Below are 115,343 nucleotides of genomic sequence, written 5' to 3' on the forward strand. Positions count from 1 at the left end.
TCTGCGCTTTCTGATAGCGGCGCGACCAGTTTGGTTAACGGCTTCTGAAATCCACTCAATAGGAATATTTTTCCGAAATGAATCCATAGATTCAGGAAGGTGAAATTCTGCAGTTAATTGTAATTCAAGAGAAAACTCAGACATAAAAAATCGGCCTTAAAATAAATTTAAGACCGATTATGAAGGCTGCCAAGGATCGTTCAAGTCCCTTAAACGATCGGCATTAGCCTAATGCGCTCCTTTTTTTATATGGATTTACTTATCTTGCGAAAAATTTAAAGAAACCGAATTCACACAATATCTTTCGTTGGTTGTTTTGGGGCCATCATCAAAAACATGCCCTAAATGACTATCACAATGACGACAACGGATCTCTATTCTTCTCATCCCATGGCTGTTATCTTCAATATATCTTATGACTTGATCGTTCACTGGGGCATCAAAGCTTGGCCACCCACAACCTGAGTCATATTTATTATCAGATACAAATAAAATCGTTTGGCAACAAGTACAGGCGTAGTAACCTTTTTCTTTATTATGCAATAACGTTCCTGAGAAAGGCGCTTCTGTTCCTTGCTTTCTACAAATATCAAACTCTTCTTTTGTAAGCTTTTTTCGCCACTCTTCATCGGTGTATTCTAAAAATGTTTTTGGTGTCTCCATTTTTATAAAACTCCTTTCTTAGACTTCTTTAAATTAAACCTTGCTATATATCACCTTTGTAGCACATACTTTGCCAAAGTAATTTTACAGCAACCAAGCGAAATCAGATTAATTGTTATGTCACTTTTTTTCATAAAGTGTCATTTAGGTTACTAAATAACCACAAATTATCCGAATTACGTAAGAATTTTTCTTTATGTTAACAGGATATGGTCTATTTTTTGATTTTAAACAATTAAATTTGGATTTTCACTTGCAGGTTGGCTCAGGATTTTGTAATTTTACTACCAGTTAATTTAAACCTGAAATTCAAATTTAAGTTGTGGAGCAACTATAATGACTATCAAAGTAGGTATTAACGGTTTTGGCCGTATTGGACGTTTCGTATTCCGTGCATCTGTAGAGCGCAATGACATCGAAGTTGTTGGTATTAACGATCTTATCGACGTTGAATACATGGCTTACATGCTTAAGTACGATTCAACTCACGGCCGTTTCAACGGTACAGTTGAAGTTGTAGATGGTAACCTAGTAGTAAACGGCAAAACTGTACGTGTAACTGCTGAGCGTAACCCAGAAGACCTTAAGTGGGATGCAATCAACGTTGACGTTGTTGCTGAAGCAACTGGTCTATTCCTAGACGACGCAACTGCACGTAAGCACATCACTGCTGGTGCTAAGAAAGTTGTTCTAACTGGTCCTTCAAAAGACGCTACTCCAATGTTCGTAATGGGTGTTAACCACACTTCTTACGCTGGTCAAGACATCGTTTCTAACGCTTCTTGTACTACTAACTGTCTAGCACCTGTTGCTAAAGTTCTTAACGACAAGTTCGGTATCGAATCTGGTCTTATGACTACAGTTCACGCTACTACAGCAACTCAAAAAACTGTAGATGGTCCTTCTGCTAAAGACTGGCGCGGTGGCCGTGGTGCTTCTCAAAACATCATCCCATCTTCAACTGGTGCTGCTAAAGCTGTAGGCGTTGTTCTTCCAGAACTAAACGGCCTTCTAACTGGTATGGCTTTCCGTGTACCAACTGCTAACGTTTCTGTAGTTGACCTAACAGTTAACCTAAAAACTGCTGCATCTTACGAAGCAATCTGTGCTGCTATGAAAGAAGCATCTGAAGGCGAGCTTAAAGGTGTTCTAGGTTACACAGAAGACGCTGTTGTTTCTCAAGACTTCATCGGTGAAGTTCAAACTTCAGTATTCGATGCTGCAGCTGGTGTTGCACTAACTGACAAATTCGTTAAAGTTGTATCTTGGTACGACAACGAAATCGGTTACTCAAACAAAGTTCTTGACCTAATCGCTCACGTTTCTAAGTAAGCATTAGTTTAGACTTTCTTTGAAAGCTAACTTAAAAGGTTTTACTATCTTTTAAGCATGAAAGGCGACTTAATTGTCGCCTTTTTTATACCTGCAATTCAGTATCTATCCTTTTTCTATTCAATCAAAAAGAAGCCATTTCTCTGAATATTAAATAGAAGAAGAATGCATATTTATTATTTTAGGAGTTACCTATGAATCTTACTCAGCTTCCAATTATCAGTGTATTATCTGATAACGTCACTGTTGCTCAATTAGATGATGTAAAAGTGATTCGTGTCATTCATGACAAAGCCAATGCAGCCATTTCTCTTCATGGTGGCCATGTTTTATCTTTTACGCCAAAAGGACAAGACGATCTTATTTGGATGAGTAAAGAAGCCATCTTTAACCCAGAAAAAGCAATTCGTGGCGGTGTTCCTGTTTGTTGGCCATGGTTTGGCCGCATCGCCGATCCTGCTCACGGCTTTGCTCGTAATAATGAGTGGACGCTTATTGAACACCGTGAAAATGATAATGGCGTTATTGTCGTTCTAGGATTAGAAGCATCTGAAGCAACCAAAGCGATTTGGCCTTTTGAATTTGAAGCACGCTTAACCGTTGAAATTGGTGATGAGTTACATATTACGCTTGACGCAAAAAATACGGATAACAAAGCATGGAATTGTTCAGGTGCTTTACATACTTACCTCAACGTTGCGGATATTGTCTCAACAACAATTACGGGCATGGGTCCAACATATATTGACGGCCTTCAAAATGCCAAACTATGTACAGGTGAAGACACTCTATCAATAAATGCTGCCGTTGACCGTGTATATACTCACCCAGAAAATACCGTATCAGTTTCAGACTCTCAGCGTACATTGACGGTGACGAATTCAGGTCATAATGCTGCGGTTATTTGGAACCCTTGGATTGAAGGCGCTGAATCGATGGCTGATATGGATAATGATGGCTACAAAACCATGGTGTGTGTTGAATCTACTTACCACGCAACTAGCTTAGAAGAAGCCCAAACCGTTGAACCAGGTAGCGCATTTACCCTAACCACAACGATTAAAGCGTAAGATACTTCGATATTTACCTAAACAAAAACGGAAGCCACTGAGGCTTCCGTTTTTTTATTGTTTGGAAAATAGAGATTGTCTCTTATCTTTCCCAGTATGCTTCTTCTAAGCTGTCTTCACGCTCTGGCAAGCCACGAGATAAGCGTGGAGAGTGCTGAGCTAATACTTCAAAGCTTACACGGTTTGAGTATTTACATACTTGTGAGAAAGAAGAATACGTCAAGAAAGAGTGCTGATGCTTGCTTGAGTTTGGTACGTTATTACGGTGGTAATGGTTTGCAGCCATATCATGTAATAAAGCAGATAATGCACCATCACCAGCACCATTAGTGTTCTTAATTTTTTCAGGACCACCCATGTATGGTGAAATGTGTGAAAATACCTTAATTGGGTTTTCACAGCTGTCCTTCACTGCTGGACGGCTAAATTCAAACTGGTTAAATTCAGCAATTGTACCTGGTAGTAATGGTAGTGATGTTTCACGCTTTGCAGAATCTTCCGTGTAACCTGCCATATAAAGACCTACAGGGCCAGCAGTACAAAGAACTAGGTCAACCCACTCAAGAGCTTTATTTGCAGCTTCTAGAGGGTCTGTAGCACCAGTAAGCGCCTCACCTTCCTCTTCATTCATTGCAACAACAGTTACGTGGTCATTTAAGAAATCACGCCAGTATTGTGGGTCATCTTGAACCACAAACTTAGTACCCATAGTTAATACAACAGGCACATCGTATTTCTTCGCATATTCAATCGCTTTCATTGTTGCTTCAGGCATTGGATCGCCTTCTTTACAACGAACCAGATATGCTGTTAGTACAAGTGCTGATGCATTTTTGAAAATCTTCTCAGGAATGCTCTCTGCACGAAGTTGGTTCATGTCACCTTCGCTAATTGCAAACGTACGCTCACCATCTTCACTAATCAGTGCAAAACAACGACCAATCGCACCCGGTACAGGTTGAAGGTAGTTTAAATCCATTCGGCTAGATGTGTTACATAAATAACGGTATGAATAACTGCCTATGTGAATATCTTCACTCATAACACCTAATAATGTTGATTTATCATCAGCAAGAACAGAGTAGTTATGAAGCGTGTTACCAATCGTACCACCAGCAAATTCATTGCTGATCATATTATTGTCTTTTAATTCATTATAAAGCATCTCAGCTTTATCGTTATCAATAACCAGTGAGTGTCCTTTACTCAAGCCATATTTTTCAATAAAAGCATCATCCACTTTCGCTTCAATATCCACTAGCGTTTGGTCGATACCAATAATATGGGTACGAGACATTTTCTTAGCTTCTTGAGCTTGGCTAACTAATGGATCACGTGCGTGAACAGGAAAATAATGCTTAGATTTACGCTGACCTGGAAATTTCATAAAATAATCATTCAACTGGCTAATGGAAGAACTGCGAAGTTTAGCCGCTCAATAACTCTGCCGCAACTACTGATATACGCCACTGCCAATAGCAAACGTTTGCCCTTTCTATTTGTTTATACATCTAGCCTTAGGAAGCGATTTCGTGGTAATTTAAAGCGTATTTTTTAAGGGTAATAACCATGACTACTGAACTAATTAGCTACGACGACGTAATTGAAGTCGCTTACGATATCTTCCTAGAAATGGCTCAAGACAACCTTGAACCTGCAGATGTTGCTTTATTCACTTTGCAATTTGATGACCGTGGTGCAGCAGAGGTTGTTGATACTCGTGACGATTGGGCCGAACACGTTGGATTTGAAGTAGATAAAGAAACATATGCTGAAGTACTAATCGGCTTAGTAAATGAAGAATCTGATGCGTTAGATGATGTTTTTGCTCGCATGCTAGTTAGCCGTGATCCTGAACATAAATTCTGTCACATGCTATGGAAACGTGATTAAGTTAATCCCCTACCATATTGTTAAAAAGGAGCATTCATTTGCTCCTTTTTTATTTCTGAATTTATTGAATCTAGCTCTTCGCATCCCCATTATTTCTTTATGCTCACAAACTGTTTAAACCAATTTCCCAATGGTAATTGGTATTAACACAGAATAACGATAAAGGAATACCATGTCACAATTTCAAACTCGATGCCCATCTTGTCATGGGTTAAACCGTCTTCCTACTGAACGAGTCAACGATGGTGCAACTTGTGGTCGCTGTAAGGAACCATTATTAGACGGTAAACCAGTAGAAGGGACAATGGATAACCTCGCCGCTTTACTTAATAGTGATAAAGCCGTTGTTATCGATTTCTGGGCACCTTGGTGTAACCCATGCGTTGGCTTTTCGCCCGTTTTTGAAGATGTTGCAGCAGAACGTAATGGACAAATTCGTTGTATTAAAGTCAACACAGAAGCTGAACAACAAATTGCAGCACAATATCAGATCCGCTCAATACCAACGATCATGGTATTTAAAAACGGTCAGCGTGTAGACATGATTAATGGTGCATTACCTAAAGGTCAATTTGATCAATGGTTAAATCAAGCACTGCTTAAGTAATGTAAATAGCAGACAAACAAAAAGCCCCTTTATGACTCTGCATAAAGGGGCTTTTTACTATTTATTATGTGTTATCTATTAATATAGATTAACCGATGAACTCAACACCATTCATGTACTTACGTAGTACTTGTGGGATTGCAATTTTACCATCAGCCTGTTGGAAGTTCTCAAGAATCGCAACCATTGTACGACCTACAGCAAGACCAGAACCGTTTAGTGTGTGTACAAGTTCAGGTTTTTTCTCGCCTTTACGACGGAAACGAGCTTGCATACGACGAGCTTGGAAATCCCACATGTTTGAACAAGAAGAGATTTCACGGTACGTTTCTTGTGCTGGAACCCACACTTCTAAATCGTAAGTCTTACGAGAACCGAAGCCCATATCACCTGTACATAGAACCACTTTACGGTAAGGAAGTTCTAATAGTTGAAGAACTTTCTCAGCATGACCTGTTAGTTCTTCAAGTGCAGCCATTGAATCTTCTGGTCTAGTGATTTGTACTAATTCAACTTTATCGAATTGGTGCATACGGATAAGACCGCGAGTATCACGACCGTAAGAACCCGCTTCAGAACGGAAACACGGAGTGTGAGCCGTCATCTTAAGTGGCATATCAGCTTCATCAGTAATGGTATCGCGCACCATGTTAGTTACTGGAACTTCAGCTGTTGGGATAAGTGATAGCTTCTTAAGTGGAACATCACTTACTTGCTCTGTTAGTGGGCTTGTGTGGAACAAGTCTTCACCAAACTTAGGAAGTTGACCAGTACCAAATAAGCTATCTGGGTTTACAAGATATGGTACGTACATTTCTGTGTAGCCATGTTCTTCTGTGTGAAGATCAAGCATAAACTGAGAAAGAGCACGGTGAAGACGAGCAAATTGACCTTTCATTACGATGAAACGAGAACCAGAGATCTTAACCGCACTTGCGAAATCAAGACCATCAGCCATTTCACCTAGATCAACGTGATCTTTAACTTCAAAGTCATACGCTAAAGGTGTACCCCAACGTAATACTTCTACGTTTTCGTTCTCATCTTTACCTAGTGGCACTGAATCATCAGGGATGTTAGGTACAGAAAGCGCGATGTCTTCGATTTGTTGTTGAAGCTCTGCTAGTGCTGCTTTTGCTTCATCCAGTTCAGAACCCAGATTCGCAACATCAGCCATAATGCGATCAGCTTCTTCGTGATCACCTTTCGCTTTTGCTTGACCAATGGACTTCGAACGGGAGTTACGCTGCGCTTGAAGCTCTTCAGTTTTTACTTGAAGGGACTTACGTTGTTCTTCAAGGTTGCGAAGTGTCTCTACGTCTAGCTTAAAGCCACGACGTGCCAGTTTTTCAGCTGTTTCATCCAGCTCTGTACGAAGTAATTTTGAATCAAGCATTTGTAATCCTATGCCTTATAGTAATGGTGTGTTCAAAATAAAAAGAACCCACTTAATAATAAAATCCTGTGCAATTTTCATTTCCAAATTGCGATTCGAATAAGATACCGAAAATGCCCTTTTATTGGTAGCGTTTTAACGGACTGTTTTGATCTAATTGGGCTAAATATTCTAGCTTTTCACTAATTTTGGTTTCTAAACCACGTTTTGTAGGAAAATAATACTTACGATCACGCATTTCAGGTGGAAAATAGTTCTCACCAGAAGCATAAGCATTTGGCTCATCATGGGCATAACGATAATCTGACCCATACCCCATATCTTTCATTAATGAAGTTGGTGCATTACGAAGATGATTAGGCACTTCATAATCGGGGGAATTTATCGCATCCATCTGTGCTTGTTTCCATGCTGTATAAACCGCATTACTTTTTGGAGCACACGCTAAATAAACCACGGCTTGAGCAATGGCTCGTTCACCTTCAGCAGGACCAATGCGAGTAAAGCAATCCCATGCATTCATTGCGACTTCCATCGCTCTTGGATCAGCGTTACCGATATCTTCTGAAGCAATAGCAAGTAACCGACGAGCTACATACAGAGGGTCACCGCCCGCAGCAATAATTCGAGCAGTCCAATAAAGAGCCGCATCAGGATTTGAACCACGAATGGACTTATGAACCGCCGATATTAAGTCATACCACATATCGCCTTTATTATCGAAACGTGCGACTTTCTCACCTGCAACTTCCGCTAATAATGGTAAATCGACGACTTTTTTACCTTGTGCGTTTTCTTCTGCCATATCATGCAAAAGCTCTAAATAGTTTAGAGACATACGAGCATCGCCTGATACTAAATCAGCTAGCTGCAATTTCACATCATCAGGCAATACAAAATTTTCATCATTTAAACCACGATCTTTATCTAATAAAGCTTGGTCAATGACTTGAACAATGTCTTCTTTTTCTAGTGATTTTAATTTGTATACACGTGCACGAGATAACAAGGCGTTATTAAGTTCAAAAGACGGGTTTTCTGTTGTTGCACCAATAAAGGTAATCGTGCCGTCTTCAATATGCGGTAAGAATGCATCTTGCTGGCTTTTATTAAAGCGATGCACTTCATCCACAAACATGATAGTTCTTCGACCCGTAATTTGATTTTCTTTGGCCTTTTCGATTGCAGCTCGAATATCTTTAACACCAGAGGTTACCGCTGAAACACGTTCAACTTCTGCATTCGCATAATTGGCAGCGACTTCTGCTAATGTTGTTTTACCCGTTCCCGGAGGTCCCCACAAAATCATAGAGTGGATTTGACCCGCTTCTAATGCTCGACGCAGTGGTTTACCAACACCTAATAAGTGTTGTTGACCAATATATTGCTCAATATTTTGCGGACGCATTCTAGCAGCAAGGGGACGATAATCGTCCCCTGCTGAAAAATCTAAACTGAAATTACTCACGTTTATCCTTTTAGTTTCTTAGATGCACGCTTATTAACGTTGATCGTCAATATCTACACCGTCAGGAATCGCAAATGTAAAATTATTTTTGGCAGGCTTCTTCGCTTCAAACTTTGTGAAATCAAAATCACTACGTTGACCATCTTGCTCAACAACAGAGAAACCCGTTACTTTGCCGTTTTCTTGAATGCGAACAATAAATTCACTTTTTACGGCAGAATCTGCTTTTGGTGAAACCGTAAACGCATCACCATTTTGGCTTACTGAATAATTGTCCCAATCCGACGCTTTATTACGAGTTAATAATACGAATGGTGTTTGAGTTGTAGCTTTCTCTAATCCCATTAATGTTACTTGCTCAACAAATGGATTGTAATACCACAAGGTTTTGCCATCGGTGACTAATAAGTTCTCATCTGGCGTTTGTGTATGCCAACGAAACAAGTTAGGACGCAGGATTTTTACATCGCCCTCGCCTTGCATTAGTACATCACCTTCTGGGCTTAATACTTTTTGTGTGAAACCAGCTTCAAAGCCTGCATTCTGATTCAATCGTTCTGTCAGTTCACTTTGAGGTGATGCCAATACCGTCGAACTTAATAAACAGAGAGAAAATAAAAACTTCTTCATTACACTTTCACTTCTTAAAAATTTGGATTAATCATGCATACCTACAGGAGGTGGTGCAATTACTTCACGGTTACCATTATGACCCGGAGTACTAACAATGCCATGCGCTTCTAATTGCTCGACAATACGAGCAGCTCGGTTATAACCGATTCTAAATTGGCGCTGAACACCTGACACTGACCCACGACGTGATGTTGTTACAAACTCAACCACCTGATCAAACAATTGATCTAGCTCTTCCTCACCTTCCGGTTTCTCTCCTGGAAGTAATGCTTCAGCACCTTGATCGCTCTTAGTAATCGCATCAATATAATTTGGACGACCACGCGCTTTCCAATCATTCACTACCGCATGTACGTCATCATCTGATGCAAAAGCACCATGAACACGTACCGTGTGGTTAGAACCCGGCGCTAAGTAGAGCATATCACCCATACCTAATAGAGATTCTGCACCACCTTGGTCAAGAATGGTTCTTGAATCGGTTTTCGTTGATACCGTAAACGCCACACGTGTTGGGATGTTTGCTTTAATCAAACCCGTAATAACATCAACAGATGGACGTTGTGTTGCAAGAATTAAGTGGATACCTGCTGCACGTGCTTTTTGAGCCAATCGTGCAATCAACTCTTCCACTTTCTTACCAACAACCATCATTAAGTCAGCGAATTCATCAACGATAACAACGATAGATGGTAGCTTCTCAAGCAATGGCGGCATTTCGTCCATGCTGTCACCCGGTTTCCATAATGGATCGTGGATTGGGTGTCCCGCTTCAGCTGCCATTTTTAATTTATCGTTAAAGCCTTTTAGATTACGTACACCTAATGCCGACATTAACTTATAACGACGTTCCATTTCACCAACACACCAACGCAGAGCATTACCTGCATCTTTCATGTCAGTTACTACTTCCGTCAATAAGTGTGGGATTCCTTCATAGATAGAAAGTTCCAACATTTTTGGATCGATCATAATGAAACGTACATCTTCTGGTGTCGCTTTATAAAGCACACTTAAGATCATTACGTTTACACCAACTGATTTACCTGAACCTGTTGTACCTGCAACCAATACGTGAGGCATTTTTGCAAGATCAGCAATCACCGCTTCACCTGCTATATCTTGCCCCATTACAACCGTCGTTGGAGACTTAGCTTCAATAAACTTCTGACTACCTACAACATCAGAGAAGAAAACGGTTTGTCGATTAAAGTTAGGTAATTCAAGACCAACATATGGTTTACCCGGAATAACTTCAACGACACGCACAGCCATTGCTGATAGTGAACGAGCTAAGTCCATCGCTAGGCCTGAGATACGGCTAACCTTAACACCCGGCGCTAAATCTAATTCAAATCGAGTAATTACCGGTCCTGGGAAAATATCCACCACACGTGCTTTAATTTTGTAATCCGCTAATTTAGCTTCAACCAAACGTGCCGTATGCTCTAGCGATTCACGAGACTCTAGCTCTTCACGTGTATCTGGTGAGAAAAGCAGATCCAATGTTGGCATTGGTGATGTTGGCTTTGGTAAATTCGGCTCAGATTGCACTAAAAATGGATTTTGTAATGCCGCTTGAGTTGCCTTTTCTTTTGCAACTAACGCTTGGAACGCTGCTACATCAGCATCAGAATGCGTTGGCGCTTCATCTTCAAGTACTTCTTCAAAAACAGGCTCGATAACAGGCGTAACATTAACTTCTGACGTATCAGCAACCTGATGTTGAGATTGAGCAAAGCTTGGTTCATCATCAATATCATCAGCTTCTACTGCACTGAATATTGGTAACGCAGATTCTGCTTCATTTTCTGATGCTTCTTGAGCAGAGAAGTGAGTTTGAGTCGTTAATACTTCATCTTCTTCAACGTCATAATCAGCAGAATCAAAGCTAACTGTATCAGACCCGACGGTGTTATCTTCTTCAAGAGAAGCGGCATAGTCCTCAGTTGCTTCTGGAATTGAAACTGGTGACGTTACTAACTCTTCTTCAACAAAAACAGAGTGGTCTTGTTCTCTATTTTCTTCTACTTCTTGTGTTGCACTAAACGATGGTTCAAATGCACTATCCTGCGCTTCAAATCCTGATGTAGGCATTTCTGGAGTATCAATTGAAACGTCAGATAAAACGTCACTGCTCATAGGTGCAGTAGTAACAGCTGCGACAGTGGCATTCTGCACAAAGGCTGTTTCAGCATCAACTTGACTCAATAATGGATCTTGCTCTAAAGCTTCATGATCAAGCTCTGCAATCGTTGCATTACTGCGCATAGATAAATTCAAACCATCTTCTAATAGTTCTGGTTCTTGGTTTATCGGCATCGTTTCAAAATTGCTTTCTAAGTCTTGAGCAACGTCAGTAGCCTCTTGAGTATTAAACTCTTCTTGAGCTACTGTTGAATCAGCCACATTTGGTTCATCAATGTGCGTATTCGTTGCAAATAATGGATCTTCATAAGATTGAGATACTTCTGAGTTATCAGAAAATACATCAACCGTCGATGTTGAAAACAGAGGGTCATCATCTGCCGAATAAAAATCATCATCCGCTTTTGCAGCCGAAACAGATGCAGCAGCAACCACACCCGCCCCTACAGCGCCAAAACTTGGTAATTCACTTGCAGATATTTTAGGTGTTGCATACGGATCAAGTGGTTCATCGTCTTCAACCGCAGTCATCGACGGCGCAGAAGCAAATGGTTCAGTCTTTTCTGATTTTGTTTCTACAATCGGCTGCTCATTTTCAACTTCGTAAGTTTCATCTTCTGTTTTACGAACTTTATTCACTAGAGCACGGGTTGCTTCTAAAACAAAACCGCCTAGGTTATCAACTATCGTTAACCAAGATACACCTGTGAATAAAGTTAAACCTGCACCCCATAAGAACATGAAGATAAGCGTTGAACCCAATACATTTAAAATCGGATTAGTGATACTGGTTAATACATCACCTACGACACCGCCAGATGAGAAATACCAAAGATCATCAAAGTTGATATCAGCTAAAGCACAACTTGTTAAGAACAAGATCAATAACCCTAAAATACGAGTTCCGATCATCATAAAATCTAATTCAGTTTCTTGCTCTTCTTCTCTTCTGCGGAAAACAATCCAAGTACAACCAAGTAAAATTACCGGCAATAAATAAGCTAAAGAACCAAAAGCAAAAAACAACGTATCTGCAATCCACGCACCAAATGAGCCACCCGCATTTTCTACTGAGCCCGCCCATGCAGTTTGTGTCCATGATGGATCGGCTGGATTAAAACTGAATAATGAAATCGTAATGAATATTGTTGCGAGTAAACCTACGATAAAAAGCGCTTCTTGTAGACGTTGATTGCCGTTTAGACGCTCTTTTTCAGGTTCAGCCACAGCCTCAACTTTTAATGTCGTAAGCTGTGTTTTTCTTTCTGCAATTTTTTCTTTAATCTTTGTAAACAAAATACTGTCCATTGATACGATACTTAGATTTAGTCATCCCTCTTTAAAATGCGAATTCGAGGAGAAGCAAGGATCACTGAATCTCTATAAAATAAAAACAAGTCGAGCGGCACTACGCCGCTCGTCATTACTTAATAGTAATTACAGATAAATAATATACCTAAAATGCCATTAAGCTCTGCAAGTTTTTGTAAAAATAAAGAAAATATCTCGATATTTACAATCTTGCTTCAATTAGCGAGTCTTAATCACTAAATGGTTCGTTTGTTTTACTTCTTCCATAACAACATAAGTACGAGTGTCGTTAACGCCCGGAAGTCGTAATAGTGTATCACCAAGTAATCGACGATAAGCACTCATATCTGATACACGAGTCTTTAAAAGATAGTCAAAATCACCTGATACAAGATGACACTCTTGAATATCGTCTAATAACTGTACTGCAGCATTAAATTGTTCAAAAACATCTGGTGCACCACGGTTCAACGTGATTTCAACAAATACCAACAATGACGCATCAAGATATTGTGGGTTTAGCAATGCTGTATAACCATTGATATACCCTTGGCGTTCTAGACGGCGAACGCGCTCTAAACATGGAGTTGGCGATAGGCCTACTCTCTTAGATAATTCAACATTTGAAATTCGACCATCTTTCTGGAGTTCATTCAAAATATTGCGATCGATACGATCCAGTTCCTTGGAAGGTTTCTTATTATCTACCATTTTTTATTCCACCTTATTACTTCCTTGCAAAAAAATATACTACAACTTTTTAATATTTAGCATCAAATTTTGCCATTTACAATCTATACTAGATAAAAACTCGAAACAAAAACCCTACAACCAGTCATAATAACCATAAAACAAAAGGAAATCAGGATGATCATTGGAGTACCTAAAGAAATAAAAAATCATGAATATCGCGTTGGAATGATCCCTGCGAGTGTTCGCGAATTAATATCTCATGGCCATACCGTATTTGTCGAAACAAAAGCAGGCTCAGGCATTGGTTTTACCGACGAAGACTATATCGCGGTTGGTGCATCCATTCTTCCTACAGCTGAAGACGTATTCGCCAAAGCTGAAATGATTATTAAAGTTAAAGAACCTCAGGCTGTCGAGCGTGCAATGCTTCGTGAAGGGCAAATTTTATTCACGTACTTACATCTTGCACCAGATCTTCCACAAACTAAAGACCTAATCAAGAGTAAAGCTGTCTGCATCGCATATGAGACTGTAACAGATAATATGGGTCGTCTGCCACTATTAGCGCCAATGTCAGAAGTAGCAGGTCGAATGTCTATTCAAGCAGGTGCACAAACATTAGAGAAATCAAACGGCGGTCGCGGCTTACTTTTAGGTGGCGTTCCGGGTGTTGAACCAGCAAAAGTCGTCATTGTTGGTGGTGGTGTTGTTGGAGCAAATGCTGCTCGTATGGCAGTAGGAATGCGTGCCGATGTAACTATATTAGACCGTAATATCGATACACTGCGTCATCTAGATGAAGAGTTTCAAGGCCGTGCTAAAGTCGTTTATTCTACGGTTGATGCTATTGAAAAACACGTCCTAGAGGCGGATTTAGTCGTTGGTGCTGTACTTATTCCGGGCGCAGCAGCACCTAAGTTAATTACAGCAGAACATATTAAACGCATGAAACCGGGCGCAGCCGTTGTTGATGTTGCCATTGACCAAGGCGGTTGTTTTGAAACCTCTCATGCCACCACTCATGCTGACCCAACTTATATTGTGGATGATGTTGTTCATTACTGTGTTGCTAACATGCCAGGAGCTGTCGCTCGAACCTCTACATTTACCCTAAATAATGCAACACTTCCTTACATAATTAAATTAGCAGATAAGGGATATAAGACGGCTTTATTAGAAGACAAAGGCTTCTTAGGTGGTTTGAACGTGATTCACGGAAAAGTAACCTGCAAAGAAGTAGCAGAAAGTTTCGACTTAGAATACGTCGAGCCTGAAACAGCAATCAGCGCTTAAAAGTATATCCTATAACAAAATCATTTGAGGGTGCCTATTACGGTGCCCTTTCTTTCATCGAATAAATTCCCTACAATCAGGATATTGGTTGATAACTCGATGTTACCTTCCTTTTTCTCTATTTTTTGTTTTAGCTCGGAGATCCTATGAGCAACGTTAAGCATTCAAAATTACTAATTCTTGGTTCTGGTCCTGCGGGTTACACTGCGGCTGTTTACGCTGCACGAGCTAACTTAAATCCAGTAATGATCACTGGCATGCAACAAGGTGGTCAATTAACAACGACAACCGAAGTTGAAAACTGGCCAGGTGGTGCTGCCGATATGACAGGCCCAGGTTTAATGGAAGAAATGAAGGCACACGCAGAGCGCTTCAACACTGAAATCATTTTTGACCATATCAATGAAACCGATTTTAGCCAACGTCCTTTTCGTTTAAAAGGCGACTCAGGTGAATACACTTGTGATGCATTAATCATTTCAACTGGTGCATCAGCTAAATATTTAGGTTTAGAATCTGAAGAAGCATTCAAAGGCCGTGGCGTTTCTGCTTGCGCAACATGTGATGGTTTCTTCTACCGTAACCAAAAAGTTGCAGTTATTGGTGGCGGTAATACTGCGGTTGAAGAAGCATTATACCTATCAAACATCGCAGCTGAAGTTCACTTAATCCACCGTCGTGACTCTTTCCGTTCTGAAAAGATCTTAATTGATCGTTTAATGGATAAAGTAGAAAACGGAAATATCATCTTACATACCGACCGTACATTAGAAGAAGTACTTGGTGATGACATGGGCGTAACCGGTGTTCGATTAAAAGACACCAAATCGGATGCTACTGAAGATTTAGAAGTTATGGGCGCGTTTATTGCTATTGGCCACCAACCAAATACCGCTATTTTCAATGGTCAGCTTGATATGGAAAATGGCTATATCAAAGTAAAATCAGGCCTTGAAGGTAATGCGACTCAAACAAGTGTTGAGGGTATTTTTGCTGCTGGTGACGTTATGGACCATAATTACCGTCAAGCAATTACATCTGCAGGTACTGGCTGTATGGCCGCTTTAGATGCAGAACGCTTTTTAGATGCGTTAGAAGCAAAAGAAAGTTAAACTATCTCTGTTAACGTTAAACCCGAAGTTAATGCTTCGGGTTTCTTTTGCTCATCTTATTTTGTTGATGTGCCTGTTTTTTCTGATATTCCAATTATTAAAATAGAAAAAGTAGTGCGTGCAAAATAATACAAAACGTAAGCTTTCAATATTATGGATAAAATACAACAACGCGAGTTAGGTAAATGGCTCAAGGGTCAAAGCAAGCTTGCAAAAAAATGGCTAACCCTCTCTATCGGGCTCGGCTTTCTTTCCAGTCTTTTTCTTATTGCTCAAGCGGCATTACTTGCCGATATTCTGCACCAATTAATCGTAGAACAAGTCGATAAATACGAACTGATTTCGCACTTTGTTGCTATCTTAGTATTTGTTGCTATTCGTGCTCTTTGCAGTTGGGGACGAGAAATTGCAGGTTACCGATGTGGTGAACACATTCGAGTACACATTCGACAATTAATTTTGAATAAACTGCAAGAATTAGGTCCTGCTTATATCAAAGGGAAACCTGCTGGTACATGGGCAACCTTATTGCTTGAACAAGTTGAAGACATGCAAGACTTTTTCTCTCGCTATCTTCCACAAATGTCGCTATCGGTTTTGATCCCATTTGTTATATTAATTGTCGTATTCCCTCAAAACTGGGCAGCAGGATTAATCTTTTTGCTTACCGCACCATTAGTTCCATTATTCATGGCGCTAGTTGGAATGGGAGCAGCAGACGCTAACCGACGCAATTTTAAAGCATTACAACGCTTATCAGGTCATTTTTATGACCGTCTACAATCAATGACAACCATACGCTTATTCAATAAAACAGCACAAGAAACTGAACACTTACATGGCGCTTCGGAAATTTTCCGTAAACGTACTATGGAAGTATTACGACTCGCATTCTTATCTTCTGCTGTTTTAGAGTTTTTCACTTCAATTTCAATTGCTATTGTTGCGGTTTACTTCGGTTTTACTTTTATTGGTGAGCTAGATTTCGGCCATTACGGAACAACCGTCACTCTGTTTACTGGTCTATTCATTCTTATTCTTGCTCCAGAATTTTATCAACCGCTTCGTGATTTAGGGACCTTTTATCATGCCAAAGCACAAGCTATTGGTGCTGCAGAATCATTGGTTGAATTTCTAGACACAAAAATAGAACAACAAGCTCAAGGCAATAAAAAAGTATCTGAATCTACAACTCTTGATATTCAAGTTGAAGAGTTAATCGTAACAACTCACGATGGAAAAAACCTATTAGGTCCTATTAGTTTTCATCTAGAAGAAGGCTCTCAAACTGCACTTATTGGCCCTAGTGGTGCCGGCAAAACAAGTTTGATTAATGCCATTCTTGGCTTCCTTCCATACCAAGGAAGTATCAAAATTAATGGCACTGAATTATCAGAGTTAGATAAAACAGAATGGTATAAAGAAATCAACTGGGTCGGCCAAAACCCAACATTGGTTCACGGTACTATTCAGGAAAATATCACGCTAGGTAAACAAGATATCACCCAAGAACAACTAGATACTGCATGTGAGCATGCATTTGCTAACGAGTTTATTGCTGGTCTTGGTTATCAACATGCGATTTCTGATCGTTCAGGCGGTTTATCTGTAGGACAAGCACAGCGACTGGCATTAGCAAGAGCACTACTGCAACAAGGACGTTTATGGATCTTAGATGAACCAACAGCAAGTCTTGATGCAAAAAGCGAACGTTTAGTAATGAAGAGCCTAAATCAAGCAACTCAAGGCTTAACTACATTAATGATCACTCACCGCTTAGATCAACTTCATGCAATGGACTCTATCCTTGTATTAGATAAAGGGAAAATAGTTCAATCTGGCTCATTTGATGAGTTAAAAGATTCTGGCCTATTTGCGAATATGCTAGCGGCAAAACAACCAGTGCAAGGTGATCTCGATGCGTGATTTACTTCCTTATATCAAACTCTATAAAAAACATTGGTTCGGCTTAACGCTTGGTATGCTACTCAGCTTTGCTACTTTGTTTGCTTCTATTGGTTTGCTGACAATTTCTGGCTGGTTTATCTCAGCTTCAGCAATTGCAGGTTTAACCATTGCAAGAGAAACCTTCAACTACATGCTTCCTGCTGGTGCCGTTCGTGGTTTCTCTATTGGTCGTACTGCTGGGCGATGGGGCGAACGTGTTGTTAGTCATAACGCCACATTCAAACTGCTAACTGAATTACGTATTTTCTTCTTTAAGAAACTAATACCACTTATCCCAGGTCGTTTCTCAAAGCTACGTGATGCGGATTTATTAAACCGTCTCGTTGCTGATGTTGATGCAATGGACCATGTATACTTGCGTTTAGTTAGCCCTATTATTGTCGGTACTTTAGGTATTATTGGACTAACTGCATTTCTTGCGTGGTTTGATATCACTATCGGTCTAACTCTTGGTGCTATTTTACTTTCTCTATTGCTAATCTGGCCAACGCTATTCTACAAGTTAGGTAAGCACAACGGCTCAGAGTTAACTCAAAACAAAGCAACACTGAGGATCAAAACCTTAGATTGGCTACAAGGTAATGCTGAATTACGCATTTTTGGTGCTGAAGCTCAATACCGTCAACGCATTCTTGATGCCCAAACGGCACTATTAGCTAACCAACACCGTATGGCTGCATTAACAGGATTAGCGAATGGTCTATTACTGCTAGCTAACGGCTGGACGTTACTATTAATGTTGTGGATTGCAGGCGACGGTATTGCTGGAATGACACCAGATCCTATGGTTGCGATGGTTGCATTTGCGACAATGGCAAGTTTTGAATTGCTTATGCCAATAGCGGGCGCATTTCAATATCTAGGGCAAACACTAAGTTCTGCTCGTCGCCTGAATGAAATCATCACAGCTGAACCAGATACCGTGTTTGATGAAAATGGCGTTGACCAAGCCATCAAAGGTAATTTAACCATCTCGAATGTGGATTACCAATACATGGATGCGGATACCAATGCAATTAATGCCATCTCACTTGATCTACTTTCTGGACAAAAAATGGCCATTGTTGGTCAAACGGGTTCAGGCAAATCAACCTTGTTGCAATTGTTAACTCGTCAATGGGATCCAAAATCAGGCTACATTGCTATTGATGGCGTTAAGTTACCTAAATGGAAAGAATCAAGTCTTCGTAGTGCAATGTCAGTGGTAAGCCAACGAGTCGATATTTTAAATGGTTCTCTAAGAGATAACTTACTACTCGCTGATGATACTGCAAGCGATGAGAAACTAATTAAAACCTTAAATCAAGTTGGTTTGGAAGCGCTAACAACTGACGAAGGTCTAAATGCTTGGTTAGGCGATGGTGGCCGACAACTCTCTGGTGGTGAACGTCGTCGAATTGGGATTGCACGTGCGTTATTACATGATGCACCTATTGTCTTATTGGATGAGCCAACAGAAGGCTTAGATCAGAAAACCGAACAACAAATTATGTCGGTACTTAATAAACACATTGAACATAAAACCGTTGTGTTTATTACCCACCGTCTAGTGAACCTAGAACAGATGGATCATATTTGTTTGATGGATCACGGTGAAATCGTTGAGCAAGGTACGCATGATAGCCTCCTCTCACTTAAAGGAGCTTACCACCAATTATGGCAACGCTTTTAATTACCTTAGATAGATAACCTAAGGATATAAAAAAAGCCGATATGACCATCATCATATCGGCTTTTTTGTATCAGTGAATAAGAGTAATACCTAAACGTACTTCTCTTCAAACTCTTTCATAAATTGCACAAGCGCTTCAACACCTTCTAATGGCATTGCATTATAAATTGATGCACGCATACCACCGACAACTCGGTGTCCTTTCAATGCTTTTAAACCCGCTTCATCAGCTAATTCAAGAAACTTCGCATCCAACTCTGGATTTGCCAACTGGAATGGTACATTCATCAAAGAGCGATTATCAGAATGAACGTCATTACGATAAAAATCCGAGTGATCAATGTAATCGTACAGAACCGCTGCTTTCTTACGGTTATGTGTTTCCATTGCGTCAATACCACCATTAGATTTCAACCATTTGAAAACTAATCCCGCAAGGTACCAAGCGTAAGTTGGAGGCGTATTAAACATAGATTCTTTATCCGCTAATACACCGTAGTTTAATACACTCGGCAAAGCTTGAGCGGCTAAATCCAATAGATCATCACGAACAATAACAATCGTTAAGCCCGCAGGACCAATATTCTTCTGTGCCCCAGCATAAATAACACCGTATTTCGACACATCAATCTTACGCGATAAAATGGTCGATGACATATCAGCAACAATTGGCTTATCGGTTACAGGCAGATCATTAATCTCAATACCATCAATGGTTTCATTTGGACAAAAATGCACATACGCCGCATCATCGCTTAATGTCCATTCAGAAGCCGATTGAACCGCTTTCTTACCATCAACATCAATAATGGTATTAATCACATTTGGTGTGCAATATTTTTGCGCTTCTTCAACCGCACTTTGAGCCCAATAACCAGCGTCAACATAATCAGCTTTAGTATTACCACCCAATAAATTCAAAGGTACCGCAGCAAACTGAGCTCTGGCACCACCTTGGCAAAATAACACTTTATAGTTGTCTGGAATCGCTAATAGATCACGTAAGTCTTGCTCTGATTCTTCAGCGACTTTAATAAACTCTTTACTGCGGTGACTTATTTCCATCACAGATGTGCCTAAGCCATTCCAATTTACCAATTCCTTTTGAGCTTGGGCGAGAACGTCTACTGGTAACATTGCTGGTCCAGCACAAAAGTTAAATACTTTTTCCATGTTTCTTAAAACTCCTGTTGATGTTTACAACACTAACTGACAAAAAATGATTACGAAATTAATAACACCTTTCATCTCATAAAGGAATCAGAAAGTGATCTATTTCACTAAATCCATAACGATGACAGATTCAAGTTAAAAATATCAATTAAAAAAATAGCCCACCAAAGTGAGCTATTTGTATAAATATAAATGAATTAACGAAGATAAGTTAAAAAGCCTAATAGCATAAATAGAGGCATTTTTTGACCATTTGGTAACTCAATTTGACCATTAGCAATCTTCGCAGATAAACGATAATTATCGCCCTCTTCCGTTGCAAATTCATTAACAAGTAATTCATCCATTTGCATACGAAGTTCTGGTGTCTCATCTACCAATTTTTTCGCAATAACTAGCTCAGAACTGCCTTGTAATGTTTGAACTAATTTATCCGCATTTTGAGAAGCTCGCGCAGTCCCTGCCGGTAAAGTAAGTAGAATTTGGCTATTCACTTTACTGCCTAGTACATCAGCACTAAATTCATTTAAGTTTACTTTAAAACCCTTAGCAGCAAGTAAATCAAAAGACAGCATCAGTTGTTGTACTTTTTCTGGCGTGATTTCTTGATCTTGTAATAGAGGGACTAGCTTAATTAATGCATCATAGTTCAGCTCTTCAAAACTTAAGTCAAAAACACCATTTTCCAAAGTACCACTGTCTGTAACGATTTCATTTATCGTTAGCTTATTGCTAGAGCTTAGTGCATTGTCTTCTGGCTTATCTTTTACTTCTTTGATTTGGTTAATGCTCGTGTAGTTAAAGCCTTTCACTTCATTGTGATTTTGACCTTCTACGTCATTTAAAACCAATTTATCCATATTGATGTTTGCTTCACCAATGAAGATATCACCCACATAATGACCAACACTTTGACCTTTTACGTTATCAACAATAAACTCAGATTGATTATCTAGACGTAATTCAGTCTTAGGCAGGTCATAAGCTAAAGTGAATTGACCATCTTTTTGTACCGTCGCAGATACTTGACTTGCGGCAACAAATAATTTTTCAACACCCTGCGCACGTAAATCATCATTAACAAAATTAGCGTCTTGGCTTGAAAGAAGTAACTCTGTTGTACCAGTTAATTGACTCTCAGTCGTTAACTTAAGTCCTTTAATGAAATCAGACTTATTCGCTTCAGTTTCAAATGTTGATACCGAGGAGATCGATAACAAGCCATGAGATATTTCATGATTCACAATAATGTCAGTCGGATATCCAGCATGTTCTAGTTCAGCACTTAAACCCGGATCAACAACATGAATTCGACTTTGAGCCGTCGAACTTAAATAACCGCGATCATAAGAAAGATTTTCAATAGCAATTACTGAATTATCATAAGAAGCGATTCCATCTTTAAAAATGGCTTCACCAATCTTCCCTGTCGCAAATGGCCAGCAAGCAACAAGAGCAACAGCTCCACCTATTGCTGCATATTTTTTTAACTCATTCATATTGGTATCCAACGTTATCAATTTCAATCAGTTTACCTAACACAACAAGTTCAATACAACTCTATTTATTAGATAACTGCGTCATATATAACAAAACTTACTATGCTTGGCTTAATTTTTGCTTTATTTTATTAAATATATATACATGTTCATTTTTTGACGATTTGTTGTTACTTCAAATTTATATATTGCTTTCTAGCAAAAATACCGATTTCTGTTAGTATCTAGGCCATATTTTTTGTTTACAGCACTCAATTTGATAGGTTTCAAATATCATGATCCGTAAAACACTTTTAGCATCAAGCCTAATGTTTATTTCTGCAACTTCAATGGCTGCAGATGACGCAAACAATGCCATCATGAGCAACTTCAGCTACGATTACGTTGAAGCTCGCATTGGCTTTAGCCCTTCAACATTCGGTGCTGGTTTCAGCAAATCAATTCACCCAAATGCTCACGCTATCGCAAGCATTGATTCAGAGCTAGATGGCGATTACGACCTAGCAGCTGGTCTTGGTTTCCACGCTCCAGTAAACAACTGGGCTGACATCACAGGTGAAATGTTATTACGTGTTGTTGATGACAACCATAAATACCACAATGACACAGGTATGGAACTGAACCTTGGCGTACGTCAATGGTTAGGTCCACAACTTGAAGTTGGTGGTAAAGTAGGTTACCTATCTATCGATGATAACGACGATACTCTATTCTCAGTATACGGTCGCTTCCACTCAACAGAGCTATTCTCTATTGGTGCTGAAGGTCGCTTCAATGGTATCTACGGTGATCAGCTTCTGCTAACAGCTCGTTTTAAATACTAATTTAATTAGATATTTAAATACAAAAAAACCTCGTTATCCCTTAACTTTATTTGTTTCGGTATAACGAGGTTTTTTTATGAAATAAACAAATCAAACTTGCTGTAATAATGCTTGCTTTGCAGGCTCTTGTAATAACGTCCAATGAACACCTGATTCTGCACCTGCAAACTTCCAAAGTAACTTAACATCAACATCACCACCATAGGTGTGATTCACTTTTTTAAATACATCAACAGCACCAATTTCCAGAAATGAATCAACATCAGGTACTCCTGCTTTTTTGACCATTCTTTCTAATGTCAGTTGCATATTCGGTAAGTCACGTAAACGGCGGTTTTCTTTTGATTTTTTAAACTCTCTTTCTAAACGAGAGTTTTCCATAGCTTCTTGAACAATAGAAAGAAGAGAAGCTGGTTTCTTTTCAAATAACTCAGTAACATCAAAATAATTTACAGTCGCAATTGTCGTCTTCTTAACATGCTTGAAACGCTCACAACCTAACTCTTCAAACCGAGCATCAACCTCACCACCACCGCGTACATATAGTCGTCCATCAGTAACTAGCGAGAACATGGCGTCTTCGGTAAACAAACCAACACCACCAAACATTGAACGTTTATTGAATCTTCCCAGTTTTTTTACAAAGTTAAAAAAGCGCTCTTCTAGATGACTCATCTCGATCTCCTTGATCTTTAAATTAACATCCCCCGTCCCTGTCATAAAATTGACATCAAGCAATTGAATAATAAACGTACAATGAATAAGTTTCTATTATTTTTATATTAATACCTGAAATAGCAGTATATTTCTTTATTTCGATCACATTCTTCTTAATTAATTCATGTAACGAAACAAGTAGTTCTTCAGGCTCGTATCACATTATAATGACATAATACACCACACCATTACATTGATGAATCTCACAAGATTCATTTATGACGTCAATAAATCATCACTTATTTAATAAGACGTATTAACTTTGACGTTTGAAGCCAACTATTTAGTTTGAGGACGTGCTCAATTCTTCAAGTTTTTTTTTAGTACGTATAAAAATAATGTATGATTTAACCATTACTTAAACATATGAATTAAAATGAATCATTTATCATTTTTTTGGCTAGAACACGATAAAGAGAAAGCTCTTAACGCATTGAGAACTGAGTTTAGCCAACAAGTTACATCCAATATCACATCGGGGAAAATTCAGCTTCCACCGATCCCTGATGTTGTACTTAAAATTCAGAAATTGTGTACTCTTGAAGGCACAATGATTAAAGATGTATCTGATACGCTTTTAGAAGACCCAAGCCTGACCGCTATTGTTATTAGAATGGCGAATTCTGTCGTATTTAACCGTCGTAATATCACCTGTACAGACGTGTTAACTGCTGTTTCTCGCCTTGGTATCTTCCGTGTCCGTGACATTGTTACCGCTCAAGCTATTGAGCAGTTAAAATATTCAAGTGATTTAAATAGCGAATGTAATTCGTTATTACGTAAAAGTGCGGCTAAGTCTCGCGAGTTCGCTGCCGTCATGACAATGGTATGTGAAGAGATATTGAAAGAAAGCACAGACGGTTCACACGATTATCTTGAACCAGAAAAGGCATTATTAAGTGGTCTTTTAGCAGACATCGGTCTATTTTGCTTAGTCAATAAATACTACAACTACCTTGAAGAAGGGAATTACCTAGACCTTGATGTCGCACTTTATATTTTTGAAAAAGAATGTAATCCAATCAGCTACCATGTATTGAATCATTGGCAGTTTGATAGCGATTTCCTTTCAATAGCAACAAATAAACAAATTTCAGAAAGTAACTTACCAGTGAGTTACTTAAACATCGCTCGTATTGCTAATCATTTGTTAATGTTCAGAAATGATGATGACGATATTGATGACCATGAAGTTGAGATAACATTAGAAGGTGCTGAAGCCCTTTACACACTGAGTAACCTTACTAATACTCAATTCAACGATCGCATCAGAGAAACACTTCGAAGCAGCGGATTGTAATTAAATTACAACAAATCAATTAACATTATATTGCCGAATTTGAAAAGCCTTGATATTCTCGGGGCTTCTTCAAAAGTTGGGTTTATTATTATGTTTTCTGGAATGTTATTTGTTTTTTTACCATTGCTTTTAGGCTATTTAATCCCTCTTCATACGAAGAAGCCACTTCAGCATATAAATGCCGCAACAAGCCACCTAGTTACGGTTATCCTAGCTCTTATGGGCTTAAGTCTTGCGGCTCTAGATAATCTTGCTCAAAACCTCAATCAGATCTTAACGATTACGGTTACTTTCTTTGTCGCAATTAGCGTATGTAACTTAGCTATTCTTCCTATCATGGATAAGCTATTCCCGCTAAATTCAGAAGGGAATAAAAACTCACTTCCACTATTTAAAATGATCCTAGAATCAGCAAAGCTGCTCTTAGCGGTTGCAGGAGGTTTAGTATTTGGCTTACTTTCTGGTATCGATTTAAGCTGGGTAGAACAAGCCAGTGAGATAATTCTGCTGCTACTTTTATTTTTAATCGGTATCCAACTACGTAACAGTGGCCTTACACTTCGCCAAATCCTATTAAATAAACACGGTATTATTATCGCCGCAGTTATTATGTCTACCTCTTTTGTCGGAGGCATCATTGGTGCTCTTATCCTTGATATCCCATTACCACATGGCTTGGCGATGGCTTCTGGTTTTGGATGGTATTCACTTGCAGGTATTTTGATGGGTGATGCATTAGGCCCTGTTTATGGCGGCGCGGCATTCTTGAACGAACTTTTCCGAGAGTTAGTTGCTCTACTTTTAATCCCAACTTTAATTCATCGTTACCCAGTCACCTCTATTGGTTATGCTGGAGCAACAGCAATGGATTTCACACTTCCTGTTATTCAAAATTGTGGCGGGATTCGCTGTGTTCCTATTGCTATTGTGAGTGGTTTTATACTGAGTCTATCGGTTCCTTTTTTGATGCTATTCTTCGTTTCTCTTTAAGTGTTCGAAGCAGAAAAACATTATTCGTACCAGATTAAGTGGGAAGCATCACACTGTGAATCGTTTCAATTGCATTTAGTTACACTCTATTTACAATCACAAATTGATAATTACGATTCATTTATAAGGATTTAAAATGAAACTTGCCGCTCTAATCTTACCTTTTGCATTGCTTACGACGTCAGCTCAAGCTGCAGATACTCAATGTTTAAGCGACAAATACAGTCAATATATAGATGCATCTTTAACTTGGTATCAAGAACTCATAGCCATTACCGTGAAAAAAGATCCAAACCTACAAAGTGTTGGTGATTGGTTTCTTGAAGGGCGCAAACATCACTTTGAACTGAACCGTGCTGCAGTGGATTACTATCTTGAAAACGCACCAGAAAAAGTTAAAACCAATCAATCAATAGAATCATGGTTACAGCTTACTCAAAAAGAAGTGAAAGAATTAGCAAGCCATGATGATGATTTAGGTAAAATAGCTAAAGCAACCTTCGATGATCGTCAATCTCAGCCACATAAACAAAATTATGAATTACGCTCTGCCTTTGCAGATATCCTAAGTCATCCAAAAACGATTGATGCACCACTAAAAGCTTACAATCAAAAAATGACCGATATCAGCATGATTAAATGTCAATAATATTGATTAATTTATCACCACTCATTCATTTTTGGTGATAAATCCACCCTTCAAGACTCGATGAGGCACATTTTACACAAGACATTTTCGTCATTTTGTTCTAAATTGTGCCCTCAGAGCCTGTAAAGAACCACCCTCTTTACTTTTCAATCATCAACAAATAGAACAGATACCATGGTAACAGACAACAAAACAGCAGATGCGAGCTTTGAAAGCCTGCTGCGAATTTTTACTGTTCCGGAAGCTCCCGATTCGACTCTTGGAATAATTGAAAAAGAACTTTCACAGAACTTAAATCAATTTTTAAGAGAGCATATTGTTGCCGAAGAAAAGCCATTGACTGAAATCGAAAAAGATTTTACCGATTCATCAATGCCAGAATCTCCGACCTATGTGTCAGAACATACTGAGCACTTATTAGATACCCTTGTATCTCAATCCGTTCATACCTCTGCACCTAGTTTTATTGGACACATGACATCGGCATTGCCTTACTTTTTAATGCCGCTTTCTAAAATCATGATTGCCCTAAATCAAAATTTGGTGAAAATTGAAACATCAAAAGCATTTACCCCGTTAGAGCGTCAAGTGCTTGGTATGTTACACCGTTTAATTTTTGGTCAAAAAGACAACTTCTATCAACACTGGATGCACAGTGCTGACCACTCTTTAGGTGCTTTTTGTTCTGGCGGTACCATCGCTAACATTACTGCACTATGGGTTGCAAGAAATCGCCTATTAAAACCAGAAGGTGATTTTGAAGGCATTGCCAAACAAGGACTTTTTGCTGCTCTTACGCATTATAAGTGTAATGGGTTAGCTATTTTCGTTTCAGAACGCGGCCATTACTCACTCAAAAAAGCAGCGGATGTACTTGGCATTGGTCAAGATGGCGTTATAGCCGTTAAAACCGACAACAACAATCGTGTTTGTCTTGACGATTTAGAACTTAAAATTGCACAAGCAAAAGCGAAAAATATTAAGCCACTGGCTATTGTTGGTGTTGCAGGTACCACAGAAACAGGTTCAATTGACCCACTGCGTGAATTAGCAAACGTTGCTCAACGTGAAGGATGTCATTTCCATGTGGATGCGGCTTGGGGCGGTGCAACATTAATGTCGAATACGTACCGGCACCTTTTAGATGGTATTGATTTAGCCGATTCCGTAACGATTGATGCACACAAACAACTATACGTACCAATGGGTGCAGGTATGGTTATCTTTAAAGATCCTGAATTAATGTCTTCTATCCAGCATCATGCTGAATACATTCTTCGTAAAGGGTCTAAAGATTTAGGTCGTCACACACTTGAAGGTTCTCGAAGTGGTATGGCGATGTTGCTTTATTCTTGTTTCAATGTGATCAGTCGCCCTGGTTATGAATTATTAATCAACCAAAGTATTGAAAAAGCACACTACTTTGCTGATTTAATTCAACAGCAAGATGATTTTGAACTGATAACAGAGCCTGAGCTTTGCTTGCTGACTTATCGTTATGTTCCAAGTCACGTGAAAGCGGCGCTGACAGTTGCGACTGACGAACAAAAAATTGAGATTTATGAGCACTTGGATAATCTCACCAAGTACATTCAAAAAACGCAACGTGAAACTGGGAAATCTTTTGTTTCTCGAACTCGATTAACGCCTGAAGTTTATCAGCATCAACCAACTATTGTTTTCAGAGTTGTATTGGCAAACCCATTAACCACAAAAGAAATACTGCAAAATGTATTAATTGAGCAAAGAGAAATTGCAAGCAGTAGTGAAATATCTTTACCTCTATTAAACCAAATTGTAGACAAAATCCTTCGTTAATTCTTCTATATAGGTTGTTTTATGAATGTAAAACAACCTATCTTTTTTGTAATTCATTTCCTTTCTAACTGAAACTTAATCACGAAATTATCGATAAAATTTTAGTTTTGTCGTATTTACACCGAAAAATCACTTTCTAAATTGAAAGTGTTTTTAGAGATCTGTCATATTATTGTTATTAAAATACAATCAACGAAGCCAATTGTTAGAGGCTAAGTAAACAAACGTATATACTTATTCAAACGGATAATCTTAACCAAAGTGTCTTTTCAAATCACTCTGGTTAAGGTTATATCAAATTAAAATGTAGAAGAGCGCATATGAATACCATTGAAAAAATACAAAATAATTTAGATAACTTCAGCAAATCAGAGCGCAAAGTAGCTGAAGTAATTATGGCCTCACCTCAAACCGCAATTCATTCAAGTATTGCCACTTTAGCTAAAATGGCTGACGTGAGTGAGCCAACGGTAAACCGTTTTTGCCGTCGACTAGATACAAAAGGCTTCCCAGACTTTAAACTTCATCTTGCACAAAGCCTTGCCAATGGTACTCCTTATGTAAACCGTAATGTTGAAGAAAACGATGGTCCAGATGCATATACGCATAAGATTTTCGAATCAACAATGGCATGTCTTGATGTCGCTAAAAACAGCTTAGATCCAATGCAGGTAAACCGTGCAGTTGACCTTCTAACACAAGCGAAAAAAATCTCTTTCTTTGGTTTAGGTGCATCAGCTTCTGTAGCGCACGATGCCATGAACAAATTTTTCCGATTTAACATTCCTATTGCTTGTTTTGACGACATCGTGATGCAACGAATGAGCTGCATCAATAGCACAGAGAATGATGTAGTCGTGTTAATCTCACACACAGGTCGAACTAAAAGCTTGGTTGAAATAGCAGAGCTTGCTAAATCAAACGGCGCAACAGTTATTGCGATTACTGCAAAGGATTCACCTCTTGAAAAAATGGCATCTTTAGCTATTTGTTTAGATGTGCCAGAAGACACTGACGTATATATGCCAATGGCAAGTCGTGTTGTTCAAATGACCGTTATCGATGTTCTAGCAACTGGCTTCACATTACGCCGTGGTGTTGGTTTTAGAGACAACCTGAAACGAGTTAAAGAAGCACTTAAAGATTCTCGCTATGGAAAAGATGAACGCTACCAATAGGTTTTACCTATCAATCTAAAAGGCATAATCATCTTTACTTAATTCATATTGATAGGCATAGTTAACCTATTGATTGCGAACCATATCCGCTAATAATTTTTGGAGAAAGCTATGTTTGTTGTTATTTTTGGTCGTCCTGGTTGTCCATTCTGTGTTCGAGCTAAAGAGCACGCTGAAACGCTAACTGAAAAACGTGATGATTTTAAATTCCGCTATGTTGATATTCATGCTGAAGGTATCTCAAAAGCAGACTTAGAAAAGACGGTAGGTAAACCAGTTGAAACGGTTCCTCAAATCTTTATCGATGAAAAACACATTGGCGGTTGTACTGAATTTGAAGCGTACGCAAAAGAAAATTTAGGTCTTTTTGATTAATTTCAAATAGCTAATTTATAAAATTAAATCACCGCTCCCAAACGGTGATTTTTTTTTAATTTTATTTCTAAATATGGTTATACATTCGCCATTTTTAAGTTAGACTTACGTCACACTTTCTTACTCCATATTTCAGGCAAAATACAGTGAACATTGATGTTGCGACATTGTTATCGCAAAACGATATCTTACTTTTATTCGTTGTTCTCGCTCTTGGCTTATTCATAGCTAAACTTAGGATTGGTAGTTTTCAACTAGGCAGTTCTATTGGTGTTCTTATCACCGCCCTCTTTATGGGAAGTCTTGGTTATACTTTTACCGCTGACTCTCTCAATATTGGCTTTATGCTATTTATCTTTTGTGTTGGTATCGAGGCTGGACCAAACTTCTTTGGTATCTTCCTACGAGATGGCAAACACTACCTTCTACTTGTACTTGTTGTATTAGTCTCTGCTGTTTCACTCAGTTTTTTAACAGGCCACTACTTCGGTTTAGACTACGGTTTATCAACAGGCATGATGGCTGGCGCATTAACAGCAACGCCTGTATTAGTGGGTGCAAAAGATGCATTAAATTCTGGTTTAGCAGCCCTGCCTGAAGGTGTCGATTTTAGTAAGGTAATAGACAATTTAAGTGTCGGTTATGCTTTCTCATATTTAATCGGTTTAACTAGCCTTATCCTTTTGGCTCGTTTACTTCCGAAATTGCAAAAACAAAATCTACAAGACAGTGCAATGCAAATTGCTCAAGAACGTGGAATAGGAAGTGCAGGACAGAGAAAAGTATACCTACCAATCATTCGAGCTTATCGTGTTGGCCAAGAGCTAATCGACTGGACTGATGGTAAAAACTTACGTGAGCTAGGTATTCACCGCCAAACGGGCTGTCACATTGAACGTATCCGTCGTAACGGTATTTTAGCGAACCCCGATGGTGACTACATTTTACAACAAGGTGATGAAATTGCCCTTGTAGGTTATCCAGATAGTCATGCTCGTCTCGATTCAAGCTTTAGAAACGGAAAAGAAGTATTTGACCGTAACTTATTGGATTTACGCATTGCTGAAGAAGAGATCGTAGTTAAAAGCGATAATATCGCCGGTAAGCGCCTTTCAGAATTAAACCTTTCTGAATACGGCTGTTTCCTTAACCGTGTGGTTCGTGCACAAATTGAAATGCCAATTGAACACGATATCGTATTAGCGAAAGGTGACATTCTTCAAGTGAGTGGTGAAAAAAGCAAAGTTCACTACCTAGCAGACAAGATTGGATTTATCTCAATTCATAGTCAAGTATCCGATTTATTAGCTTTCTGTAGCTTCTTTATCCTTGGCATCATGTTCGGGATGATCACCATGAGCTTTGGCCAAGTTACATTTGGTTTAGGTAATGCCGTTGGTCTATTGATTTCAGGTATTACATTAGGTTTCTTAAGAGCAAACCACCCTACCTTTGGTTATGTACCGCAAGGGGCTCTAAACATGACCAAAAACCTTGGTTTATTAGTGTTCATGGTGGGTATTGGGCTAAGTGCTGGTGGCAATATTAATGAATACTTCTCTGAAGATGGCTTAAAAGTACTTGCTGCTGCGTTTATTGTCAGTGTGATACCAGTAATTTTAGCCTACCTTGTTGGTGCCTATATTCTTAATATGAACCGTGCTTTATTAATTGGTGCGATTATCGGTGCTCGTACTTGTGGTCCAGCAATGGACGTAGTTAACGAACACGCACGCAGCACCATACCTGCACTGGGTTACGCTGGTACTTATGCGATTGCCAATATCTTAATGACCGTTGCCGGCACCATTATGATACTCCTAGCATAATATACACTCATTATTAGAACCCATTTATTGGAACCAATAAAAAACCCCAGAATGAACATTCACTCTGGGGTTTTCTTTTCTCTTTTGTTTACTGATTATACTTATGTAGATTAGTATTAGATATCAGCAACATCAAAGTTTACTTCAGGGTTAACATCAGCGTCGTAATCAACACCATCAACACCAAAGCCAAATAGTTTTAAGAACTCTTCTTTGTACTCAACATAGTCAGTTAGATCTTTTAGGTTCTCAGTAGTTACTTGAGGCCATAGATCACGACAGTGTTGTTGAATATCTTCACGAAGTTCCCAGTCATCTAAACGTAGACGGTTCTTCTCATCAACTTCTGCTGCTGAGCCGTCTGCTTTATATAGACGTTGGCTAAACATACGTAGAATTTGCTCTTGGCAACCTTCGTGTACGCCTTCTTCACGCATTTTCTTGAATACCATTGCAATGTACAATGGCATAACAGGAATTGCAGAACTTGCTTGTGTCACTACAGATTTTAGTACTGCTACGTTTGCTGTACCACCTGTTGCAGATAGTTTCTCGTTTAGCGCCGTTGCTGCACGATCTAAATCCATCTTAGCTTGACCTAGAGCACCATCCCAGTAGATTGGCCATGTAAGCTCAGTACCGATGTAGCTGTATGCAACGGTTTTACAACCATCAGCTAGAACACCAGCTTCTGATAATGCGTTAATCCACAGTTCCCAGTCTTCGCCGCCCATTACAGTCACTGTATCTTTGATTTCTTGCTCTGTTGCAGGCTCAACTGATGCTTCAATGATTGCATCTTTGTTTGTATCTACCGCTGTTGCTGTGTAAGTTTCGCCGATAGGTTTCAGTGAAGAACGAATCACTTCACCTGTTTCAGGCATTTTACGTACAGGAGATGCCAATGAGTAAACAACCATGTCGATTTGACCTAAATCTTCTTTAATTAGATCAATCGTTTTTTGTTTTGCTTCATTAGAGAAAGCATCGCCATTTAAACTTTTAGAGTATAAACCTTCTTCTTTTGCAAGTTTGTCAAAAGCTGCAGAGTTATACCAACCAGCTGTGCCTGGTTTCTTCTCTGTACCCGCTTTTTCAAAAAATACACCGATGGTTGATGCACCACCACCAAAAGCAGCTGTAATACGAGAAGATAGACCGTAGCCACTTGAAGAACCAACAACTAATACACGTTTTGGTGCGTTAGCAATTGGGCCTTGAGCTTTAGTTAATGCGATTTGCTCTTTTACGTTTTGCTCACAACCAACAGGGTGAGTGGTTGTACAAATGAATCCACGAATTCTAGGTTTGATGATCATATTCAACTTTCCTTCTAATAATTACCTTGTAGGATAAAAGGTTCTTCTCCAGTTCGCATCCCATTTATGACAATTTTTGTCAAAATAGTGAGTGGTTGGAGGTGTAGAAATGGTTTTTACAAAAAAAATGGAATTATCTTCACTTTTTTTGAACTATTGGAAAAAGCGGCAGTCTGAATTTATGTTCATAATTCCACTGCTTTTTCTTGATATATTCAAGAAGCCCGTTATCTCGCTAATTTTAGCATTATAGGTAACGGGTTTTTCTTTATCTGGACCACTATTTCTTACCGATAAGCGCCCAAAAAAATAATTTAAAAAAAATCGAATATTTATTGAACTAAGAGAAAAATCGCTAGTCTGATTTTATACCCGTTGATGATGAATTCTAAAATTTAGCAGGCCGCCAAGTTTTATCTTATCAACTATAGCTTTTTCATAATTCCTTATATTCCTTTTGCCCATTCAATTTATTGTTTGGGCTTTTTTTTATCCAAAAAAATACCCCGCTATTTGCGAGGTATTTATCAAAACTTATACCATTCTGGATAAGTAGTTGTTCAGATAATTGCGTAGGAAAAATTGATTAGAGCAAGGCATAAATTACAGTAACTAGTGGATCTAATTACAAAATTTATAACGCAGATATAATCAATTTTAACAAGCAAGAATGATCAAATACTTATGTAGATTGGTATTATTTTAAGATAGCAGGTTTATGCTGCTTTCTTTGGTAATGAGATGCTTAACAACACATAACCTACAACCGCTGCCAATGTAGAGCCCATCAAGATACCTAAGCGAGCCAGTTTATCAAACTCAGGATTCACCCCACCAAATGCCAGTGATGAAATAAAGATAGACATAGTAAAGCCGATACCACATAGCACAGATACTGCGAATATATGCTTCATATTTACGCCAGCTGGCAGTTTCGCAACACCTGATTTAACCGCAAGGTAACTAAAGCTGAAGATACCTAGAGGCTTACCAAGGAACAGGCCTAAAGCAACACCTAGAGGTAAGGTTGTCGTCAAACTATCAAGTGACACGCCATCTAGAGAGATACCAGCATTAGCAAATGCGAACACAGGAAGGATAGCAAACGCAACATAAGGGTGTAATGCGTGTTCCATGTGTTTTAGTGGTGAACGCTCACCTTTATTGCCTTTAAGAGGGATAGCAAAACCAAGAACCACACCAGCTAACGTTGCGTGAACACCTGATTGCAGTACGCTCACCCATAGGATAAAGCCAACCAGTAAGTACCAACGGATCTTGGATACGTGTTTTGCATTCAGTAAGAACAGTAAACCTGTCATTACAAAACCAATAACAAGAGCAAGAACAGATAGATCACTTGTATAGAAGAAAGCGATAATAACAACAACGCCTAAATCATCAATAATAGCTAGAGCAAGTAAGAACACTTTTAAGCTAACAGGAACTCGATTACCAAGAAGTGCCATGATGCCTAATGCAAACGCAATATCCGTTGCCGCAGGAATAGCCCAACCAGATAGAGCTTCAGGATCGCCCATATTAAATGCAACGTAAACTAACGCTGGCGCTAACATACCACCTACTGCTGCAATCGCAGGGAAGATAGCAGTTTCTTTTGATTTTAACGCACCTTCTAATAATTCTCTTTTTACTTCTAATCCAATCAATAGGAAGAAAACAGCCATTAGGCCGTCATTAATCCAATGTGATACAGACATTCCACCGATATAAGAATGTAAAAATGTATCGTACATTGGTGCTAATGAAGAGTTTGCAATCATCATAGCAATCGCAGCTGCGATCACTAACAGAATCCCACCGGCAGATTCTAATTTGAAAAAATTCTTAATAACATCACTCATAAGATGTCCTTGCTTATAATTATGGTTTACTGAAAAACGAATAAGAAAAGTCTACCCGTTGATCAATATCAAGAATAATCGCTTGTTCAGAGCTTATACATCGGAAAATCCGAAGTGTTAAGCGTTTTACAGCGCTTTATTCGCATCGTCTATATTCAATTCAATTAATATCCAGCTAATTGCATGAATCCAGAAGCTTGATGTGAACCCGTTGTTGTTATTGGTCCTTGCCAATAAGGAATAAATGCATCTAACCACTGTTCATTTCTCATTACTTGAGTGGTTAAATTAATATCGTATTTTGGAATATTTATAATCCATTGTAGCGGCACTTTTCGACCATTTTTTAGTTGGCGAGCAGGCAAAGTTTGTAAAGTGAGATCTTCTTCACTAAGTAACGTATAACTGCCATTCTTTCTCAATAAGACGCCAAATTGGTATGGAGGATGATCTTGGTATCGGTATTGCGTCACCACTAACTTCGTTTGGTTATCCAAATTAACAACAAACCAATCTCTGCCATACTGATTTTCATCAAAAAAACCACTCGCCCACTCGTGCTCTAATAACGCTTGGCCAGTAATGGTATACGTCTTATTATCAAACGTTACAGAGCCACGCACAGAAATAAATGGTTCTATGTATTCATAAGAAGCAATAGGAAGGAAATCGTGTTTTTTCAAATAACCGTTTTCCCCCATAAGTACAGGATGGGTATTTGAATTTAGTGATAGCTTTAAAGAAAACTCATCAGAAGATGCTGCAAATGTTCCTGGAAATGGAGAACGACTTAAACTGCGCCATTCCCAATCATCAATCCAAACGCGATATGGACGTTGACTCACTCCAACCTGCCCAATACCACCTCGGGCCAAGCGTTCAGCAACCCATTTACCATTTTTAGTCGTAATCACAACCTTGGCAATGTATAAACGAGGATCAAGCCAACCTTTAGTCTCTCTATCATCATTAGAGACTCGAAACATACTCCATTGTATGCCTATCGCATCCCCATTTTGATTTTTAGCATTCACTGTCATTAGCCATTTTTCATGCTGATATTCAGGATGTTCTTGATAATCTTTAGGAAAAACAATGGGAGTGTCAGGTAAAACTGGTTCAAAAAAAGCACCATCGGTATGTGAGAAAATCGTATTAGTCTCACTACCACTTTCAACGTTAACCTGTTTCCAATTAAAGTAATAAGCGAGAGCACAACCTAAAATAGCAATTAAAATCAGCACTGATATTATCAAGCTACTGTTCTTTTTATTTTGGTTTTGCATTACAAAGATTCCCTTAATGAAGTAATGGCTTGTCGCTTAGTGACTCTCCAAATGGTTCCAGCACCAGCAACTGTCAATGCCAGTAAGGTCCACAAGAAAGTGGTTGCATACTCTTTAGGAAAATAATGGATCTCCATCGTCCAACCAAAAGCGTATTTCATTACAATATCAATCAATAGTTGTGAGAGTATTAACCCCAAAGGCAATGCAATAAGAATCGTAAATAAGCCAATAACCAACAATTGTAAGCCACCAAGCAGCACCAACTCTTTACCCGATAGCCCTAAACACCGCAGTAATGCAGTTTGTCTTTGTCGTGATATTTCACCAACCAATGTGGCAAAAAACAGACCGAAAACAGCGATAACTAACGTCAGATTACCAAGGGTTCCCGTAACAATAAATGTTCTATCAAACACACGCATTGCTTGTATTTGAATATTATTATTATCGCTAACCTGCTCTGCGGACAATCGATACTGTTTTAATACTCGTCCAATTAATTCGGTTCTTTTTGATTGATCCGTTAGCACCACACCAATCCCAGTTTTACCCTGACCACCAAACGCTTTTAACCATGTCCCATGAGAGAGTAACAATTGGTTATACGGATTTCCGTAATCATAATACACCCCAGAAATCTGCCAATTGTTCCCCATAGGAGCAGGAAGATCGATGTAATCACCCGGTTTTAAGTCCCATTTTAATGACATGGATTCACTGATTAATACATTACGTCCATGGTGAAGCGAATACCAGTAATCAGGAATCGCCACTTTCATGGTTAACGCATTTTTCTCACCCTCAGTAGAACCAGTACTGATGATCTCTAAATTGCCAAATTCTGTTTGATAATCAATCTTCCACTGACGCCACACAGATTTCACTTCAGGTTGTTTTTCTAACCAGTAACTGATTCGTCCAGCCGATGCTTTACTTGGTTCAATATAAATATCAGCAGCCAAGCGTTGCTCTAACCAATTGTTAGTGGTTGCTCTAAAACTGCCCACCATGGTTTCTACGCCAATATTAGACGCTAGCGCAAGCATAAAGGCCATTGCCGCCACACCACGATAACTTAAGCTTGCCGCTGAATCAGAGAAGAACCAACGTGCTTTTGCTGATGGCAATGTATAAGAGAGCCAATCAAAAAACTTCCAAATAATAAACGGGGTTAACAACCCAATACTTATCATTAAGAAGCCAATTAACATAAACCCATTTCTATGGCTATGGGGTAATAAATTTATCAGATAAGCAGCAACCAAAATTACACAAGCGATGATAGCTTGAACTTCAAACTCTTTACCCGCAAAACGAGCTAAAGATAAACGAGCAGTTAAACGAATTGGCTCAATGGTTAAAAGACGGTACAACGGCCAACCACAAGCTAATACACACCCTAATACGGCCATTAGTAGACTTTGATAACTCCAATCCCAACTCCATGAGATTAATAAATCCACTTCAGCGCTATACAAAGAATATAAACTGTTCGATACCGTCGGCATTAATTCATTTGCCAACAATAAGCCAAAAAAGTTACCACTTATCCAGCCAATAATGATCCAAATGATCACTTCAAGGCTCATGGCCATAATCAATTCTTTGGTTGATACCCCGATTTGTCTCAGCGTCCCAACTAATGGTTGTCTCTGTACAAAAGAGAGCGACATGGCTTGATAGAAAATAAAGAGACCAACGATAAAAGAAAGCATCCCCATCGCTAATAAATTGGTATGAAAAGCATTGGTGAGCGCTGTTAATCCTGATTCTTTATGGGTTTCCAGTTGTAGTCCTCTAGGAAGCATACGCTCCAGACGCTCTTTTTTCTGCTCAGACATCGCTCCACAAAGAATGATACTAAAGCCTGCTTTGTGGCCTAGCATCTTAGTCAGTGCGATATCTGAAAACAGTCGAGAGCCCGCCAAGCGATTTTGTTTATCAACAATAACCGGGCCAATATTGGATTGGTTTTTTAACTCAATATAATCGCCATCTTTTAAGCTAAAATACGAAGCTAAAGGCTGGCTGATCAATACCGGGAACGGAGGACGCATTAAAGACAACATATTGTCCGTGTTTGCTAAGTTCCCTGATGAAATCTGCATTAACGCAATAGGATCGATACCAACCATAGAGATATCAATCTTTTCATTGGTTTCTAAATGCAAGGTTTGTATAGGCATGCAAGAGGTGTAGCCAGCCCGACGTAAGTTAATATAAAACGCCTGAGGGATAACAACATTATCTTGAATAGAGCGAATACGATTAGGAAAAGGGTTTGAGAAAAGCTTTTCGCCTTCGCTATAACTGACTTTAGCGTGATGGTTTATCGCTAGAACACCAACAAGTAAAGCAACTCCGAGTGTTAAGCCAAGCCACACTAAAAAGATTTGCAACGGATGTTTACGGTAGTGTCCAAGAAGCGCTTTAGCTACCGGAAATAACATTCAGTAAGCCTCCCTGAAGTTTCACTAAACCATCCATATGCTCTGCCACTTTCTCACTGTGAGTCACCAATAAAAGTGTGCAATGAAGATCACGAGATAATCGTGTTAACAAACGCATTACTGCTTCTGCATTTTTTTCATCTAGGCTACCTGTTGGCTCATCCGCAAGTAATAATTTTGGCTCCATATACAAAGCTCGAGCAATCGCAGCTCGTTGCTGTTGTCCACCAGAGATTTCTTCAGGGTAACGACCAAGTAGAGGCATAAGATCAAGAGCTGAGATAATTTGACGCCATAACGCATCATCGTCTCTTAACCCTTTAAGTTGGCGACAAAAACGAATGTTATCAGCCACGCTTAACGTAGGAAGAAGGTTAAACTGTTGGAATACTAGGCCAATATTGTTTCTGCGGTAAGAAGTTCGAGAACTTTGTTCAGGGGCGTGCATTGAAAAACCAGCGATATTAATTTCACCACTGTCTACACTATCTAGGCCTGCGATAAGATTTAAGAGGGTGCTTTTTCCTGAGCCACTTTCGCCCATTAATGCTATCTGAGCTCCTTGCTCAATTGTTAATTCTGCCCCTTGAAGGATTGGATGAAACTCGCCACCATCCAAATAACCTTTATTCAGGTTTGTCAGCTTTAACATATCCCCTCTCAAAAGATGTATTGTGATATCGGTAACAGAATCTACACTATTCCCCTTACTTCTTAAAGCTTTTTATGGTCTAACTCGCAGTTCGACACAGATATCAAACATAATGCTAACTTTTGCCACTTATCTACCCAATTCTTAAATCTATTTTTTTGATTTCATTAAATAAATTTTCCAGTTCACTTATTCATTTCATCATGTCTCAAAAGTAATGATTAAATTAAGTAGATGGTCATAAATTATACTAGAATCAAATAGTATTAATAAAAAAAGCAATTAGGAAAAGGATGGATTCTTACAAATGACTCATAGGATAATTATTGTTGGTGCATCAGGGTACATAGGATCTCAGTTAATTCCATTGTTATTAGAGCAAGGACATCAAGTTATTGCTTGTGCTCGTAATATCAGTTATTTGACCGATAGAGTTCAACAACACCCTAACTTACGTTGTGAATACCTTGATTTAGAAGATAAAACGACAATCGGTCCACTCTTGTCTGAGTGTGATATTGGTTATTTTTTAGTACATGGGATGTCACACGGCCATGATTTTATTAATTACGAAATCTCCTTAGCTCAAAATTTTGCAGATGCCGCTAAGCAATCCCAACTGAAGCGGATAATCTATTTAAGTGCATTACAACCAGAGAATCATCAGTCACAGCATTTACTGGCTCGACAAAAAACCGGGGAAATTCTTCGCTCTACCGGCATCACCACCATCGAAATTCAATCGGGTATTATCATCGGAGCAGGTTCTGCTGCTCTTGAGATCATGACCGATTTTATCAATCACTTACCCATCATTCTCTGTCCTAAATGGATTCATTCTCAAGCTAATCCTATCGCCATTGATAATCTAAATGATTACCTCATTCAATCTCTTGATATCGAAGTTAATGATTCACTTTCCCTAGAAGCTGGAGGGCCAGATACGGTCACCTATCTTCAGCTCTTTAACCTTCTGGCTAAACGACTTAATAAATCCATTAAAATTATTCCAACCCGTTTTGTTTCACCCAAATTTGCCGGATTATGGCTTGGTATCATTACCTCGGTTCCATCAGAGTTAGGACGTGCGCTTCTCGCAGGAATAGACCATGATTTGCTTGCAGATAATTCAAAAATACAGCAACTCATGCCCCAAACACTCACCCCACTTCCTGAAGCATTGAAATTGGCTAATCATACTTCTACTAATAGTCTACAAGGCGAAATATGGGGATTTGATCCAAGCGCACTGCGTCGCTGGCAACCCGATTACGGTTACTACCCTAAACAAGCCGGAGCCAGTTTTACAACCAACGCATCGGCTAATTCACTGTGGAAAGTGATACTGCGACTTGGTGGGCCTGAAGGGTACTTTTTTGCTAATGGACTATGGCGAACCAGAGAGTGGCTTGACCCACTGCTTGGTGGATCTTTTCCTATACGAAGAAAACCAAAATCAGATCAGTTACAACTGGGTGACTACATTGATTCTTGGAAAGTGATCCGCTGTGAAAACAACGAATTTTTATCCCTATTATTTGGAATGACCGCCCCAGGATTAGGACGACTCGAATTCTCAATAAAAGAGCTTGAAAACAACACCAGAGAATTAGATGTTCGCGCTTGGTGGCACCCAAAAGGGTTTTGGGGATTAATGTATTGGTTTGCGATGTTTCCTGCACACCTTTTTATTTTCAAAGGCATGGTAAAAGCGATATGTAAAAAAGCCGAGAAAGAAGAAAAAGGATAAAAGAAGTTATACCATTCTGGATAAGTAGTTGTTCAGATAATTGCGTAGGAAGAATCGATTATAGCAAGGCATAAATTACAGTAACTAGTGGCTCTAATTACAAAATTTATAACGCTGATATAATCGATTTTAACAAGCAAGAATGATCAAATACTTATGTAGATTGGTATTAGAATAGGAAAAATAAAAAATGGGCTCTACTAAGAGCCCATTCAATTTCGATAATCGGTTATTTTTTCACATTAAATGAAAATGGAATTTCACCTAGCTGAGTACCATGGTTATGAGGGTAAATTAAATACTCTCCATGATACTTCACTTTTGATTTGTAATCTGAACGCTTATGCACCATTAAACCATGCTCAAAAGCCGATTCAACAAACTCATGGTGATTACCACGCACATAACAAGTCAGTGGTTTAATTAACTCTTCACTTTCAGCATCAAAGCATGATTCAAGTTGAGTAGAACAAATGATAAATGAATGATCACCATCAGAAAACAACGAGGCTTTTTCTAATACTTCATATTCAGTTGTTACACACCACTCTTTCTCTTCTAACGATTCACTCCACGCCATAATCGCAGATTTAGAAATAGATTTTGCTTGCTCAACAGGCGCTAACTCAGCGTATAAACGAGAGTATTGTTCAAAACGCACCGGTAATTGAGTACCCGTCCCTTTTGTGCGTCCCTCTTTTTGCCAAGTCATCAAATCTTTTGCAACGCAATGTGCAAAACGTTGAGACTTAATTGCAGTTGTTACCCAACGAATTAAAAAGTGATTCGCACTTACCGGGTTTTTAGGTAAACGGCCACTGTCTTTAGACTCTTGTAGATCACCAAGAGCACTATTAATTACTCGTTGAATTTCTTGATAATAATCAACTGCTTTTTTTTCTTTACTCATTTACGCTTTTCGTCCAAACACAAAATAAAAACCAAAAGATAATATAGAACATATCGCCATGGAACTTACCATAGGCCAAGCCGAATCAGAAGGAAACATTGCAATACACGCCCCAACCAATGAGCCAGTACCAAAACGTAATGTACCCGCTAATGATGATGCAGTACCTGCCATTTTAGGGTAATGACTTAATAATAAGCCCATAGTGTTACTACCTATGGTAGAAATACAACCAACAAATAAAACCACTGGAACCACAGTACCCCATAAACCCCAATCGAGTAATTGGCCTACAACCATCAAAATACCCGCGAATAATTGGATTGAGATACCCAATTTCACCATGTTGTGAGAACCCATTTTCTTAACAATACGGCCATTGATCGTGGTCATAATAATTAAGAACACCACATTAAGGCCAAACAGATAACCAAAGTTCGAAACACTCACACCATAAATATCAATGTAAACAAACGAGCCAGCGGTTAAAAACGAGAACATACCAGCAAAAGAGAACGCACCAGAAAAAATCAAACCAAGAGAAACGGGATTTTTAAATAACGAGCGGTAATTTCGTAGAGACGTCATTAACCTAAACGGAGAACGGTTCTCATCAGTTAAGGTTTCAGGAATACGCCATAAAATAGCCAAAATAATCAGTACAGCAAAAGCCGCTAACAACCAGAAAATAGAACGCCAGCCAAACCACACCGCCATGTGTCCACCCACCATAGGGGCAACCAAAGGCGCTACAGTCATCACCAAAGTAATGAATGCCATCATTCGTGCGAAATCTTCTTTATTAAACATATCACGAACAATCGCTTGAACTACCACAGCAGAAGCCGCACCAGCAACACCTTGCAGAACACGAATGTACATTAATGATTCAATGCCACCGACTAACGCACCAATAACCGCACAAATAGCAAATAAAACCGTGCCAATAATCAAGACTGGGCGTCGACCATAACTGTCAGCTAATGGACCATGAATCAATTGGGCAATGGCAAAACCCGCAGTATAAGCGGTTAATGTCATTTGTACTGAGCCAGCGGTTACGCCTAAGTCAGAAGCAATACTTGGCATCGCAGGTACATACATATCAATAGCTAATGGAGTGAGTGCAGAAATTGCACCTAAAATAATAACTAATAGTATGCTTAATTTGGGGGGCTCAGAAAGAGCAGTTTCAGCGGATGACATAACAGCGATACCAATAAAATAAAACAGCAGGACAGGAGTTCAAACAATATCGATTCAAACAAGAATGATCAGATATTTATTCGATTTATTATAGTATCACGCCCTCTTACAACATGCCTTTTATATTCGAGCTCTTTGCATAAAATTTACACAAAAAAACGGCGAGACATAAATGCCACGCCGTTTTTAATATTGGATTGATAAGGCTGGTTAATTATTCGCCAAATACCGCTTCAACTTCTTCTTCAGTTAAGTAACGGTACTCACCTGGTTCTAGAGAATAATCCAAACCTAAACCACCGATTTGAGCACGGTGTAAACCTTCAACTTTATTGCCTAAAGCAGCAAACATACGCTTAACTTGGTGGTATTTACCTTCATGGATAGTTAATAGAAGTTCGTGTTCTTCTTCATCAACAATTTCCATTACAGCTGGCATCGTCAGATCTTTTTCGCTCTTAAGCTGAATACCCGCTTCCAATTTCTCAGCGTAATCAGCACCGATTGGATCAGCAAGCCATACACGGTATGTTTTTGCACACTTACGTTTAGGTGATGTGATCTTATGAGACCATTGACCGTCATCCGTAATAAGCACTAAACCGGTTGTATCAACATCTAAACGACCAGCGAAATGCAGCTTCTCAAGATTCACTTCATCTAATAAAGACAATGCCGATGGGTGCGTACTGTCTTCATGAGAACATACATAACCATCTGGTTTAAATAGCATAATGTAGCGAGGACCGTGGAATTTCAGTTCACGTCCATCCCATTCAACGGTTGAATCATCTGTTACTTTTACAGATGTTACTTTTGTTTTCACGCCATCAACAGTAACCGTACCACTTTTAATGATTCGAGTTGCTTCTTTACGAGTGGCACCTAATGTTTCGCACAAAAATTTATCTAAACGCATGAGAACCTCATTTCAATATTCTGGCGCATTATACCCAAACCTTTTAAAGATGCGAGCATCAACCCAGATTTGTTAGTGTGCGCCGCCTGCCATAGGATCAGGCTTGCCATTCGATTTAACAAAAAACATCAAAATAGCAGCAAAAGCAAGGAAGCAGGACATCATAAAAAAGACATCATTATACGCCATGATCGCTGCATCGCGTTGCATTGTCATGGTGAGAGATGCTTTTGCTTGTTGCATCGCCGTCGCAGGATCGCTGCCTTTAGCCACAAACATCGCCGCACTCTGGTTTAATTGATACCAACCATCCGTGCTCACACTGGTTAGGGTTTCTTTAATATGCCCTAAATGCTCACGAGTTTTGTTATCCAATAGCGTCGCAATAAACGCAATACTGAACGCACCACCAAGGTTTCGTAAAACATTGGTAATGGTTGATGCATCAGCCACTTCTTGCTTTTGAATTCCTTCCATTGCCACCAACGATAAAGGAACCATAATAAACGGACTGCCTATCGCACGTAATATCATAGAGAAAATGAGCTGATCACCACCAAACAAATAACTCATGTGCGTATTTACAAAGCAGCTAATACCAAACATAGAAAAGCCAAAGAACACCAAATATTTTGCTTTAATGATCTGCGTTAATTTCGGTACTAATGGGAAGATCAATAATTGAGGAAAACCCATCCACATTAACACTTCACCAATCTCCAAGGCGTTATAACCTTGAATTTGGATCATATACATTGGCAGCACATAGATAGAACCCAGCAGCGCCATACCCAAAATCAAATACGCAATACACGACATGGCAAACTGACTTTGCTTTAACAGCCGCAAATTAACCAATGGTTTTTTATGCTGCAACTCATTGATAATAAAGTAGGTTAGGCTGATAACTGAAATAATAGATAGCGTAATAATAAAGCTTGAGCTAAACCATTCTTCACGGTTCCCTTCTTCAAGTACCACTTCTAAACAACCCAAACCTATCGCCATGGTGATAATACCAAGCCAATCGGCCTTCAATAGGCTTTCTAGCTTTAATGGCTCATCATCCAGACCGTAATTCACCATGCACAATAAAGCGATTGCTGGTGGTAGGTTGATATAAAAAATGTAGTGCCAAGAGAAATGCTCAGTTAACCAACCACCAAGCGTTGGACCAATAGAAGGAGCAAAGGTCGCCGTTACCCCAAACAGAGCCATCCCCACCGCACGTTTGTTCACAGGTAATAAATGAACTACAAGGGAAAACGCCAGAGGAATTAACGCACCACCACTAAACCCTTGAATGGCACGAAACACAATCATCGAGCCCATGTTCCATGAAAAAGAACACAGTAGTGAAGCAACGGTAAATACGACGGTTGTCCATGTTAGATAACGACGTTTACCAAGCGCTACAGACAACCAACCACTTAATGGAATCGCTATCATTTCAGCAACAAGATAAGAGGTGGAAATCCAAGAACTCTCATCCATGGTTGCCGATAATGCACCTTGAATGTCTTTTAAAGATGAGTTGGTGATTTGGATATCAAGGATCGCCATAAAGGCACCAATCAAACCACCAAATAATGCTATCCAATGACGACGTGGGATCTCAGGTTCAAGTGGTTTTTCAACCACTTCACCTTCAGGAATACTTACCGATTGACTCATGCTTAACCTCGAGTATCAACAGTCGCAACCACAGACAGACCCGGGATTAATTTACCATCCAGTAAATCAGTATTTAAAATGCTGATCTTAACCGGCACACGTTGCACAATTTTCGTAAAGTTACCCGTTGCGTTCTCTGGTGGCAGAAGCGCAAATTTAGCACCAGTTGCTGGCGAGAAGCTTTCTACAATCCCTTTTAGGTGCAGATCAGGGTAAGCATCAAGATCGACAAACACTTTTTGACCATGATGAATTTTTTCTAGCTGTGTTTCTTTAAAGTTCGCTTCAATCCACACTTCTTTGGTTGGAACCAAACTAAGTAATGGCATTCCAGCTTGAACTAATAGACCTTCACGTAAGCTGCGTTTACCAACGATGCCATCAATTGGCGCGTAAATCTTAGTATAAGATAAATTCAAATTCGCTTGGTCTAACGCCGTTTTTGCTTGGTTTAGCATTGCATTTGCTTGACCGATTTGGCTTTCAATTACGTTGATTTGCTCTTTCGATGCTTGGTAATTCGCTTTTGCTGCATCTAGATTCGCAATCGCCACTTTCAAGTGTGACACATTGTTATCTAATTCATCTTGCGAAGAATAATTCTTTTTAATTAACGCTTTTGTACGTTTTACTTGTTGTTGAGCACGCTCAAGATCCGCCTGTGCCGACTCAATTTGGCTCGCAGCCTGACGAATTCGAATATCTTGCAATTTACGCTCTGCATTTAAATTCGTAATTGCTGCAGCATTAACAGCCACATTGGCTTCCGCTTTTTCTTGTTCAGCCAAGAAATCACGGTCATCAATGGTTGCCAGTAAATCCCCAGCTTTTACTTTCTGATTATCTTCAACTAAGGTTTGTTGAATATAACCACCTACTTTTGAGCTGATTGTCGTGATATCGCCTTGAAGGTACGCATTATCCGTTGATTGGAAATACTGACCATAGCCGTACCAATAACCGGCACCCAAGGCGCCACATAAAATAAAAATGACTGTTGCGATTAACGGTGCTTTATTTTTCTTCTTTTTTAATTCAGTCACTGAGGCTTTACCTATCTTTATAAAATTCTAATATTGTGGATACAGAGTATAAAACTAAAAAGATTAATTGATTAGATAGGAAAAAAAGGAAACACTGTTGCATAATTCTTACCAATGATTAGGTTGCGCCCTTATGATGGATTTAAATAACATCACACTATTAAACCAAGTTGTTGATTCTGGTAGCTTTACCCAAGCGGCCACCAATCTTGGAATGACAAAATCAACAGTAAGCCGAAAATTAGCAGAGCTTGAAGAACACCTAGGTGTGAAGCTCATCACTCGTTCAACTCGAAAGTTAGGTCTAACTCAAGAAGGAGAAATCTTTTATCAAGCCAGCGTAAAAGTACTCGATATCATGCAACAAACCGAGTTAGAGCTCACCGCAAACCAAAACCTCATTCGTGGTCATCTAAATTTAGCCATGCCAGTAGAGATTGGACATAACGTCATGTCCGATTACATCAATAGCTTTTTAAAACGTTATCCAGAAGTCTCGATTAACCTTGAAATGACCAACCGTGAAGTGGATATTATTGGTGATGGTATCGACTTATACGTACAAATTGGGGAAATCAATGACTCTTCTTTAGTGGCAAGAACCATTGATTTTTCAGAGCGTATTATTGCCGCTAGTCCTGAGTATTTAAATAACTATGGCTATATTCAGACCCCAGAAGATCTTCAAGCACCTCATCATCAAATCAGAGTGGTAAACGCAGTTAAAGTGCCTAATCTGTACTTTAATCAGGTCGATAAAGCGATTCGAGTTAACTTACCCTACCGCTTAAAAGTCAATACCGTTACCGCTTGTAAATCTGCCTGCTTGAGTGGATTAGGTATTGCTTCATTACCTGAATTCATCTGCCGTGAGCACATTAACAATGGTGAGTTAGTACGAATTTTGCCTGACTGGGATTTACCACGGGTGGCTATTAGCTTGGTGTTTCCTCAAAATAAATTGCTACCAAAACGCTTAAGAGCCTTTATTGATCATGTACTTGAACGCTTTGAATCCAAGAATGCATCAAGAAAATAAGCGAAATAAACAACAAAAATTACATCAATTTTTATTTATCCGTTAATTTCACTTGCCAGTAAGGCCATTCATCGAATACGATGCGATGGTCTATTACACATCACTGGATTTTTCGTGGTACAACTGTTTCGATTACTGATTATCTGTTTATGCTTAGGGGTAAGTTCGCTTGCTCAGGCATCTTCATATCAGCAAAACAGTGACAACGTGATTGCCGATTTCACTATCGAGCAGCACTCTACTATTCAAGTGAACCTAACTTTAGACCCGTCATTAACGCATCAAGTTGACTTCTTAACTTGCAATGTCGCAGACACTCCAAACAATACGCTCTCTTCCCATTCTCAAAATTCTTCTCAAGGCCATAATGTTAATCTTGGTGTAGGTAACTCATCTCGTATGGCAAACCTAGCACGCCATGAGCCAGAAGAAGTTTTCCCTGTTTATGAATTAGCATTAGAGATCCCAGCGATCCCTTCTGAACAATTAACCATTGGTTATCAAGAAAAACCAAAACCAAGTGTTGATTGGGCGTTATACAGCTATTCATCGGTTTCTCGAGTCTCTGCTTGGAAAGAAAGTAACCTCCTCTACAGTCATCGACTGTTTCCTGCAGCTTAATTTCACACTCAAAATCCATCGATTTATCACTTAGTTATTTCTGTACTTATACCAATCTATATAAGCATTTGATCTAGCTAGATTTGTGACTTTTTCGCATACGCATTGTCGTATGTGAGGTGAAATTATTATGCAAAGAAAACAACCAATACAACGACTGAACCATTATTCTAAATGGAAATACATCGTACTTATTACGACCCTTGTTATTCTATTATTGAGTGCGATCCCGACTTGGTATGGTGAAGATGCCGCCGTGCAAATCACCAACAAAGATGGACACATTCCATCGGTTGTATCACTACAAAACACCCTGACTGAGCAAGGCATTAACGTAAAACGCATCGAACAAAAAGGCGATAAAACCATCGTTATTTTGAAAGATGAAGCACAACAAGTTGCCGCTAAAGATATTCTAGGTTCAGTGATTGATGAAAGCCAAAAAGGCACCACATTAGCATTGTCTCTTGCACCTGCTGCACCAGCTTGGCTGCAAAACATGGGCTTTGAACCAATCAAACTCGGTCTTGATTTACGTGGCGGTGTGCAATTCTTACTGGATGTGGATGTAAACCAAGTTTACCAAGCACAACGTAACGAATTAGCTGACTCGCTAAAACAAGAGCTACGCGAAGAACGCATTCGCTCAGTTCGCTTACAAAAAGTAGACAGCGATACGCTAGTGGTTCACTTACCTTCAGAAGAAGCGAGCCACGCTGCTCGTCAATTCATTCATAAAAACTACCCTACTTGGCAAATCACCAATGATGATGGTTTTGATCTTAAATTAACGCTAAAAGAAGATGAAAAAATTGCCGTACGTAACCTAACGGTACAGCAAAACCTTCAAACCATGCGTAGCCGTATTGAAGAGTTAGGTATTACCGAAGCACTGGTTCAGCGTCAAGGTGAAAACCGCATTCGTATCGAGCTTCCAGGTGTTCAAGATCCAGCAGCTGCGAAAAACGTTATCGGTGCGACAGCAAGTCTTGCTTTCTACGCAGTAAAAGAACAAGGCACTGGCAGCACAATGGTTATTCCTGACCAAAACGGCCAACCAGTTCGCGTAGGCAGAAAACCAGTACTAACAGGTGATCACATTGTTGATGCTCGTGCGAGTCTTGGTGAAATGGGCATGGCTGAAGTAAACATTGTTCTTGATAGTTCAGGCGGCAAAATCATGTCTGAGTTCTCTCGTCACAATGTGGGCAAGCCAATGGCAACCTCATACAACGAATACAGCCGTGATAGCGCAGGTAACACAGAGCAAAGTAACCAAATCATCAGTGTTGCGACGATTCAAAGTCAGCTAGGTAGCCGCTTTAGAATCACAGGTTCTGGCTCGCTTCAAGAATCTCAAGAACTTGCTCTACTTCTACGTGCTGGTTCATTAACTGCGCCTGTAACCATCGTTGAAGAACGTACTATTGGTCCAACGCTAGGTGCTGAAAACATCCAAAACGGTTTTGCTGCTTTAGGTCTTGGTCTTGGTTTAACGCTGCTATTTATGGCGGTGTGGTACCGTCGTTTAGGCTGGGTTGCCAACATTGCACTTATTGGCAACATGGTAATGCTATTTGGTCTGCTTGCTCTTATTCCGGGTGCAGTTCTTACGCTTCCGGGTATTGCAGGTCTTGTACTGACTGTAGGTATGGCGGTTGATACCAACGTACTGATATTTGAACGTATCAAAGATAAACAGAAAGAAGGTCGAACATTGGCTCAAGCCATTGATAGAGGCTTTAGTAGTGCATTTGGTACCATTTTCGATGCCAACTTCACCACCATGATTACCGCAGTGGTTCTATACACCATAGGTAACGGCCCTATCCAAGGCTTTGCATTAACACTGGGCTTAGGTCTATTAACCAGTATGTTCACCGGCATCTTCGCTTCACGTGCCATTATCAATTTAGTTTGGGGTCGTGATTCTCGTCATGATGTTAGGGTTTAAGTTATGTTTATAAATATGAAAAATGCAACAAAATGGCGTCACATGACGAGTGTGGTTTCGGTATGTTTAATGATTTTCGCATTAACCATGATCGCAACCAAAGGCCTTAACTGGGGCTTGGATTTTACTGGCGGTATCGTGAGTGAAGTTCAAATGGATAGCAAAATCACCAACAGTGAAATTGCACCATTATTGGATGCAGGCTTTAAACAAGATGTTGCTGTTATTGCCTCTGGTGAGCCGGGGCGTTGGGTTCTTCGTTATGCGATTCCACCACATGGTACTGAGCTTCCACCACTGACTGAGGTACTTGCTCCTCTGCATACCGATGTTCAAGTATTAAATACCAGTATCGTTGGTCCACAAGTAGGCCAAGAGCTAACTGAGCAAGGCGGCATGGCGTTATTAGTGTCAGTTTTGGTTATCTTAGCGTACTTAAGCTACCGCTTTGAATGGCGTTTGGCTTCTGGTTCTCTGTTTGCCCTAACCCACGATATCGTGTTTGTACTTGGTTTCTTTGCTGCGACTCAAATGGAGTTTAACTTAACCACCTTAGCCGCTATTTTAGCGATTTTAGGTTACTCGTTAAATGACTCTATCATCATTGCAGATAGGATCCGTGAGCTGTTAATTGCCAAGCCTGAGTTATCTATCCAAGAGATCAATAACGAAGCGGTTGCGGCAACCTTCTCTCGTACTATGGTGACATCAGGTACAACCCTAATCACTGTTGGTTCTTTATGGTTATTAGGTGGCGGCCCACTAGAGGGCTTTGCGATTGCGATGTTCATCGGTATCGTGACAGGGACTTGGTCTTCTATCTCGGTGGGTACAAGTTTACCTGAGTACTTTGGTTTGAATTCGGATCACTATAAGCCAAAACCTATTTCTGAAGAGCCGTAAGGGCTTGGTTTAGAAAAAGCCGCAGGGAATGCGGCTGATATTGAGGGATCTGGTTTAGGCTGGATCCCTTTTTTGTGTGGGTGGAGCTTATGCTGTTTGTTTTTTAGGCTTAACTCATTATTAGACAACTATGACTTATATTTTTTGCTCTAATCCAACAAATTCAGATAACGTGGCTTTGGGGAAAGCTAGTTGTTAACTATTGTTTGATCTAGTCCACCAAGTTACTTTTGTTTTGGATGGTTTAAAGAAAATTTAAATATATCGAACTGCCTATAGCAACAATAGCTAACGCTGTCGCAATGTAAGCTGGGGTTTGTGGCATCTTGCGTTTAGATAAAGTTACAAGATCGGTTTCAAGTTTTTCGATCCGTTTTTCTCTTAACCTATCAGCAGTCGTATTGTCTTTAATATCGTCAATAATTTGCCCAAGCTTTATTGCTTTTAACTCTAACCCGAGCTCTAGTTCTTGAAGTTTTTTACTCTGTTCTTGAACATCTTGTGCAACCTCATCTAGATACTTTTCTTTCGCTTCGAGTGAAAAGTGAAGACTTTCTAGCTTTTGTGTTTTTTCGCGCATCGCCTTAATTAGCTGAGAAATTTGCTCTGATTGCTCCACATCGGTTTGGCCTTTTGAATTAAGTGCTTCATACAAAGCGTCAATATTCTCCATATTTCTATCGACATTTTTTCGAAGCTCTACTTCACTTTCAACCTGAGCATGCACTTGCTTGTAAAGTATTAGTACTGCCGTCTCTACTTGTTTTGAATTCTCATCTAAAGAACCATCATTCAGATCCAGCTGTTGAAGTTTATTTTGCTGATCTTTAATTTTCTTATCTAAGGCACCCAAAAAGCCTTCCTGAATTACACTTTTATGCTGTGCGAGTTCAATCAGGAATTTGACCACCTGCTGCGTAACTTTTACGTTAGCACCAAGGCCTCGTACAATACTGGCAAGTTCCTTGTCAGATTTTCCAGAGATACCAGACCATATTGATTTGAACCGCCCTTGTTCTTCAACAACCAATGCTCTATTGGTCAAATCTTGTGTATTTTTCAGAGACTCTTCAATTTGGTCCAGTTGTTCTAGCAAGTCTCCTACTCTTTTTTCAACAAGTTCACCTGATTTTTTTTCTTGTTTAACCGCTACTTCATTCATTATCAAATCCTTTTAACTGACTTAAAAAATCTCTTTTTTCTATTGAGTTAAACTCATTTACTGGAACTTTGAAACTGGCTGTCATTGTATTCATTTTTTCCATCAATCGAAACTCAGATTGCAATAGCTTCCCAGCGGATGCATATAATTCTTCGTTTAGGTTGTAGCCATCAACAAGCAATAAATAGGAAGCTCGTCGCTCTTCAAAAGCCATTTGGTGAGACATACCAAATCCCAAAATAAACTGAACCAATGAGGGAACAATTTTGGATAGCATGTGACTAGTCATGCCAAAGCCAATAGCTGATATAATACCTGCAATGATTCCAGTGAAAGGTCCCACATATGGAAATATCAGCCCTTCAATAATAACATCTAGAGAGTCCCACAAAACTAAAGAACTCGAGATAACAATAGTTTCTATAATTCGATTAAGCACCTGTTCGGTGCTCATCGAACCTTTTCCTTTATAGATGCTGTATGCGTTTGCTGCCAAATCGAAAATATTACGCGCAAGGTTGTAAACTTGGGAAAGAGTTTGGCTAACCAATCCAATAATTGCGTCCAAGACACCTTTTAGCATTTGCTTCAAGTTGCTTTTCAAGTTCTTAATATCATTAAATACCGCTAATAAAAAGCGCTTCACACGGTCAATTATTTTAGTTTTACCACCCTTAAAAAGATCAACTAATTCGACTTTTAGGTGCTTAATTGCTGATGCGACGAGCGCTTCAACGGCAGAGGCTACAGCTTGCTCACCAACTTCTTTAGTTGCACCAGCGACCAGTGAACCAGCAGAGTTGAGTCGATCCTTTATCTTTTTCGCTTCAATATTGGAGCGGGTACCTTGGTTGTTTTTTAACTCTTCTTTGCTATTGATTAGCTCGTCTTTATGATTGGAAATTAAATTAGCCTCAATCGCCGCAGCTGTTTCTACTGAATCAGTATGAAGCACTCTAACCGTGCAGCCTTCATCAAATTCAGTTGAAAGCTTATACTGTTTACCTCTTTGAGTTTTTTGTCTATTTTCATTGATATGTCCAGCAGTCCAGCGTTTCTTCACGTCTTTAGCATCACCAACATAGACTGGCGAACCGTTTTTATCATAGACAACGTAAACACCTGGCCCATCATGCGCTGACTCTAAACCTGATGCCACACCGCCAGACACTGTGAACTCACTGTCAAAAGTAATTGTTGAAAGAGAGCTAACACCATGACTAAAGGATTTGGTAATAACTTCCTTCCAATCCGATGTTCGACCCGCAATGTCGATAGCGCTGGAAGTATTGGATGCATTCAGAATATCGGTTAGCTCGGATTTGACATCTAAAGATTTAGCGTCAGGACGTAAGTTTTTTCTATTACGAACACCCACAACTAATTTTCTAGTAATATTATCGATGGACTTATCAACTATCTTATTAGCTAATGGGGAAAGGCTTTGCACTTTAGCTTTCACGATTAAGATCTCCTTTTCTTATAATGAGGCTCTAAGACAAAAAAACATACTTCATTGTCAAATATATAGCAAAAGATTACTGCATATTTGAGACTAACTCTTAGTCAATCGGGAATATATTTCATTAATTCAGATACATGTATATTTGATTTTTATTGTTACATCCCACACATTCTGTCGCGAAAATCTAATTAATCCAAGTATAGATTCTAAGCATCGAGATTGAATACTCTTCAAGTCAACCATCAAAAGAAAAATCACTGCAAACATATGTTTTTATTAAAATAACATCAAAGGTATTTAAAAGACGAGTAAGCAGAATAAAATAAAAGGAAGTATTTCTACATACATTACGAATTGATATAAGAAAATTTACCGAAAACTCTCTACTCCCCCAAAACATAACGAGTACTGCGACCACCAGCCCCAGTTTTAACCAAACAACCAAGCTCAACTAACATTGCTAAATGCCGAGATGCAGTAGGCTTACTTACCTTTGCAACTTTGTGATACTGAGAAGTGTTAATGCCCTCTTCAAAATCGCCATCTAACATTCGATTAAGCACTTTTACTTGCTCTTCTGTCAGCTTGGTTTGATCAACCTTGCGCCAAAAGTTCGTTTTAAAAATGGTTCTGTCTATTTCGTTAAAGACTTCTGCAAACGTACTATCAAGAGCTTCAAAAAACCATTGTAGCCAAGCGGTAATATCTAACTCCCCTTTTTGGGTTTGCTCTAAAATCTCATAATAGCTTTTTCGGTTAGCCAAGATACCCACCGACATGGCATAGAATCGAACCGATTGCTGCTCGGCTTGAGCTAATGCGAGATCCGTAAGTAGACGAGTAATTCTTCCATTACCATCATCAAGTGGATGAAGCGTCACAAACCACAGATGTGCCATTGCAGCTCTTAATAGCGGATCTAGTGAGGCGTCGCTTTTTGACGTATTAAACCAATCAATAAACTGATTCAATTCAGCATCAAGAATATCTCGGTTTGGGGCTTCAAAATGAACCACAGGACGGTCAATGCGGCCAGACACGACTTGCATAGGTGCATCGCCTCGTAATTGCCCACCCACCACAGGGTTAAACATGGTGTAGCCTTGAGGAAATAAACGACTATGCCAATGCAAAATACGATCGAGCGTTAAAGGGGTATCCAAGTTTTCTACCGCATCAAGCATGATCTCGGCAAGGCCATCGGTCTGCTCAGTGGTTGGAAAAGGTCTTTCGTCACTTAACCCTAATTTATTCGCTAAAGAAGAACGCACCGAAAACGCATTTAACGTTTCACCTTCAATCGCACTTGAGTGAACAATATTGGCAAGTAACGTATCAAGCATAGTTTTTTCTTGGTCTTGACTCGTCATCTTCCCTAATAAAAGCCCTTGGTTAAATCTAACCGACCTTAATAACGGTTCAATAACGCGTTCATCCCAATAAAAGTGAGGCCATTTATCTTGCTGCCATATCCACATAATGCTTTCCTCTGACCCAATTTCGCTTAATCTAATCACAGTATGATGCGAATAGAGCACTTATTCAAATCAAAACATGATGTGATTAAGCCTATTATTCGCATCAATAATCTAAAAAACTTAAAACGACGGCTTTAATTGCATATGTCATATAGTACACAAATGACTCATTATTTAACCAAAGGTCACACTTATACTTATGGGTAGCTACCTCAAATATTTTACTTAATTAGCTAATATCTATTACCTTTGGTATGACAAAAATCAACCATTCTAGGTAGACTCGAGAAATCATTTAATTAATTTCTTAGCTTATGTTTAGATTAAATCGAGTCAAAGCGGAAAATGAAGCTCTAAAAAAAGAGTTATCTGACCTTAAAAATAAATACCAAACAGATATTCAAAAATTAGAAGATCAGCTCCAAGAAGCTAAACAACAAGTAATCTCAGTACAGCAAGATTATCAAAGTAGCGACGGTTTGATTTCGAGCAGTTTAAAAGGTGGTGATATGCTTCAAACCATTCGAACTGCGATGGTCGAAAGCGCTCAATCGATGGCGCAAGAGAATGAAAACCTAGAACAACTTAGCGAAGTCTTTAAACAAACCCATCAAGCCCTCACTCGACTTGACAATAGAGCCGTAGAAATAAGCTCTCAAACAACCCAAAGCATTCACTCTGTTCAAATATTAGATAAAACAGCTAACTCCATCTCTCATCTTGTCTCTACTATCCAAGAAATTTCTGACCAAACAAACTTGCTTGCTCTCAATGCTGCGATTGAAGCGGCTCGTGCTGGTGATGCAGGCCGAGGATTTGCTGTTGTTGCTGATGAAGTAAGAACCCTCGCAAGCAAAGCCAGTGACGCTAGCGAGCAGATTGATTCCCTAGTGAACCAAGTGTTAACTCAAGTGGATGCCATTAAAATATCTATCGATGAAAACCAAAAGTGTGCAGAAGAAGTATCGGCCTCTTCAGCACAAATTGGAACCATCGTAAGTGAGGTCGTTGATAAATCAGAGCACATGAAAGAGATCATTTATGTCGCTTCAACGAGAGCCTTCCTTGATACGGTGAAACTTGACCATGCGATTTGGAAAAACAATGTTTATCGTTTACTGCAAAAACACTCATTCGACGAAACCGTTAATACTCACTCTGAATGTCGATTGGGTCAGTGGTACTACAAAGGAAGTGGCAAAGCTTATAATCATCTAAAAAGCTATGCTCTACTGGAAGAGCCTCACAAGGCAGTTCACGACAATGGACGTAAAGCCATGAGTAAAGCTCAAACTGGTAATATGGCCGGTATGATTACATCAATTAATGCAATGGAAGATTCAAGCGAACAGGTCGTCATTCAGATTGATCGTTTAATGGATGAAATCGTTGCGGATAAATAAAGTAATTTATCTCAATTCGATTATGGGCTTGAGTGAATTATCAAGCCCATCCCACCACTAAAAAGTATTCACATCATTTTGTGATGCGAATAACCCACCTATTCGCATCAAAATGTGATTAGATTAATTTGCTTTTGATTTTTCGTGCTGCTCTAAAATAAAGGCGATCTCTTTCTCATTTAAGCACGATTTACTGACATATTGGCGCTGTTTACCAATATGGAAAATAAGCCCTAAATCACTTTGTTCAACTTGGTCGATGTCGCTCCAAGAAATGGTGCGGGAGTTTTTGGTGTTTTTAAGACTTTTATAACTCACCCCATTTGCATCAACCTGAAACACGACTTTACTGCCAAAGAGCGAGCTGATGGATTGTCGCCATAGCCACCACGTTCTCTTAAAATAAATACTGAACGCCTCAATAATACTTAACGCAATAAAGAACCAACCAATGTAACCATTAGGCAATAACTCAAGTTTTAATAACGCCAGACCAAAAAGAAAAAAGAGTATTCCTTTTAAATAGGCTTTTGGAAAGGTAATCGGCTGACTAGTTTGATCATAACATTCTGCAAAGAAGGTCTTGTCGAGAACGTATTCTGTGGTGACACTAAAATCTTTAGGCATATAGGGCTACTTTACGGTTTTATGTGAATGAGTCTTTTATGCTGCCATCTTGCAACTCACCTATTGTATCGTTTATCAGTGTTTTTCTTTAACTATTTTGATGCTTTATTCATTTCGCATTTCCTTCATTTTTAATTTTTGACCGTTAAAAATAGTCTTTTTTCTTCTAATAAGTTATTGATAGGCATAATTAACAAGTTAATAATAAGCTAAGCTTATAACTATCTAAAGCAATCATCATTAGATATCCCCTCCTCGAATTACCATAATCTCTCTCAACAAATAACTCGCATGGATTTGCAAATAGCGTGGTTTTGATTTTTGTTCAGTGGTACTAGGTTGTTGATGTGCCCACAAAGTCTCTGTCATTGCGCCAAAGGAAAGGGTGATATTTTCTACACTGACCAATTTAAGCGTCAGTAAATTTTGATAAGACTTTAGGTGATACATTATGAATAAATCTCTTTTAGCCGTTGTAGTATCAGGTGCTTTATTGTTGTCTGGTTGTTCTTCTTCAAGTGACTCTAGTGGTTCAGGGCAAACAAACCCGCAAACCCCTGTTATTCCTGATATTGATAACTCTCCTGAATGGGGTTTAGATGTTGGTGATACACCTGATTGGGGACTTGCTGATCCTGATTTTGGTCTTCCAACACCATCTGTTCCTGATATCGATAACACACCTGATTGGGGAATAGATACTGGAACGAGTACTCCAGATAGATTACCTCCTGTATGGGGTGGTCCTGAAATGCCACCAATTGATAATGGTCCTGAAGCAAGCTACACCATCTCTGGTAACACCATTACGGATGCTAACGGCAATGTGTTCACAATCACGAGTATGAATTGGCATGGTCAATCTATGATGATTCAAGATAAAGACGGCAATGAGCATTATGTAAGCATTATTCGCCAAGGTAAGTATGAAGGTGATTTTGGTATTGTTATTGATGGTGAATCAATCATCATTGGCCGTGATACAGTTCAAGGTGGGTTACGACCTCTAATGGAAAATACTGACCGAAATATTGATCGTAATTCTATCCGTGATTCGATCCGCTCTCGCTTAAACTAATCCTCCCTCGCTCCTAGTTACGTACTAGGAGCACCTTTCTAGGTTACAAAATGAAGACCATTTCAATGACTTGCAGCGCAATGATGCTCTGTGGTTCAGCTATTGCTGGAATTGATTTATCAATTGAAAAGGATGTCGTAGAGGTTGGCGTTACCGCCGCAGTAACTAAAAACACCTATTTATACATAGGTGGAGATAACGATAACTGGGTTGGCTTAGGTATTGGTTATCATCAATTTGTTAATCAAAATTGGAAGCTCGCTTCTTATTATGAATACGGCTTAAAAGACGATTGGTTAATGTCTGAAATAGCTGGCATTGATGGTGTAAAAACAAAAACTCACTTTATAGATCTCTCAGCAGCTCGATTTTTTGATGGGTACTCGACAAAAATAGGCGTGACAACTGAGTTTGTCCGCAATGGATTTACGTGGATCACTGTTGATAACGCAAATAAATATTCAGGTTATGTTTCTGCTGCCAAATACTTTCAACATACTTATATTACGAGTAAGTATGAATTCCATTATGCAGAAGACAGATCGGATATGCTTGATTTCAACCAAGGACAAGCAAGTGAGTTGGAATTCTCAATCGGAACAATGCGTCCTGTATGGCACATCTATCCGTATGCCAAAATCTCTGCTTTCGCCCCTCATGATACTTATTATGGTATGACAGAAACAGAATATAGCTGGACTGTCGGCGGACGAATGTCATTCTAACATCTATTTATGATGTAAATATCGAACGTTAGGGTTTGTGGTAATATCACAAGAAGTTACCACAAGCTCCCTACTCCAAAACTAAATCACAAGTACTTTTCTATTGGTAATAACTGTAAGAATCCAGATTGAAAGCGCTCCCAGCGGCCAGTTTCTGGTTCATCTTCCCAACTTTTATCTCCAGAATACCAACGAACATCACCCTCTTGCAGTTTTAGGTGCCAACTGTTTTCTTCATCCATAGCGTGTTCGATATCTTGAGTGAGTTGCTGTGCGATTTTTTGATTTTCAATAATTAAAATCGATTCTGTATTCAAGTACGTTGAACGCAAATTGAAGTTAAAAGAGCCAATACTTGCGATTTTGTCATCAAAAACTGCGGACTTAGCGTGAAGTCCATAAGGTAATGTTGGTGCGCATTTAGAAACGTCTTTGGTCGACTCTTCACACAGAGCGGTTTCTGGCTTTAATTCATAAAGTTGGATGCCGTGCTCAAGCATGTCTTGACGGCGACCTGCGTAACCTGAGTGATTAGTGGTTAAATCATTCGATGCCATTGAGTTGGTAAGTGCTTTTATCTCAACGCCTGTATTGATCAGCGCTTGCCACCCTTTAAGTTGGTTATCATCAAAAATAAGGTAAGCCGATTCTAATAAGATCTCTTTCTTCGATTCACTGGCTAATTTTCCGAGTGCTTTTGCGGTCTCTTTTGGCTCATCGGTATTGTCTTTATCAAGCGGTACTGGGCGATCAAATATGAACTTAGCATTAACCCAAGTCATTTTATCCATTAGATTAGTTAAGTATTGATGCGCTGTTTTATTCCCCCTTGGTAACGTTGGGTAGTTTTTATAAACAGGTGCATCAATCTCACCTAATACGGGTTGATCTTGTAGAACTGTTTTTTGTGAAGCTTCTTTTGCTAATAAATCCACAGGGTAAGACCAACGGCTGTCCCAATACTCGATAAAACTGGTTTGTATATCACGAACAACTGAACCTCGAACTAACACATCACGATCACGAAAGTTAATCTCGTTAGAAAGATCAAAATACTCATCACCAATATTACGTCCACCAACAATAGAAAACACGCCATCTACAGTGAATGATTTATTGTGCATACGACGATTTAAACGAGAAAAATCCCCTAAGAAGTTCACCCACTTTGTGACGCCACGACGAGTGGGAATGGGGTTAAATACTCGGATCTCAACCTGAGGATGCGCGTTTAACGCAACAAGTAGATCTTCACGTTCATTGAGATTGATATCATCCAACATGACACGCACTTTAACACCACGATCTGCTGCCGCTAATAGACGACTTGCAAGGTAATGACCCGAGGCATCTGAGTTCCAAATATAATATTGAATATCAATGCTGTGCTCTGCTGTCTCGATTAATGCCAAACGTTGCGCTAATGCATCCCAACCAGAATCTTGCAGCAACACTGCACTGGTTTCTGATGTTGATGGTTGAGGTTGGTAAGCGGAACTTAACTCAGAAAGTGTGCTGCTTAATGGGGCTGATACTGATTCATTAGTGTGTTCAACCTCATTAGGAAGCGAACCACACCCAGCAAGAATAGCGACAAAAAATAGAGTGACATGAATGCGTTTAAGCACTGACATTTAATAAACTTCCTTTGTTAATGTTGAATAACCAATGCAATAGATAAGAACGGTTTTAATCTTAGCAAGAAAACAAAGAGTAATCTTATATATTCTGATATGATGCCTTTTTGCCTTAACTACTGTTTATATATCCATGTATACGTTACGACCTTACCAACAAGATTCTGTTAAAGCGGTTATCCATTATTTCCGAAAACATACGACGCCTGCGGTACTTGTACTACCTACAGGTGCTGGGAAAAGCTTGGTGATTGCAGAACTAGCACGAATAGCGAAAGGTCGTGTGTTGGTACTTGCTCACGTTAAAGAGCTTGTTGAACAAAACCATGCGAAATATGAAGGCTATGGTCTAGAGGGAGCGATTTTCTCAGCAGGCTTAGGTAGAAAAGAGACCGATAAACAGGTGGTGTTTGCCTCTGTGCAATCTGTGGTTCGTAATCTTGATGAATTTAAAGATCAATTTTCTTTACTGGTTATTGATGAATGTCACCGTGTGCCAGATAACAAAGACACCAGCTATCGCAAAGTTATTGAGCACTTACAAACCCAAAACTCTGGCATAAAAGTACTGGGGTTAACGGCGACGCCTTACCGTTTAGGAATTGGTTGGATTTATCAGTATCACACTCGTGGACAGGTAAAAACCGATACGCCTCGTTTTTTCCGTGATTGTATTTTTGAACTCCCTATTCAATATCTATTAGATGAGGGATTTTTAACCCCTGCAAAACTCTTGGATGCACCGGTATTAAGTTATGACTTTTCACAGTTAAAACCGGCTTCTACTGGTAAGTACAAAGAGTCAGAATTGGATTTGGTGATTGAAGAATCAAAACGTGCGACGCCACAAATCGTTCAGCAAATTGCGGAATACGCTAAAGACAGAAAAGGCGTGATGATCTTTGCTGCTACCGTTCGCCATGCTCAAGAGATCCTTTCTTTATTGCCACCAACCGAGTCTGAACTGGTTATTGGTGATACTAAATTGGCTGATCGTGATGCCATCATTCAACGATTTAAAAATCAAGAAACGAAATTTTTAGTGAATGTGTCGGTATTAACCACGGGATTTGATGCGCCTCATGTTGATTTAATCGCAATTTTACGCCCAACAGAATCGGTGAGTTTATATCAACAAATTGTTGGTCGTGGGCTTCGTCTTGCTGAAGGTAAAACCGAGTGTACGGTCTTAGATTATGCAGGCAACTGTTATGATTTATATCAGCCAGAAGTTGGCGCCCCTAAACCCGATAGCAGCAGTGAAATCATTACTATCCCCTGTCCAGCTTGCGGCTTTAATAATAATTTCTGGGGTAAGTTAGACAGTAACGGCTTTTTACTTGAGCATTTTGGCCGTCGCTGCCAAGGTTATTTTGAAGATGATGAAGGCACACGTGAAGAGTGCGGTTATCGTTTTAGAGCTAAATATTGTAATGAATGCGGCGCTGATAATGATATAGCAGCTCGTGTATGCCATGAATGCGATGCCATTTTAGTTGACCCAGATAAGAAGCTGAAAGAAGCCCTGAAACTAAAAGATGCACGGATCTTAAATTGTATCGACCTGACATTAACCGCAGGAAAAAACCAATTTAATAAACCACAAATAAAAGTCACCTATTTTGGGGATGATGATTCTGAAATTCATGAAGTGTGGCAATTAGCCACCAAAAAGCAGAAAGAGCTATTCTTAAAGAGTTTTGTTCGTCCGCATCTTGTTGATAGACATCGTCCATTTGAAGAGACGGCGGCAACAAAAATCGCGAATAACCAACACCGTTTTCGTCCACCTAGCTTTGTGATTGCTCGTAAACAAGGTAAGTTTTGGTCCATTCGCGACAAAATATTTGAAGAGTAAACGTTTTTAAAACACGCTTACCATAGAGAACGATAACTCATATGACATGAGCGGCATTGAGAATAAGCGCCACTGAGTGCTTCTCTTGCTGCTTGTTCATCTTTATTTTTCGCCGCTTTATCTAATAATTGAAACTGCTCTGCAAGTACCGTGAACTTTTCTTCAAACTCTGGTTTTTGTTGCCAAATTTTTGTTCTTGCTCGGCTGTTATCTGCACTGCCTTCTGGAAACAGTGTTTTTTGCTCTTGTACCGTTAAATAGGCACTCTTAGCTAATGGTATAATTTTGTCCCAATCCACCACTTCATTATCAAACGCGTCATCCAATTGATCGGCGGTTGCATCTAAGTGCTGAAAATTATTTTGTCGCTGCTCTATCTCGCCAGAAAAGTCATTGGCCATTAAAGAACAAGAAAATAGACCCAATATCGCTATTTTTTTCATATCAACTCCGTTTGATTTGATAGTATCGGTTTTTAAGAGCCAGATTAGCAAATTCTCTTGGTAAATTCACGAAAATAGGTTGTGAGTTAACCGAGTGAATGCTATTATCCGCGCTCGTTTTTCGAAACGAAAAGTCTGTTAAGTTAGGTCGCTAAGCTTAACGGCATTTATTTATTTTACTATTTGAGAGTAAAGACTATGAAATTTGAAGCAGTAGTACGTACTGAACAAGGTAAGGGTGCGAGCCGCCGCCTTCGTCACGCTGGCCAATTCCCAGCAATCGTTTATGGTGGTACAGAAGCGCCAGTTTCTATCGCACTAGACCATGACGCAGTGATCAACCAAATGGACAAGCCAGCATTTTACGAAGCAATTGAGCTAGTAATCGATGGCGCTGTTGTTAAGGTTAAACCGCAAGACGTTCAACGTCACGCGTTTAAGCCTAAAGTTGAGCACATGGACTTCATCCGCATCTAATTCGAGTCTGTTTTACTCTTTTGCATTATTGCTATTTCTTTCTTACCAATTGAAATAACAAACCCTTTAAAGCCCTGATATTACCAGTATCGGGGCTTTAATCTATCTGATACTTTGTTTTTGCCTTTTCCTCCCATACCTTCTACCTATTCATCTTAAATATAATTTAAACCCTGCTTATATCGCATTCTTATTTTTAAAACACAAACTAATTGAACACCGTTTTTTACGTACTTTTGACATTAGGCATTTTTAAATTTTTATACTAAAATGAATTGAATATTAGGTAGTTCCTAATAAATCTCTCTAGGAGTTAAAATGAAAAAATTATTAGTTGCTGTATCTCTTCCTGTATTAATGGCTGCTTGTGCAAGCAATGGTGATAACAACACTGACGCACAAATCTCTGCAGACATGCTTCAACACCACAACTGGCAGTTAACTCAAGTTGATGGTAAAGACATCGCTACTCCAGAAAAAATGGAAGCTCCACGTCTTGAAATCGGCGAAAAGATGACAGCAAATGGTAATGCTGGCTGTAACAACTTCTTTGGCCAAGCTGAGCTAAATGAAGAAGGTCAATTCCGCATTGAGAAAATGGGAATGACAATGAAAATGTGTATGGGTGATGTGATGACTACAGAACAAGCTGTGTCTAGCACTCTATCTACTTGGAGTGACATTACACTAACTAAAGAAGGTCTTATCCTTAAAGGCCAAGAGCACGAGCTAACTTTCACACTACGTGACTGGGTAAACTAATTTAGCTTTGCTTTTTAAAGACACAAAAAAACCGGTGAATTTCTTCACCGGTTTTTTGTTATTTAGGTAGCGCTACTCTTCAGTCCAACGTTTAAAGATAAGTGATGTGTTAATACCACCAAAAGCAAAGTTGTTACTCATGATGTAATCACATTCAATCTCACGACCTGTGCCTGTAATGTAATCTAGCTTACCGCAACGCTCATCTACATTGTTTAAATTCAATGTTGGGCTAAACCAGTTATTACGCATCATCTCAATAGATAACCACGCCTCAATCGCACCACATGCGCCCAATGTATGACCAAAATAAGACTTCAATGAACTGATTGGTATCGATGATCCAAATACGTTCTCTGTTGCTGTACTTTCGGCAATATCACCACGTTCTGTCGCGGTACCATGCGCTGAAACATAACCAATTTTCTCTGGTGCTAAATTGGCATCTTTTAATGACATTTCCATACACAGTTGCATGGTTTCCATTTGTGGCTGTGTTACATGGGCAGCATCACAGTTACTTGCAAAACCAACTAGCTCTGCGTAAATCGTTGCGCCACGAGCTTTAGCGTGTTCATATTCTTCAAGAACTAAGGCACCAGCACCTTCACCAATAACAAGACCATCGCGATCTTGGTCATATGGACTTGGGGATGTTTTTGGCGCATCATTTTTTAAACTTGTTGCAAATAAAGTATCAAATACCGCTGATTCTGTTGGACATAACTCTTCAGCACCACCTGCAACCATTGCCGTTTGATAACCGTGTTTGATCGCTTCATAAGCGTAACCAATCGCTTGACTGCCTGAAGTACATGCGCTGCTTGTTGGAATAACTCGGCCACGTAAACCAAAGAATAAACCAACGTTAACCGCTGCGGTATGTGGCATCATTTGCACATAGGTTGTTGCCGTAATAGCACGAGTTGATTTCTCATTAAGCATCACACCAAAAGCACCAACGGCATCGGTAGAACCGGTTGAGGAACCAAAAGCAATACCGGTTTGGCCATTGGTTAAGATGTCGTTTCCAATAAGACCACTTTGCTCTAAGGCTTGCTCTGAAGCAACGGTAGATAACAAAGAAACACGTCCCATAGAGCGAATTTTTTTACGGGTATAGTGCTTTGGTAATGTGAAATCATTAATCGGGGCTGCGAGCTTAGTATTAAGGCCATCGTAGACTTCAAAGCTTGGCATATATTGAGTGGCATTTTCACACTTACGTAGGTTTTCACCTACGGTGTTCCAATCACTACCTAAAGCGGTAACACCAGACATGCCGGTTACAACTACACGACGACTCATACTAGACCACCATTAATTGAGATAACTTGGCGAGTCACATAACCCGCAACATCTGACATTAAGTAACTGACTAAACCGGCTACTTCTTCTGGCTCACCCATTCTACGAAGTGGTACTTGTGGCAATGCATGCTCTTTTACATGCTCATCAACCATGCCAGTATCAATTAAACCAGGTGCAACACAGTTTACTGTGATTTTTCGTTTTGCTAGCTCTAACGCAAGAGATTTGGTTGCACCAATAACGCCTGCTTTTGCTGCACTGTAATTCGTTTGACCGCGGTTACCCATGATGCCTGACACCGATGCAAGCGTCACAATTCGGCCGCCTTTTCGCTTCTGAACCATTGGCATAACACAAGGATGAAGTACGTTATAAAAACTGTCTAAATTGGTATGAATTACGCCATCCCATTCTTCTTCTGTCATCGCAGGGAAAGCGGTATCACGAGTAATGCCAGCATTACTTACCACACCATAATATGCACCATGAGTTTCGATATCGTCCTCAAGTGTCGCTTTACATTGTGCACGGTCACTAATATCAAACTGAATTAAGCGCCCTTCACCACCGTGCTCTTGAATTGCTGCTAACGTTGTCTCTGCGCCAGCTTTATCACTCATATAATGAACAACAACATAAAAGCCATCCTTTGCTAGTTGCTCTGAAATTGCGCGACCAATGCCTTTACTGGCGCCTGTCACTAATACTTGTCTTTTCATGATGTCCTCTACTGCTTTACTGCTTTGGCGTTAAGAGCTCTTCTAATTTTTCTTCTGTTGGCACGAACACGTTTAATTGGCTCGATGCCAGTTGTTGTCCTTTGTGCTCAATATAACAACTGAATACGGCCATGCCATTATTCTCTAACACTTGCTCTGCAAAAATGTCGAGTGTGTCGCCTTGTTGAAATTCACTGCACTGCGCTTGATATTTACGGCTGCCAAGCAAAAAGCCTATTGGTGACTTATTGCCTTTTTTCCACGCATGATAGCCAGACCAACCCGCAATACTTTGTGCCATAAACTCAATACCTACCCAAGCAGGAATTGTTTTAGTTTCATGGTTAAAAAATACATTATTCTCACTGATTGTCACCTGACAATGAATGGATAACTCTCCCACCTCAATCAATTCATCAACCAGAGCTAATGGAGTATCATGGGGTAAAAGGTCGATTAAAGGAGGAATACTACTCATCAAATACATCCAAAAATTAAACTGATGTTATTACCGCCAAAGGCAAATGAATTACTAATAACGGCTTTTTTTCTTAGTGGTTGATCGACCACAAGCTGAATATCAGCCAGTGCATCATCTTGCTGTCCGTCATTAATCTGCTTAGGTAGCGGTAAATTATACTTTAAAATATGCCAACAAATGCTTGCTTCAATGATACCTGCGGCACCTAATGTATGACCCGTTAACGGCTTTGTTGAACTCACTGGTACAGAATCACCAAATACAGCATGAACCGCTTTAGATTCCATCGCATCATTCAACGGCGTAGCGGTTCCGTGAGCATTGATATAACCAATATCTTCTGGCGTTAACCCTGCATCATTAAGTGCTTTGTTCATCGCTTCAATCGCTCCTTTCCCTTCTGGGTGTGGCGCTGAAATATGGTGAGCATCTGAGCTATCTCCAGCTCCTAGTAGAGCAATTGGATCATCAGAGTCTTTTTGCTCTGCACTTAACAACATGTACGCACTCGCTTCACCAATGTTTATCCCTTTTCGATTGGGACTAAACGGCAGACAATACTCATTTGATAATGCTTCTAGGCTGTTAAAACCATTTAATGTTAAACGACATAAACTGTCAGTGCCGCCAACGATAACCGCATCAACAAACCCTGCTTTTAGTAAACGCTTTGCTGATAAGAAAATACGACCACTTGAAGAGCAAGCCGTTGAGATCGCATACGTTGGACCATCGATATCAAGATATTGAGCAATAAAATCCGCAGGATTTCCTAACTCTTGCTGTTTATAGCTATAACCAGCAGGAAAAACACCTTGCTCCATCTTATCTTTTAAAGCAACTTCACCATCAGAGATCCCTGAAGTACTCGTGCCAACAATAACAGCAATACGATCTGAACCGTATTTCTCTTTTGCGGCGTTAATTTGAGGTTCGATTTGCTGTAAAGCGGACAGAACAAGCTGATTATTTCTGGTATTCCAATGAGCCAAATGCTCAGGAACTAAAGGTAACTCACCTAATGCTTTACCTACTACTGTCGCCTTTCCATCATTGAGCCAACCTGTTTCTTTATGCATTGATGGTGCTTTATTTCCACTCAATACTTGATGGATTTCATCAACCTCTTTACCCATGGCTGAATGTGAGCCACACGCATGTATATATAAAGGAAAGTCACTCATTTAATTTATCCATTATTATTTTGAGTTGTTGTATTTGAATGCGAGAACGTTTTAATTTTTATGACATAACCAAAGTCTGGACTGGTTAACACAATTTCACCACTTAATTTGTCTGTGATGTCATCATAACGAGCATCAAGGATCGTTTTTCCTGATTCATTCACTAATGTTCTATGATTGTCATGTTCGTTTAGTTGCCAGCCAATGCTAGTTAAACTTCCTTGCCATGCTTCCAGTGGCCACAAGGTAATCATGACATTAAATAGCACTTGTTCTGGCGGTGGTAGTGTGTCACTTAGCCCTGCCATTACGTAAGTATCTAACGTTTGACCATCATAATCTAAGCTTAATAAACGAGAACCCCATGAGGCAAAGCCAGCTAATACCAAGTCATTACCTGTCAGTTGCAGTTGAACAGGAAGCTGATTCTTTTTTCCTTGCCATTCTACTGAGATTAACTGACTAAGTGATAAGTCACTGCCATACTCTTCAGGCTGAGGTAAAGTAACAAATTGTCCTTGTGACACTTCAACTTGATTCGGTTGCTTTATTGGCTTAGCTGCACATCCCATCAAAAGAAAGGATAGAACAAGCGCTATAAGATGGTGGACTTTTATGGCCTTATGATGCATCTTTTTTCTCCGAATACGTATTGATGTGCCCTTTACTCTCTTTATTTTGTTGGCTTAACGGAGCCAATAACCAAGCAACGATAATCCCTGTTAGTACCGTAATACCGAAGCTATGAATCGCTTGGGTTTCACTCAAGGCCAATAAACCAAATGACAAAATCGTCGTTAACGCAGATAAAGAAATCGCTAATAACGTGCTTTCTTTATGTGAATCATCACTTTGCTTATTCTGCTCTGCGAAAAACAAGGTGTAGTCTATTCCTATCCCTAAAATCAACATCAAGGCTAGTAAGTTAAACAAATTCAACGGTACGCCAGTTAAAACGGTTACAGCTAAACCGGCGCAACCTGCTATAAATGGTGGCAATACAATTAAAAACGCCTGTTTCATTTTATAGCGAGGTAACAACAGTAAGAAAATAGCGGCATAAGCAAACAATAATAGCTCGGTAATACGATGTCGATAATCGGCAAATAAACGAGAGATCTCTTCTGCTTTATTTAAATAAGTAATGTGATTATCCGCTGCAAATGCCTGTAACTCACTACTGTTCACTTCTTGATTGAAAGTAATCACCGAAGCAAATACACCATCGATTTTACCTAACCATAAAAAACCAACCGTGTCTGATATTGGTGACGCTAAGAAGCCATTTATAGTCAAAGGCTGATATTGTTGTGAAAAATCCAGCGCTGTTTTTTGCTGTATGACACTTTGATAATACTCAGATTGTTGCTGATACAGGAGTTTAACTAATTGGTAATTTTCTTGTTGTCTTTTTTGTGACGGTACATAACGGCTTATGGATTGATAGCCACCGAAATCACCACGTTTATCCAGTTTAGTCGATATGGTTTCTAACTTTTGCAGTAACCCTTCTTCAGAACTGTCTCGTACAAGCAATAGTTGCTGAGATCCACCGACACCTGTAATCGCTTTTATCTCTCTCTCTTGCTGCTGCAGTGCATGTGGTAAAGCTTGAAGCTGACGAATATCATCATCATATTTCGCCATATAGACACCAAAACTTGCAGCAATCAATAAACTTAATGGTAAGACTAATCGAATAAGCGGTTGTTGCCACACTAAGAGCCACTGACTCAGCGCTCGCTGCATCGGTACTCGGTTATATTGATTTGGTTTACTTGCCAGTACTGGATACCAACATACCACGGTAAAATAAGCTGCTGTTAAACCAATGGCGGAGAATAAGGATAATTGCTGTAATCCTGGGAAAGGCGCAATAAGCATTCCTAAATAACCAATTAAACTGGTAATTAATCCCAAGGTAATGGCAGGAAACAACTGTTGAATACCCACCACTGAATTCCATTTTTTACCCGCATGAAGTCGATCGGTTAAAAAGTGAAATGCATAATCAATAGAAACCCCAATTAAGCTGGCACCAAAAACCAAACTAAAGAGGTGAATCGATCCAAATAAAGCGATCGTCAATACATAGGCACAAGCAAGTCCCGTTGAAATAGAAAGTAAAGCCAGTGACAAAGGCAAAGTGCTACGATAAACCAAAAAGACAAGAACAATTATCCCGATAAGAGACCCAAGACCAATAGTGCTGATCTCTCCTTTGGCACTTTCTGTTCCGTGAGCAGCATAAAAAATCACGCCGGTATGCTGAATATCAACCGAGAATGTTTTTGATACTTTGCTTTCAAGTGACAATAGTTGAGGTAATTGCTGCTGCAAAGAGAGTTGGTATGATGATCCTGATAGATCGGCGGTGATCACGACGTATTCTTTATCATCGTGTTTGGCAATCAGATAGCCGTTCTCTACTTGAACATTACCTGAGCTTTGAGTTAACCCTGATAAATAATCTCGAAATAACAAGAAAGGATCGTTCTCTAACTCCCCTCCCGTCACACCTGAAAAAGGATTGTATAGTGCGTGTAATACCTTTTGAACTTGCTGTTCTGGTGCTTGTTCTAATTGTTGGGTTTGCTGTGCTGTCAGTAACTGAGCGCGAGCAGGAAAATAAAATTTCCCCCACGCTTGTTGTTGCTCAGGACTTATCGTTGCGGTTACCGAGTCAAACATAGGTAACGCAACCAGTTCTTCATTAAACTGATCAACCGCTTCAATCAGTTTTTTACTGTCACCTTGGGTTTGGCTAACTACAAACACCACTTTGTCACTCATGGTGTTAGCAATATTATCAAACGCTTGCTGAGCAACTTTATCTTGTTGATTATCAGGTAATAACGCCAAGATATTAGTTTCTATTGGCAGTGCACCTTTGGTTGTACATTGATAACCAAATACCCCAGCTATTCCTAATAGAGCCAATGCCCAAACCAAAGCTAAAACTCGTGGCTTTATCCAATTAGAATTCGAAAACACGTAACTCTTCTTCTGTTAAGGTCGCAGGTTCTGTCGACTGATTAGTAAATACCATTTCAGTTACGTCACCTCGTACTTCACTTAATACCACTCGATTTAAATAGTCATTACCCTCAATTTTTATGGTTTTAAATACGCTGTCAATTGGGGCTTTAGTTGGAGTAAGTATGAGTGTCCAAGCCTCTTTTTCACCCGTTAATTGCAAAGTGAAATTTGCTTTAATGGATTCCGTATCCCCTTTAAATAGAGATAGAAATAGACGAGTAAAATAAAACGCCATTGGATTATCTGAATCCGTCATGACTTGAGTGTCACCATTAATGGATTGGCGAAGTTTGTTCTGCGTTAAAGTCAACGCAATCGGAAAAGGCGTTGTTTGTTGCCACAATAACCCCTTTTCATGATCCAACAAAAAAGTACCTGATGTCGATAATGGTTGTGCAAACATCTGCATGGTTCTTACTTGTTTAAAATCACCACGAACAAGAGTCGACTTTGCGAGTTGCAGCTGCAAGTCATCAACACTAAATGCAAAGCTATTTACGCTAAAAAGCATAACAAACGATGTAACCAATAATGACCAATAACGTTTAACATTAAGCATTATGATAAGCCTCTACTTTATCGGTAAATACACGAGGAGAAACAAAGCACATTTCTTCAGTTTCTATGCTTACCGCTACTTGCATTGTATGGGCTTTAGTCATTCGTACGTTGGTTTCTGCATCATAGATAACATAATCAACACGCATGCGGTTTTCCCATTCCGTTAGTGTCGCCTCCACTCGGATCTTATGATCGTAAGGAATGGATTTAACGTACTTAACACGAGTGTCAATGATGGGCCAAACATAGCCTGACGCCATCATATCTCGATAGCTATAACCGATTTTTTCAAGCATTTCATGACGTGCTTTTTCAAAAAATCGGAAATAATTACCGTGATACACAACCCCCATCGGATCCGCATCCTGAAAGGCCGTTGTGATCATCACTTCTGCGCTTAATACATTTACTGGCTTAACTTCATTTGTATTAGTCACAACATTTAACCTTAGTATAGTGTCCAGTGCTGTTGCTGAATCTTCGCCATAAAGTTACGTAAATCGTTCTCTAATGGTCGGTCTTCATCGACAAAAGCAAATTCACTTAATACCGCATCACGCATGGTTTTAAGCTCTGAACTTAACTGAGTATCATCAAGCTCACCTTGCTTTTCACGCAATACTAACGCTTGAGTTGCCGCTAATAATGAAGCTGATGTCACTTGCTCTGTTAACTGTAAAACACGTAAACAATCACGAGAAGCAATCGTACCCATGCTCACTTTATCTTGGTTATGACATTCTGTTGAGCGAGAGAAAACACTTGCAGGCATGGTTCCTTTAAGCGCTTCTGCTGTCCATGCTGAAATACCAATCTGAACTGCTTTAAAGCCATGGTTAATTGGTTTACGAGCCCCTGTTGAACCCGTCAGGTTAAATGGTAAACCGTTATTGAATTTGTAATCCATTAGCTGTGCCATTTGGCGATCTAATAAATCAGCAATGTTCGCTACTGCGGTTTTTAGCATGTCCATTGCCATTGCAATATGACCACCATAGAAATGACCACCGTGAAGAACACGCTCATTATCACCATCGATAATTGGGTTATCGTTCGCACTGTTTAATTCATTTTCAATCATTTGACGCAAGAACGGTAGGCTATCTTGAAGTACACCAATTACATGTGGAGCACAACGAAGTGAGTAACGGTCTTGCAGACGATCACTGTTTCTTGGTGGTGTTTCGTTGTGTAGATCAGAACGTAACCAAGCAGCAATTTGTTGTTGGCCTGGATGTGGTTTCACCGCAAATAACGCTTCATCAAAGTGGAAGTCATTACCTTGCATCCCTACTGATACCATTGCGGTGATCTTAGTTGCCATTTGCGCTAAGTACTCAGCACGCTTATACGCTAAACACGCTAATGCTGTCATCACTGATGTACCATTCATTAACGCTAAACCTTCTTTTGGTTTAAGCTTGATTGGTGTGATATTTAGCTCTTTAAATACATCTGCAGTTGCACGGATTTCGCCTTTATAGATCACTTCACGCTCACCAATAAGCGCAGCTGCAAGATAAGATAATGGTGTTAAATCACCACTGGCACCTACAGAACCTTCTTGAGGAATACGTGGAGATACTCCGTGATTAATTAGAGTGACGATTTGATTAAGCAAATCATGAGTAACACCCGATACCCCTTGTGATAAAGAGCATAAACGAGTCGCTAATACGGCACGTGCTTGTTGTTCATCTAAGTTTTCGCCTAAACCACAACCGTGAAAACGCGTTAAATGCAGCGGTAATTCATCCACTAAATCCATTGGGATTGCTACAGTACAAGAGTCACCATAACCCGTTGTTACACCATAGATCACGCCTTCTTCTTTTAATAAGCGCTCTAAAAACTCAACACCACGGTCAATTTTGGCAGTGAATTCATCAGAGTTATTAAGTTGTGCATTTGCACCATTTGCAATATCAACAACGTCTTCAATTGTCAGACGTCCTTTACCAAATGTAATTGAATTAGTTGTCATCTTTCTTTCCAGTTAACTGCCAAAAATTAAAAAAGTTATACCATTGTGATGGTGCTTTTAATGTGAAATGCTCTAGGCGTTGAGCATAATTTTGTACGACTTCTTGCAAAGCCTCTTCTCGCTTACCACGAGGTAATATGATTTGTTCAGAAAACGGTTCTAAGTACACATCAAACAACGGATCTTTTTGTGTATCGTCACGAAGCCCAAACATTAAATATACTGGTTGCTTTAAAATAGAAGCCAACATAAATGGCCCTTGAGGGAATGGCGCAGGCTTACCAAGAAAATCAGCCCAAATCACTCGATTCTCTTTAGTGACTGACGTTCTATCACCAACGATAACAATCCACTCACCATCATCAATTTTTTGCTGTAATAAAATGGCGGTATCTGGCCCTATTTTAGACACCTGAATAACATTCACTTCTGATTGCGGATTAACGGTTTTCATTACCGTATTAAAACGCTCTGCATGCTCAGTAAAAACTAACGCATTAATCTTCAGGTGAGTATGACGACGGCTAAGCGCACGACATAGTTCTAGATTTCCTAAATGAGAACCCAGTAATACAATACCTTTTTCACGCTGAGCTAATGTTTGATAATGCTCAATACCATGAACCGTTAGGTTTTTATCTGAAAAATCACCACGCCATGCCGCAAGCTTATCTAACATGGTTTCACCAAAAGAGACCAAATGACGATAAGTGGTTAGCTTTTCAGGTAATTGAATGCCTTTAATTCGAGCATAAGCATTTACCTGTTGAATGAAGTCATCTGAAGCGTCTTTGACTGAACCACCACGTAGGTAGTAATAAGCCATGACTGGTTTGAGTAATAGCGAAAATACTTTGCGACCAAACGTTGAATAGATCCAAAGTAAAAATTGAATACCTAAAATCGTACCGCGCTCAGCATGAGACGACCAATGATCTTCTTGAACAGGTTTACGTTTTAGTAATGAAGGAATACGAGGCAACATGCCAAAAAATAATTTGGTGTGCATCCAACTGATTTTCACGTTATCCCATAATGCATCAAAATGAGAAATGCCATCTTCTGGGTAAATAACACGAGTATTGATAAAGCGAATATCGGTTTCATTCCAGTACATACGAACCATGATTTCGGTATCAAAATCCATTCGTCGGCCAATAACCGCTCGCTCTAATACGTTAATCGTTGGACCGATAGGATAAGAGCGGAAACCACACATGCTGTCTTTAATGGCAAAAGAAAGTGTCTCAATCCACACCCAAATATGCGTAGCATAGCGACCATACAAACGAGATTTAGGTACACTCTCATCGTAGATAGGTTGTCCAGAAATCAGTGCCGTTGGGTGTTCTTGAGATTCCGCAATTAATTTAGGTAGCGCTTCGAGATCATGTTGACCATCAGCATCAATTTGAATCGCATGGCTGTAACTCTGCTGATAGGCTTTTTCGATACCAGCAATCACAGCACCACCTTTACCTTGGTTTTCAACTAATGTAATTAAGGTAATTGACTCATGCTGTTGCGTTACTTCTTCTAAAATACGCTTTGTTTCATTCTCACTGCCATCATCAACGATGATCATTGGATAACCATACGACATCAATGATTCAACAACCGCAGGAATGGTTTTACCATGGTTATAGCAAGGAATTAAAAAACAAGGGCGAAAGTTAGTCATGATTACGCTCCTAACACAATACGACCAGAAGCGTGATTGCTTACCGTATCGCCTTTATTTGAGCGGTAAGTAAAATACAGCTTACTCTTCTCAATATCCCATTTAAGCTCAAGTTCTACTTCCATATTCGGTAAAATAGGTTCTTGAAACTTAAGCACTTCCATCCCTTTAAAGTTTGAATGTGTATTAAGGTACTGTTTAGCGTAATGAATAGCCCAATCAACTTGAGTAACACCGGGTAGCAAAGGATGATTTGGAAAATGTCCGGTAAAATCTAAGATATCCTCGTCAACACGCATACGAATAAGCACACTTGGCTGCGCTTCATTTACTGAGATATCTTTTGTTATAAGAATACTTGGCTTACGTTTTATCATAATCTAATCTTTTTTAATTATTCGCATCATTAAATAGCTGCTTTAAATCGTGCATTTGACGTTTACCTTGGCTATTTAGTGGAATTTCACTAACAGTTCTAAAACGACGAGGAATACCAACTGGTTCTAACCATTCACGTAATTCTGAGCGTAACCTCAACCAGAACTTACCCTTAGAGCCTTGATTCATAAGTTTAGTTCCCGCTTCTGATAGAACAATCACTGCACCTAATATAGTACGTTTTTCCTCTTCCATTGGGATAACTGCGGCTTCATTAATCCACTCTAACTGCATTAATCGTTTTTCAACTTCCGTTAAAGAGAGGCGCTTTTCTTCAATTTTGATCACGCGATCAACTCGGCCTTTTAGAACAAACTGACCATTAGCAAGCAAGTCACAATAATCGCTGGTCGCGTACCACTCTTCTTCATCAATGAAGGGAGAGAGCAATTCTAAGCAATGCTCAATGTTTAAACGGACTTGATGAGAAGGAAAAAAGCACCATAAAGAGCTTGGTTCAAACTGCTGACGGTAGCCAATACCACCTGTTTCTGTACTACCATAAACTTCAAATGGGCGCAGTGAGAGTTTTTTCTCACTTTGCTCAGCCCCCTCAATAGCAAGCGGCCCACCTGATGAGAAAACCATCTGATAAGTATTGTGTCCTTCATGATCAACCAAGCGCTTAAGCAATGCTGGGCTACAAATAAGCGTTTTTTTATCATCAGGTCGATGAGATAAAATTTGCTCTGGGTAGATAAAATTATGGCGACTAAAGGCACGACCCGCAGTTAATGGCCATAGCACTCTAAATAATAAGCCATAGATATGTTGGTGTGATACGGTGCTGTAAATGTCACTTTGTCCGAGTTTTTCGCCCCATAAACTGTCTAATTGTTGAATTTCGTTATCAAGCAATTGAAGGTTTTTAGCAATGGGCTTGGGAGTATCGGTCGAGCCAGAAGTAAACAAAGTAAGCGCAACCTCATGAAGAGGAAGTGGTGATAATGTAGCTAGATGGTCACTTTTTATATCATGATAGGCAACATGCTCACTGCATGGCATCACCTTGATAATGTCATCATGGATTAAGGCATCAAAATGCTGAGATAATTCGGCCAATGCTGCTGGTTGATGGTTACCTGGAAGAATAAGGTGTTTACCCGCATGGGCTAATGCAAGAAAAGTAACCGCAAAATAATAGCTATCATCAAAACACAATGCCCACTTATCTTGAGGCTTTTGATGAAAAAACGCACATGCTTGTTGCACGTCTTTTTGAAATTGAGAATAAGAAATATATGAGTGCAGCTCATCAAAACACACCATGTGGTCTGTTTTATTTTGTAATACTAATTGCGAAAGAGAGACTGTTTTCATACTTCTTTTTTTCTTATCCATTGGCGCACTAACCATTCGCTTATGAACAAAGTTCCAATAAGCAAGTAGCTAATAAATCCGTTGTATAGCATCCACATCTTCATATCCATGAAACAGGTAGAAAAAGAGATAGAGCCATTAATAATAAAAAATACACACCAAATTTTAGTTACGGTTCTGGTGTACTTAACGCCACTTTCAGGTAAATCAGGTTCTTGTAGACGAGCAAAACGTTCAATCATGCTTTGGGATTGAAATAAACTCCAAAAAAACATAACGAACATAACGACATTGACTATTACAGGGTAGAAGGTAAACCAGCCTTCGGTTTTAAATATCCAACCAAGAGAAGCAAGAATTATCCCCGCTCCACCACTGATAATAGCGATGTATTTGAGTTCTTTTATCGGTACTTGTTTACCACCGACCATACGCACTAAAAACAACACCGCTAGTACGCCTGCTACTGTCTTTATTCCACCAAAATGGAGACCATAGTAGACCGCTAGCGGATATGCTAAGAGTGCAATGGCTGACAGCGCTGTCAGCCAACGCATTATTCGCCTTTTAACAGTGCAGCTACAGAATTAACTACATCGTCGACAGTACGAACTTCTTTGAACTCTTCTGGTTTAATTTTCTTACCCGTCACTTTCTGCAAATGAACAACAAGATCGACAGCATCGATACTATCTAAATCAAGGTCAGTATACAGCTGAGCTTCTGGGGTAATATCTGCTTCATCAATTTCAAACAGTTCAACTAACGCAGAAGTTACTTGCTCTAATACTTGCTCTTTATTTACGTCTGTCATTATTTACTCTCTTACGCTTTGTTTGCATTAATGTAAGCGGCTAGGTTTGCTACTGACGCAAAGTGTTCACGAGTTTGAGTATCGTCAGCATCTAACACTAAGTTGTACTTTTTCTTAATTGCTAAACCTAGCTCTAGAGCATCGATAGAATCTAAGCCCAAGCCGTCACCAAATAGCGGTGCATCAGTTTCAATATCATCAACAGAGATATCTTCTAGGTTAAGAGCGTCAATAATTAATTGTTTAATTTCGTTGTGTAATACTTCCATCAATGACCTACTTATTTTCTTTTGATGTGTTGACTTCATTTTGTGGATACAAAGCTGTATCTAAAAATCGATTTACATTTCGAGCCGCTGAAGATGAAGCGTCAGCGTCTTCGATAAATGGAGTGATGGCGACTCTCTCTTTCACTTGTATATGAAAAAAAGGACGAACATCAGGAACTTGATACCACTTTGCTTCTTTAGTTAAAAAACTGGGTGTTACTGTGATATGAATAATACGAATATCACTTTGACTACGAACCGCAATTTGCGCTGCGCCTCGTTGAAGTTTTGATTTTTTACCCAGTGTTGTTCGCGTTCCTTCAGGAAAAACCAACAATACATTACCTGAGTTTAATTTTTCAGAACACTCTTCTAAAAACGCTTCTGGTTCTTGATTTGGAATGTACCCCGCCGCTCTGACAATCCCTTGTGTAAACGGATTATGCCATAAGGCTGCTTTTACGATGCAATCGCATTGCTTCAATTGTGAAGCAATTAAAACATAATCTATTAAGCTTGGATGATTAGCGACAATTAAGCAATTTCTGTCACTCTGAAGAAGCTCTGCACCATCAAATTGATACTTAATCGCACGACTATAGTGCATTGTTTTACAAAAGATAAAAAAACTACGTTGGATAATCGATTGCACTCGAACTTCACGTTGTTTTTTATCTTTTGCAGTAAATGTAAGCAATGGAAAAACAATAAATGTCAAACAAAGCGCACCGACCCCGAACAAAGAGAAACAGAAACCGGTAGCTAAAATTCGCCAGTATTTATCAGTGCGTTGAAGTAAAGTCATAAGACTATTTTCGATTCCATATCCATTGTTTTGAAGAACTCTCCGTTATCCATTGAGAATGTGATCCTACTAAGTTAGCTATACATTGCAACCCATGAGGCAATCCAGAAGGTTTAATTGTAGGTTTATTGTTCCATTGAAGAGAAAAAACGTCCCCAGCGCTCATTATTAAGCCAAGTGCATAGCCTTGATAATTTTGTTTTTCAAACTCTTGGTAATGAGAAGGCAAAGGCTCATCAAAATCGATGATAAGTACTTTATCATTTGGATTTTCAGCTAAGTACGCAGCGGCTTCAATAACCGCAGAATGGAAGGTATTCTCTCCAGCAGCAATAGAAGTAACTGGAATGGCTTTTTTGGCCGTAATGGTAAATAGACCTGCGGCAGTATTATGAACTGATTGAGAAAAAGCCATTGGAGAAGCATCATCTCCATTCAAAATATCTTCTAAAAGAGCCACGGTTCGAGTTAACTCACCATGTCGACTAGAAAAAACCAAATAATCAATGTCATTTTCTTCCGCTAATGTTAATGCGGTTTGCACGGCTAATTTACTTAACGAGCTCATTCTTCTTCGAGCCATCGCTGGTATTTTATCGACTGGCGCTTTTTCATTTTCAGGCCAAGTGAAATTATTTTCACGCCATTCTAACCACGCATTTTTGCTATCCAAACCTGCAGAAATTGCGTGCCAATCGATAATATTAAAATTTGCGTATGTCATGATATCCATCTAGTCGTAAAAATATTACAATTTGTTAGCCTACTCGTATAGGATATATGAATTCAGTGACTTGGCGCAAATACAATAATGCGAGTCATACGGTAAATAAATATATATAGCGAAATTTAAGGGACTACCATGTCATTTTTAAAACCATTATTAGCGACTTCCGGTTTAATATTTTTATCGGGTTGCGCGAGTGTCATGACTCTTACTGATAAAAATACGGGTGATGATTTATTCCTTACCAATAAACCCGTTTATACTCTTGTGAACCTTCACCCTGATGACGCTCGTTCAAAACTTTATTCTGTTAATTTTCAACAAGATGGGTTCATTCCTCTTTGTACTCAAGTTGATATTGTCAACGTTAGCACTAAACGCCTTACGTTTAAAATTGATAGTAGCGGCAGAGAATATATTTTAGATAAACACAAATCATCTCCTGATTTTGCAAAATACTTAAGTAACTATTTTGGTACTGAGTGTAATACTGCAGAAGTAAAAAAATTGAGTGCACTTGATCAACAAGGAATTAAAGAAGGTGTGGTTAAGAAAGGCATGACAAAAGAAGGCGTGAAATATGCCATCGGCTTCCCACCAGAACACAAAACACCTAATTTAAATAGCGATCATTGGTTATATTGGAAAAATAGATTTAATACTTTTAAAGTCGAATTTAACGGTAATACCGTATCAAATATAATCGATTAATATCATTCTCTCTTATATATCAGTGGTTTCTTGCTTTTGAACAAAGTTTCACTCATTACCACTGATATGATCATTTTATCATCTTCAACTATGGTTAATCTCTGTGACTCAATATAAAAATGACCCATTTAACGCATTAGAAGCAAAAACAGAAGCTCAAAAACTTTCTTTTGCTCCTATTGTTTTTCATACAGCTCGAACGCTTAGAGATCTTGGTATTCTAGCGGCTTTAGATAAAGCTCAAGATCAAGGTTTAGATGCTGAGCAATTAGCGCAAGAAACCGGTGTATCTGAATATGGCGTGAAAGTCTTACTTGATATGGCATTAAGTGCGCACATTGTTACTTGGAATAAGCCAAACTATGTTCTTGCAAACCTTGGTCACTTCTTATTACACGATGGGATGACGAACGCTAACTTAGATTTTACAGCTGATGTTTGTTATGCCGCTATGATGCATCTTACTGAAGCAATTCAAGAAGGCACACCTGCCGGCTTAAAGGAGTTAGGTGACTGGCCAACAATTTATGAAGGTTTGTCTCGATTACCAGAAAAAGCCAAAGAGAGCTGGTTTAAGTTTGATCACTTCTATTCTGACCGTTCGTTCCCAATCTTATTAGAAAAAGTATTAAGCCAAAAACCAAAACGCCTGTTTGATATCGGCGGTAATACAGGTAAATGGGCACTGCAATGCTGTAATTACGATAACGATGTTGAAGTAACAATCATTGACCTTCCACAACAAATCGAAATGGCGTTAAAAAATGCCAAAGAACAAGGTTTTGCCGACCGTATTAATGGCCACCCTACTAATATGCTTGATAAGACTCTACCATTACCTCAAGGTGCAGACGTATGGTGGATGAGCCAATTCCTAGATTGTTTCTCACCAATGGAAATTTTAAGCATTTTAAAACGTGTTCGTGCTGCCATGTCCACTGACGCGAAAGTATATATTTTAGAGCTATTTTGGGATGCGCAAAAATACGATGCCGCTTCATTTAGCTTAAATGCGACATCGCTTTATTTCACTTGTTTGGCCAATGGTAATAGCCGTTTCTACCGTTGCAGTGATTTCTTAGAAATTATTGAAGAGGCTGGATTTGCTGTAGCAGAGCAAACTGACAATATTGGTTTAGGGCATACATTACTTGAACTTCGAGCTAAGTAAGTCTGTTTTAAATAAAAATCACCTATAAATATAATAATATCCTCACCACTTTAGGTTACCGACACCTAAAGTGGTGCTTTTGTCTTTAAAGGAGCGCTTGTGCAATCACCACAAACAACTCAAGTGGCTATTATTGGTGCTGGACCTTCTGGCTCTATTGCTGCTGCACTATTAAACAAACACAATATCAACTGCATTATTCTTGAAAAATCGACTTTCCCTCGCTTTTCTATCGGTGAAAGTCTTTTACCTGCGTGCATGGAATCCATTAAAAATGCAGGCATGCTAAAAGCAGTTGAAGATGCTTGTTTTCAATTCAAAGATGGCGCCGCTTTTCATTATAATGACACTTTTACTTCTTTTGATTTTACCGATAAATTTACTGACGGCGCAGGAACCACATTCCAAGTACAACGTGGCAATTTTGATAAAGTTTTAGCTGATTGTGCAAAAGAACAAGGCGTTGAAATTCGCTATCAACATGAGATAACTGACGTTGATGTAAATGCAGAAAAGCCTCTGTTATCGGTACTGGATGAAAACGGAACGCCTTACCAAATTCAAGCTGATTTCATTCTTGATGCGAGTGGCTTTGGTCGTGTTCTACCAAAATTATTGGAATTAGAAGAGCCTTCATGTCTGCCACCACGCCGTGCTATTTTCACACACATCAAAGACAATATTTCTGACGAAAACTACGACAGAAATAAAATCTTAGTTTCTGTTCATCCAACAAATACACAAGTGTGGTATTGGTTAATTCCATTCAGTAATGGGACCTGCTCTTTTGGTGTGGTTGGAGAGCCTGAATTCTTTGATGCATATTCAGAAAATAAAGTAACGGCATTAAAACAACTTGCAGAAGAAGAAAGCAATCTTAAGCATCTGTTAAACCAAGCTGAATACCAGAACCCTTGTGGTGAAATCATGGGTTATTCTGCCAATGTCAGTAAGCTGTTTGATAAAAACTTTGCTTTACTGGGTAATGCCGGTGAATTTTTGGACCCGGTGTTCTCTTCTGGTGTCACGATTGCAATGAAATCGGCAGAGCTCGCTGCTGACTTATTAATTAAGCAATTTAATCAAGAAGACGTTAATTGGCAGCAAGATTACTCCGATACCTTAATGAAAGGAGTTAATGCATTCCGTTGTTACGTAGAAGGATGGTATGAAGGGACATTCCAAGATGTCATTTTTCATGAAAATCCGAATCCTAAAATTAAACAAATGATCTGCGCCATTTTAGCTGGCTATGCTTGGGATGAAAGCAATCCATTTGTTGCCGAACCAGAGCGTCGATTAAAAGTGGTTGCTGAATTATGTAAGCCATAACTACTCACTCCATAATCAAAAAGGCATCCAAACTCTAGATTGGATGCCTTTTATGTTTTTAAAGCCTGCTTATCTTATGCCTGTTCACTCTCAATAACTGCTTTTAAACTGTGAGGATGAAGCTTTATACATACTCCTTGGTATTTGAATGCTACGGTGTAATTTGCAATACGCTCTGCATCACCTGATGGACAACTCTGTTTTACTTTAACGCCCATAGATGCCAAGTTATCCCACTTATCTTTTAGAGATGGGAACGTTTTAAATACATATTCCAAAAACGCTTCTTGAGAATCCACATCACATGGGATAACCCACTCTACATGTTCCCACCCTTGCTGCGGATAACTTTTATCACCTGGATATGGCAACTCTAAACATTCAATAGACCAACCGTTGATAGTTAACGCTTGATTAAAACCCAAAGCAATAATAGGACGGCCGTTAATTTCATTATTTGACCATTCTTCTGCTTGTTGTAGCCACGCTTGATGAGCTGCTTCTGCCACGTCTCGATCATTGATTCTTAGTGCAATGTGATCCGCTTGATATTGAGTTAAATCGATCTCTAGTACATCGAGTAATGCTTGGATCTTCTCCATAAATGAAGGTAATGCATTAATCAGTTGTTGAGGCTCTAATTGTTGCTGTTTTAATAATAGTAATGACATGAAGGCAACCTAACGGTAAAAAAGAGAAACCGAATTGTATCAACCTCTTTACTTGATGTTTAGAACCTTTCGAGAAATAGCCTCTAAGTTGCAATAAAAAATAACAGAAACTATTAAATATCCCCTGTTTTATTGCTATTATTAGCGATTATTTTGCTTTCCATGCAATAGCATTCCTGTTTAACAGCGATATGAAGGATAACCTCTTTGAATATTCAATCACTTATTAACGACAAAGTTTCTCAAGCGTTAGAAGCAGCCGGTGCGCCAGCAGGCAGCCCTGCCGCAGTACGTCAATCTGCAAAAGCACAATTTGGTGACTACCAAGCTAACGGCGTAATGGGCGTAGCTAAGCGACTAGGTACAAACCCACGAGAATTTGCTCAGAAAGTACTGGATGTTTTGGATCTTGATGGCATCGCTAGCAAAACTGAAATTGCAGGCCCTGGCTTTATCAATATTTTCTTATCAGAAGAATTTCTAGCAAAACAAGCAGAAGCAGCATTAGCTGACGAACGCTTAGGTGTTGCTAAAGAAGAACAACAAAACATCGTTGCAGACTACTCTGCACCAAACGTTGCTAAAGAAATGCACGTTGGTCACTTACGTTCAACCATCATCGGTGATGCTGTTGTTCGTACTCTTGAGTTTTTAGGTCATAACGTTACTCGTGCTAACCACATCGGTGACTGGGGTACTCAGTTCGGTATGCTTATCGCAAACCTTGAGCGTATCCAAAAAGAGAAAGGCGAAGTTTCTATGGAGCTGTCTGATCTTGAAGGTTTCTACCGTGAATCTAAAAAACTGTATGACGAAGACGAAGAGTTTGCAGTAACAGCGCGTGGTTATGTTGTTAAACTTCAAGGCGGCGATGAGTTCTGCGCAGAAATGTGGAAGAAGCTTGTTGACGTTACTATGGTTCAAAACCAACGCAACTATGACCGTCTAAACGTATCACTTACTCGTGATAACGTAATGGGCGAAAGCATGTACAACAGCATGCTTGCTCCAATTGTTGCAGATCTTCAAAAACAAGGTTTAGCTGTTGAGAGCGAAGGCGCTCAAGTTGTATTCCTAGATGAATACAAAAACAAAGATGGCGAACCTATGGGTGTTATCGTTCAAAAACGTGACGGTGGCTTCCTATACACAACAACAGATATTGCTTGTGCTAAATACCGTTACGAAGAACTGAATGCAGATCGTGTTCTTTACTTCATCGATTCACGTCAACACCAGCACTTAATGCAAGCTTGGACTATCGTTCGTAAAGCGGGCTATGTTCCTGAGAGCGTATCTCTAGAACACCATGCATTTGGTATGATGCTAGGTAAAGATGGTCGCCCATTTAAAACTCGTGCAGGCGGTACAGTTCGTCTAGCTGATCTTCTTGATGAAGCTGAAGAACGTGCAACAAAACTGATCGAAGAGAAAAACAAAGATCTATCTGCTGAAGAAAAAGCAAAAATTGCTACAACCGTTGCAATGGCTGCAGTTAAGTACTCAGATCTTTCTAAGCACCGTACTACGGATTACATCTTCGATTGGGACAACATGCTTGCGTTCGAAGGTAACACAGCGCCTTACATGCAATATGCATACACTCGTGTAGCTTCTATCTTCAGCAAAGCTGGCTTATCTATGGATGAGTTAACAGGTGAAGTTAAGATCACTGATGAGAAAGAAAAAGCGTTAGTTGCTAAGTTAATGCAATTTGAAGAAGCGGTTCAAGCAGTAGCAAGTGAAGGTCAACCTCACCTAATGTGTGCTTACCTATTTGAACTTGCTGGTCAATTCTCTAGCTTCTACGAAGCGTGCCCTATTCTTAACAACGAAGATGACGCTGTTAAGCAAAGCCGCCTGAAGTTAGCTGCATTAACAGCGAAAACAATTAAGCAAGGCTTAGAACTACTAGGTATTGAAACGCTAGAGCGTATGTAATTCCTATTTCAACAATCTGAATACTCATTCAGATTGTTGATAACTAAAGATCAAAAAAGGAGCTAAAATTAGCTCCTTTTTTATTATCTATACTTTATGTAAGAAAATATTAAAACCAACGTTCTAAAGCTGTTTTATCTAACTGTTTAAACGCTTTATTCAAAATATTCGCCAGTTCTTTATAACGTGGCTGACTCTTCATTGGCTCTAATGCGGCCCCTGATTCAATAATTTTTTGGTACAACTCACGATACCAACTCGCTAATGCTGGCGGTAATTTTGTATTCGATCTATTACCTAACCACCAAAAACCCTGTAATGGCATACTAATCGCAAACAATGCAATGATGATAGCTTGTGGCAACCCTGCTGTATTATTAAAAACCATTTGCGTTAATACGCTGATAACCGCAACCGCTGGCATGACTTTAACAGCGAACTTAGTTGCTTTAATCACTCGTTGCTCAGGGAACATCGGAGCTAACTCTTTTCGCTCAGGCCAAGTATCCATATAGGTTTGACCATCTCGAAATCGGAATAAAAAACCGTTTTCACTCATATTGCCCCCTTGGACTTCTAAACAAAAGTTGAATCATTCAAAAAAATACAGAATAAACTTGATTAGAATTAATATTATCTTAAAATATTTTTGTTATCTTAGCGCACAATCGTTATCCTATGCGCTGATTTATCTTTTGCTGTAGTTCTACTATAAGCTAAAAGTAGATAAATCGGCAAGGACTGCTGTAATGCTCTTACTAAGGATAGCTAATTTTTTTGGATAAATGTGGTTGTTTTCAATTAATCGACTACATTTGTCGTGATATGTCATTACGACATAACTTTAATTACTGATGAATAAATAGGTATTTATACATGTCTAAGCTGGTTTTAGTTTTAAACTGCGGTAGTTCTTCTCTTAAATTTGCGGTTGTTGACGCAGAATCTGGTGCAGAGCACTTAACTGGTCTTGCTGAGTGTCTTGGTCTTCCTGAAGCTCGTATGAAGTGGAAACTTGATGGCAAGCACGAAGCTCAACTAGGTGCAGGCGCTGCACACGTAGAAGCTCTATCATTTATGGTAGAAACTATCCTTGCATCTAAGCCAGAGCTTAAAGCTAACCTTGGCGCTATCGGTCACCGTATCGTACACGGTGGTGAGCAATTCACTAAGTCAGCACTTATCACTGACGAAGTACTTAAAGGTATTCAAGACGCTGCAACTTTTGCACCTCTTCATAACCCAGCTCACATCATCGGTATCGAAGCAGCTAAAGCTAACTTCCCAGGCCTTCAAAACGTTGCTGTATTTGACACAGCGTTCCACCAAACTATGCCTGAAGAATCTTACCTATACGCTCTTCCATACAACCTATACAAAGAGCACGGCATCCGTCGTTACGGCATGCACGGTACTTCTCACCTGTTCATCACTCGTGAAGTTGCTGGTCTACTAAACAAGCCTGTTGAAGAAGTTAACATCATCAACTGTCACCTAGGTAACGGCGCATCTGTATGTGCAATTAAAAACGGTGAATCTGTAGATACTTCTATGGGTCTTACTCCTCTTGAAGGTCTAGTAATGGGTACTCGTTGTGGTGATATCGATCCTGCTATCGTTTTCCACCTACATGACGCTCTAGGTTACTCTGTTGAACAAATCAACAACATGCTAACTAAAGAGTCTGGCCTACAAGGTCTAACTCAAGTAACTTCTGACTGTCGTTTCGTTGAAGACAACTACGGTGAGAAAGAAGAAGCAACACGTGCGATGGACGTATTCTGTCACCGTCTAGCTAAATACGTTGCAGGTTACACAGCAACTCTAGAAGGTCGTCTAGACGCAATCACTTTCACAGGCGGCATCGGTGAAAACTCTGCTCCAATCCGTGAAATGGTTCTTAACCGTCTAGGTATCTTCGGTATCGAAGTTGATGGCGAAGCAAACCTTAAAGCACGTTTCGGTGGTGAAGGTACTATCACTACTGCTAACAGCCGTATTCCTGCAATGGTTATCTCTACTAACGAAGAGCTAGTTATCGCAGAAGACACAGCTAAACTAGCTGGTCTGTAATATCTCCTAAAAGGCTAGCCATTAGGTTAGCCTTTTTTCTTTCTATGGCTTTATTTTTTCAATAAGGTCTCTTGCCCCAATAGTGTAGAGGAATTTTCCATGTCTCGTACTATTATGCTTGTTCCAATCAGTGCTGGTGTTGGTCTAACTAGCGCAAGTTTGGGTGTATTACGTTCAATGGAACGTAAAGGCGTAAGCGTTTCTTTTTACAAACCAATCTCTCAGCCTCGTCACGGTGGTGATCAACCTGATCTAACTACTTCAATCGTGACTAGCAGCAGCGATATCAAAGCAGCAGAACCAACTACAATCTCTCGTGCAGAAGAACTGCTACGTAACGAACAGTCTGACGTTCTTCTAGAAGAAATCGTTGCGCGTTACAAGTCAATCAGCCAAGACACTGATGTGACACTTATCGAAGGTTTAGTTCCTACTCGTAAACACCCATTTGCTAACCAATTAAACGGTGAAATTGCAAAAACTCTGGGTGCTGAGATTGTGTTTGTAGCAACTCCTGGTACAGATAACCCTTCTCAACTTAAAGAGCGTATCGAAGTAGCATGTTCTAACTTTGGTGGCACTAAGAACAAACAAATCGCTGGCGTTATCATCAACAAGCTAAATGCTCCTGTTGATGAAGCGGGTCGTACTCGCCCTGACCTATCTGAAATCTTTGATGATGCAGATGCAACGACTAAGACTAACCTTGAAGTAATGCAAATCTTCAACTCTAGTCCTATTCGTGTTCTTGGTTGTGTGCCTTGGAAAGTAGACCTAATTGCTACTCGTGCTATCGACATGGCTAAGCACTTAAATGCTGAAATCATCAACGAAGGTGAAATTGCGACTCGTCGTATTAAGAGCATCACTTTCTGTGCACGTTCTCTACCGCACATGATTGAGCACTTCAAACCAGGTTCTCTATTAGTAACTTCTGCTGACCGTCCTGACGTTATCGTTGCTGCATGTCTTGCTGCAATGAACGGCGTAGAAATCGGCGCGATCTTACTGACTGGCGGTTACGAAATCCCTCAATCAATTGCTGAACTTTGTAAGCCTGCTCTAGAGTCTGGTCTTCCAATCTTCACTGCACAAGGTAACACTTGGCAGACTTCTCTAAATCTACAAAGCTTCAGCCTTGAAGTTCCTGCAGATGATAAAGAGCGTATTGAGTTTGTTAACGAGCACGTTGCTAGCCACATTGATGGCCCTTGGATTGACTCTCTATCTGAAGGTACTGAAGGTATCCGTCGTCTAAGTCCACCAGCATTCCGTTACCAGTTAACTGAATTTGCTCGTAAAGCGGCTAAACGTATCGTTCTTCCTGAAGGTGATGAGCCTCGTACAGTTAAAGCTGCGGCTATCTGTGCTGAGCGTGGTATCGCGACTTGTGTTCTTTTAGGTAACCCTGAAGAAATCCGTCGTGTTGCAGCGCAACAAGGTGTTGAACTTGGTGCTGGCGTTGAGATCATCGATTCTGATTCTGTACGTGAAAACTACGTTGCTCGTTTAGTTGAGCTACGTGGCGCGAAAGGCATGACTGAAGTTGTGGCTCGTGAAAAACTACAAGATTCTGTATTCCTTGGTACTATGATGCTTGAAGCGGGTGAAGTTGACGGTCTTGTTTCTGGTGCGGTTCATACCACAGCAAACACTATCGTTCCTCCATTCCAAATCATCAAAACAGCTCCTGATGCTTCTATCGTATCTTCAATCTTCTTCATGCTTCTGCCTGATCAAGTTCTTGTATACGGTGACTGTGCGATCAACCCTGATCCAACGGCTGAGCAACTTGCTGAAATCGCTATCCAATCTGCTGATTCTGCAATGGCGTTTGGTATCGACCCACGCGTTGCAATGATCTCTTACTCTACTGGTGAATCTGGTAAGGGTGCAGACGTTGATAAAGTACGTGAAGCAACGAAACTTGCTCAAGCAAAACGTCCTGATCTAGTAATCGATGGTCCTCTACAGTACGATGCTGCAATCATGGAAAACGTAGCTGCTTCTAAAGCACCTAACTCTCCTGTAGCTGGTAAAGCTACTGTATTTGTATTCCCAGACCTAAACACTGGTAACACAACGTACAAAGCGGTTCAACGTTCTGCTGACCTAGTATCTATCGGTCCAATGCTTCAAGGCATGCGCAAGCCAGTAAATGACTTGTCTCGTGGTGCTCTAGTTGACGATATCGTATACACAGTAGCACTAACAGCTATCCAAGCGGATCAAGCTGCACAAGCTGAAGAAAAAGTAATTAACTAATTTCATGCTCTAGAAATAGAGTGTAGTTAATGAAAATAAGAAGACACGCGATGAAAGTTGCGTGTCTTTTTTTGTGTTTATGAGATAGGGACTAGGGGCGAGTAATTAGGAGCGAGGTAAGAGCGAATAGAACTTTTAAGAGCTAGAAACTAGGGACTAAGGACGAGTGATTAGGGGCGAGGTAAGAGCGAACAGAACTTTCAAGAGCTAGAGACTAGGGACGAAGTAAGAGCGAGATCTACCTTCTCTCGACTAGAACTTAGTAATAAATATCTATAAATGAAAGTAAAATCATAACGTTTATCGCAACTTTCTTCTGCTCTTATCTAATCCCTAAATTCTCGCCCCTCGCCTCTTTCTCCCATAAAAAAAACGAGAACCAGTTGGCTCTCGTTTTTATTTATCACTTTACTCTAAGTTAAGCGACTATCGTATGTAAGTGGTCATTAACTCGTTTTGATACACTGGGCGATACCACACACGCTCTGCCTCTTGGCAACATTGTGTTTTCTCACATCCAGCGAGTTCACGAGTTAACTTTCCTTTTTTTACCCAAAGCTCAAGCATTGCATCAACACCATCTTCACTCATGCTGAATTTCTTTGCTAATGCAATACGCTCTACACGGCCTTGTTCGTCAATATACTGCTTAAGTTCGGTTAAAATCATACTAATGCTGCCTGCTGTTCTTGAGCTTCTTGACCTTTACGTTTTAGTACTAGGTAAGTCACTAACATAATAATAAGTGAAATAGCTATCCACATAGCACTTGTCATCGGTGCTGCTGAGAAGTGAGCAATTTGGTAATACAGTGTTGCTGAAACATAAGCAAGTAGCATTGTCCATCCAGCAATAAAGTACGAGTATTTACGGCCAAATTCACGCATGTATGCCCCCATCGCAGCGACACATGGAGTGTAAAGCAGGATGAAGATTAAGTAAGCCATTGCGCTTGCACTTGTTACAAAGTGAGCTTGTAGATTACCAAAGATTGAATTTTCAACGCCTTGTTCTTCTGCCACAGCTTGAATATCCGTTAAGTCACCAACTTCAACACCTAGAGGATCTGAGTAGCTTAATCCTGATAGGTTATCTGGAATAGACATTACTGCTTCATTTAAGCTTGCCATTAAATCAAACTCAGCATCATCGCCCGCAGGATCGGCATACAAACTATTTAACGTACCAACCACCGCTTCTTTAGCAAAGATACCAGTGATAATACCTACCGTTGCTGGCCAGTTATCTTCTTGAATACCAATTGGTGCAAGAACAGGCGTAACTACTTGAGCTGCTTTTGATAATACTGAATTTTCACTGTCTTCGTTGCCGAATGTGCCATCCATACCTAATGAGTTAAAGAAGCTTAATAGTGTTACAACCACAACAATAGTTTTACCCGCACCAAGTACAAAGCGTTTTAGTTTCTGCCATGTTTTGATCATGATGTTACGCATAGTTGGGAATTCGTAATCAGGAATTTCCATGATGAACGAATCACTACGCCCTGGATAAATCGTATGTTTCAGTAACAAACCCGTAAATACTGCAGCTAAAATACCGAAAAAGTACAAACCAAATACAACGTTTTGACCATTTTCAGGGAAGAAAGCAGCAGCAAACAATGCATATACAGGTAAACGAGCACCACATGACATAAATGGAGCCATTGACGCTGCCAATTTACGCTCACGCTCTTGTTCTAAAGTACGAGTAGCCATGATAGCTGGAACGTTACAACCAAAGCCAAGTACAAGTGGTACAAATGCTTTACCTGGTAATCCAATCTTTTGCATCACTTTATCAAGTACAAATGCAGCACGAGCCATATAACCAGAACTTTCTAGTAAAGAAAGGAACAAATATAGACAAGCGATAACAGGAATGAAGGTCGCTACGGTTTGGATACCACCACCAACACCATCAGCAATTAGAGTCACTAACCAAACAGGTAAATGTCCGTCTAACAAGTAATGACCGCCATCAACAAGAAGTGCACCAACACCGATATCGAAGAAATCAATAAATGCACTACCAATGTTGATAGAGAACATAAACATTAAGTACATAATGAAAAAGAAGAAAGGAACGCCCACCCATTTATTTAGAATAACTTGGTCAATTTTCTCACTGACACTGTGGCTTAATCGGCCTTCTTGGCGACGTAATTGCTGACATAATTGATGTAGGAAAGTGTAACGACAATCGGCAATATGAAAGTCAGCTTCAACATTTGTATTAAGCACATTCGTAATGTTAGCAACTTGATTTCGTTTATCCGCTTCTAGTGTATTAAGCACTAACGCATCGTTTTCTAAAGCACGAATTGCCAATGAGCGACTAGATGCATATTCACTCGAAAATAATGCCGATGCTTCTTTAATTGCAGCTTCTACATCATCACCATAAGTCAGCTCAAGTGGCATCATTTTAATGCCTTGAGCAATAGACTTATGTAGCTTTTCTTTAAATTTATGAACTTGTGTTTTGTCATTTGCCGATAAAGACAATACAGGGCAACCCAGAACTTTTTCTAAGCCTTTTACATCTAACACTTGGCGTTGACGTTTAAGTACGTCCATTTTGTTTAGAACAACGATCATTGGGCGACCCAACTCACGAAGTTGTAGCGTCATATATAAGCTACGTTCTAAACAAGATGCATCAACAACATTAATAATCACATCGGCAGCATGAGTTAACACTGCTCGTGATGCAATAGTTTCATCCAAACTGTTTACGTCATTACCACTGTCTAATGCATAGATACCCGGTAAGTCTGTAAGTAAAAAATCATCACCTGAACACGTATATTTACCGGTTTTCTTTTCAACCGTAACACCAGCCCAGTTACCTACTTGTTGCTTTGCACCAGTTAATCCATTAAACAGCGTTGTTTTACCGCTATTTGGGTTACCTACAGTTAATACTTGATACTGCATTTTATAATTCCTTAACTGTAATTTGTTCAGCTAAATTCTTTCGGATAGCAAGAGAAGTGCCTCTCACGCTAATCTGTAATGGGTCTCCCATTGGAGCTTTTCGTAAAATCGCAATTTCAGTATGAGGCAATATACCCATTACCATTAACTTTTTTCTTGTGTCGGTTGGTAACAAAGACATATCTGTTACTACAGCTTTTTTGCCGCTCTCTAATTGCGCTAGGTTCATCTCAAGCTCCACGATAGTGAGAATCATTATTATTTCGTTTCATTTTATAACTAACAGTTACTTTTTTCTTGCGCTAAATCAATTTTTTTCAGTAAATTGACAAAAAACATCAAATACCCTGTTGTTAATCGTAAAATAAGATATATGACATTGCTTCCAAAACCACGTCAATTACGTCAATTTAATACCATAAATAAATAACGTTAAAATAATTAAAAACATAACAAAAACGACAAACAAATAAATATCATTTAAAAACAAGCAGATAAGTATAAAATTATATGAATGTCGTTTTTGTACCAATAGATTGTCGTTATTTTGATATGTAAAAAAAGAAGGGGAGATTATAGTTAATTACATCGAGAGGGAGACCTCTCAACTTTTATTCTAATAGAAGTAACAAGAAGTATCTTGTTACTTCGGCAGCAAGCGAAGGCGTCTTTGGCGCCCGTGACGTAGTCCCCCCGGCTACGTCACGATCTTTTTTTTCTTTATGAAAATACCCATCCGATTAAATACCTCATATTGAACACCAAACATTCAACACGTTACCTATATTTATCGACCAAGTTTCATCGTATACATCACTTATTTTCTTTTAAATATCTTATATCGTTTCAGTTACGTACTATTCTTCATTCTCAGTCACAAACTGTGTTGGTGACAAACCATAGTGACGCTTAAAACGCTTACTAAAATAAGAAGGATCATTAAAACCTGACTCAAAAGCAGCATCTGCAACTTTCTGACCAGAGATCAATAGTTCACACGCTTTTTCTAATCGTGTATCAATTAAATATTCCATAAAAGAACGCTGAGTTAATTGCTTAAATTTCCGTTGTAGATTTCGTTCCGATATAAACAGAGCTTTTGCTGCTGCACTCGTACCAAAAGACGCCAGAGAGTAATTATCTTCAATAAGTTGGTAGACTTTTAATAACCATTCTTGGTGTTGTTTCTGCTCATCACTGTCTTTATCTTTAGAATGAACCTCTGGTACTTGAGGCGTAATAAATTCATCGATAGCAATTGGCCACGAAAATTGCAGCTCATTAGAGCCAGACATATTCTTAACTATTTCAAAATGCCCACCATTTTGCACTGTGAGTAATTTAACTGCAGGGAGGCCTAATGCTTGATTAATCACTTCAATTGTTTGTGATAAATCCACTCTTCCTAATTCATCTAGCTCAGTTACTGATATCTCAGCACCTTCACTCAAAAAGTAAGCAGCCACTCGTGCGCCATCACACTGAATACGTATCGTTACCACCTCACCTGATTGACTTCGTTTTAATAAACTAAATAATACATTATTAAAAATGGCATCGATCAATAGCGGTTGAACAAAGATAGAAACGCCTTGTGAATTGTCTTCAAGTACAAGATCAACCCCTTTTGTATGGTATTCATCTTTCCAGCTTTTTAATGCCGCACTAAGTAAAGGAGCTAAAACTTGATTGGTTCTCTTATTCTTTTGCAACGTAACAAAAGGTTCAATATGAGTCAGTTGCTCTAATAATTGCAAACTGTGTTCACATTGATTCGCCAAAGCAAGGTTGGTAAGTAACCCTTTCTTTTGTAGATTTGCTTGAATGTCTTTTATTGGCTGTCTCGCTTGTTCTGCCATTTCAGAAATAACATGCTGACGAACAGTAAGAAGCTTTTGTAATTGTCGGTTGCTTGAGATTAACGCTTTACCTTGATTACTTAATTGCTTCGTTTTGATTTCAACACTTTTTTTCAGCTTCTCATTACTTTTCTTAATTTCTTTAGATCGCCAATAGTAAATGCCCATTAAGATTGCACTCACTAAACTAAATAAAAAGAAGATAAACCAAGGAGCAAAAAACCACGGGACTTCAACATAAAACTCAACCTCAGTCACAAGACTTCTTCGCTGGCCATTATTTCGTGGTTTTATACGCAATTCATACTTACCTGATTGCAATGAATCAAAGATTAATAAGCTACCATCAAAATCTTGCCATGCTTCATCATTAGAACCTAACAGTTGAAAAGAAAGCGACTTATTATTGAACTCAGGAAGCACACCAAACAAAAACGATATATTCGCCCCATAAGGAACTTGCTTGGTTAACTTTTTCTCTCCTCCATAATTCACAATTTCAGAATCAATTTTAATTTGACCTAATACTACGTGAGGTTTGGGACGATGGTATTCGATTAACTCCTGCTCATGAGCAACGATAACCCCATCTTTACTTGCAAATAGCATTACGCCATTTGGGGATATTGAACAAAGATCAGGAAGTAATTCATTATTGATAAGTCCACTTTGAGTTCCAAAATGCTTTACGATTCGTCCACGATGGGTATATAAAGAGAGCCCTTTACTTGATGATAGCCAGACTCCGTTATCACTGGATAATACACAATGTGGTGTGGTGTATTCTGTTGGTAATGAGATATCCGTTCTTATCCCGTTACTATTACTGATCTGCAACCCATAGTTACTGACAATCCATGAGTTTCCATATTCAGTATCTACCATATCTAAAATACTGCCAGCATGAACATAGGCATAATCAAAGGTTAACGCCCCATTTTCATATCGATATAAACCAACATTTGTCCCTATGGATATTTGACTGTTCTTATTTTGATAGATGTGCGTTATTTGTATTGAATGCTTCTGATCCAAGGCCCAAGAGAACCCTAGATTTACTAATTTATCTTGATGAATGTCGTACTTATACAAACCATAAGAACTAGAAAACCATAACATACCATCATCACTTAATAGTAAATGATCGATACTTTCATCTTCTACGGGTTTAAGACCTTTAGGTATATAGGTATTTTTTAACTGTGGATCGACTTGCAATATACCTTTATCCGTTGCAGCCCATACAAACTGATCACCATGAGTAAGGTCATTGATCGAATGCTTACTTATGGTAACGATTGGTTGATATAAGTTATCCGTGTTTATCAATAATAAACCTGACGATGTACCTAACCACGCATCATTCTCTGATGTTTGAGTAATCGCATTAATTTCACTGATATTCAGTAATCCGTTTACGTCTTTATAGCGCAAACGCGAAAATAATCGATTGCTGTCCGAGTAATAGCTCACACCATTATCAGTGGCAACCCAAAGGCCATTATTATGATCAGCAATAACGGAATAAACCTTATTACCTTCTAATGAGTAGTCATCACGAACAACCGCAGTAAAATGATCTATTTTGTTATTTAAAATATTCCATTTATATAACCCATCACTCGTCCCAAACCAAAAATAACTTTCTGTTTCTGCAAATGAAAGTAATGACGAATTTATTAATATTTTTTTATTAATGATTAATTCATGATCATGAAGCTCTGAAGACCAAATACTGCCATGGGTCCCTAAAAATATCTTATCAGTATATTTAGAGTAAAAAATGGCATCTATATATTGTCCAAGATAAAGAGGTGTATAGCTTTCTGTAGCTATATCAAACTCAAATACCCCCTCTGATGTGGAAACTAGCCAGCGATTATCAACATGTATAGCACCAGTTATCGTAATTTCATCTAAAATCGCACTGGTATTTACTTCATTGATATTAGATGAGTAATAATGCTTTTTCTTTGGGTCATAAACAAAAAAACTATCGGTATCATTGCCCCAGAACATACCATCCTGCTGATTCATTTCTATGATGCTAGTGCCTTTTGGCATCTTATAAACTTCATTCATTCCTGTTTTTTTAGACCAAGCGTGAATACTTCCTTTTTTAATAAACCAAAATTCGCCATTAAAATACGCTATTTTTCTTGGCAAGGTTCTATCGCTCTTTTCACCTATAGTAAAAATATTTTCACCATCAAATAGATGAAGTTGACCATAGATGTCATACATCCATACCGCACCATCTTCTCTCATAAACAGTTGCTGAGCGGTAATATATTGACCATCAGTATGAATTGGCATTGGGTAAAAAATTGAGCTTTCAGATTGTGATAAAGTGAAAGTAGAGAAAAAGAGAAAAATACTTAAAGTAAGTATTCTGAAGAAAAGCATCTACTCGCCTTAGAATGAAAAGAGAATGGGTATCAACATCATAGAAAAACTCCGTCTATATAGCAATCAATGCATAGATAAAGGATATAAAAAAGCCCTGTCATATTAATATATGCAGGGCTTTATATAATTATGTTTATCTGAACAGTTAGACCTGCTCTTGCAGTGCCTCAATCGTTAGCTTAGCTTGTTGTTTAAAACGAGCTCGCTCATCACTTTTCACTGGAGATGCCTGAGGTAAAGGTACCTTCATAGCATTAACTGCTCGACCATTTTTAATTAGTTCATAGTGCAAGTGAGGTCCTGTTGAACGGCCTGTATTACCACTTAGCGCTATCTTGTCTCCCATTGAGACTTTTTGTCCTTTCTTCACTAAGATCTTACTTAAATGAAGATAGCGAGTCATGTATTCACGCCCATGTTTAATAATAATATAATTACCAGCCAATGGATGGTGTAATGCTCTTACAACCACCCCATCACCCGTGGCATACACCGACGTACCCACAGGTGCAGCAAAATCGGTACCGTTATGAGGAGAAATCCTTCCTGTTACAGGGTGCTTACGATACGGGTTAAACGGTGAACTAATTCTGTAGCGTTGATGAGTAGGAAAACGCTCTAATGCTCGATTTAAACTACGACCTTGAACATCATAATAATGTCCGTCAGTGTGTTTAATTAGTGTGATATCACGACCTGCATTTTTATATAGCACCGCCTTTACATCACCAGATGAAACGGCTTTCCCATCGATAAACTCTTTATCAATTTCAACGGCAAATCGATCCCCTTTACGAGCTTCTTTACCAAAATCAAATTTCCACTGGAGCTGTTTTGCAAGTGTTTGGATTTGACCAGGCGTTAACCCAGCTGAACGTGCTGAATTATAAAAATTACTTGTTACTCTACCTGAAAGGAATACGGGTTTTATCTCACCCTTCTCTTCAATCTGAGTGAAAGTATATTTTTCACCATTCCAAGCATACACATCCGTATCTTTAATGTTTCGATGGATTTTTAACTCGGTTAATTTCCCATCTTCATCTTGCTGCCACTCAAGATCAACACCAACTCGCATATTCGCAGCTGATTTATTTACATCAAGAAGTGCATACATATCTGAAATAGATAATGCGTATTGATTAAAAATCGCGCCTAACGTTTCACCCGCATCAACGGTATGTGAATGAACGATATCTTCAGCATTAATGTGCTTATCTAATTCATCTTTAGGGGCGTTAAACTCAGGATCATTAGGATCAAAAATCGTTTCTACAGGTTCACTATTCTGATCTGCTAGTGTTTGTAGATTCTCACTCGACAATGTCACAGTGCTTCGAGATGGTTCCGAAAGACTTTGAGTAATACTATGTGTCGGTTCCCAAATAAAAACGACTACCGTAAAAAGAGACAAAGACATTAAAACAAGCTTATGCCTTTTCGATAGTGAATTAATTCGAGCTGCTAATACTTCTTTATACTTCATTGATTTAGACAACTTTCTAGCTCGTTACTGATGGTTAATAAGAAATTAAAATAAGCACCCGGAACTTCATCTTGCTGTATGGCTAAAGGATCTAATTCACCTTTATGAACATCAGTACCGCGAGTTATCGTTGTTACGATTGCTGGCTCAAATTGAGGTTCAGAAAAAACACATACTGCTTGCTGAGAAACCAGTGATTTTTTTATTTTTATCAATGTTTTTGCACCCGGTTTTCTATCCGGACTCACCGTAAAGTGCCCTAAGTTATTCATATCAAAATAACGCTCAAAATAGCCATATGCATCATGAAAAACAAAGTAACCTTTACTCTTCACTGGGGCTAATTGAGTTGAAATCGTTTTCACTACCTGTGTTAACTTTTTTTCAAACTGTGCAAGGTTAGACTGATATTGATCTTTATTCAATGGATCAATTTTAATCAGTTGCTTGGTTATCTCTTTTGCGACACCCAAAGTTTCTTTCGGACCTAACCAAAAATGAGGGTCTGTATTGTGATGATGGTGCCCTTCATGAGCGTGCTCATCTTCATCGTGCTTATCAAAATGATAAAATTCAACAGAAGGAAATTGGCTTACTGTGATGATGTTCTTTTTATTTTCTAAAACTTTACTAAGGAAAGGTTCAAGATCATTTCCATACCAAACTATGGTATCTGCGTTCTTAATTTTTTTCATATCTGATGGGCGTAATGCGTAATCATGAGGAGATGCGCCGCTTGGAACTAAATATGACGATGTCGCTACACCTGCTGTTAATTCCTGTACAATAAGATTAATCGGCTTTACTGAAGATAATACGCTCATTGCTTGTGCATTTACTCCCCAAAAGGTACATATACACAGCAATATGAATTGAATTCTTTTCGTCATTTTTGTCTCTTAAAAAATGTGATAGCGATTGGATTTTTAAAATGTTACATTATAACACTTACTAATTGCAAACGACTCTTATTTAAAAATGACCACTTTACTCACTTTACAAGATGTTTGTGTTGTCTTTGATGACCGTCATGTCATCGATAATGTCTCTCTTTCTATTGAATCAAATAAGATCATTACTTTGATTGGCCCTAATGGCGCAGGAAAGTCGACATTAGTAAAAACTATCCTAGGTCTACAAAAACCAACAAGCGGAACCATCAAAAAAGAAAAAAAACTGCGTATTGGTTATGTTCCTCAGAAATTGCATTTAAACGACTCGCTTCCTTTGTCAGTTCATGGTTTTCTAAAACTAGCCGGTAAGTACAGCCAGCAGGAGCATCTTAGTGCTTTAAAACTTGTTGAAGCAGAGCATCTTTTAAATTCCAATATGCATAAACTCTCTGGCGGAGAATCGCAACGTGTGTTATTAGCGCGAGCATTATTACAACGCCCTGATTTACTCGTTCTAGATGAACCTGCACAAGGTGTCGACGTACAAGGACAAATCAGTTTATATGCATTAATTGAATCTATTCGACACCGTTTTAACTGTGCCGTATTTATGGTGTCGCACGACTTACATTTAGTGATGGCAAAAACAGATGAAGTCATTTGCCTTCAGCATCATATTTGCTGTTCAGGGGCTCCTGAATCCATTTCAAAACACCCAAAGTATATTGCCCTATTTGGACAACAACGAGATCAACAACTTGCGTTTTACCATCATGAACATCATCACAATCATGATCTTTCTGGAGAACCAAGTGATGGTTCATGCTGCAGCAAAAATAAAAAGGCACACCAATGATTGAATTTTTACTTCCTGCTTTACTCGCTGGATTAGGCATTGCTTTATTGGCAGGTCCATTAGGTTCATTCGTTGTTTGGCGTAAAATGGCTTATTTTGGTGATACATTAGCTCACGCCTCTTTACTCGGCTTATCTTTAGGTTTCTTATTTGATATCAATCTAAATTTAGCTTTGGTTATTTGCTGTGTTGCTATTGCTGTATTACTGGTGACATTACAAAAACAACGTCTTGTTGCTACCGATACCCTATTGGGCATTTTAGCGCATAGTTCACTTTCTCTAGGTTTAGTTGCTGTCAGCTTTTTAGATAATGTTCGTGTAGATTTAATGTCATATTTATTCGGTGATTTATTAGCGGTAACTTATGATGACCTTTTATATATCTATTCAGGCGTCATTATTATATTAGGATTGATTTTTATTGTTTGGAAACCATTACTGTCTTCGACAATCAGTGAAGAGTTGGCTCAAGTTGAAGGGGTTAACGTTGAATTAATGCGTTTAGTCTTAATGTTGATGGTTGGATTAGTTATTGCCATTGCAATGAAGTTTGTGGGAGCGTTAATTATTACTTCTTTATTAATTATCCCTGCTGCTACCGCTCGTCGATTTTCTCGTTCACCTGAACAAATGGTTGTATTTGCATCTATATTCGGGTGCGTAGCAGTCATGGCTGGGTTGGCCTTATCTTGGCATTATGATACTCCTGCAGGCCCATCTGTTGTTGTTTCTGGTGCTGCGATATTTATGCTCAGTCAGCTAAAAAAAGTAAAAGGTTAAAATATACCGATTTACATAAAGATTTGACCAACGGTGCATCCTGATTGAAGTCATACAAAAAGAGCAAGACGATTTCGTCTTGCTCTTTTTATTTTTATAATTTAAATCGATTTACAATACTTGTTAAATCATCTGCCATGAAGCCAAGTTTTTCAGCTTGTTGTGCTGTTGACTCCACATCCGTTAAATTATCTTTTGCAAACATATTAATATCAGTAATTAACTGATTTACGTTCGTTGTTGCAACTAATTGCTCTTCTGTTGATGCTGATATTTGGCTGTTCATGGTTTGTATTACAGAAACAGATTCAAAGATAGAGTTCACTGTATTTTGAGCTACCACTGTTTTTTCAGCAATTGTGTGCGCTTCGTCTGAGTTACTTTGCATTAAGTTCACTGATTTAACCGCTTCATCTTGTAAACCTGCAATCATTTCTGATATTTGAGCAGTACTGTCTTGAGTTCGACTCGCCAGTAAACGAACTTCATCAGCGACAACAGCAAAACCACGACCACTTTCACCGGCACGTGCAGCTTCAATCGCAGCATTTAATGCCAGTAAATTGGTTTGTTCGGCAATACCTCGAATAACATCTAAAATACTGCCAATGTTTTCGGTTTCAACTTGTAGGTTACCGATAACTTCAGCTACACCTTTAATATTTCCAGCCAGTTGTTGCATATCATTATTCATATCACCGATAGTGCTAATACAATCTGCTGATGTACTATTTACGGTTAAAGCTGAATCTGTCGCTTGGACAGCGCTTTTCGTTACTTCATTAACACTAACAACAATTTGATCTGTGGCAACAGCAGTTTGTTCTAACTGTTCTGTTTGTGTTTTCACATTAACATTCATTGTTTGAGAAGAAGCAGATAGATGATGAGACGAATCACTTAGTTCTTTTGTTAATACCGTTATATCATTAACTAAATCTTTGATATTTGATGCCATATCAAGAATGCGGCCATAGATACCAACATTTTCAATTGATTTTTCAGGTAAGTGACTTAGATCGCCACGAGAAATACGGTCAATAACATTAAGAATGACATCGGGCTCATTCCCTAATGTTTTGTTGTATTTTCGAACCGCAAAAAACATCACTAATCCAATAAATAGATTAACAACAACACCAATTGTTAACCCTTCAAACAAGAATGCTTTAAACGTATCGTTTACTTTTTTCTCTTGAACACCACTACCTAAATACCAATTCCACAGTTTTGTTTTTACTGCTATTGATTTCACTTCTGTTGTGACATTTTCACGAGTCGTAAACCATGAATAAGTAATCACTTGCCCAGCTACGGTTAAGTTATTAAGAATATGAGTTTCTGCTTCTTTACTAACAATATCAGAGAAATGCTTGCCTATAATTTGAGGGTCTAATGGCGCAGCTAAAAAGTTTAACTTTTCATCGGTCATCCAAATATATTCATTATCGGAATAGGCATAACTTTGCATCAACTCACTTGCAAGACGCTTAGCCTCAATTTCTGACAGTTCACCTGTTGCAACTTTTTCTTCTAATGTAGCAATGGTATTTTTCGCATTAGTTAGTAAATTTTCTAAACGTGTTACGTTATTGGTTTCTAAAGTGAATCGTACGTTGTATGCCCCCATAATAATGGAACCAAACATTGCAGCCGAAAAAATTACATAGATAATAAAATACTTAGATTTTGTATTAAATTGCATAAAAGGTCTCAAATAAAAATAACCATTAATCGTCATGCTATTCATTCTTTGAGTAATATAAATAAGAGTCGTAGAAAGAAAAAGCGCCGAATCTTATCAAATAGTTATCTTAATCCTGTACTCTTTTTCACCACCCCAAATGTAACTAAACATTTCATAATGTCACATATTAAAAAAGCCATTCATATTTCTATAAATGGCTTCTGAGTTATTCATGTATTGGTTTAACTTATTACCAACCAGTCACTTCTCTTAGTGCTTTACCGATGTCTGCAAGACTTTTTACTGTCTTAACACCCGCTTCTTCTAGTGCTGCAAACTTATCTTCTGCCGTACCTTTACCACCAGAGATAATAGCACCAGCATGACCCATACGTTTACCTGGAGGCGCAGTAACACCTGCAATATAAGAAACCACAGGTTTAGTTACATTTGCTTTAATGTATGCTGCAGCTTCTTCTTCTGCTGTACCACCGATCTCACCAATCATTACGATCGCTTCTGTTTCTGGATCTTCTTGGAACAGTTTTAGAATATCAATAAAGTTTGAACCCGGAATTGGATCACCACCAATACCAACACACGTTGATTGGCCAAAGCCTTCATCAGTTGTCTGCTTAACCGCTTCATACGTTAATGTACCAGAGCGAGAAACAATACCTACTTTGCCTTTCTTATGAATGTGACCCGGCATGATACCAATCTTACATTCATCAGGAGTAATAACACCTGGACAGTTAGGACCAATCATCACTACACCTTCTGCATCTAGACGAACTTTAACGTCTAAAAGATCAAGTGTTGGAATGCCTTCTGTAATCGTTACGATAAGCTTAATACCCGCATCAATTGCTTCAAGAATTGCATCTTTACAGAAAGGGGCAGGTACATAAATCACTGAAGCCGTAGCACCAGTTGCTTCAACTGCATCACGAACCGTGTTAAATACAGGAAGACCAAGATGAACTTGACCGCCTTTGCCTGGTGATACACCACCAACCATTTGTGTTCCGTAATCAATGGCTTGCTCTGAGTGGAACGTACCTTGACCACCAGTAAAACCTTGGCAGATAACTTTTGTATCTTTATTAATTAGTACAGACATTATTTGCCCTCCGCTGCAGCAACAACTTTTTCAGCCGCTTCAGTTAATGAAGTAGCCGCAATGATATTTAGGCCACTTTCAGCCAGTTTTTGTGAACCTAGTGGTGCGTTGTTACCTTCAAGGCGAACAACAACAGGAACTTCAACACCCACTTCTTCAACGGCACCAATGATGCCATCTGCAATTAGATCACAACGAACAATACCACCAAAGATGTTTACGAGAACCGCTTTAACATTACTGTCTGATAAAATAATTTTGAACGCTTCAGTTACACGCTCTTTTGTTGCACCACCACCTACATCAAGGAAGTTAGCTGGTTGGCCACCGTGTAGATTTACGATATCCATCGTACCCATCGCAAGACCCGCACCATTAACCATACAGCCAATGCTGCCATCAAGTGCTACGTAGTTTAATTCCCACTGAGCAGCATGCGCTTCACGCTCATCTTCTTGAGATGGATCGTGCATTTCACGAAGCTTAGGTTGACGGTACATCGCATTTGAATCAATGTTGATTTTGCCATCAAGACATAGAAGGCTACCTTCAGCAGTAACCACTAATGGGTTGATTTCAAGAAGCGCTAAATCGTACTGAGCAAACATATTACCTAAGCCCATGAAGATTTTAACAAATTGCTTAATTTGATCGCCTTCTAAACCCAATTTGAATGCCAGTTCACGACCTTGGTATGCTTGAGGACCAACAAGAGGATCGATCGCCGCTTTATGTATCAGTTCTGGTGTTTCTTCAGCAATTTTTTCAATATCAACGCCACCTTCAGTCGATGCCATAAATACAATACGCTGTGATGCACGATCGACAACTGCACCTAAGTACAATTCATTCGCAATATTTGATGCTTCTTCGACTAAAATTTTTGATACAGGTTGGCCGTTGGCATCAGTTTGGAAAGTAACTAGATTTTTACCTAGCCATTTTTGTGCAAATTCTTTAACGCCTTCTTTTGTGTCATGCAGTTCAACACCGCCCGCTTTACCACGGCCACCAGCGTGTACTTGACACTTAACTACTTTTTTCGCCGTGCTAATACGGCCTGCAGCTTCAAAAGCTTCTTGAGGTGTATCGCAAGCATAACCCTCGGGTACAGGAAGGCCAAATTCTGCAAAGAGCTGCTTTGCTTGATATTCATGTAAGTTCATTATGTTCTATCCATTTTATGTTATTCCCTTTTATGGGAATTTTTAATGTCCTAAGAGGCTCTAAGGTCTCTTTCTATTTTTTATCCAATAATGAAGTTGAATAAGAGGCTGCCGTGAGCATGGCAGCCTTTGTTTGTTACTAAGAGTTATATTTAAACATCTAGTAATAAACGAGCAGGATCTTCAAGTAACTCTTTAATGGTTACTAAGAAACCTACTGATTCACGACCATCAATTAAACGGTGATCGTAAGACAATGCTAGATACATCATTGGTAAAATTTCTACCTTACCATCAACCGCCATAGGACGATCTTGGATTTTATGCATACCTAAAATTGCAGCTTGAGGTGGATTGATAATAGGCGTCGACATTAATGAACCAAACACGCCACCATTAGTAATGGTAAAGTTTCCGCCCATTAAATCTTCTACTGCTAATTTACCGTCACGACCTTTAATTGCTAGCTCTTTAATGCCTTTTTCAATATCAGCAAATCCAAGCGTATCGCAATCTTTCAGTACAGGAGTAACTAACCCACGAGGAGTTGAAACTGCCATACTAATATCAAAGTAGTTATGATAAACGATATCATCACCATCAATTGACGCATTCACTTCTGGGTAACGCTTCAATGCTTCTGTTACCGCTTTCACATAGAAAGACATAAAGCCTAAACGTGTGCCATGACGCTCTTCAAATTGATCTTTATATTGCTTACGAAGATCCATGATAGGTTTCATGTTTACTTCATTAAACGTCGTTAACATCGCTGTGCTGTTCTTCGCTTCAAGTAGACGATTGGCTACTGTTTTACGAAGGCGAGTCATCGGTACACGTTTTTCGCTACGATGAGCTAATGCTTCTGCTGGCTTATCTGCTGCTTTTTCTGCTTTTGGCGCGGCTTTCAATGCTGCAATATGTGCATCAACATCTTCACGTGTAATGCGACCACCAACACCTGTGCCTTTCACATCAGATGGAGCAATATCATGCTCACCTAATAGACGACGAACCGCTGGACTTAATGCATCATTGCTTTCTTCTGATAAAGACGCTGTATGACGTTTATCAGGAGATGATTCAGTTGCCGTTGTTACATCAGTCGTTGGCTCACCAACAACAGCACCTGGCTTAATGCGCGCAAGAAGTTGTTTAGAAAGAACCGTTGCACCTTCATCTTCTAAAATGACTTCTAGTACTCCTGCTTCTGGCGCTGGTACTTCAAGAACCACTTTGTCCGTTTCAATGTCTACAAGTATTTCATCACGCTCAACTGCATCACCAGGCTGTTTATGCCATGTTGCTACAGTAGCGTCTGCTACAGATTCAGGTAAATCTGGAACCAGAATTTCGATTGTCATATCCGTTTTCCTATACTTTCTAGTTCTTATCTAGGGTCAGAGCGTCTTCTACTAACGCTTTTTGTTGTTTCACGTGCACCGACATATAACCTACTGCTGGCGAAGCAGATGCTGGGCGTCCTGCATAATGTAGAATCGCACCATCAGGTAATGCTGAGCGGAAGTTATGTTGGCTTGAATACCAAGCACCTTGGTTTTGAGGTTCTTCTTGACACCAAACATAATCAACAACATTTGTATATTCAGCTATTGCTGCTTCTACGTCTTCTTTAGGGAATGGGTACAGTTGTTCAATACGAACAATTGCAATGTCATTCTGTTCATTCGTTCGACGTTGTTCCAGAAGGTCGAAATAAACCTTACCAGAACAGAAAACAACTCGTTTGACTTGTTTAGGATCTAACGCATCAATCTCAGGAATCGCTGACTGGAAGTTACCTTCAGCAAGCTCTTCAAGTGTTGATGTACATAATGGATGACGTAGTAAAGATTTAGGTGACATTACCACTAATGGACGACGCATTGGGCGAACCACTTGACGACGTAACATGTGATAAACTTGCGCCGGTGTTGATGGCACAACCACTTGCATATTTTGTTCAGCACAAAGCTGTAAATAACGCTCTAAACGTGCAGAAGAGTGCTCAGGACCTTGACCTTCATAACCGTGCGGTAGCAGCATAGTTAGACCACACATACGGCCCCACTTTTGCTCACCTGAAGAAATGAACTGATCCACAACAACTTGGGCACAGTTAGCAAAATCACCAAATTGCGCTTCCCAAATCGTTAAACCACTCGGCTCTGCCGTTGCATAACCATACTCAAACGCTAATACGGCAGCTTCTGATAAAACAGAATCATGGACTTCAAATGGACCTTGTTTATCATGAACATTTGATAGCGGTACGTATGTACTTGCATCAGATTGATTATGTAGTACGGCGTGACGATGGAAGAAAGTACCACGACCAGAATCTTGGCCAGTAATACGAATACGTTTACCTTCATCAACAAGCGTCGCATAAGCTAATGTTTCAGCCATACCCCAATCAATTGCTTTTTCTCCAGCAATCATTGACATACGATCGTTGTATAACTTATTTACTCGGCTGTGTAATTTATGGCTTTCTGGGTATTGGCAAATTCGCTGACCAAGCTCAACTAAGCGCTCTTTATTGAATTCATTCTCCCATTCCATATTCCAATCATGCCCAATAAATGGTGACCAATCTACATTATGTAGTTTCATTGGACGCCATTCTTTCACCACAACTTCACCATGGTCTAGTGCATCTCGGTACTCATTAATCAGTTGAGTTGTCGTTTCTAACTCAAGATCTTGGCGCTCAATTAATGCGTCCGCATACAATTTACGTGGCGTTGGGTGTTTTTTGATTTTTTGGTACATTAATGGTTGCGTTGCATTTGGCTCATCAGCTTCATTATGGCCATGGCGGCGATAACACACTAAATCAATCACCACATCACGTTTGAATTCGTTTCTGTAATCCAATGCAATTCGTGTGACAAAAGCAACGGCTTCAGGATCATCGGCATTCACATGGAATATTGGTGCCTGAACCATTTTTGCAATATCAGTACAATATTGAGTTGAACGAGTATCTTTCGGATTTGATGTGGTAAAACCAACTTGGTTATTCACGACAATGCGAATCGTACCACCCACATAGAAAGCACGAGCTTGTGACATATTAAATGTCTCAGCTACCACGCCTTGCCCTGCAATAGCAGAGTCACCATGAATAGTGATAGGAATTACTTTATCACCCGCTTTATCGTTTAAACGATCTTGGCGAGCACGAACCGAACCAATAACTACTGGGTTTACAATTTCTAAGTGAGATGGGTTGAAAGCCAATGCTAAATGCACATCTCCACCCGGAGTTGCGAAATCAGAAGAGAAACCTTGGTGGTACTTAACATCACCTGTACCCCATGAATCGCCATGCTTACCAGCAAATTCATCGAATAAATCTTGTGGCTTTTTGCCAAGTACGTTGATTAGCATATTTAAACGGCCACGGTGAGCCATACCAATAACGACTTCTCTACCACCACACGAACCCGCATGACGAATTAACTCTTTCACCATAGGAACCATGGCATCGCCACCTTCCAGTGAGAAACGTTTCGCTCCAGGGAACTTAGCACCAAGATAGCGTTCAAGGCCTTCAGCAGCCGTGAGCTCTTCTAGGAATGTGAGTTTTTCTTGAGAAGTAAAAGATGGCTTACCTGCTACAGATTCTAGACGTTGTTGGATCCAACGTTTTTCTTCTGTATTAGTAATATGCATATATTCTGCACCAACAGAACCACAATAAGTGCTGCGTAATGCATCATACAAATCAGAAAGTTTCATTGTCTCTTGGCCTGAAGCAAAAGAGCCAACGTTGAACGTTTCTGAGAAATCTTCATCGGTTAAGTTATGAAATGCTGGTTCTAATTCAGCAACATATTCATGAATTTGCAAACCTAATGGATCGAGATTTGCATTTTGATGCCCACGGAAACGGTATGCATTAATAAGTTGCAGTACCTTAACTTGCTTAGCATCTACGTCTGGATCGTTAACTTGAGCGCTAAATTGCTTGGTTTCTTTCGCAAGACGACGGAAATAATCACGAACAGGAGTATGAGCTTGCTCTGCTGTACCAGCTTGATTTACTGGCAGCGCATCAAAAACTTCTCGCCATTCGTCACTAACGATTTCCGGGTCACTGAGATAGAGTTCGTAGAGTTCTTCTACGTACGTTGCATTAGCGCCAGCTAAATGTGAAGACTCGAGCCATGCCTTCATCACGCTATTCTGCATTATTTTCCCTTAATCCAGTAGTTTCACGTCTATCCCGGTCTTTGTGCCGGGCTTATAATAAGCCTCAACCTATCAACATAGGTTGAGGAAAAGTAAATTATACCGCTTTTTTCAATAGCATTGTCTTTATATGACCAATTGCTTTTGTTGGGTTTAACCCTTTAGGACATACACTTACACAATTCATGATACCATGGCAACGAAAAACACTGAATGCATCATCTAAATTAGATAAACGTTCATTTGTTGCAGTATCTCGACTATCAATTAACCAACGATAAGCTGCAAGTAAGCCTGCTGGTCCGATGAATTTATCAGGATTCCACCAAAATGATGGACATGATGTAGTACAACATGCACACATGATGCATTCATACAAACCATCTAGATGCTCACGCTCTTCTGGAGATTGTAGGTTTTCTCTTGAAGGTGGCGTTGCTCCATCACTAATTAAGAACGGTTTTACCTTTTCATAATTTTCATAGAATTGTGCCATATCGACAATCAAATCACGAACAACAGGCAAACCTGGCAATGGACGAATAACAATCTCACTTTTATCTGCTAATTCAGATAATGGCGTAATACATGCAAGTCCATTTTTACCATTCATATTAAGACCATCAGAACCACACACCCCCTCACGACATGAACGGCGGAAAGCTAATGTTGGGTCTTGTTCTTTTAATAAGATAAGTGCGTCAAGCACCATCATATCTGAACCTTCTTCAACATCTAATGTGTATGCTTTCATGTGAGGTGCATTATCTACATCTGGATTATAGCGGTAGATCGAAAAATTCAATTTCATTCTTCTGCCCTCTTAATATGTACGAGCTTTCGGAGGGAAAGCTTCACGGTAAACAGGTTCCATATTTACATTACGCTTAGACATTGACTCTGTCTCAGGGTTGTAAATTGAATGGCATAACCAATTAGCATCATCACGCTCAGGGAAATCGAAGCGTGCGTGTGCTCCACGACTTTCTGTACGGTAGTTTGCTGCTACTGCGGTTGCAAATGCCGTTTCCATCAAGTTCTCTAGCTCTAAACATTCAATACGCTGAGTATTAAACTCTGTCGATTTATCAGATAGATACGCATTGTTTAGACGCTCGCGGATCACTTTTAGCTCTTCAAGACCTTTTGCCATTGCATCACCTTCACGGAATACCGAGAAGTTATTTTGCATACACTGTTGTAAGTCTTTACGGATTTGAGCTGGGTCTTCACCACCCGTGCTATTTTCCCAACGATTATAACGCTCTAGTGAACGCTGAATATCTTCTTCAGTTGCTGGTTTTGCTTCTGCTTGCTTTTTCAGTGTTTCGCCTAGGTGAAGCCCTGTTGCACGACCAAACACCACTAAATCAAGCAAAGAGTTACCACCTAAACGGTTAGCACCATGTACTGAAACTGACGCAATTTCACCACAAGCAAACAGGCCTTGAACTTCAACATCGGCGCCACTTTCATCTTGCTTAATCGCTTGACCAGAAACTTGTGTTGGTACACCACCCATCATGTAATGACAGGTTGGGATTACTGGGATAGGCTCTTTAACTGGGTCAACATGAGCAAAGGTACGAGATAACTCACATACACCGGGTAGACGTGACTCAAGTGTTTCTTTACCTAAGTGATCCAATTTCAGTTTAATGTGTGGACCCCAAGGGCCATCGCAACCACGGCCTTCACGAATTTCAACCATCATTGAACGAGCAACAACATCACGACCCGCTAAGTCTTTAGCATTTGGTGCGTAACGTTCCATGAAACGTTCACCATCTTTATTTAAAAGATAACCACCTTCACCACGACACCCTTCAGTTACAAGAACACCAGCACCTGCGATACCTGTTGGGTGGAACTGCCACATTTCAATGTCTTGCATTGGAACACCAGCTCGAATCGCCATACCAACACCATCACCAGTATTAATGTGTGCATTGGTTGTTGAAGCGTAAATACGTCCAGCACCACCAGTAGCGAGAATTGTTGCTTTCGATTTAAAGTAACAAACTTCACCGGTTTCCATACAAAGAGCAGTACATCCTAAAATGGCACCATCTTCATTTTTTACTAAATCAAGCGCATACCACTCAGAGAAAATCGTCGTTTTATGCTTAATATTTTGTTGGTAAAGCGTATGAAGAAGCGCATGCCCAGTACGGTCTGCCGCAGCAGCAGTACGAGCAGCTTGTTCACCACCAAAGTTCTTAGATTGACCGCCAAATGGACGTTGATAAATCGTACCATTATCAAAACGTGAGAAAGGCAAGCCCATTTTCTCTAGTTCAATAACCGACTCAGGACCATTTTTACACATGTATTCGATCGCATCTTGGTCACCGATATAATCAGACCCTTTCACCGTATCGTACATATGTTGTTCCCAGTGATCTTCATGCGCATTACCAAGAGCAACGGTAATACCTCCTTGGGCAGATACAGTGTGAGAACGAGTTGGAAACACTTTTGATAACAAAGCACAAGAAAGGCCTTGTTCTGAAATTTGCAGCGCAGCTCTCATACCTGCACCACCAGCACCGATTACAACGGCATCAAATTCTCTAACAGGAATACTACTCACTACACACCCCACACTATGATTAAACCAGAGAAGAAATAGACAAACAAAACAGATACCAACCCAAGCTGAAGCAGAGCACGCAACATAACGGGTTTGATATAATCAGTAAGCACTTGCCATAAACCAATCCATGCATGAATTAGAATCGACAGTAGAGCTAACATGGTAAACGCTTTTGTAAATAGTCCACCAAAGAAGTTAGTCCATGACAAATACGTTAACTCTGGCCCAAAGGCACAAAAGCCAACAATGTATAATGTGTATAGAGTAAGAATGATCGCACTGGCACGAATTAGGATAAAATCGTGTACACCGTTACGACCAAATGACGAAACATTAGCTACCATACCAATACTCCTGCTAAAAGTGACAACACGGCTGTAATTGCAAACGCAACTTTAGCACTTTGAGTGCCTGACTCGAGCTCTTCAAAATAGCCCATATCCATCAGTAAATGACGAATACCTACGACAATATGGTAAGCAAGAGCAGTCAGAATTCCCCACATAATGAAAGTCACAAAAAAGCCATCGACATAATCAGCGGCTTGTGCGAATCCAATAGGTGAAGAAAGCGATAGGTTGAGCAACCAAAGCAATATTCCGACAGAAATAAAAGTAATTACACCACTCACGCGATGCAAGATTGAGGCGATAGCCGTTATAGGAAAACGGATCGTTTGTAGATCTAGGTTGACAGGTCTTGACTTTTTAACTTTCACAAGGGGCTCACTCAGCTCCATTGAGCATTTTATTGTTATAGATACCTCCGATCTATCAAAAACCGCCTAGATTTAACATTTATGCAACTTTTGATGTGAGCAACATCTCTTTATTGAGCTAAATATATAAACCGCACTCTATTTATAAGTAGATGAAAATCACGTTAACCCCATATAATATAAGGAAACAGACCAGAAACTCAGGCGCAGTATACGATGTGAAACATCTTATTACAAACCCATAAACAAAACTTACATCACACCACAGAAAATTAACTTTTTTTTCATCAAAAATATAAACAAGTGCACACATAAGCGCACAAAAATTGACTTTAGCCCGTGTAATGGGTACAAAGTTGTCACTCTCATATCCGGGATAGAATAAAAATATAACAAAAGGAGAATGTTATGGCAGATAAAAAGGCAACACTTCATATTGAAGGTCAATCGCCTATAGACATGCCAATCATGGATGGAACGATTGGTCCAGAAGTGATCGATGTGCGTAAATTAGGAGCGAATGGTTACTTTACTTTCGACCCTGGTTTTCTTGCCACTGCATCTTGTGAGTCTCAAATTACCTATATCGATGGTGACAAAGGTGTTCTATTGCACCGTGGTTTCCCTATCGATCAGTTAGCTAACAATGCAGATTACCTTGAAGTCTGTTATATCCTTCTAAATGGCGAAGCGCCAAACAGAGAAGAATATGAAACATTCAAGGACATCGTAACTCGCCACACAATGGTACATGAGCAAATTTCAAGCTTCTTCCATGGCTTCCGCCGTGATGCTCACCCGATGGCCGTGATGTGTGGTGTTGTAGGAGCACTGGCTGCTTTCTATCACGATTCTTTAGATATCAATAACGATGAACACCGCGAAATTGCTGCATTTAGATTACTATCAAAAATGCCAACTCTTTCAGCAATGTCTTACAAATACTCAATTGGACAACCGTTCATCTACCCTCGTAATGATCTGACTTACGCAGAAAACTTCTTACACATGATGTTCGCTAACCCGTGTGAAGAATATGAAGTAAACCCTGTTGTTGCACGAGCAATGGATAAAATCTTTACGCTACATGCCGATCATGAGCAAAATGCATCAACATCAACCGTTCGTTTAGCTGGTTCATCAGGTGCGAATCCATTTGCTTGTATCGCTGCTGGTATTGCTTCTCTATGGGGACCTGCTCATGGTGGTGCTAACGAAGCATGTTTACGTATGCTTGAAGAGATCGGCTCTGTAGACAACATTGATGAATACGTTGCAAAAGCAAAAGATAAGGATGACCCATTCCGCCTAATGGGCTTCGGTCACCGTGTTTATAAGAACTATGACCCTCGTGCAACCGTAATGCGTGAAGCATGTCACGATGTTCTAAAAGAACTAAACATTAAAGATCCACTACTTGATGTCGCAATGGAACTTGAACGTATTGCACTTTCTGATGAATATTTTGTATCTAAGAAATTGTATCCAAACGTAGATTTCTACTCAGGTATTATCCTAAAAGCAATTGGTATTCCTGTATCTATGTTTACGGTTATCTTTGCAATGTCTCGTACTGTTGGCTGGATTGCACACTGGAGCGAAATGCACAGTGATCCAACAAATCGTATCGGTCGTCCTCGCCAACTTTATACAGGTGAAGAGCTACGCGAGTTTAAACCGCTTCATGAGCGTGAATAATGTCGCTTTAAATCGTTAGACCTATGAACAAAAAGGTTGATGTAAATACATCAACCTTTTTTTATATCACCGCATTGATAACTCAAATTGACTATACTGGGTTATCGATATCAATAAACTTAACATCAAACCCATGCTCTTTTTCTAACCACTCACCTAGCGCTTTAACACCATAACGCTCTGTTGCATGATGACCTGCAGCAAAATAGTGAATCCCTAGTTCACGAGCAATGTAAGTCGTACGTTCCGAAATCTCACCCGAAATAAACGCATCCATCCCCTGTTGAGCCGCCAATTCTATATAATCTTGGCCACCACCAGAACACCAAGCAACCGTTTTAATCGGCTTGTCTTGTGTTGGTTTAATATGCAATGGTTCGCGATTTAATACTTGCTGAATACGCAGTGCAAATTCTTCGCCTGATAGTGTTTCAGTCAGCTCTCCCTTCATCGCGATCGATTGTGGTGTCGCTTCTAGCCCTTCCACATTTGAGATCGAAAATAAACGAGCTAACTCAGCGTTATTACCCAACGTTGGATGAATGTCTAAAGGCAAATGGTAAGCAAATAGATTAATATCATTTTGAATTAATGAACGAATACGCTTACCTTTCATTCCAGTGATTGGCTCAGCTTCCCCTTTCCAAAAATAGCCATGATGCACAAGTAATGCATCTGCATTTTCTTCAATAGCGGCATCAATTAAAGCTTGAGATGCAGTAACCCCTGTTACGATCTTTTTTATCTCATTTGAACCTTCAACTTGAAGACCATTTGGGCAATAATCTTTAATTAATTGAGGTTTTAACTCTGAGTTTAATAATTGTTCTAACTGAAAATTATTCATGTCATGACCTTCTTATCAAAAAAAAGCAGCGACATGCGCTGCTTAATTTGTATTACTTAAAAAATTATAAACCGGCTTCTTTAAACACGTTACTTACAATTTCTTGAGCTTCTTGTTCAATCAGTACTAAATGATCAGCACCTTTAAAACTTTCACAGTAAATCTTATAGATCTCTTCAGTGCCAGATGGACGAGCAGCAAACCAACCATTTTCAGTTGTTACTTTTAATCCACCAATTGCAGCTCCGTTACCAGGAGCATGCG

General features: G+C 39.4%; 97 protein-coding genes and 2 pseudogenes (1 of these 99 running past the window's edge). 36 read left to right on the forward strand and 63 right to left on the reverse strand.

The features are described from left to right. Positions 1-255: 255 nt before the first annotated feature. Entirely contained in the window at positions 256-663 is a 408-nt protein-coding gene (gene msrB, locus HC728_RS01555) for a peptide-methionine (R)-S-oxide reductase MsrB (protein WP_012534042.1), read from the reverse strand. A gap of 336 nt (positions 664-999) precedes the next feature. On the opposite strand from msrB, the gene gap reads away from it, so the two are divergent. Both gap and HC728_RS01565 read left to right on the forward strand, forming a co-directional pair. Next, the gene (gene gap / locus HC728_RS01560) at positions 1,000-1,995 is read left to right on the forward strand and encodes a type I glyceraldehyde-3-phosphate dehydrogenase (RefSeq protein ID WP_005418545.1); all 996 of its coding nucleotides are present in this window, start codon (positions 1,000-1,002) and stop codon (positions 1,993-1,995) included. A 194-nt stretch (positions 1,996-2,189) separates the two neighbouring features. After that, positions 2,190-3,065, forward strand: a complete 876-nt coding sequence (locus HC728_RS01565) for a D-hexose-6-phosphate mutarotase (RefSeq protein ID WP_190395064.1) — start codon at positions 2,190-2,192, stop codon at positions 3,063-3,065. Positions 3,066-3,147: 82 nt separating this feature from the next. Here the strand turns inward: HC728_RS01565 and HC728_RS01570 are convergent, their stop codons facing one another. Further along, complete coding sequence (locus HC728_RS01570) at positions 3,148-4,452, reverse strand: inosine/guanosine kinase (protein WP_012533153.1); 1,305 nt, start codon at positions 4,450-4,452, stop codon at positions 3,148-3,150. 182 nt (positions 4,453-4,634) lie between these two features. Between HC728_RS01570 and HC728_RS01575 the strand changes: the two genes are divergently transcribed. Both HC728_RS01575 and trxC read left to right on the forward strand, forming a co-directional pair. Beyond that, complete coding sequence (locus tag HC728_RS01575; RefSeq protein WP_005418542.1) at positions 4,635-4,958, forward strand: HI1450 family dsDNA-mimic protein; 324 nt, start codon at positions 4,635-4,637, stop codon at positions 4,956-4,958. 172 nt (positions 4,959-5,130) lie between these two features. Beyond that, positions 5,131-5,565 carry a thioredoxin TrxC gene (gene trxC / locus HC728_RS01580; protein WP_011261569.1) on the forward strand — a complete coding sequence of 145 codons (435 nt, stop codon included), beginning with the start codon at positions 5,131-5,133 and terminating at the stop codon, positions 5,563-5,565. Between the two features lie 88 nt (positions 5,566-5,653). On the opposite strand, the gene serS is transcribed toward trxC, so the two are convergent. From serS to lrp, 6 genes and pseudogenes are all read right to left on the reverse strand, one after another. After that, complete coding sequence (gene serS, locus HC728_RS01585; protein WP_005418528.1) at positions 5,654-6,961, reverse strand: serine--tRNA ligase; 1,308 nt, start codon at positions 6,959-6,961, stop codon at positions 5,654-5,656. Between the two features lie 121 nt (positions 6,962-7,082). Further along, entirely contained in the window at positions 7,083-8,435 is a 1,353-nt protein-coding gene (locus tag HC728_RS01590; RefSeq protein WP_026029229.1) for a replication-associated recombination protein A, read from the reverse strand. Positions 8,436-8,462: 27 nt separating this feature from the next. Beyond that, the gene (lolA, locus tag HC728_RS01595; RefSeq protein ID WP_054775310.1) at positions 8,463-9,059 is read right to left on the reverse strand and encodes an outer membrane lipoprotein chaperone LolA; all 597 of its coding nucleotides are present in this window, start codon (positions 9,057-9,059) and stop codon (positions 8,463-8,465) included. A gap of 27 nt (positions 9,060-9,086) precedes the next feature. After that, positions 9,087-10,649: pseudogene (locus tag HC728_RS20385) on the reverse strand (DNA translocase FtsK); the annotation flags it as partial. Between the two features lie 1,290 nt (positions 10,650-11,939). Continuing rightward, a pseudogene (locus HC728_RS20390) lies at positions 11,940-12,518 on the reverse strand (DNA translocase FtsK 4TM domain-containing protein); the annotation flags it as partial. Between the two features lie 222 nt (positions 12,519-12,740). Further along, positions 12,741-13,232, reverse strand: a complete 492-nt coding sequence (lrp, locus tag HC728_RS01605) for a leucine-responsive transcriptional regulator Lrp (RefSeq protein WP_005418488.1) — start codon at positions 13,230-13,232, stop codon at positions 12,741-12,743. A gap of 156 nt (positions 13,233-13,388) precedes the next feature. On the opposite strand from lrp, the gene ald reads away from it, so the two are divergent. The 4 genes from ald (at position 13,389) to cydC (ending at position 19,259) form a co-directional block, all read left to right on the forward strand. Beyond that, the gene (gene ald, locus HC728_RS01610) at positions 13,389-14,507 is read left to right on the forward strand and encodes an alanine dehydrogenase (protein ID WP_190395066.1); all 1,119 of its coding nucleotides are present in this window, start codon (positions 13,389-13,391) and stop codon (positions 14,505-14,507) included. A gap of 146 nt (positions 14,508-14,653) precedes the next feature. Beyond that, entirely contained in the window at positions 14,654-15,619 is a 966-nt protein-coding gene (trxB, locus tag HC728_RS01615) for a thioredoxin-disulfide reductase (RefSeq protein ID WP_190395067.1), read from the forward strand. Positions 15,620-15,772: 153 nt separating this feature from the next. Beyond that, positions 15,773-17,545, forward strand: a complete 1,773-nt coding sequence (gene cydD / locus HC728_RS01620; RefSeq protein WP_190395068.1) for a cysteine/glutathione ABC transporter permease/ATP-binding protein CydD — start codon at positions 15,773-15,775, stop codon at positions 17,543-17,545. Further along, on the forward strand, positions 17,538-19,259 hold the full coding sequence (gene cydC, locus HC728_RS01625; protein ID WP_188863381.1) for a cysteine/glutathione ABC transporter ATP-binding protein/permease CydC: 1,722 nt from the start codon (positions 17,538-17,540) through the stop codon (positions 19,257-19,259). Before cydD ends, cydC begins: the two co-directional genes overlap by 8 nt. 90 nt (positions 19,260-19,349) lie before the next feature. Here cydC and serC read toward each other — a convergent pair whose 3' ends face one another. Continuing rightward, positions 19,350-20,432 (reverse strand): 3-phosphoserine/phosphohydroxythreonine transaminase, encoded by a 1,083-nt coding sequence (gene serC, locus HC728_RS01630; protein ID WP_190395069.1) that lies wholly within the window; start codon positions 20,430-20,432, stop codon positions 19,350-19,352. A 197-nt stretch (positions 20,433-20,629) separates the two neighbouring features. Next, positions 20,630-21,931: a DUF945 family protein gene (locus HC728_RS01635; protein WP_190395070.1), complete on the reverse strand. Its 1,302-nt coding sequence runs from the start codon at positions 21,929-21,931 to the stop codon at positions 20,630-20,632. Positions 21,932-22,206: 275 nt separating this feature from the next. On the opposite strand from HC728_RS01635, the gene HC728_RS01640 reads away from it, so the two are divergent. Next, positions 22,207-22,755: a hypothetical protein gene (locus tag HC728_RS01640; RefSeq protein WP_005418478.1), complete on the forward strand. Its 549-nt coding sequence runs from the start codon at positions 22,207-22,209 to the stop codon at positions 22,753-22,755. A 90-nt stretch (positions 22,756-22,845) separates the two neighbouring features. Here the strand turns inward: HC728_RS01640 and tfoX are convergent, their stop codons facing one another. Beyond that, complete coding sequence (gene tfoX, locus HC728_RS01645) at positions 22,846-23,475, reverse strand: DNA transformation protein TfoX (RefSeq protein WP_081300364.1); 630 nt, start codon at positions 23,473-23,475, stop codon at positions 22,846-22,848. A 373-nt stretch (positions 23,476-23,848) separates the two neighbouring features. Between tfoX and HC728_RS01650 the strand changes: the two genes are divergently transcribed. The 7 genes from HC728_RS01650 (at position 23,849) to HC728_RS01680 (ending at position 31,611) form a co-directional block, all read left to right on the forward strand. Continuing rightward, positions 23,849-24,772: an HDOD domain-containing protein gene (locus tag HC728_RS01650; protein WP_017018412.1), complete on the forward strand. Its 924-nt coding sequence runs from the start codon at positions 23,849-23,851 to the stop codon at positions 24,770-24,772. 90 nt (positions 24,773-24,862) lie between these two features. Then, positions 24,863-25,762 carry a lysine exporter LysO family protein gene (locus HC728_RS01655; protein ID WP_017018413.1) on the forward strand — a complete coding sequence of 300 codons (900 nt, stop codon included), beginning with the start codon at positions 24,863-24,865 and terminating at the stop codon, positions 25,760-25,762. 136 nt (positions 25,763-25,898) lie between these two features. Further along, positions 25,899-26,411: a hypothetical protein gene (locus HC728_RS01660; RefSeq protein WP_017018414.1), complete on the forward strand. Its 513-nt coding sequence runs from the start codon at positions 25,899-25,901 to the stop codon at positions 26,409-26,411. Between the two features lie 174 nt (positions 26,412-26,585). After that, positions 26,586-28,229, forward strand: coding sequence for a pyridoxal-dependent aspartate 1-decarboxylase PanP (gene panP, locus HC728_RS01665; protein WP_017018415.1), 1,644 nt, complete (start codon positions 26,586-26,588; stop codon positions 28,227-28,229). Between the two features lie 320 nt (positions 28,230-28,549). Further along, on the forward strand, positions 28,550-29,407 hold the full coding sequence (locus tag HC728_RS01670) for a MurR/RpiR family transcriptional regulator (protein ID WP_011261554.1): 858 nt from the start codon (positions 28,550-28,552) through the stop codon (positions 29,405-29,407). Positions 29,408-29,518: 111 nt separating this feature from the next. Next, positions 29,519-29,782 carry a GrxA family glutaredoxin gene (locus tag HC728_RS01675; protein ID WP_005418461.1) on the forward strand — a complete coding sequence of 88 codons (264 nt, stop codon included), beginning with the start codon at positions 29,519-29,521 and terminating at the stop codon, positions 29,780-29,782. A 146-nt stretch (positions 29,783-29,928) separates the two neighbouring features. After that, positions 29,929-31,611 (forward strand): aspartate:alanine antiporter, encoded by a 1,683-nt coding sequence (locus tag HC728_RS01680; protein WP_005418453.1) that lies wholly within the window; start codon positions 29,929-29,931, stop codon positions 31,609-31,611. A gap of 116 nt (positions 31,612-31,727) precedes the next feature. Here HC728_RS01680 and fabV read toward each other — a convergent pair whose 3' ends face one another. The 5 genes from fabV to HC728_RS01705 all read right to left on the reverse strand — a co-directional run bounded on the left by fabV (position 31,728) and on the right by HC728_RS01705 (position 39,186). Then, positions 31,728-32,930, reverse strand: coding sequence for an enoyl-ACP reductase FabV (fabV, locus tag HC728_RS01685; protein WP_005418452.1), 1,203 nt, complete (start codon positions 32,928-32,930; stop codon positions 31,728-31,730). 716 nt (positions 32,931-33,646) lie between these two features. Beyond that, entirely contained in the window at positions 33,647-34,795 is a 1,149-nt protein-coding gene (gene nhaA, locus HC728_RS01690; protein ID WP_017018416.1) for a Na+/H+ antiporter NhaA, read from the reverse strand. Positions 34,796-34,959: 164 nt separating this feature from the next. Further along, positions 34,960-36,081 carry a lipocalin-like domain-containing protein gene (locus tag HC728_RS01695; RefSeq protein ID WP_069581089.1) on the reverse strand — a complete coding sequence of 374 codons (1,122 nt, stop codon included), beginning with the start codon at positions 36,079-36,081 and terminating at the stop codon, positions 34,960-34,962. Further along, entirely contained in the window at positions 36,081-38,534 is a 2,454-nt protein-coding gene (locus HC728_RS01700) for an ABC transporter permease (protein ID WP_065604093.1), read from the reverse strand. The genes HC728_RS01695 and HC728_RS01700 overlap by 1 nt, the downstream gene beginning before the upstream one ends. Beyond that, positions 38,515-39,186 (reverse strand): ABC transporter ATP-binding protein, encoded by a 672-nt coding sequence (locus HC728_RS01705; protein ID WP_005418445.1) that lies wholly within the window; start codon positions 39,184-39,186, stop codon positions 38,515-38,517. Before HC728_RS01705 ends, HC728_RS01700 begins: the two co-directional genes overlap by 20 nt. Before the next feature lie 307 nt (positions 39,187-39,493). Between HC728_RS01705 and HC728_RS01710 the strand changes: the two genes are divergently transcribed. Further along, positions 39,494-40,936: a DUF2867 domain-containing protein gene (locus tag HC728_RS01710; RefSeq protein ID WP_190395071.1), complete on the forward strand. Its 1,443-nt coding sequence runs from the start codon at positions 39,494-39,496 to the stop codon at positions 40,934-40,936. A gap of 229 nt (positions 40,937-41,165) precedes the next feature. On the opposite strand, the gene HC728_RS01715 is transcribed toward HC728_RS01710, so the two are convergent. From HC728_RS01715 to HC728_RS01735, 5 genes are all read right to left on the reverse strand, one after another. After that, complete coding sequence (locus tag HC728_RS01715) at positions 41,166-41,846, reverse strand: DUF2913 family protein (RefSeq protein WP_017018423.1); 681 nt, start codon at positions 41,844-41,846, stop codon at positions 41,166-41,168. Beyond that, entirely contained in the window at positions 41,847-43,052 is a 1,206-nt protein-coding gene (locus HC728_RS01720; protein WP_190395072.1) for a Bcr/CflA family multidrug efflux MFS transporter, read from the reverse strand. Positions 43,053-43,266: 214 nt separating this feature from the next. Further along, positions 43,267-43,971: a 16S rRNA pseudouridine(516) synthase RsuA gene (rsuA, locus tag HC728_RS01725; RefSeq protein WP_005418437.1), complete on the reverse strand. Its 705-nt coding sequence runs from the start codon at positions 43,969-43,971 to the stop codon at positions 43,267-43,269. Between the two features lie 72 nt (positions 43,972-44,043). After that, a complete protein-coding gene (locus HC728_RS01730; protein WP_017018426.1) occupies positions 44,044-45,645 on the reverse strand; it encodes a DHA2 family efflux MFS transporter permease subunit in 1,602 nt (533 codons plus the stop codon). Between the two features lie 2 nt (positions 45,646-45,647). Next, positions 45,648-46,688: an HlyD family secretion protein gene (locus HC728_RS01735; RefSeq protein ID WP_026029232.1), complete on the reverse strand. Its 1,041-nt coding sequence runs from the start codon at positions 46,686-46,688 to the stop codon at positions 45,648-45,650. Between the two features lie 136 nt (positions 46,689-46,824). Here HC728_RS01735 and HC728_RS01740 point away from each other — a divergent pair, with 136 nt between their 5' ends. The 4 genes from HC728_RS01740 to secF all read left to right on the forward strand — a co-directional run bounded on the left by HC728_RS01740 (position 46,825) and on the right by secF (position 51,205). Further along, complete coding sequence (locus tag HC728_RS01740; protein ID WP_026029233.1) at positions 46,825-47,727, forward strand: LysR family transcriptional regulator; 903 nt, start codon at positions 46,825-46,827, stop codon at positions 47,725-47,727. A 114-nt stretch (positions 47,728-47,841) separates the two neighbouring features. After that, positions 47,842-48,348 (forward strand): hypothetical protein, encoded by a 507-nt coding sequence (locus tag HC728_RS01745; protein ID WP_065623974.1) that lies wholly within the window; start codon positions 47,842-47,844, stop codon positions 48,346-48,348. Positions 48,349-48,478: 130 nt separating this feature from the next. After that, complete coding sequence (secD, locus tag HC728_RS01750) at positions 48,479-50,302, forward strand: protein translocase subunit SecD (protein WP_065604099.1); 1,824 nt, start codon at positions 48,479-48,481, stop codon at positions 50,300-50,302. A gap of 3 nt (positions 50,303-50,305) precedes the next feature. After that, on the forward strand, positions 50,306-51,205 hold the full coding sequence (gene secF, locus HC728_RS01755; protein WP_155664183.1) for a protein translocase subunit SecF: 900 nt from the start codon (positions 50,306-50,308) through the stop codon (positions 51,203-51,205). A gap of 244 nt (positions 51,206-51,449) precedes the next feature. On the opposite strand, the gene HC728_RS01760 is transcribed toward secF, so the two are convergent. The 3 genes from HC728_RS01760 to HC728_RS01770 all read right to left on the reverse strand — a co-directional run bounded on the left by HC728_RS01760 (position 51,450) and on the right by HC728_RS01770 (position 55,310). Then, positions 51,450-52,367, reverse strand: coding sequence for a hypothetical protein (locus HC728_RS01760; protein WP_190395073.1), 918 nt, complete (start codon positions 52,365-52,367; stop codon positions 51,450-51,452). Continuing rightward, positions 52,360-53,829, reverse strand: a complete 1,470-nt coding sequence (locus tag HC728_RS01765) for a GIY-YIG nuclease family protein (RefSeq protein ID WP_190395074.1) — start codon at positions 53,827-53,829, stop codon at positions 52,360-52,362. The genes HC728_RS01760 and HC728_RS01765 overlap by 8 nt, the downstream gene beginning before the upstream one ends. A 386-nt stretch (positions 53,830-54,215) precedes the next feature. Then, the gene (locus HC728_RS01770) at positions 54,216-55,310 is read right to left on the reverse strand and encodes a Fic family protein (protein WP_190395075.1); all 1,095 of its coding nucleotides are present in this window, start codon (positions 55,308-55,310) and stop codon (positions 54,216-54,218) included. Between the two features lie 314 nt (positions 55,311-55,624). Between HC728_RS01770 and HC728_RS01775 the strand changes: the two genes are divergently transcribed. Continuing rightward, positions 55,625-56,713: a methyl-accepting chemotaxis protein gene (locus HC728_RS01775; protein ID WP_190395076.1), complete on the forward strand. Its 1,089-nt coding sequence runs from the start codon at positions 55,625-55,627 to the stop codon at positions 56,711-56,713. A 123-nt stretch (positions 56,714-56,836) separates the two neighbouring features. Here the strand turns inward: HC728_RS01775 and HC728_RS01780 are convergent, their stop codons facing one another. Next, positions 56,837-57,340, reverse strand: a complete 504-nt coding sequence (locus HC728_RS01780) for a YcxB family protein (protein ID WP_190395077.1) — start codon at positions 57,338-57,340, stop codon at positions 56,837-56,839. 451 nt (positions 57,341-57,791) lie between these two features. Between HC728_RS01780 and HC728_RS01785 the strand changes: the two genes are divergently transcribed. After that, on the forward strand, positions 57,792-58,418 hold the full coding sequence (locus tag HC728_RS01785) for a hypothetical protein (protein ID WP_190395078.1): 627 nt from the start codon (positions 57,792-57,794) through the stop codon (positions 58,416-58,418). A 50-nt stretch (positions 58,419-58,468) separates the two neighbouring features. Then, positions 58,469-59,143 carry a hypothetical protein gene (locus HC728_RS01790; protein WP_017018437.1) on the forward strand — a complete coding sequence of 225 codons (675 nt, stop codon included), beginning with the start codon at positions 58,469-58,471 and terminating at the stop codon, positions 59,141-59,143. 86 nt (positions 59,144-59,229) lie between these two features. Here HC728_RS01790 and HC728_RS01795 read toward each other — a convergent pair whose 3' ends face one another. Beyond that, positions 59,230-60,777, reverse strand: coding sequence for a phospholipase D family protein (locus tag HC728_RS01795; protein ID WP_190395079.1), 1,548 nt, complete (start codon positions 60,775-60,777; stop codon positions 59,230-59,232). 136 nt (positions 60,778-60,913) lie between these two features. Here HC728_RS01795 and HC728_RS01800 point away from each other — a divergent pair, with 136 nt between their 5' ends. Then, positions 60,914-62,638, forward strand: a complete 1,725-nt coding sequence (locus HC728_RS01800) for a DEAD/DEAH box helicase (RefSeq protein ID WP_190395080.1) — start codon at positions 60,914-60,916, stop codon at positions 62,636-62,638. 17 nt (positions 62,639-62,655) lie between these two features. Here HC728_RS01800 and HC728_RS01805 read toward each other — a convergent pair whose 3' ends face one another. Continuing rightward, positions 62,656-63,081, reverse strand: coding sequence for a cytochrome c (locus HC728_RS01805; RefSeq protein ID WP_190395081.1), 426 nt, complete (start codon positions 63,079-63,081; stop codon positions 62,656-62,658). A gap of 198 nt (positions 63,082-63,279) precedes the next feature. Here HC728_RS01805 and rplY point away from each other — a divergent pair, with 198 nt between their 5' ends. Both rplY and HC728_RS01815 read left to right on the forward strand, forming a co-directional pair. Beyond that, a complete protein-coding gene (rplY, locus tag HC728_RS01810; protein ID WP_005418367.1) occupies positions 63,280-63,558 on the forward strand; it encodes a 50S ribosomal protein L25 in 279 nt (92 codons plus the stop codon). 318 nt (positions 63,559-63,876) lie between these two features. Next, on the forward strand, positions 63,877-64,320 hold the full coding sequence (locus HC728_RS01815; protein ID WP_005418365.1) for an META domain-containing protein: 444 nt from the start codon (positions 63,877-63,879) through the stop codon (positions 64,318-64,320). A gap of 72 nt (positions 64,321-64,392) precedes the next feature. Here HC728_RS01815 and HC728_RS01820 read toward each other — a convergent pair whose 3' ends face one another. The 17 genes from HC728_RS01820 to HC728_RS01900 form a co-directional block, all read right to left on the reverse strand. Then, positions 64,393-65,628 carry a beta-ketoacyl-ACP synthase gene (locus tag HC728_RS01820; protein ID WP_190395082.1) on the reverse strand — a complete coding sequence of 412 codons (1,236 nt, stop codon included), beginning with the start codon at positions 65,626-65,628 and terminating at the stop codon, positions 64,393-64,395. Further along, complete coding sequence (locus HC728_RS01825) at positions 65,625-66,350, reverse strand: 3-ketoacyl-ACP reductase FabG2 (RefSeq protein WP_069594899.1); 726 nt, start codon at positions 66,348-66,350, stop codon at positions 65,625-65,627. The genes HC728_RS01820 and HC728_RS01825 overlap by 4 nt, the downstream gene beginning before the upstream one ends. Before the next feature lie 16 nt (positions 66,351-66,366). Then, positions 66,367-66,828: a hotdog family protein gene (locus HC728_RS01830; protein ID WP_190395083.1), complete on the reverse strand. Its 462-nt coding sequence runs from the start codon at positions 66,826-66,828 to the stop codon at positions 66,367-66,369. Then, complete coding sequence (locus tag HC728_RS01835) at positions 66,828-68,015, reverse strand: beta-ketoacyl-[acyl-carrier-protein] synthase family protein (protein WP_155652651.1); 1,188 nt, start codon at positions 68,013-68,015, stop codon at positions 66,828-66,830. Before HC728_RS01835 ends, HC728_RS01830 begins: the two co-directional genes overlap by 1 nt. Positions 68,016-68,020: 5 nt before the next feature. Continuing rightward, positions 68,021-68,647, reverse strand: coding sequence for a DUF3261 domain-containing protein (locus tag HC728_RS01840; protein ID WP_188863391.1), 627 nt, complete (start codon positions 68,645-68,647; stop codon positions 68,021-68,023). After that, on the reverse strand, positions 68,637-71,009 hold the full coding sequence (locus tag HC728_RS01845; RefSeq protein WP_190395084.1) for an MMPL family transporter: 2,373 nt from the start codon (positions 71,007-71,009) through the stop codon (positions 68,637-68,639). The genes HC728_RS01840 and HC728_RS01845 overlap by 11 nt, the downstream gene beginning before the upstream one ends. Further along, positions 70,993-71,613 carry an outer membrane lipoprotein carrier protein LolA gene (locus HC728_RS01850; RefSeq protein WP_190395085.1) on the reverse strand — a complete coding sequence of 207 codons (621 nt, stop codon included), beginning with the start codon at positions 71,611-71,613 and terminating at the stop codon, positions 70,993-70,995. The genes HC728_RS01845 and HC728_RS01850 overlap by 17 nt, the downstream gene beginning before the upstream one ends. After that, on the reverse strand, positions 71,606-72,001 hold the full coding sequence (locus HC728_RS01855; protein ID WP_155650294.1) for a thioesterase family protein: 396 nt from the start codon (positions 71,999-72,001) through the stop codon (positions 71,606-71,608). The genes HC728_RS01850 and HC728_RS01855 overlap by 8 nt, the downstream gene beginning before the upstream one ends. Before the next feature lie 62 nt (positions 72,002-72,063). Further along, positions 72,064-73,599 (reverse strand): histidine ammonia-lyase, encoded by a 1,536-nt coding sequence (hutH, locus tag HC728_RS01860; protein WP_155676398.1) that lies wholly within the window; start codon positions 73,597-73,599, stop codon positions 72,064-72,066. After that, positions 73,589-75,280 (reverse strand): glycosyltransferase, encoded by a 1,692-nt coding sequence (locus HC728_RS01865; protein ID WP_190395086.1) that lies wholly within the window; start codon positions 75,278-75,280, stop codon positions 73,589-73,591. The genes hutH and HC728_RS01865 overlap by 11 nt, the downstream gene beginning before the upstream one ends. A 2-nt stretch (positions 75,281-75,282) precedes the next feature. Then, complete coding sequence (locus HC728_RS01870; protein WP_065604128.1) at positions 75,283-75,657, reverse strand: 3-hydroxyacyl-ACP dehydratase; 375 nt, start codon at positions 75,655-75,657, stop codon at positions 75,283-75,285. Positions 75,658-75,670: 13 nt separating this feature from the next. Continuing rightward, positions 75,671-77,059: an AMP-binding protein gene (locus HC728_RS01875; protein ID WP_069581119.1), complete on the reverse strand. Its 1,389-nt coding sequence runs from the start codon at positions 77,057-77,059 to the stop codon at positions 75,671-75,673. Continuing rightward, a complete protein-coding gene (locus tag HC728_RS01880) occupies positions 77,035-77,595 on the reverse strand; it encodes a hypothetical protein (protein ID WP_005418342.1) in 561 nt (186 codons plus the stop codon). The genes HC728_RS01875 and HC728_RS01880 overlap by 25 nt, the downstream gene beginning before the upstream one ends. Continuing rightward, positions 77,595-77,852, reverse strand: coding sequence for an acyl carrier protein (locus tag HC728_RS01885; RefSeq protein WP_005418340.1), 258 nt, complete (start codon positions 77,850-77,852; stop codon positions 77,595-77,597). Before HC728_RS01885 ends, HC728_RS01880 begins: the two co-directional genes overlap by 1 nt. Positions 77,853-77,863: 11 nt before the next feature. Continuing rightward, positions 77,864-78,121, reverse strand: a complete 258-nt coding sequence (locus HC728_RS01890; RefSeq protein WP_017018452.1) for a phosphopantetheine-binding protein — start codon at positions 78,119-78,121, stop codon at positions 77,864-77,866. 7 nt (positions 78,122-78,128) lie between these two features. Next, positions 78,129-78,926 carry a 1-acyl-sn-glycerol-3-phosphate acyltransferase gene (locus HC728_RS01895; protein WP_190395087.1) on the reverse strand — a complete coding sequence of 266 codons (798 nt, stop codon included), beginning with the start codon at positions 78,924-78,926 and terminating at the stop codon, positions 78,129-78,131. 4 nt (positions 78,927-78,930) lie between these two features. After that, the gene (locus tag HC728_RS01900) at positions 78,931-79,650 is read right to left on the reverse strand and encodes a beta-ketoacyl synthase chain length factor (RefSeq protein ID WP_065604132.1); all 720 of its coding nucleotides are present in this window, start codon (positions 79,648-79,650) and stop codon (positions 78,931-78,933) included. Between the two features lie 138 nt (positions 79,651-79,788). Here HC728_RS01900 and HC728_RS01905 point away from each other — a divergent pair, with 138 nt between their 5' ends. The 3 genes from HC728_RS01905 to HC728_RS01915 all read left to right on the forward strand — a co-directional run bounded on the left by HC728_RS01905 (position 79,789) and on the right by HC728_RS01915 (position 82,867). Beyond that, positions 79,789-80,364 (forward strand): hypothetical protein, encoded by a 576-nt coding sequence (locus tag HC728_RS01905; protein ID WP_065604134.1) that lies wholly within the window; start codon positions 79,789-79,791, stop codon positions 80,362-80,364. 103 nt (positions 80,365-80,467) lie between these two features. Then, positions 80,468-81,535, forward strand: coding sequence for a methyltransferase (locus tag HC728_RS01910; protein WP_011261512.1), 1,068 nt, complete (start codon positions 80,468-80,470; stop codon positions 81,533-81,535). 99 nt (positions 81,536-81,634) lie between these two features. Continuing rightward, positions 81,635-82,867, forward strand: a complete 1,233-nt coding sequence (locus tag HC728_RS01915) for a tryptophan 7-halogenase (RefSeq protein WP_190395088.1) — start codon at positions 81,635-81,637, stop codon at positions 82,865-82,867. Between the two features lie 74 nt (positions 82,868-82,941). Here HC728_RS01915 and HC728_RS01920 read toward each other — a convergent pair whose 3' ends face one another. Then, positions 82,942-83,538 (reverse strand): VOC family protein, encoded by a 597-nt coding sequence (locus HC728_RS01920; RefSeq protein ID WP_065596151.1) that lies wholly within the window; start codon positions 83,536-83,538, stop codon positions 82,942-82,944. Positions 83,539-83,745: 207 nt separating this feature from the next. Here HC728_RS01920 and argS point away from each other — a divergent pair, with 207 nt between their 5' ends. Beyond that, entirely contained in the window at positions 83,746-85,479 is a 1,734-nt protein-coding gene (gene argS / locus HC728_RS01925; protein WP_005418328.1) for an arginine--tRNA ligase, read from the forward strand. Between the two features lie 109 nt (positions 85,480-85,588). On the opposite strand, the gene yfbV is transcribed toward argS, so the two are convergent. After that, positions 85,589-86,038: a terminus macrodomain insulation protein YfbV gene (gene yfbV / locus HC728_RS01930; RefSeq protein ID WP_017018457.1), complete on the reverse strand. Its 450-nt coding sequence runs from the start codon at positions 86,036-86,038 to the stop codon at positions 85,589-85,591. Positions 86,039-86,355: 317 nt separating this feature from the next. Between yfbV and HC728_RS01935 the strand changes: the two genes are divergently transcribed. Both HC728_RS01935 and pta read left to right on the forward strand, forming a co-directional pair. Beyond that, the gene (locus HC728_RS01935; protein WP_012533087.1) at positions 86,356-87,552 is read left to right on the forward strand and encodes an acetate kinase; all 1,197 of its coding nucleotides are present in this window, start codon (positions 86,356-86,358) and stop codon (positions 87,550-87,552) included. A gap of 99 nt (positions 87,553-87,651) precedes the next feature. Beyond that, positions 87,652-89,817: a phosphate acetyltransferase gene (gene pta, locus HC728_RS01940; protein WP_017018458.1), complete on the forward strand. Its 2,166-nt coding sequence runs from the start codon at positions 87,652-87,654 to the stop codon at positions 89,815-89,817. Positions 89,818-90,243: 426 nt separating this feature from the next. Here pta and HC728_RS01945 read toward each other — a convergent pair whose 3' ends face one another. From HC728_RS01945 to znuA, 6 genes are all read right to left on the reverse strand, one after another. Next, positions 90,244-90,486, reverse strand: coding sequence for a FeoC-like transcriptional regulator (locus tag HC728_RS01945; RefSeq protein WP_005418321.1), 243 nt, complete (start codon positions 90,484-90,486; stop codon positions 90,244-90,246). Then, positions 90,483-92,759, reverse strand: coding sequence for a Fe(2+) transporter permease subunit FeoB (feoB, locus tag HC728_RS01950; RefSeq protein WP_017018459.1), 2,277 nt, complete (start codon positions 92,757-92,759; stop codon positions 90,483-90,485). Before feoB ends, HC728_RS01945 begins: the two co-directional genes overlap by 4 nt. A gap of 1 nt (position 92,760) precedes the next feature. Then, positions 92,761-92,988 carry a FeoA family protein gene (locus HC728_RS01955; RefSeq protein ID WP_017018460.1) on the reverse strand — a complete coding sequence of 76 codons (228 nt, stop codon included), beginning with the start codon at positions 92,986-92,988 and terminating at the stop codon, positions 92,761-92,763. Positions 92,989-93,616: 628 nt separating this feature from the next. After that, positions 93,617-97,024 (reverse strand): AraC family transcriptional regulator, encoded by a 3,408-nt coding sequence (locus HC728_RS01960; protein ID WP_017018461.1) that lies wholly within the window; start codon positions 97,022-97,024, stop codon positions 93,617-93,619. A gap of 148 nt (positions 97,025-97,172) precedes the next feature. Then, entirely contained in the window at positions 97,173-98,513 is a 1,341-nt protein-coding gene (gene mepM / locus HC728_RS01965) for a murein DD-endopeptidase MepM (RefSeq protein ID WP_017018462.1), read from the reverse strand. Continuing rightward, a complete protein-coding gene (gene znuA, locus HC728_RS01970) occupies positions 98,510-99,403 on the reverse strand; it encodes a zinc ABC transporter substrate-binding protein ZnuA (RefSeq protein ID WP_017018463.1) in 894 nt (297 codons plus the stop codon). Before znuA ends, mepM begins: the two co-directional genes overlap by 4 nt. Before the next feature lie 88 nt (positions 99,404-99,491). Here znuA and znuC point away from each other — a divergent pair, with 88 nt between their 5' ends. Further along, entirely contained in the window at positions 99,492-100,262 is a 771-nt protein-coding gene (gene znuC / locus HC728_RS01975) for a zinc ABC transporter ATP-binding protein ZnuC (RefSeq protein WP_005418311.1), read from the forward strand. Further along, positions 100,259-101,044 carry a zinc ABC transporter permease subunit ZnuB gene (znuB, locus tag HC728_RS01980; protein ID WP_017018464.1) on the forward strand — a complete coding sequence of 262 codons (786 nt, stop codon included), beginning with the start codon at positions 100,259-100,261 and terminating at the stop codon, positions 101,042-101,044. Before znuC ends, znuB begins: the two co-directional genes overlap by 4 nt. 94 nt (positions 101,045-101,138) lie before the next feature. Here the strand turns inward: znuB and HC728_RS01985 are convergent, their stop codons facing one another. The 9 genes from HC728_RS01985 to sdhC all read right to left on the reverse strand — a co-directional run bounded on the left by HC728_RS01985 (position 101,139) and on the right by sdhC (position 112,549). After that, on the reverse strand, positions 101,139-102,749 hold the full coding sequence (locus HC728_RS01985; protein ID WP_236733933.1) for a methyl-accepting chemotaxis protein: 1,611 nt from the start codon (positions 102,747-102,749) through the stop codon (positions 101,139-101,141). 232 nt (positions 102,750-102,981) lie between these two features. Continuing rightward, positions 102,982-103,854: a succinate--CoA ligase subunit alpha gene (gene sucD, locus HC728_RS01990; RefSeq protein WP_005418308.1), complete on the reverse strand. Its 873-nt coding sequence runs from the start codon at positions 103,852-103,854 to the stop codon at positions 102,982-102,984. Next, on the reverse strand, positions 103,854-105,020 hold the full coding sequence (gene sucC, locus HC728_RS01995; protein ID WP_005418307.1) for an ADP-forming succinate--CoA ligase subunit beta: 1,167 nt from the start codon (positions 105,018-105,020) through the stop codon (positions 103,854-103,856). The genes sucD and sucC overlap by 1 nt, the downstream gene beginning before the upstream one ends. A gap of 152 nt (positions 105,021-105,172) precedes the next feature. Then, positions 105,173-106,384, reverse strand: coding sequence for a 2-oxoglutarate dehydrogenase complex dihydrolipoyllysine-residue succinyltransferase (gene odhB / locus HC728_RS02000; RefSeq protein ID WP_065597777.1), 1,212 nt, complete (start codon positions 106,382-106,384; stop codon positions 105,173-105,175). A 19-nt stretch (positions 106,385-106,403) separates the two neighbouring features. After that, positions 106,404-109,220 (reverse strand): 2-oxoglutarate dehydrogenase E1 component, encoded by a 2,817-nt coding sequence (gene sucA / locus HC728_RS02005; protein ID WP_017018466.1) that lies wholly within the window; start codon positions 109,218-109,220, stop codon positions 106,404-106,406. A gap of 97 nt (positions 109,221-109,317) precedes the next feature. Next, complete coding sequence (locus HC728_RS02010) at positions 109,318-110,031, reverse strand: succinate dehydrogenase iron-sulfur subunit (protein WP_005418304.1); 714 nt, start codon at positions 110,029-110,031, stop codon at positions 109,318-109,320. Between the two features lie 12 nt (positions 110,032-110,043). Beyond that, positions 110,044-111,813, reverse strand: a complete 1,770-nt coding sequence (sdhA, locus tag HC728_RS02015; RefSeq protein ID WP_017018467.1) for a succinate dehydrogenase flavoprotein subunit — start codon at positions 111,811-111,813, stop codon at positions 110,044-110,046. Beyond that, the gene (gene sdhD, locus HC728_RS02020; RefSeq protein ID WP_005418300.1) at positions 111,813-112,160 is read right to left on the reverse strand and encodes a succinate dehydrogenase, hydrophobic membrane anchor protein; all 348 of its coding nucleotides are present in this window, start codon (positions 112,158-112,160) and stop codon (positions 111,813-111,815) included. Before sdhD ends, sdhA begins: the two co-directional genes overlap by 1 nt. Further along, positions 112,154-112,549 (reverse strand): succinate dehydrogenase cytochrome b556 subunit, encoded by a 396-nt coding sequence (gene sdhC / locus HC728_RS02025; protein WP_065597804.1) that lies wholly within the window; start codon positions 112,547-112,549, stop codon positions 112,154-112,156. Before sdhC ends, sdhD begins: the two co-directional genes overlap by 7 nt. A 393-nt stretch (positions 112,550-112,942) precedes the next feature. On the opposite strand from sdhC, the gene HC728_RS02030 reads away from it, so the two are divergent. Continuing rightward, entirely contained in the window at positions 112,943-114,232 is a 1,290-nt protein-coding gene (locus HC728_RS02030; protein ID WP_005418295.1) for a citrate synthase, read from the forward strand. Positions 114,233-114,323: 91 nt separating this feature from the next. On the opposite strand, the gene HC728_RS02035 is transcribed toward HC728_RS02030, so the two are convergent. Next, complete coding sequence (locus HC728_RS02035; RefSeq protein ID WP_005418294.1) at positions 114,324-115,079, reverse strand: Nif3-like dinuclear metal center hexameric protein; 756 nt, start codon at positions 115,077-115,079, stop codon at positions 114,324-114,326. Between the two features lie 64 nt (positions 115,080-115,143). Continuing rightward, positions 115,144-115,343, reverse strand: partial view of a phosphoglucomutase (alpha-D-glucose-1,6-bisphosphate-dependent) gene (gene pgm, locus HC728_RS02040; protein ID WP_065597778.1) — the end only. 1,447 nt of this gene lie beyond the right edge of the window; only the last 200 of its 1,647 coding nucleotides appear in the window; its start codon lies off the right edge, out of view — the gene reads right to left on this strand; the stop codon is at positions 115,144-115,146.

Origin of the sequence: Aliivibrio sp. S10_S31 (assembly GCF_014694495.1) — a bacterium.
GTDB lineage: Bacteria > Pseudomonadota > Gammaproteobacteria > Enterobacterales > Vibrionaceae > Aliivibrio > Aliivibrio fischeri.

What these genes read in the sequence shown, in the direction of transcription:
- rplY (WP_005418367.1), top strand. Translation starts at nt 63,280, where the DNA reads ATGAAATTTGAAGCAGTAGTACGTACTGAACAAGGTAAGGGTGCGAGC.
- HC728_RS01700 (WP_065604093.1), bottom strand. Translation starts at nt 38,534, where the DNA reads ATGTTATTTCCGGTAGCTAAAGCGCTTCTTGGACACTACCGTAAACAT.
- HC728_RS01570 (WP_012533153.1), bottom strand. Translation starts at nt 4,452, where the DNA reads ATGAAATTTCCAGGTCAGCGTAAATCTAAGCATTATTTTCCTGTTCAC.
- HC728_RS01710 (WP_190395071.1), top strand. Translation starts at nt 39,494, where the DNA reads ATGACTCATAGGATAATTATTGTTGGTGCATCAGGGTACATAGGATCT.
- cydD (WP_190395068.1), top strand. Translation starts at nt 15,773, where the DNA reads ATGGATAAAATACAACAACGCGAGTTAGGTAAATGGCTCAAGGGTCAA.
- HC728_RS01775 (WP_190395076.1), top strand. Translation starts at nt 55,625, where the DNA reads ATGTTTAGATTAAATCGAGTCAAAGCGGAAAATGAAGCTCTAAAAAAA.
- HC728_RS01920 (WP_065596151.1), bottom strand. Translation starts at nt 83,538, where the DNA reads ATGTCATTACTATTATTAAAACAGCAACAATTAGAGCCTCAACAACTG.
- serS (WP_005418528.1), bottom strand. Translation starts at nt 6,961, where the DNA reads ATGCTTGATTCAAAATTACTTCGTACAGAGCTGGATGAAACAGCTGAA.
- HC728_RS01760 (WP_190395073.1), bottom strand. Translation starts at nt 52,367, where the DNA reads ATGAATGAAGTAGCGGTTAAACAAGAAAAAAAATCAGGTGAACTTGTT.
- HC728_RS01850 (WP_190395085.1), bottom strand. Translation starts at nt 71,613, where the DNA reads ATGCTTAATGTTAAACGTTATTGGTCATTATTGGTTACATCGTTTGTT.
- HC728_RS02035 (WP_005418294.1), bottom strand. Translation starts at nt 115,079, where the DNA reads ATGAATAATTTTCAGTTAGAACAATTATTAAACTCAGAGTTAAAACCT.
- HC728_RS02030 (WP_005418295.1), top strand. Translation starts at nt 112,943, where the DNA reads ATGGCAGATAAAAAGGCAACACTTCATATTGAAGGTCAATCGCCTATA.
- trxC (WP_011261569.1), top strand. Translation starts at nt 5,131, where the DNA reads ATGTCACAATTTCAAACTCGATGCCCATCTTGTCATGGGTTAAACCGT.
- HC728_RS01935 (WP_012533087.1), top strand. Translation starts at nt 86,356, where the DNA reads ATGTCTAAGCTGGTTTTAGTTTTAAACTGCGGTAGTTCTTCTCTTAAA.
- sdhD (WP_005418300.1), bottom strand. Translation starts at nt 112,160, where the DNA reads ATGGTAGCTAATGTTTCGTCATTTGGTCGTAACGGTGTACACGATTTT.
- msrB (WP_012534042.1), bottom strand. Translation starts at nt 663, where the DNA reads ATGGAGACACCAAAAACATTTTTAGAATACACCGATGAAGAGTGGCGA.
- HC728_RS01635 (WP_190395070.1), bottom strand. Translation starts at nt 21,931, where the DNA reads ATGAATGAGTTAAAAAAATATGCAGCAATAGGTGGAGCTGTTGCTCTT.
- HC728_RS01655 (WP_017018413.1), top strand. Translation starts at nt 24,863, where the DNA reads ATGTTTTCTGGAATGTTATTTGTTTTTTTACCATTGCTTTTAGGCTAT.
- HC728_RS01640 (WP_005418478.1), top strand. Translation starts at nt 22,207, where the DNA reads ATGATCCGTAAAACACTTTTAGCATCAAGCCTAATGTTTATTTCTGCA.
- HC728_RS01820 (WP_190395082.1), bottom strand. Translation starts at nt 65,628, where the DNA reads ATGAGTCGTCGTGTAGTTGTAACCGGCATGTCTGGTGTTACCGCTTTA.
- HC728_RS02010 (WP_005418304.1), bottom strand. Translation starts at nt 110,031, where the DNA reads ATGAAATTGAATTTTTCGATCTACCGCTATAATCCAGATGTAGATAAT.
- feoB (WP_017018459.1), bottom strand. Translation starts at nt 92,759, where the DNA reads ATGCAGTATCAAGTATTAACTGTAGGTAACCCAAATAGCGGTAAAACA.
- secF (WP_155664183.1), top strand. Translation starts at nt 50,306, where the DNA reads ATGTTTATAAATATGAAAAATGCAACAAAATGGCGTCACATGACGAGT.
- secD (WP_065604099.1), top strand. Translation starts at nt 48,479, where the DNA reads ATGCAAAGAAAACAACCAATACAACGACTGAACCATTATTCTAAATGG.
- odhB (WP_065597777.1), bottom strand. Translation starts at nt 106,384, where the DNA reads ATGACAATCGAAATTCTGGTTCCAGATTTACCTGAATCTGTAGCAGAC.
- HC728_RS01705 (WP_005418445.1), bottom strand. Translation starts at nt 39,186, where the DNA reads ATGTTAAAGCTGACAAACCTGAATAAAGGTTATTTGGATGGTGGCGAG.
- gap (WP_005418545.1), top strand. Translation starts at nt 1,000, where the DNA reads ATGACTATCAAAGTAGGTATTAACGGTTTTGGCCGTATTGGACGTTTC.
- HC728_RS01870 (WP_065604128.1), bottom strand. Translation starts at nt 75,657, where the DNA reads ATGATAAAACGTAAGCCAAGTATTCTTATAACAAAAGATATCTCAGTA.
- mepM (WP_017018462.1), bottom strand. Translation starts at nt 98,513, where the DNA reads ATGAAGTATAAAGAAGTATTAGCAGCTCGAATTAATTCACTATCGAAA.
- HC728_RS01815 (WP_005418365.1), top strand. Translation starts at nt 63,877, where the DNA reads ATGAAAAAATTATTAGTTGCTGTATCTCTTCCTGTATTAATGGCTGCT.
- HC728_RS01695 (WP_069581089.1), bottom strand. Translation starts at nt 36,081, where the DNA reads ATGCAAAACCAAAATAAAAAGAACAGTAGCTTGATAATATCAGTGCTG.
- HC728_RS01790 (WP_017018437.1), top strand. Translation starts at nt 58,469, where the DNA reads ATGAAGACCATTTCAATGACTTGCAGCGCAATGATGCTCTGTGGTTCA.
- HC728_RS01565 (WP_190395064.1), top strand. Translation starts at nt 2,190, where the DNA reads ATGAATCTTACTCAGCTTCCAATTATCAGTGTATTATCTGATAACGTC.
- HC728_RS01890 (WP_017018452.1), bottom strand. Translation starts at nt 78,121, where the DNA reads ATGGAAGTATTACACAACGAAATTAAACAATTAATTATTGACGCTCTT.
- HC728_RS01650 (WP_017018412.1), top strand. Translation starts at nt 23,849, where the DNA reads ATGAATCATTTATCATTTTTTTGGCTAGAACACGATAAAGAGAAAGCT.
- yfbV (WP_017018457.1), bottom strand. Translation starts at nt 86,038, where the DNA reads ATGAGTGAAAACGGTTTTTTATTCCGATTTCGAGATGGTCAAACCTAT.
- HC728_RS01800 (WP_190395080.1), top strand. Translation starts at nt 60,914, where the DNA reads ATGTATACGTTACGACCTTACCAACAAGATTCTGTTAAAGCGGTTATC.
- HC728_RS01730 (WP_017018426.1), bottom strand. Translation starts at nt 45,645, where the DNA reads ATGAGTCAATCGGTAAGTATTCCTGAAGGTGAAGTGGTTGAAAAACCA.
- HC728_RS01895 (WP_190395087.1), bottom strand. Translation starts at nt 78,926, where the DNA reads ATGACTTTACTTCAACGCACTGATAAATACTGGCGAATTTTAGCTACC.
- HC728_RS01835 (WP_155652651.1), bottom strand. Translation starts at nt 68,015, where the DNA reads ATGAGTGACTTTCCTTTATATATACATGCGTGTGGCTCACATTCAGCC.
- panP (WP_017018415.1), top strand. Translation starts at nt 26,586, where the DNA reads ATGGTAACAGACAACAAAACAGCAGATGCGAGCTTTGAAAGCCTGCTG.
- lolA (WP_054775310.1), bottom strand. Translation starts at nt 9,059, where the DNA reads ATGAAGAAGTTTTTATTTTCTCTCTGTTTATTAAGTTCGACGGTATTG.
- hutH (WP_155676398.1), bottom strand. Translation starts at nt 73,599, where the DNA reads ATGACAACTAATTCAATTACATTTGGTAAAGGACGTCTGACAATTGAA.
- HC728_RS01780 (WP_190395077.1), bottom strand. Translation starts at nt 57,340, where the DNA reads ATGCCTAAAGATTTTAGTGTCACCACAGAATACGTTCTCGACAAGACC.
- HC728_RS01670 (WP_011261554.1), top strand. Translation starts at nt 28,550, where the DNA reads ATGAATACCATTGAAAAAATACAAAATAATTTAGATAACTTCAGCAAA.
- pta (WP_017018458.1), top strand. Translation starts at nt 87,652, where the DNA reads ATGTCTCGTACTATTATGCTTGTTCCAATCAGTGCTGGTGTTGGTCTA.
- HC728_RS01805 (WP_190395081.1), bottom strand. Translation starts at nt 63,081, where the DNA reads ATGAAAAAAATAGCGATATTGGGTCTATTTTCTTGTTCTTTAATGGCC.
- HC728_RS01875 (WP_069581119.1), bottom strand. Translation starts at nt 77,059, where the DNA reads ATGGATAAGAAAAAAAGAAGTATGAAAACAGTCTCTCTTTCGCAATTA.
- HC728_RS01575 (WP_005418542.1), top strand. Translation starts at nt 4,635, where the DNA reads ATGACTACTGAACTAATTAGCTACGACGACGTAATTGAAGTCGCTTAC.
- HC728_RS01795 (WP_190395079.1), bottom strand. Translation starts at nt 60,777, where the DNA reads ATGTCAGTGCTTAAACGCATTCATGTCACTCTATTTTTTGTCGCTATT.
- HC728_RS01855 (WP_155650294.1), bottom strand. Translation starts at nt 72,001, where the DNA reads ATGATCACAACGGCCTTTCAGGATGCGGATCCGATGGGGGTTGTGTAT.
- ald (WP_190395066.1), top strand. Translation starts at nt 13,389, where the DNA reads ATGATCATTGGAGTACCTAAAGAAATAAAAAATCATGAATATCGCGTT.
- nhaA (WP_017018416.1), bottom strand. Translation starts at nt 34,795, where the DNA reads ATGAGTGATGTTATTAAGAATTTTTTCAAATTAGAATCTGCCGGTGGG.
- HC728_RS01740 (WP_026029233.1), top strand. Translation starts at nt 46,825, where the DNA reads ATGGATTTAAATAACATCACACTATTAAACCAAGTTGTTGATTCTGGT.
- HC728_RS01770 (WP_190395075.1), bottom strand. Translation starts at nt 55,310, where the DNA reads ATGTGGATATGGCAGCAAGATAAATGGCCTCACTTTTATTGGGATGAA.
- HC728_RS01900 (WP_065604132.1), bottom strand. Translation starts at nt 79,650, where the DNA reads ATGACATACGCAAATTTTAATATTATCGATTGGCACGCAATTTCTGCA.
- trxB (WP_190395067.1), top strand. Translation starts at nt 14,654, where the DNA reads ATGAGCAACGTTAAGCATTCAAAATTACTAATTCTTGGTTCTGGTCCT.
- tfoX (WP_081300364.1), bottom strand. Translation starts at nt 23,475, where the DNA reads ATGACAGGGACGGGGGATGTTAATTTAAAGATCAAGGAGATCGAGATG.
- sucA (WP_017018466.1), bottom strand. Translation starts at nt 109,220, where the DNA reads ATGCAGAATAGCGTGATGAAGGCATGGCTCGAGTCTTCACATTTAGCT.
- rsuA (WP_005418437.1), bottom strand. Translation starts at nt 43,971, where the DNA reads ATGCGTTTAGATAAATTTTTGTGCGAAACATTAGGTGCCACTCGTAAA.
- HC728_RS01715 (WP_017018423.1), bottom strand. Translation starts at nt 41,846, where the DNA reads ATGAGTAAAGAAAAAAAAGCAGTTGATTATTATCAAGAAATTCAACGA.
- znuA (WP_017018463.1), bottom strand. Translation starts at nt 99,403, where the DNA reads ATGACGAAAAGAATTCAATTCATATTGCTGTGTATATGTACCTTTTGG.
- HC728_RS01660 (WP_017018414.1), top strand. Translation starts at nt 25,899, where the DNA reads ATGAAACTTGCCGCTCTAATCTTACCTTTTGCATTGCTTACGACGTCA.
- HC728_RS01905 (WP_065604134.1), top strand. Translation starts at nt 79,789, where the DNA reads ATGTCATTTTTAAAACCATTATTAGCGACTTCCGGTTTAATATTTTTA.
- HC728_RS01840 (WP_188863391.1), bottom strand. Translation starts at nt 68,647, where the DNA reads ATGCATCATAAGGCCATAAAAGTCCACCATCTTATAGCGCTTGTTCTA.
- HC728_RS01955 (WP_017018460.1), bottom strand. Translation starts at nt 92,988, where the DNA reads ATGAACCTAGCGCAATTAGAGAGCGGCAAAAAAGCTGTAGTAACAGAT.
- HC728_RS01675 (WP_005418461.1), top strand. Translation starts at nt 29,519, where the DNA reads ATGTTTGTTGTTATTTTTGGTCGTCCTGGTTGTCCATTCTGTGTTCGA.
- sucC (WP_005418307.1), bottom strand. Translation starts at nt 105,020, where the DNA reads ATGAACTTACATGAATATCAAGCAAAGCAGCTCTTTGCAGAATTTGGC.
- HC728_RS01885 (WP_005418340.1), bottom strand. Translation starts at nt 77,852, where the DNA reads ATGACAGACGTAAATAAAGAGCAAGTATTAGAGCAAGTAACTTCTGCG.
- HC728_RS01865 (WP_190395086.1), bottom strand. Translation starts at nt 75,280, where the DNA reads ATGACTAACTTTCGCCCTTGTTTTTTAATTCCTTGCTATAACCATGGT.
- HC728_RS01825 (WP_069594899.1), bottom strand. Translation starts at nt 66,350, where the DNA reads ATGAAAAGACAAGTATTAGTGACAGGCGCCAGTAAAGGCATTGGTCGC.
- znuC (WP_005418311.1), top strand. Translation starts at nt 99,492, where the DNA reads ATGACCACTTTACTCACTTTACAAGATGTTTGTGTTGTCTTTGATGAC.
- HC728_RS01830 (WP_190395083.1), bottom strand. Translation starts at nt 66,828, where the DNA reads ATGAGTAGTATTCCTCCTTTAATCGACCTTTTACCCCATGATACTCCA.
- HC728_RS01960 (WP_017018461.1), bottom strand. Translation starts at nt 97,024, where the DNA reads ATGCTTTTCTTCAGAATACTTACTTTAAGTATTTTTCTCTTTTTCTCT.
- znuB (WP_017018464.1), top strand. Translation starts at nt 100,259, where the DNA reads ATGATTGAATTTTTACTTCCTGCTTTACTCGCTGGATTAGGCATTGCT.
- HC728_RS01880 (WP_005418342.1), bottom strand. Translation starts at nt 77,595, where the DNA reads ATGCGTTGGCTGACAGCGCTGTCAGCCATTGCACTCTTAGCATATCCG.
- HC728_RS01720 (WP_190395072.1), bottom strand. Translation starts at nt 43,052, where the DNA reads ATGTCATCCGCTGAAACTGCTCTTTCTGAGCCCCCCAAATTAAGCATA.
- HC728_RS01985 (WP_236733933.1), bottom strand. Translation starts at nt 102,749, where the DNA reads ATGCAATTTAATACAAAATCTAAGTATTTTATTATCTATGTAATTTTT.
- HC728_RS01785 (WP_190395078.1), top strand. Translation starts at nt 57,792, where the DNA reads ATGAATAAATCTCTTTTAGCCGTTGTAGTATCAGGTGCTTTATTGTTG.
- fabV (WP_005418452.1), bottom strand. Translation starts at nt 32,930, where the DNA reads ATGATCATCAAACCTAGAATTCGTGGATTCATTTGTACAACCACTCAC.
- serC (WP_190395069.1), bottom strand. Translation starts at nt 20,432, where the DNA reads ATGGAAAAAGTATTTAACTTTTGTGCTGGACCAGCAATGTTACCAGTA.
- sucD (WP_005418308.1), bottom strand. Translation starts at nt 103,854, where the DNA reads ATGTCTGTACTAATTAATAAAGATACAAAAGTTATCTGCCAAGGTTTT.
- HC728_RS01945 (WP_005418321.1), bottom strand. Translation starts at nt 90,486, where the DNA reads ATGATTTTAACCGAACTTAAGCAGTATATTGACGAACAAGGCCGTGTA.
- lrp (WP_005418488.1), bottom strand. Translation starts at nt 13,232, where the DNA reads ATGGTAGATAATAAGAAACCTTCCAAGGAACTGGATCGTATCGATCGC.
- cydC (WP_188863381.1), top strand. Translation starts at nt 17,538, where the DNA reads ATGCGTGATTTACTTCCTTATATCAAACTCTATAAAAAACATTGGTTC.